Here is a 115,343-nt window from a genome sequence, read left to right on the forward strand (position 1 = left end):
TGACGGTGTCGTGGACGTCCTCGCGTACACGTTCGAGCGGTGGGACGGACGCGGACTGCCCGCGGGCGCCGCCGGTGAGGCGATCCCCGTGGCGTCCCGGGTGATCGCGGTCGCCGACGTGGCCGAGGTACACCTGCGGACGGCGGGGGTCGGGCGCGCAGTCGAGGTCGTCGCCGCGCGGCGCGGACGGCAGTTCTGCCCACAGGTGGTCGACGCGTTCGTCGCCGACGCAGCCGAGATCACCGACGGCCTGCTCGACGACGACGTCTGGTCCGCTGCCGTGGACCTCGCGCCCGACCGGGACCGCCGCCTGACCCCGGACGAACTCGACACCCTCCTCGGCGCGATGGGGGAGTTCGTCGACTTCAAGTGCCCGCACCTGCTCGGCCATTCCCGCGCGGTGGCGGACCTGGCCCGAGGCGCCGCTCGCAGTCGGGGGATGTCCGAGTCGGAGCAGCGTCTCCTGTACCGGGCCGGACTGGTGCACGGCCTGGGGAGGATGGGCGTCTCGAACCGGATCTGGGACAAGACCGGGCCGTTGACGCCTGCCGAGTGGGAGCGGGTGCGGCTGTACCCGTACCTGACCGGACGGATACTCAGCCGGGTCACCGGCCTCGAGGACGTCGTCGCGGTCGCGTCCGAGCATCGGGAGCGGCTCGACGGCAGCGGCTTTCCGCGCGGCACCACCGCGACCGATCTCGGTCCCTCCGCGCGGGTGCTCGCCGCGGCGGACGCGTACCGGCGGCTGATCGAACCGCGACCTTCCCGTCCCGCGCACACGGCATCCGAGGCGGCGGAGTCGCTGCGGCGGGACGCCCGGTCGGGCCGACTCGATCCCGAGTCCGTCGAGGCCGTCCTCGCCGCTGCCGGGCATCGCGGGCCGCGCCGCACTCCGTGGCCGGCCGGGCTCACCGACCGCGAGGTGCAGGTGCTGCGGATGGTCGCGCAGGGCAGTTCGAACCGTGACATCGCCGCTGAACTGGTCATCTCCGAGAAGACGGTGCGCAACCACGTGGAGCACGTCTACACGAAGCTCGGCGTCAGCAACCGCATCCAGGCGTCGCTCGCCGCGATCGACCACGGATTGGCCGGGAGTCCGGCAGGTGTCGGCACCTGAAGATGGGGCCGATGCCTCTGGTGTCGAACGCGGAGATCGGCGGAACGATCCCGATGTGGCGCTGGATCGGTGACGGGTGCGCCACCACGTTCAGCTACTGACGCGGCGTCCGAACCGAGCGCCGGCCACGGCGCGGTTCCCCGGCGGGGTGGCCGGCCGTGCGTAACATCCCGGACGAGCCGGGTCCGGCCGTGGACCCGTCGACGGACGGGGTGGATGCGTGTGGACGCACTGGTGATCACGCTCGAGCTGATCGTGGTGCTCGGCGCCATCGTGATGGGCACCCGGTCGAGCGGTGTCGCGCTCGGTCTCTAGGGCGGTGCAGGCGTCGCGGTGCTCGTCTTCGTCTTCGGTGAGAACGTCGGCACCCCACCCGTTGACGCCCTGCTGATCGTCCTGTCGGTGGTGCTGGCGTCGTCGATGATGCAGGCGGCGGGCGGCATCGACTGGATGGTGTCGATCGCGGCGAACGTCATTTCCAAGCGACCCAAGCAGATCACCCTCATCGCACCGCTGGTGTCGTTCCTGTTCTCGGTCGGCGCGGGTACCTCGAACATCCTGTATCCGCTGCTGCCGGTCATCTACGACGCGTCCTACAGCAACGGGATCCGGCCGTCGCGTCCCCTGTCGCTGTCGGTGGTCGCGACGGGTGTCGCGCTGGCGTGCAGCCCGGTCTCTGCGGCGATGGCGGCGATGGTCACCCTGACCGACGTGGAGCCGTACAACTTCGAACTGATCGACATCATCAAGATCACGCTCCCGGCGGCGATCATCGGCATCGTGCTCACCTCCTTCGTGGTGAACCGGCTCGGCAAGTCCATCGCCGAGGACCCCGAGATCCAGGCGAAGATCGCGGCCGGTGAACTGTCCGCGCCGTCCGGCGGCGCGAGCAGGGTGGAACTGAAGTCCACGACGCAGGGACGCAACGCGGCCCTGATCTTCCTCGCCGGTGTACTCGCCATCGTGGTCTTCGGCCTGTTCAAGGGGATTCGACCGGACGCGGCCGACGGCAGCCCGCTGGGCATGACACCGATCATCGAGATGGTCATGTTCGTGGTCGGCACCCTGATCCTGCTGGTGAGCAAGCCCTCGGTCGCGGATGTACCGACCATGTCGGTGTTCAAGGCGGGCATGGTCTCCGCGATCGCCCTGTTCGGTCTGGCGTGGCTCACCGACACGTTCATCAGCGCGCACCTCGAACTGATCACCAGCACGATCGGGGACCTGGTCGAGGCCGCGCCGTGGATCTTCGCGCTCGGCGTGTTCCTCGTCTGTGTGCTCACCACCAGCCAGTCGACGGCGACCCGGACCATCGTGCCGATCGGTCTGACCGCGGGACTGGCACCCGGACTGATCAGCGGCATGTGGGCGGGTGCGTTCGCCGGAATCTATCTGCTGCCCACCAACGGATCACAGATCGCGGCCGCGAACTTCGACGAGTCGGGCAGCACCAAGCTCGGTACCAAACTCGTCGATCATTCGTTCTTCGTCCCGACGCTGGTGCTGGCGGCCACCACCATCGCGGCGGGCTCGGTGCTCGGCGTGATTCTCGGCTGAGCCGGGGCCGGGTCAGCGGTTGCGGTAGGAGTCCCAGCTGGCCTTGCACGCCCGGGCGACCTCGTCGACGTGGTCGGGATCGGCGTTCGGCCATCCCACCCCGGGCTCGTGCAGTTCCGCGGTGAGGGTCGGTCCGAGCAGGAACTCGCGCCGGAACTCGGCCTGCACCGCGGCGAGTGCGACGCCCGCCGCAGCCGCCCGTGAGGCCAGTTCGGTGAAGTGTGCACCCGCCGAGATGATCTCCTGGCTGCCCAGGTACGGCTGGTTCAACGCCACCGCCGCCGCGTCGTCGACCGCGAAACCGGCGCGATGCGCGTCCGCCAGCGCTCGGAGATCCGCCGGTGCCATCGTGACCGGGTTCTCCCCACGCGGATTGCCTTCGTGGTCACCGCGATTGGACAGGGCGACCACGGCGGGCAGCCGATCGGCCGGTGCGCGTTCGACGTTCACCGCACCGTCACGGGTCGTCGTGGTGTTCATGGTGTCGTGGAAGGACAGCGTGGTGAACTCCACCCGCCTTCCCCCTGCGCGCGCCTTCTCGAATGCGAGATCGACCATCCGACGGATCAATTCGTCGCGGGTGCGCTCGTACACCTCGAGGCCGCGCGCGGCCACGTCGGCGAAGGTGTCGGCGAGCTGCCGGATGCCGTCCTCGCCGTCGGGTTCGCGGAGCAGCGGGAAGAACGAAAACGTCACCGGTCGAATCGCATCCACCCCGGTGAGGTCGACGCGCTGGTACGGGCCCGCCGCCCGGACCCGGGCGAACGCCTCCGTCAGGTCCGCGCACAGGTCGGTCGGCCTGGCGCGGTGGGGGTCCCGGACCATCCGCGGATGCGGGTTCTCGACATACACGATCCGGGGGTCGATCTCCGCCCACCGCCTCACGATCGGACCGGTGGAGCAGTCGGTGAAGTCGAATTGCAGCCGCCGGGTGAACTCGGGGGCGAGAAACGGTGCCAGTTCTGAGGGAATGAGCGCCCCCGAGTGGGGGCAGCTGACGAGCACCTCGGCACCGGCCAACGCCTCGTCGAGGCTGCGATTGTCGCGATCGGCGTAGAAGATCAGATCGTCCGGCGTGAACTCGGTGCCTGCGGGCAGCAGCAACGGGTCTGAGAGTGCCATGTCCGAACACTATCGGGCGCGGTGTTCTGGAGAGAGTATTGAACTGTGGAGACGATTCCGATTCAGATGGCGGACGGGACCGTGGTGCCGGTCCGACTGTTCGAGGGCCGCGCCACAGCGCCGGTCGTGGTGATCTTTCCGGGTCTCGGAGTGCCCGGGGGCTACTACGACCTGTTCGCGCAGGCGCTGGTCGAGCGCGGGTACAACGCCGCGATCGGGGAACTGCGCGGCCAGGGTGACAGCAGGCCTCGGCCGGGGCCGGACAGTGCCTACGGCTATCAGGAGTTGGCGTCGGTGGACTATCCGGCCGTCTTCGAGGTGGTTCGGGAACGGTTCGACGAGAGCACGCCGTACCTGCTCGGGCACAGCATGGGCGGTCAGATCGGCGTCATGTACGCCGCGCGTGTCCACGGCGCGCTCGGCGGCGTGATCCTGGTGGCGTCGGGGTCGCCGTACCACCGCGGGCACGGTGTCGTGCGCGGCGCGGGCCTGCTGGTCGGGTCCGCGGCGATGTCGGTGACCGCCAACGTCGCGGGGTTCTGGCCCGGCGACCGCCTCGACGTCGGCGGGTTCGGCAGGCAGTCGAAGGTGCTGATCTCGGATTGGTCGCGGTTCGCGCGGACGGGCTCGATCGAGCCGGCAGGCGCCGACATCGACTACGAGAAGGCGATCGGGGAGTTGACGCTGCCCGTCCTGTCGATCTCGGTTCAGGCCGACGACCTCGCCCCGAAGTCCGCGATCCGGCACATGGTGCGCAAGTTCCCGAAGGCGGAGGTGACGACCTGGCACCAGGACGAACCGCTCGGGCACAACGGATGGATCCGCGACTACGAGAGCACGGTCGATCGCGTCGTGGCGTGGCTGCGGGACCGGGAATGACGTGACGCCACATGCCGCCGGAATCTGACCTCCCCCGGAATCCCGATCCTCCCGACGACGCGACCGTCGCGGGCGGCCCGCCCACGGCGGTCGGGTTGGCCGCGCTGCTGGGTCCCGGGGGATCCGGATCGGATGCGACGACCCGGTCCGGTGGACCCAGCGCGGGTGTCGTCGTCGACACCGGGGTCGCGAGGCTGGTGTCCGAATGGGAGGAGGGCGACCGGCCCCCGGCCGATCTGCGGGACTTCCTGCCGGACACGGATGCGATCCGGCGTGCCGCGCTGATCGAACTGGTGATGGTCGATCTCGCCTACCGGTGGATCCGGGTGCGCAGGCCGAAACGGATCGCCGACTACTGTCTCGACTTCCCGGAACTGCTCGCCGGCCCGATTCCACCAGAGCTGGTCTACGAGGAGTACCGGGTCAGGCGGCTCGCGGGCGAGGACGTCCACGCCGACGACTACGTCGCGGAGTTCCCGGAGCAGGCGGAACGGTTCGTGTGGCTGCTCGAGCACGATCCACGGTCGGGTGAGGCGGCCCCGTCTGCGCTGCCGGACGGTGCGGACCTGCGGGTCGGTGAGCGGCTCGACGACTTCGACCTCGTCGCCGAGCTCGGGCACGGCGCGTTCGCCCGGGTGTTCCTGGCACGGCAGACCGCGATGCAGAGGTGGGTGGCGCTCAAGTTGTCCCGCAATGTCGGGGCGGAGCCGCAGACCCTCGCGCAGCTCGACCACCCGTACATCGTGCGGGTGTACGACCAGCGGGTGCTCGAGGATCGCCGACTGCGGGCACTGTTCATGGAGTACGTGCCCGGCGGCACCCTGCTCGATCTCGTCCGGTTGGTGCGTGCCACGCCGCCCGAGCGTCGGTCCGGGCAGTTGGTGCTGGATTCGATCGACCGGGAGTTGTCGCGGAAGGGCGTCACCGGCCCGGGGGAGTCCAGTGTGCGTGACGAGCTGGCGGCGCTGTCGTGGCCGGAGACGGTCGCCTGGATCGGGCTCCGGCTCGCGGAGGCGCTCGAGCATGCTCGCAGTCAGGGGATTCTGCACCGTGACGTGAAGCCTGCCAACGTGCTCCTGACCGCGGAGGGGATTCCGAAGCTCGCCGACTTCAACGTCAGCTCCGGCGACGCTGTCGCGGTGCCCGGATCGACGGGGGTGGTCGCCGGGTCGCTCGCCTACATGTCGCCGGAACAGTTGGCCGTGTCCGCGGGTGCGACGTCGGGCGCCGCCGCGGACGCCCGGATCGACACGCGCAGCGACATCTACTCGCTCGGCGTGATGATGTGGGAGTTGTTGACGGGTGCGCGTCCGTTCCCCGACGACGACACCCCGGCCGCGGCGCTCGAACGTCGCCGGGCGGGTGTGGCGGCGGTGGCCGCGGCGCTGCCGGACGGGTGCCCGCCGACCTTGCGCAGGGTGCTATTGACGGCGCTGGAGCCGGAGCCGCGCCGACGCTGGTCGACCGGACGCAAGTTGGCACGGCAGTTCGCGCTGTGCCTCGACGCCCGCGCCCGTGACCTCGTCGATCCACGCCCCGGAAGCACGCGGTCCGCGGCGGTGCGATGGACGGTACCGATCATGCTCGCGGCGATCGGCATTCCGAATCTGCTGGCGACCGGATACAACTACTACTACAACCGGGAGACGATCGTCGGATCCCTTTCCCAGTCTGCGCAGAACAGTCTCGAACAGGTGCACCTGGTGATCGGGCTGGTGGCGTTCCCGCTGGCGGCGGTGTTGATCCTGTGGTGGTGCCGATTGGCGATCACGGTGCCGCGACAGGTCCAGTCGGGTGGTGCGGTCGACGCGCAGACCCTGGGTGACGCGCGGAGGGCCACGCTCGACCTCGGCCACCGCTCGGTGGCCGTCGCGTTCGCGATGTGGCTGGTCGCGGGCATCGTCTATCCGATCAGCCTGCAGATCGTGGCGGGCGGGATACCGGCGGTGACCTTCACACACCTGATCGCGTCCCTTTCGGTGTGCGGAGCGGTGGCCGTCGCCTATCCCTACTTCATTCTCACGTTCTACGCCGTCCGCAGCCTGTATCCGGTCCTGTTGTCGCACGGGGAGATCCACAGCGACGACGGCCGCGACCTGCGCGTGCTCGGGGTGCGCAGCACCCGCTACCTCGCAGTCGCGGCGTCGGTTCCGTTGGTGGGTGTCGCGGGTCTCACCTTCGCTGGTACCGACGGCGTCGGGCACGTCGAGGTGACGGTCCGTGTGCTGTGCCTCGGCGGCATCGTGGGTTTCATCATCGTGTACCAGTTGTTCCGCCGGATCGAAGCCGACCTGCGGGCGCTGCAGCGCGTCGTGATGCTCGGCTGATCCGCCCGCCGTCAGCTCAGGGTGCGCCAGAGGAACTCGTACGCCAGCGCCGACTTGAACGCGAGTTGCGCGTTGTCGGCGGCGCCGCCGTGCCCGCCCTCGATGTTCTCGTAGTAGTGCACCTCGTGGCCCTGCTCCTCGAGGAGTGCGGTCATCTTGCGGGCGTGCCCGGGATGCACCCGGTCGTCACGCGTGGAGGTGGTCATCAGGACCGGCGGGTACGCCCGGTCCGGGTCGACGTTCTGGTAGGGCGAGTACTTCGAGATGAACTCCCACTGCTCGGGGTCGTCGGGGTCGCCGTACTCCGCCATCCACGACGCACCCGCGAGCAGCAGGTGGTAGCGGCGCATGTCGAGTAGCGGTACCTGGCAGACGATGGCGCCGAACAGTTCCGGGTAACGCGTCAACATGACGCCCATCAGCAACCCGCCGTTGCTGCCGCCCTGCGCGCCGAGCTGCGCGGCGGTGGTGATGCCGCGCGCGACGAGGTCGCCTGCGACCGCAGCGAAATCCTCGAACGCCCGGTGCCTGCCCGCTTTCAGCGCCTGGGTGTGCCACTGCGGGCCGTACTCGCCGCCGCCGCGGATGTTCGCGACAACGTAGGTGCCGCCGCGTTCGAGCCAGCCCCGGCCCAGTCCACCGCTGTACGCAGGGAGCATCGAGTTCTCGAAGCCGCCGTAGCCGTACAGCAGCGTCGGTCCCGGTCCCGGTGCCGCTGGAGCGGAGCCCGCGGAGCGACCCGTGTGGTCGTCACGCCGCACCACGAAGTAGGGGACGGACGTGCCGTCGTCCGACGTCGCGAAGTGTTGCGAGACGGACAGTGCCGACGCGTCGAAGAACGACGGGGCCTGCTTGAGCGCTTCGACGGGTTCGCCGACGTAGCCGTGCAGGAGGGTGGACGGCGTGAGGTAGCCACTGGAGTTGAGGAAGAACTCGTCCGATGCGACCGCGTCGACGTCGATCACGTCCGTCGACGTCAGTTCGGAGACACCGTCGATCGCGGACTCGACCCAGCCGCCGGGGCCTGGCGTGAGCACACGCAAGCGGGTCTGGACGTCCGAAAGCGTCACCAGCAGAAGGTGATTGCGGGTCCACACGTACTGTTCGAGCGACGTGTGCGCGTCCGGTGCGAACAGTACCGTCATGTCGCGGGAGCCGCCGAGGAAGTCGTCGTAGCGGGCCGCGAGCAGTGCGCCGGCAGGATGCGTCGTGTCGCCGACGGTCCACGGCGACCGCGTCCGGATCAGCAACCACTCGCGGTGCGCGGAGACGCGGGCGTCGCCGGGGGCATCGATCAGCGTCAACCCGCCGTCGCGGGTGATCTCGTACCTGACGGACGTGTAGAAGTCGACGGCGCGATCGGCGAAGGACCGCTCGAATCCGGGGGTGCGGTCGTACCACACCGACGCCGCGACATCCGTGTGCTCGCCCTCGAAAACCGGTGCGGCGTCACGGAGGTCGGTGCCGCGCTCCCAACGTGCGGCGGTACGCGGGTACCCGGAGTCGGTGAGCGATCCGGGGCCGGTGTCGGTACCCACGTAGACGGTGTCGACGTCCACCCAGCCGATGTCCGACTTGGCCTCGGGGAGGTAGAACCCACCATCCTCGGGTGCGACGAATTCTCCTCGGGTGAGATCGAACTCGCGGACCACGACGGCGTCGGCTCCGCCGCGGGACAGGCTGATCAGGGCGCGTGTCTGATCCGCGTCGTCCTCGGTGCGCAGAACCTGCGCGCTGGACCACACCCAGTTCTCGTCCTCGTCGCGGGCGACGGCGTCCATGTCGACCAGCAGTTCCCACTCGGGGGAGTCGGTGCGGTACGAGTCCATCGTCGTCCGTCGCCACAGGCCGCGTACGTGCTCGGCGTCGCGCCAGAAGTTGTACAGGTAGGCGCCGCGACGGCGGACGTACGGGATGCGGGCGTCGGTGTCGAGGACCGCGCGGATGCGCTCGCGCAGGTCCGCGAACTCGGTCGACTCCGCGTACTCGGCGACGGTGCGGGCGTTGCGTGCGCGTACCCAGTCGAGGGCGGTGTCACCGGTGACGTCCTCGAGCCACAGGTACGGATCGTGTGCGTCGGTAGCCATGGCTCATTGATACCCGGGACGTGCGGATCCGCGTGCAGGTGGGCACCCTGCGTGCCGAATGGAGCCGACCCGGGCCGGACGGACCGGTGTCCGCGAAGCGACGGACGTCGGTGCCGCAGGTGACAGACTGGCGACCATGCTGGGTTGGAACATCACCATCATCAGGCCGAACGAACCGGTCCTCGGGCCTGATGATCCGCGGCTGGACGCACACCGTGAGGGTTCCTGGTCCTCGTACATCTCGCCGGACCTCGACGGTGACCGCGTCGCGTCCTGGACCGCGGGACTCGGTGGGCTCGACTGGATCGACCCCGTGGGCGGCGAGCCCGCCCCATCAAAGCAGCTGCGCGGTGGCGGATACCCGAGCGTCTATGCGGTCCCCGCCGAAGTCCTTCTCGCCGGTGCGGATCGGCTGTCCGCACGACCCGGGCTCACGAACGACTCGGCGGTCGATCTGTCCGCTGTCGTCGCGATGCCGGCGGGCGAATGGATTGTGGTCGAAGCGTGGGATCAGTCGTGAGACGCCGTCGACGTCCTCCGGCTCGAAGATGAGCGGGGACGTCCCGGCGGCGGACGTCAGGCCCCGATCGACGCCGCCAGCATCGGCCACGACTCGTGCAGATCGTCCTGCCAGTAGCCCCAGGAGTGGGTGCCCGCGGGACGGAAGTCGAAGGTTGCGGGGATCTGCAGTTCGTTCAGACGGGTCTGCAGGTGCATCGTGCACTGGTTGACGGCGGCTTCGATGAGGCCGCCGACGATCACCTGATTGGCCAGCACGTTCGGCCTACCGTCGATGCCAGGGGAGTCGAGGGTGTCGTGGTCGCCGGGCAGGCCCGAGGACGCGGAGACGAACAGCTGGAGCCCGCGGAGGTTCTCGGCGTTGACGACGGGGTCGTTCGCGACCCAGCCGGGTCCGTCGAAGGGTCCCCACATGTTGGTGGCGTCGGCATCGCCGCGGGATTCGACGACGGTGCGGACGTAGGCCTGGCCGGCTTCGGTCGAGGTTTCGGCGCAGCCGCTGTAGGCGCCGACGCTGCGGTAGAGGTTGGGTGCGGCGATCGCCAGGTTCAGCACGGACGTGCCCGCCATGGAGATGCCCGCGATGGAGTTGACCCCGGTCGTGCCGAAGGTGTCGTCGATGATCGGTGGGAGTTCCTGGGTGAGGAACGTCTGCCACTTGTTGCGCCCGAGTGTGGGGTCGTCCTTCTCCCAATCGGTGTAGTAGCTGAACGCGCCGCCGACCGGGGTGACGACGTTCACGTTCTTGTCCGCGAAGAAGTTCATGATGTCGGTGCGACGCTGCCAGGTCGCGGAGTCCTCGCCGCCCCCCGCGCCGTTGAGCAGGTACAGGGTGGGGCGGGGTGCGCTGGTGTCGGCGGGGGTGATGACCTCGACGGGGATGACCCGGTCCATCGCAGCGGAGTACACGTTCGCCGTCACCAAGCGGTCACTGTCGTGTTCGACGCCCTGGAGGTACGGGGAGTCACCGTTCACGACAGCCGGAGCGGGGTCGGCCTGGGCGTACGCGGGTGCCGCCAGCAGTGGGAGCAGGACGAGTGCTGCCGCGGCGACACACACGCGGTGTGAAGTGGTCCGAACACGCATCGGTGGCACCTTCCCTTGAGCGGCGGGCACGAATCGGCGCGAACCGAGTGACCCGGGTCGTTTTCATTTCTACCGAATCCGCGGGTCGGTGGCCATCGCCGGCGCGGCCGGCGGCTGCTCGACTGCCTGGCGCACGCATCGGTTCTGCTGGGCATTCGCTGCATCCGGGGGCGGCAGGCGGCCGACAGAAGGACGTGATCGTGGACCCGGTCCTGACGGGCCCACGATCACTTCTTCGATTGTCGTCGCCCGCGCACCGGTCGGCCAGGTTCTCCGGGGGAATTACCTCGTTCGGATGACAGTGCCGTTGTCCATCATTCGTTCGCACGACATCGGGAGGGTGTCGGCCGGGTTCGCTACCGGTCGGTAACCGGACCACCCGCGGGACATCGAAACCGTGCAGGACTAGGCTCGTAGCTCGTGACCTCACACTATGACGTCGTTGTCCTCGGTGCCGGTCCCGGTGGGTATGTCGCAGCCATCCGCGCGGCGCAGCTGGGCCTGAAAACCGCCATCATCGAAGAGAAGTACTGGGGCGGTGTCTGCCTCAACGTCGGCTGCATCCCCTCCAAGGCGCTGCTGCGGAACGCGGAACTCGCGCACATCTTCACGAAGGAAGCCAAGACCTTCGGCATCTCGGGGGAGGCGTCGTTCGACTTCGGCGCCGCTTTCGATCGCAGCCGCCAGGTCGCGGACGGCCGTGTGAAGGGCGTCCACTTCCTGATGAAGAAGAACAAGATCACCGAGTACGACGGTCGCGGCACCTTCACCGGTCCGAAGACCATCGACGTGGCGCTCACCAAGGGCGGCTCCGAGTCGGTCACGTTCGACAACGTCATCATCGCCACCGGCAGCACCACCAAGCTGCTGCCCGGCACCTCGCTCAGCAAGAACGTCGTCACCTTCGAGGAGCAGATCCTCACCCGTGACCTCCCCGGCTCGATCCTCGTCGTCGGCGCTGGTGCGATCGGCATGGAGTTCGGCTACGTCCTCAAGAACTACGGCGTCGACGTCACGATCGTCGAGTTCCTCGACCGCGCGCTGCCGAACGAGGACGCCGACGTCTCCAAGGAGATCGCCAAGCAGTACAAGAAGCTCGGCATCACCATCAAGACCGGCGCTGCCGTCCAGACGATCGAGGACGACGGCACCAAGGTCACCGTCGCCATCAAGGACAACAAGTCCGGCACCGTCGACACGGTGGTCGTCGACAAGGTGCTACAGTCCGTCGGCTTCGCCCCGAACGTCACCGGCTACGGCCTCGAGGCCGCAGGCGTCGCGCTCACCGACCGCGGCGCGATCGCCATCGACGAGCGGATGCGCACCAACGTGCCCGGCATCTACGCCATCGGTGACGTCACGGCGAAGCTGCAGCTCGCGCACGTCGCCGAGGCGCAGGGCGTCGTCGCCGCGGAGACCATCGGCGGCGCAGAGACCCTCGAGCTGGGCGACTACCGGATGATGCCGCGTGCGACGTTCTGTCAGCCGCAGGTCGCCAGCTTCGGCCTGACCGAGGAGCAGGCGAAGGCGGAGGGCTACGACGTCAAGGTCGCGACCTTCCCGTTCATGGCGAACGGCAAGGCACACGGCCTCGGCGACCCGACCGGCTTCGTGAAGCTGATCGCGGACAAGACCCACGGCGAGCTCATCGGCGGTCACCTGATCGGTCCCGACGTCTCCGAGCTGCTGCCGGAGCTGACCCTCGCGCAGAAGTGGGACCTCACGGTCAACGAACTGGCGCGCAACGTCCACACGCACCCGACGCTGTCGGAGGCGCTGCAGGAAGCCATCCACGGCCTCGCCGGCCACATGATCAACTTCTAGGCCGCTCCGCGGCCCGAGCGCGAGTTCGGTGGCTGGACCACCGAACCCGCGCACGAGCCCCGCAGGTGCCTTCGAAGGGCGCTCGACCATTACGGTCGGGCGCCCTTTTTCGTGTCCGCACACGGGTTCCGTGACCACGTGAGCGCTTGTTCACGGCGACGCAACATGCGAAATCAACTGGTGATCGAGAGTCATTCTGGTGCAACAACTTCCATCTACTGTCTGCACTCGTTGCGAATACGACGCTGTATACGCGGCCCGGATACAGGCTTCACCAGCACGTCCGCCCCCTCCTCGACGTTCTCGACCGAAAGGCCCGTACATGCGTCACATCTCGAAGCGCGCACTCGCCGCGCCCGCTGCCGTCGCCGCCCTCGGCCTCGTTCTGACCGGCTGCGGTAGCAAGGCCTCCGACACCGCGTCCGGCGACACGGCCGCCGCGTCCTGCGTCGACACCTCCGGTGACTCGATCAAGGTCGGTTCGCTCAACTCCCTGTCCGGAACGATGGCCATCTCCGAGGTCACCGTCCGCGACTCCATCGCCCTCGCGGTCGAGGAGATCAACGCCGCAGGCGGTGTCCTCGGCAAGCAGATCCAGCTGGTCGGAGAGGACGGCGCCTCCGAGCCGACCGTCTTCGCGGAGAAGGCCGAGAAGCTCATCAGCAGCGACTGCGTCGCGGCCGTGTTCGGCGGCTGGACGTCGTCGTCCCGCAAGGCCATGCTGCCCGTGTTCGAGGACCGCAACTCGCTGCTGTACTACCCGGTCCAGTACGAGGGCCTCGAGGACTCGCCGAACATCTTCTACACCGGCGCCACCACGAACCAGCAGATCATCCCGGCGCTCGACTACCTCAAGGAGAAGGGCGTCAAGTCCCTCTACCTCGTCGGAAGCGACTACGTCTTCCCGCAGACCGCGAACCGGATCATCAAGGCGTACGCCGAGGCCAACGGCATCGAGATCAAGGGCGAGGACTACACCCCGCTCGGCTCCACCGACTTCTCGACCATCGTCAACAAGGTCCGCACCGCCGACGCCGACGCCGTGTTCAACACCCTCAACGGTGACTCCAACGTCGCGTTCTTCCGTGAGTACAAGAACGTCGGCCTGACCCCGCAGGACATGCCGGTCGTCTCGGTCTCCATCGCGGAGGAGGAGGTCGGCGGCATCGGTGTCCAGAACATCGAGGGCCAGCTGACCGCGTGGAACTACTACCAGACCATCGACACCCCGGTGAACAAGAAGTTCGTCGACGCGTACAAGGCCAAGTTCGGGCAGAACAAGCCGACGTCCGACCCGATGGAAGCCGCGTACACGTCCGTCTACCTGTGGAAGAACACGGTCGAGAAGGCCAACTCCTTCGCGGTCGCCGATATCCAGGCCAACGCGGACGGAGTCACGTTCGACGCGCCCGAGGGCCTGGTCACCATCGACGGCGACAACCACCACATCACCAAGACCGCCCGGATCGGTGAGATCCGTGCTGACGGACTGATCTACACGGTGTGGGATTCCGGCCAGCCGATCGAGCCGGACCCGTACCTCGAGACCTACCCGTGGGCCGAGGGCCTGAGCAAGCAGTAGCAGCAGCCTGAATACGACGAAGCCGACCAGTAGAGAGGCAGTGCATCTTTCATGGATGTCGTGATCGGACAGCTCTTCACCGGATTGAGCATCGGCTCCATCCTGTTGCTCGCCGCGTTGGGGTTGTCCCTGACGTTCGGTCAGATGGGCGTGATCAACATGGCCCACGGCGAGTTCATCATGGCCGGTAGCTACACGGCGTACGTGGTGCAGCAGGTGATCTCGAGCGCCACGGGATCACTGTTCGTCTCGCTGGTGGTCGGCTTCGTCGTCGGCGGACTGATGGGCGTCCTCCTGGAGACGCTTCTGGTCAAGCGGATGTACCACCGTCCACTCGACACGCTGCTGGTGACGTTCGGTGTCGGACTGATCCTGCAGCAGCTCGCGCGGGACATCTTCGGCGCGCCGGCGGTCAACGTCGTTGCCCCGTCCTGGCTCTCAGGTGGCGCCGAGATCTTCGGTGCGGTGGTCCCCAAGACCCGCATCTTCATCATGGTGCTTGCCGTGGTCGCGGTGGCCGTGCTGGCAACGGCCCTCAAGCGCTCTTCGATGGGGCGGCGGATCCGCGCGGTCGTGCAGAACCGCGACCTCGCGGAAACCAGCGGAATCTCCTCCCGCCGAACCGATGTCACCACCTTCTTCATCGGATCCGGACTCGCGGGCGTCGCCGGTGTCGCGCTGACGCTGATCGGCTCGACGAGCCCGACGATCGGACAGAGCTACCTGATCGACGCGTTCCTGGTGGTCGTGGTCGGCGGGCTCGGTCAGATGAAGGGCGCCGTGATCGCCGCATTCGCCCTCGGCATCCTGAACTCGTTCATCGAGTACTCGACCACCGCGTCGATCGCGAAGGTGATCGTGTTCGTGATCATCGTGGTCTTCCTGCAGATCCGGCCCCAGGGTCTGTTCGCCGTCAAGACGAGGAGCCTGGTGTGAACGTCCTGACACATCCCAAGCTTCGCGTGTGGGGCGGGTTCGCCCTCGCCGCCGTCATCCTGTTCGGAGTGGCACCTGCGGTGCTGTCCGACTTCCGGCTCGGCCTGCTCGGCAAGTTCCTGTGCTTCGCGCTCGTCGCGGTCGGTATCGGATTGGCCTGGGGCCGAGGGGGAATGCTGACCCTCGGCCAGGGTGTGTTCTTCGGCATCGGTGCGTACGCGATGGCGATGCACCTCAAGATCGCCGACGCCGAACTGCGCGGCGACGATGTCCCCGACTTCATGCAGATCGCCGGTATCAGCGAGCTGCCCGGCTACTGGCAGCCGTTCGCCTCGCCGGTCGTCGCGATCATCGCGGTCCTGACACTCCCCGCGCTGGTGGCGTTCCTGCTCGGACTCGGCGTGTTCAAGCGCCGCGTCAAGGGCGCGTACTTCGCGATCCTCTCGCAGGCGCTCGCCGCGGCCTTCGCGATCCTGCTCGTCGGGCAGCAGACCATCGGTGGCAGCAACGGGCTCAACAGGTTCCGGACGTTCTTCGGCTTCAACCTGGCCGACCCCGCGAACAAGCGGATGCTGTTCTTCATTGCCGCGGCGGTGCTGCTGCTGGCGGTCGCAGGAATCCGGCAGCTCATGAACTCCCGCTACGGCGAGCTCCTGGTCGCGGTCCGCGACCAGGAGGAGCGGGTCCGGTTCCTCGGCTACGACCCCGCCAACATCAAACTCGTCGCGTACGTCGTCGCCGCCTTCCTCGCCGGTATTGCCGGGGCGCTGTTCGTCCCCATCGTCGGCATCATCTCCCCGGCGGACGTGGGAATCGTTCCGTCCCTGGCCTTCCTGATCGGCGTCGCGATCGGCGGCCGGGCGACACTCCTCGGGCCGGTGCTCGGTGCGATCGGCGTCGCGTGGGCACAGTCCGCGTTCTCCGAGTCCTTCCCGTCCGGCTGGATCTACGCCCAGGGCCTGCTGTTCATCGTCGTGGTCGGCTTCTTCCCGGCAGGCGTCGCCGGACTCGTCGCGCTGCTGCGTCGGCGCCGCACCTCCAGTCCCGAATCCGAGCCCGACGCACCCGTGCAGGCCGAGGTGCCCGAACCCGTGAAGGTGTCCTGATGTCCGGATCAGTCGAAGCAGTGAAAGCGCCCGAGATGGGCGGCAACGCCGGCATGTCGAGCGAATACCTGGAGGTGCGTGGGCTGTCCGTCAGCTTCGACGGCTTCAAGGCCGTCGACAACGTGGACCTGACGCTCCTGCAGGGCGACCTTCGGTTCCTCATCGGCCCCAACGGCGCGGGCAAGACCACGCTCGTCGACGCGATCACCGGACTCGTGCCCGCCACCGGTTCGGCCACCAAGTCCGGTGTCGAACTGATCGGCAAGAAGGTCCACCACATCGCCCGCCTCGGGGTCGGCCGCACCTTCCAGACCGCGAGCGTCTTCGAGGACCTGTCGGTCCTGCAGAACCTCGACATCGCCGCGGGCGCAGGCCGTTCGGCGCTGACGCTGTTGCGACGCCGCAAGGACGTGCTGCCGCAGATCGAGGAGGCCCTCGAGACCATCGGCCTCACCCGCCAGCGCGACACCCCCGCGGGGATCCTGGCCCACGGCCAGAAGCAGTGGCTCGAGATCGGAATGCTGCTCGTGCAGAACGCCGACGTGCTGCTCCTCGACGAGCCCGTGGCGGGCATGAGTCTCGAGGAACGCGAGGAGACCGGAAACCTGCTGCGCCGCATCGGTGGTGAACGAACCGTCGTCGTCGTCGAGCACGACATGGACTTCATGCGCGCATTCGCCACGTCGGTGACGGTGCTCGCCGCGGGCAAGGTGCTCTCCGAGGGCACCGTCGCCCAGGTCCAGGCCGATCCGAAGGTCCAGGCCGTCTACCTCGGCACCGGACACGTGGACGGCACAGCCGTCGCGAGCGCACACGATGCGAAGGAGGCATGACGATGCTAGAACTCGTCGACATTCACGCCGGCTACGGCCGAACGGAGGTCGTGCACGGGGTCTCGCTGACGGTGCCGGAGGGCGGCGTCGCCGCGGTGATGGGACACAACGGCGCGGGCAAGACGACGCTGCTGCGCGCCGCGGTGGGACTGATCAAGATCTCGTCGGGCACGATCCTGCTCGGCGGTGAGGATATCACCGGACTGCGACCCAGCGCCCGCGTCGCGCGCGGTCTGGCGTACGTCCCGCAGGGACAGCAGTCGTTCGGCCAGCTGACCACGGCGGAGAACCTGCAGGTCGTCGCAGACGGGCGCAAACGCGGCAAGGCGCTGATCGCGGAGGCCCTCGACCTGTTCCCGGCACTGAAGGACCTACTCGACCGCCGTGCCGGCCTGCTGTCCGGTGGCCAGCGCCAGCAGCTCGCCATCGCCCGTGCCCTGATCACCGAGCCCAAGGTGCTGATCCTCGACGAACCGACCGAGGGCATCCAGCCGAACGTCGTCGCCGAGATCGAACGCACCGTCATCGATCTCACCCGCCGGGGAGACCTGAGCGTCCTGCTCGTCGAGCAGCACATCGGCTTCGCATTGCAGGCGGCGCAGCACTACAGCGTCCTCGCCGCAGGCCACGTCACGTCCACCGGAACCGGTGGCGCTGACTCCGCCGACGCCGTCCGCGCAGCGATGGCCATTTGACGATGACCACCAAGGATGACGTGGTGGCCGTGCGTACCGCCAGAGGTTCGCTGCGCGAGCAGGTGTACCTGCGACTGCGGGGCGATCTGATGAGCGGACGAATCGGCCCCGGCAACCGGCTCGGCGAGGAACGACTCGCCGAACTGTACGGCGTGTCGCGGACCCCGGTGCGCGAGGCGCTGGCGCGGTTGCAGGCCGACGGTCTCGTCGAACGGGACGACAACGGACTCTTCCCCTACCGCCCGCGACTCGAGGAACTCGCCGACCTCTACGAAGTGCGAATCACGTTGGAGATGCGCGGCATCCTGCGGATCCTGCAGGGCAGCGGCGAACTCCACGACCCCGAGGTCCTCGGTTCCGAGCTGCAGCGGTGGTACGGGTTTCGCGGCGAGATACCCGACCCGGACGCCGGTTTCGTCGTCCTCGACGAGCAGTTCCACACCACTCTGCTCGCGTCGTCCGGCAACCGCGCGCTCGTCGACGCCCTCACGAACGTCAACGTGAAGGTTCGCCCGGTGCGGATGTTCGACTACCTAACCCCCGACCGGATGCGCGCGACGGTCGAGGAGCACATCACGGTCGCCGAACTCGTCCTCGACGGACACCTCCAGCGTGCCCACGATGCACTTCTCGCGCACATCGACGAATCCCGGGCGGTCGTGATCGAACGCGCCCAGCAGGCACTGGCGATGGCGCGGATGGCCAACGCCGTCCGCGACTGACCAAGCACCCCACACCCGAAAGGCCGTGACATGAACGCCCTCTCGTTCGACACCCTGCTCGTTGCCAATAGAGGTGAGATTGCCTGCCGGATCATGCGTTCCGCCCACATCCTCGGCCTCAAGACGGTGGCGGTGTACTCGGATGCGGACGCGGCGGCGGCGCACGTCGAGCTGGCGGACGTCGCGATCCGGCTCGGGCCCGCGCCCGCGCAGGAGTCGTACTTGCGCGCGGACGCGGTGATCGAGGCGGCGCTCGCGTCCGGCGCGGGGGCGATTCACCCGGGGTACGGATTCCTGTCGGAGAACGACGCGTTCGCGTCCGCTGCCGAGGCGGCCGGGATCGCGTTCGTCGGTCCGACGCCGGATCAGCTGCGGGTGTTCGGCAACAAGCATTCGGCCCGGGAGGCGGCCCGCGCGGTCGGGGTGCCCCTCGTTGCGGGCAGCGGGATGCTCGAGAGCGTCGAGGCGGCGCTCGTCGCGGCCGACGAGGTCGGCTACCCGGTGATGCTCAAGGCGGTCGGTGGTGGCGGTGGGATCGGCATGCAGGCCTGCTTCGACGCGGTGGAGTTGCGGGGCGCCTACGACCGCGTGCAGCGGCTCGCGGCGGCGAACTTCTCGTCGTCGGGGGTGTTCCTCGAACGGTTCGTCGCGCACGCCCGGCACGTGGAGGTGCAGGTGTTCGGTGACGGCGCGGGCCGCACCCTCAGCCTCGGCACCCGCGACTGCTCGCTGCAGCGCCGCAACCAGAAGGTCGTCGAGGAGGCACCCGCATTCGGACTGTCGGATTCCGTTGTCGAGCAGTTGCTCTCGTCGTCGCGGGCGCTGGCCTCGTCGGTGGACTACCGATCGGCGGGCACCGTCGAGTTCGTCTACGACGTGGATCGCGGTGAGGCGTCGTTCCTGGAGATGAACACGCGACTGCAGGTCGAGCACCCGGTCACCGAGGAGATCACGGGCGTCGACCTGGTCTCGTGGATGCTTCGCCTGGCGGGCGGGGACCGGACCATGCTCGACGCGCTCCCCGACAGCGGCCCCGAGATCACCGGCCACGCGGTCGAGGCCCGCGTCTACGCGGAGGACCCGGGACGTGACTACCGGCCGTCGGCGGGCCTGCTCACCAGCGTGGAGTTCCCCGCACACACCCGTGTGGAGACGTGGGTGGACACGGGGACCGAGGTCAGTGAGCACTACGACCCGATGATCGCGAAGATCGTCACCTCCGGTGCCACCCGGGCCGGTGCTTTCGCGGCGCTCGGTGCCGCGCTCGACGAGACCGCCGTCTACGGCATCGCCACGAACCTTCCTCAGTTGCGGGCGATCTCGGCGCTTCCCGTCGTACTCGACGGTGGGCAGACCACCGGTACCCTCGCGGACCTGGTGGTCGGGGGAGCGAGGGTGGACGTGCTGCGCGCCGGGACGATGACGACCCTGCAGGATCACCCCGGTCGTCTCGGGTACTGGGAGGTGGGGATCCCGCCGTCGGGCCCGATGGACGACCTGTCCTTCACCCTCGTCAACGCGGCCGTCGGCAACCCGGCCGACGCGGTCGGGTTCGAATGCACCCTGCAGGGACCGCAACTGGAGTTCGCCGAGGCCACCGTGGTCTGCGTCGGCGGCGCGCCCGCGCCGGTGACGCTGAACGGAACTTCGGTGCCGATGTGGGAGCCGGTCGAGGTCCCCGCGGGCGGCGTCCTCGACGTTGGGAGCCCGCCCGGGGACGGTCTGCGCACCTATGTCGCCGTCCGCGGCGGCATCGATGCGCCCCGCTACCTGGGCAGCGCGTCCACCTTCACTCTCGGCGGGTTCGGTGGCGTCACCGGTCGTGCCGTCGCCACCGGCGACGTACTGACCCGCGCTGTCGTCGACGGTCTCGACGAGCCGACGGTCGTCGCGGTGCAGGATCGCCCGGTGTTCGCGAACACTTGGCACCTCGCCGTCGGCGAGGGACCGCAGCCGGCGCCCTCGTACTTCACCGATTCCGACATGGCGCAGTTCTACGACACCATCTGGACGGCGGCCGCCCACGCCAACCGGACCGGCATCCGTCTCGACGGCCCGAAGCCGACGTGGTCGCGGACCGACGGCGGCGAGGCCGGCCTGCACCCGTCCAACCTGCACGACAATCCGTACAGCGTCGGTGCCCTGAACGTCTCCGGTGACACCCCGATCCTGCTCGGTCCCGACGGCCCGAGCCTCGGCGGGTTCGCGTGCCCCCTGACCGTCACCAGCGCCCACCGGTGGAAGCTCGGCCAGATCCGGCCGGGTGACCAGGTGCGGTTCGTGCCCGTCACCGACGCGGGCGCCGACCTGCTGCGCGAGTCGAATTCGGTTCGTGCGGCGCTCCTTCCGCCCTCGGCGGCGCACGCCACGACGTCCGACGGCGGTGTGCTCGCCCGGCGCGAGGAGATCCTGGGTCGACCGGCCGTGGTCTACCTGCGCGGCGGCGACGACAACCTGCTCGTCGAGTACGGCGAGATGGAACTCGACCTCGGGCTGCGGATGCGGGTGCACGCTCTGTCGGTGGCCCTCGCCGAGCGCGCGCTGCCGGGCCTGATCGACGTCACCCCGGGTGTGCGGTCCCTGCACCTGCACGTCGACCCCGCCGTGCTGCCGCTGCGGGCGCTGCTCGACGTCCTGCAGGACATCGAGGACCTCCTGCCCGCGACCGGTGACCTCGTGGTGCCGAGCCGCACGATCCGACTGCCCCTGTCGTTCGACGACCCGTCGATCGCCGAGGCGATCGAGCGCTACCGCGCGGGTGTCCGGGACACCGCGCCGTGGCTGCCGTCGAACACCGAGTTCATCCGCCGCATCAACGGACTCGACTCCGTCGACCAGGTGCGCGACGCCGTCTTCGATGCCGAGTACCTCGTGCTCGGGCTCGGTGACGTGTACCTCGGTGCCCCCCTCGCGGTTCCGCTCGACCCGAGGCACCGCCTGGTCACGACGAAGTACAACCCGGCCCGCACGTGGACGCCGTCCGACGCGGTCGGCATCGGCGGCAAGTACCTCTGCGTCTACGGAATGGAGTCGCCCGGCGGCTACCAGTTGATCGGCCGAACTATCCCGATCTGGTCCGGCTACCGCCAGCAGGGTCCGTTCGAGGACGGCAAGCCGTGGCTGTTCCGGTTCTTCGACCGCATCGTGTGGGAACCCGTCACCCCCGACCAGCTCACCGAGTTCCGGGCCGAGGCGAAGGCGGGCAGGTTCAACGCCGAGATCACCGAAGGCACCTTCGCGCTCGCCGATCACCTGCGTTTCCTGGAGGACAACGCCGAGTCGATCGCCGAGTTCAACACCCGGCAGGGTGCCGCGTTCGACGCGGAGAAGGAGGCGTGGCGCGCCTCCGGCGAATTCGACCGCGTCGAGGTCACGCCCGAGCCGGAACCGGACCCGGCCGAACTGGTGCTTCCGCCGGGTGCGACGGTCGTCGAGGCGCCGATGGTCGGGACGGTGTGGCGGGTCGCCGTGGAACCCGGTGACGTCGTCGAGTCCGGGAACGACGCCGTGGTGCTCGAGGCGATGAAACTGGAGATGTCGGTACCGTTCACCAGTGCGGGAACGGTGCTCGAGGTGCTCGTCGAACCGGGTGCAAAGGTGCAGCCCGGTACCCCGCTCGTGGTGATGGGAGTCGCGTGATCATGAATGCAGTCAGCAGTGTCGCTGAACTGGACGGGGCCCTGACGCCCACGGATCGGGTAGTGCGGGCGTTCCGGCGCCTCGCCGAGGTCGACCGGCCCGAGGTGTGGATCCTGCTGCGCAGCGAAACCGACGTCCTCGCCGACGCGCGCGCCGTCGAGGAGCGCCTCGCGGAGGGGGCGGACCTGCCGCTCGCGGGACTGCTCGTCGCGGTCAAGGACAACGTCGACGTCGCGGGCCTGCCCACGACCGCCGCGTGTCCCGAGTACGCGTACCCGGCCACCGAGACAGCGAGCGGCGTCGCGCGGTTGCTCGCACAGGGCGCGATCGTGCTGGGCAAGACCAACCTCGACCAGTTCGCGACCGGTCTGGTCGGCACCCGCAGTCCGTACGGCGCGGTGCGCGGTTCCTGGGATCCCGAACGGGTGTCGGGCGGTTCGAGTTCCGGCTCGGCGGTCGCGGTCGCGCTCGGCGTCGCCGACATCGGCATCGGAACCGACACCGCGGGATCGGGCCGGGTGCCCGCCGCGTTCGCCGGACTGGTCGGCCTGAAGCTGTCGCTCGGCGTGATCCCCACTCACGGCGTGGTCCCCGCCTGCGTCGACTACGACTGCCTGACGGTGTTCGCCGCCGACCTGGACGGCGCCGTCGCCGCGGCGCGCGTCATGGCCGGTCCCGACACCCGAGACCCCCGCAGTCGGGTGTGGCCCGCGGACGTCCGGCTCGCCGCCCCGGCCGCTCCGGTGGTCGCGGTGCCGCGCGCCGAGGACCTGGAGCCTCTGAGCCCCGACTATCGGGCCGCGTTCGACGTCACCGTCTCGGCCCTCGAGGCGACCGGCGTCGCGACGCGGACCGTCGACATCTCCGGCCTGCTCGACGCGGCCACGCTGCTGTACGACGGTGCCGTCGTCGCGCAGCGGTACGCCGCGGTCGGGCAGTTCCTCGAAAGCTCGCCCGCCGGAGCCGATCCCACCGTCGCGGCGATCGTCGCGGGAGCGAAGGCGCCTGCTGCGCACCAACTCGTCACGGACCTGGACGCGCTGCGCCGCGCGAAGGTCGCCGCCGCGGCCACTCTCGCGGGCTGCGACGCGCTGCTGCTGCCGACGACGACGGAGCATCCGACGATCGCAGCGGTGCAGGCCGACCCGATCGGGATCAACCGGCGGATGGGCACGTACACGAACTTCTGCAACCTGCTCGACATGGCCGCGGTCGCGGTTCCCGGTGCGGCGACCGCGGACGGGCATCCGTTCGGCGTCATGTTCGTGGTCCCCGCCTTCGAGGACCAGGTGGCGGTCGATCTCGGCGCCCGGCTTGCAGGGGTGCCGGCGCCTGCGCTCGTCGACGGGGGAGTGGAGCTGGCCGTGTTCGGCGCGCATCTGCGTGGGCAGCCGCTGCACTTCCAGCTCGAGGACATCGGTGCCCGGTTCACCGGCACCGTCACCACCACGGACGCCTACCGGCTGTACGCGCTGGACACCGTCCCGCCGAAGCCCGGCCTGGTGCGGCGCGGCCCGGGGCGCGGCGCACCGATCCGCGGTGAGGTGTTCCGGGTGCCCGCCGCCGGCCTCGGCACGTTTCTCGGTGCACTACCCGCACCGATGGCGCTGACCAGTGTCGAACTCTCCGATGGCCGCAGCGTCGTCGGTTTCAGCTGCACCCATGACGCCGTTGACGGCGCCACCGACATCACCGAGCGGGGCGGCTGGGTGTAGGCGGCTCCGCTGCCCGTGAGTCCTGTGGTCCGAAAGCGGGCCACGGACTCACGGGTGTCTGGCGTCGTACGCGGCCTGGTCGGTGAGGATGTCGGGCATCTGGGCCTCGACGAGATCGATCAGGGACTGCAACTGCGCCGCGACCTGCACTCCTCTCGCGGTGAGGGTGTACTCCACCTTCGGTGGGATCGTCTCCTGGACGTCGCGGTGCACGAAGCCGTCACGTTCGAGCTGCTGAAGTGTCTGCGAGAGCATCCGTTCGCTGACCCCGTCGACCCGGCGGCGAAGCGCGCTGAAGCGGTAGGGGCCCTCGCCCAGTGCGACCAGCGCGAGTGTTCCCCAGCGCCCGGTGACCGTGTGGATCACGTCGCGAGACGGGCAGGCGCGCTCGAACACGTCGGCTGCGAAGTCGAGGCCGGGTTCGGATGCGGGCAGGTCGGAGACGCTCATGACGCCAGGTTACTACCGGCAATACGGGTAGCGCTAACTCCAGATATTGCACTTACGAAAAATAAGTGCATGATGGATAGCGCGACGCCTTGAAGCGTCAACCGTCTGTTGGAGGAGCATCCCGTCATGACCATCGCCGTCACCGGAGCAACCGGACACCTCGGCCGTCTCACCGTCGACGCCCTGCTGGCGCGGGGCGCACAACCCGGCGACCTCGTCGCCGTCGTCCGCGACGCCGGGAAGGCCGCCGACCTCGCGGACAAGGGCGTCCAGGTCCGCGTCGCCGACTACACCGACCCCGCCGCCCTCGAATCTGCCCTCGCCGGCGTCGACAAGCTGCTCCTGATCTCCGGCAGCGAGGTGGGACAGCGCCTGCCTCAGCACACCAACGTCGTCAACGCGGCGAAGGCCGCCGGGGTCGGGTTCGTCGCCTACACCTCGGTGCTCGACGCGGCGAACAGTCCGCTGTCCCTGGCTCCCGAACACAAGGCCACCGAGGAGCTCCTCGCGGAGTCCGGCATCGACCATGCGCTGCTGCGCAACGGCTGGTACTGGGAGAACTACACGCAGGATCTCGCCGGGACCGCGGAGCGCGGTGTCCTCGCCGGGGCGGGCGGCGACGGACGGGTCGCAGGCGCGGCCCGCGTCGACTACGCCGACGCCGCCGCGGTGGTGCTGCTGTCCGACGGGCAGGAAGGCAAGGTGTACGAGCTCGGCGGCGACGAGCGTCTCACTCTCACCGGATTGGCCGCGAAGATGTCCGAGGCCACCGGCAAGGACGTTGCGTACCAGGATCTTCCGGTCGAGCAGTTCCAGGCCGTACTAGAAGGTGCGGGCCTGCCTGCGTTCTTCGCGGGCATGCTCGCCAGTGCCGACGCGGGCATCCAGGTGGGCGCGCTCGACACCGAGAGCGGCGACCTGCAGCGTCTGACCGGTCGCAGCTCCACCCCGGTGGTCGACGTCCTGCGCGCCGCCCTGTAGCCACTCGTCGGTGGAGAGGCGGCGGGGCGCCGGGACGAATTGTCCAGGTGCCCCGCCGCTTTCGATCAGAGCTGGTTCAGTGCACCCCGACCGGGCCTTCGGCGGGCAGTTCGTCCTTCGTGACCCGCACCAGTGCCACCACGATCGGGCTGACGATCACGAGGAACACCGCCGCCCACCCGAACACATGCGCGTACCCCGACACCTCGAACGAGAACGGATGCGCGGCAGGGTTGCTCGCAGAAGCCGACGACTTCGCCGACACGTAGATCGTCGTGAACAGTGCAGTCCCCAGCGCGCCACCGATCTGCATGGTGGCGTTGACGAGGGCGCTCGCGGCGCCCGCGTCGTGGTCCCGCACGCCGACAAGGGCGATGTTCTGCATCGGCGCGATCATCAGGCCGATGCCGAAACCGAGCACGAGCAGCGCGGGCAACACAACGGTCCAGTAAGAGCTGTCGACGTCGATCCGCGTCAGCATCAGCACCAGACCCGCCGCGGCGACGAGCGGACCGACGGCCATCGGCAGCTTCGGACCGATGCGGGTGCTCGCCTGCGCCGCGACACCGGCGGCGACCGTGATCGCGACCGTCAGCGGAAGCGACGCGACACCGGAGACGAACGGGCTCATGCCGAGCACGATCTGCAGGTAGAACGTCAGGTACAGGGTGCCACCGATCAGCACCGAGCCGATCACGACGGACCCGATCAGGGCAGGCGCACGATTGTGGTCCCACGGAATGTACAGCGGCAGAAGTGGATGCGACGAGCGCTTCTCCACCACCGCGAACGCCGCCAACGCCAGCAGGCCTGCGACCACAAAGCCGATCGTCTGTGCCGAGTCCCAGCCGTGCTTCTCGGCCTGCGTGAACCCGTACACGAGCCCACCGAGTCCGACGGCGACGAGAATCGTTCCCGGAATGTCGTAGCGAACGTCACCGTGTGCCTTGGTTTCCCGCACGTTCGGAGCGGTGACGGCGAGCGCGAACAGCGCGATCGGGACGTTCACCAGCAGGCACCAGCGCCAGTCGACGTACTGGGTGAGCAGGCCGCCGAGCAGCAGGCCGACGGCGGCGCCGCCACCCGAGATGGCGCCGTACACCGCGAACGCCTTGGCCCGCTCGCGGCCCTCGGTGAACGTCGTCGTCAGAATTGCCAGCGCGGCGGGCGCGAGCAGGGCAGCGAACACGCCCTGGCCTGCCCGCGCGGCGAACAGCTGCAGACCCGTCTGGGCGACACCGCCGATCGCCGATGCGATTGCGAAGCCGATCATGCCGACCATGAATGAGCGCTTACGGCCCCAGAAGTCCGCGATGCGCCCACCGAGAAGCAGCAGCGCTCCGAACGCAAGCGCGTACGCGGTGACGGCCCAGTGCCGGTCGCCGTCACTGATGCCGAGATCGAGCTGGGCCTGCGGGAGGGCGATCGAGACGATGGTGGCGTCGAGCACGACCGTCAACTGTGCGAGCCCGACGATGCACAGCACCAGCCAGCGGCGGGCATGGTTGGGATTGTCGTTCGGAGAAGTCGGGTGTGAGGTGTCCTGGACCTCGACGGACATAGCGGGATTTCCTGCCGATCAGGGGCACGGACGAGTGTCGCGGCCGAAAGGAGTCACGCTAGCCCGTTCGCCGGCGCATTCGTAAGCGGCGGAGGCCTCGTCGTTGACAACCTCACATCGGCTTGCCTCCACGCGGTCCGGTGTGAGCACAGCGGCGCCACCGCCCCTCGGGGTGAACCTGTCAGCGGAAGGTGTCGCGGTCGATGCGCAGCGCCGTGATGGTCGTGGCGAGCATGTCGTACTGGCCGACGAGCAGGACGAATTCGATCATCCCGCGGTCGTCGAGGTGCCGCGCGAGGCCCGCCCAGGCGCCGTCGGAGACATCCTTCGTCGCGATCAGGTCGTCGACGACGGCGAGCATCGCGCGGTGCCGGTCACTCCAACCGCTCGCACTCGGACCGATGAGCACGTTCGCCAGCAGCTCCGCCGTGACGCCCGCGCGCCGCCCGAGTCGGATGTGATGGTCCATCTCGTAGGTGCAGTCCCTCAGATGCGCGACGCGCAGGATCACCAGTTCCGTCTCGTGCCGGGAGATCCTGCCGCCGGGTCGCAGCACCGTCGCCGCGAAGTGCAGCCAGCCGCGGTAGGTGCCCCCGGCGCGGCCGAGGGTACTGAACAGCTTCGCGTCCGCGGTGCCCGACGCCGCCGAGACCACCCGCCAGACCACCCAGTTCGCGGGGCCGAGGCGGCGCAGCCGACCCGGCTCGATCCGGGCGCTCATCGGGTTCGGTCCGGAAGGTGGGTGGTGAACCGCGGCCGTTCGGTGCGGGCGATCGCCAGAGCCGCCGCCATCGTCGGCTGGCGACGCAGGTCGACGACCCGCTGCGCCGGCGCCCGCAGGTGCACGAGCCCGCCGACCCACCCCGGTGCGTAGATTCGTCTGCGACGCAACGCGATCCCCCTCTCCAGAGCGGTCACCGCCGTGTCCAGCGGCGACATGCTCGTGAACATTCCCGACCATCTGATCTTGTCGGCGGCCGCGCTGTCCAGTCCGATCGCCACCATCTCGGTGTCGATCTCGCCGAGATAGCCGACACCGACCCTCGTTCCGAGGTGACGCATCTCCACCCGCAGCGTGTTGCCGAGTGCCTCGACGGCGGCGGACGTCGCGTTGTAGGCGCCGCGCAACGGCAGGTGCACGGCGGCCGCACCGGCCGTGACCAGCAGTGCGTAGCCGCCGGGGTGGCCAAGGTGCTCACCCGCGGCGCGCAGCGTGTGATAGGTGCCCATCAGGTTGACGTCGACGGTGTGCCGCAGTACGTCGGGGTCGCCGCCGAGCATCGGCAACTGCGCGCCGACACCCGCGTTCGCCACCACCACGTCGAGCCCACCGAGTTCCTCGACCAGTTCGGAGACGGCGGCATCGACGCCCTCCCGGTCGCGGACGTCGCAGTGGCGCCACGGCGCTCGACCGCAGGTCACCGCGACCTGTTCGAGCAGTTCCGGTTCCAGGCCGAGCAGTGCGACGCGCGCACCGCGCTGATGGAGGCGTCGGGCGAGGGCGCCGCCGATGCTGCGTGCTGCCCCGGTGACGAGCACCCGGCGGCCTGCCAGGAGTGCCTGCGGATCGCGTGCCATGGCGCCTCCTCGACGTCGGTGGTCCTTGGTTCGGTAGGAAGCTAGCACCGCGTCCGCGGCGTCCGAGGGACATTGCAACCAGTCGGGACGGCCCGGCGAAACTCCGGACGCAGCGCAGATGTGTCAGGCTGAGCGGCTGGTGTGTCAGTGTGACGGACACCGATGCCGCGAGTGTCCCGATCGCAGGAGGGTTCGATGGCCACGCTGACCGTGTCGCCTGCCGACAACCCGGTCGCGTTCGTGCCGAGTGGTGTCCGCGAGACCAGACCGGTGACGGTCGTGTGGGACACCGAACTGTTGTCGTCCGGGCGGCTCAGCCGCCGTGTCGACGGAGGCGGAGACGAACCGTTCGGGGCGGGTCGGACCGGATCGGCGGTCACCGAGGTCGCCCTGAATCAGACCCAGACGTTCACGCTGCGCTCGGGTGTCGGACAGGTGTTGGCGACCCTGGTCCTGACGACGGTGCTCGAGACGGCTCCGGTCGCGCTGGCCCCGACACAGCGCATCGATGTCAGCCGGGCGGTCGTCGGGGCGGAATCGGTGCACCTGCGGTGGAGCACAGCCCTTCCCGTCGCCTGCTGGGCGGAGATCACCGCACCCGGCCGGAGGCCGGGATTCGCGGGGACGGACCGGGGGACGGTGCACCAGGCACGGTTCGACGGGCTCGACCAGGACGCCGACTACACGGTCCGGCTTCTCGCTGAGGGTGCCGCCGGCCGCTACCTCGGCGCCGTGCACACCGGACACCGCCCGAGCGGGGGACGCCCGGCATCGCGGGAGGTCGCGGGGAGCTGGATGCCGGACCCCGAGGTGTTCCGACGCCTCCGCCTGCGCGGTGTCGTCGACGTGGGTCAGTCCGGCGTGGTGGCCGACCGCTCGGGCACCGTGCCGACACCAACCGGTCCCGTCGAGCTCCACCTGTCCGCGGACGGGGAGCTTCGCATGGCGGGGATGTCGGGCGCCACGGCCGGGCAGGTCGTGGGCGGTCCGCTGCGGCCGGGCTTTCACATCTGTCCCGTCGGATCCGGTGTGCTGCTGGTCGGCGTCACCACCGGCGGCGAGTTGGTGTCGTGCCTGCTCGACCCCGGCCGCGACGACTGCACGTGGCGACGTCTCGGTGTGCGCGAACCGCGATCGGTGGCGACCGCACCGTGCCCCGGCGGCGTGCAGGTGGTGGTGGTGACGCACGACGGGGGCGTCCGGAGTCGCGTTGTGTCGGACGCAGTCGCCGAGGACTCCTGGGAATCGATCGGCGAGGGTGCCGCATCCGTTGCGGTCGCCGCGTACGGCGGTGTGGAGCCCGCGGTGGTCGTGGCGACGCCCGACGGCGCGGTTCGGCTACGGAACCGCAGCGCCGACAGGGCGTGGGGCGCCTGGATCGGACTCGGGTCCGTCGAACCGGGTCGGCATGCGGTGCACTGGGAATCCGAACATTGCCTTGCCGTCACCACCGTCGACGACGACCACGCCGTACACGTCCTGACCCGACCGCGGTCGCCCGGACCCGGACACCGGACCGCGTGGGTGAGCGTGGGAACCCTGTCCGCGCTCGAACAGTAGTCGTCACGTCTCGGCGATCAGGTACGGCGAGACCGAGCTGCGATGTTCGTTGATGTCGAGTTCCTTCCCGAGGGGAGGGAAGGCCCGCTGCGGGCAGTTCATCCGCTCGCACACCCGGCAGCCGGCGCCGATCGGGGTTGCGGCAGCGTCGGATTCGATGTTCAGTCCGTCCGCGTAGACCGTGCGGTGCGCATGCCTCAGTTCGCAACCGAGGCCGATCGCGAACGTCTTGCTCGGCTGGCCGTACCGCGACGCGCGACGCTCCACGGTGCGCGCGACCCACAGGTAGTTGCGGCCGTCGGGCATCTGCGCGATCTGCGTCATGAGCTTGCCCGGGTACGCGAAGGTTTCGTAGACGTTCCACAGCGGGCAGGTGCCGCCACTGGACGAGAAGTGGAAACCGGTGGCGGACTGGCGTTTCGACATGTTCCCGGCGCGATCGACACGGACGAACGAGAACGGCACCCCGCGCAGTTTGGGCCGCTGCAGGGTGGACAGTCGATGGCAGATCGTCTCGTAGGACTGGGAGAAGAACGCAGACAGGCGTTCGATGTCGTACCGGAAGTCCTCGGCGACGTCGTGGAACTGACCGTAGGGGAGGACGGTCGCCGCGGCGAAGTAGTTCGCCAGGCCCAGCTTCGCCAGTGATCGGGAGGATTCGGACGTGAAACTGCCCTCGTCGACGAGATTTTCGATGAGGTCGCCATATTCCAGGTACGCGAGTTCGGCGGCGAACTTGAACACCTTCTGGCCACCCGACAGGTGGGGTGAGATCTCGAGGACGCGGGCGTCGGGGTCGTACCGGTGCAGCACACCCTCGCCGAGGTCGATGCGCTGCACGATCTGGACGTCGTGCACGTTCTGTAGTCTCTTGGCGATCTCGCCCGCGACGTCGCCCCGGTGGAAACGCATCCGGGCAGTGAGATCCTCTGCGGCCGTGTCGAGTTCATGGAGATAGTTCTGCCGTTGGTAGAAGTAGTCGCGAACCTCCTCGTGCGGCATCGTGATCGAGCCGGAGCCACTGCCGTCGCTGTACCGGTCCTCGGTCGCCGCCGCGAGCTGCGCAGTGGTGTTGCGGTAGCGGCGGTGCATGTTGACGACCGCGCGGGCGAGCGACGGGTGCGCGGACACCATCTCGGCGAGCTCCTGCGGGTCCGCGTCGAACCCGATCTCCTGGTCGAGCGCGACCTCGCGGAGTTCGGCGATCAGCCGGGTGTCGTCCTGGGACGAGAAGAACGACGCGTCGACGCCGAACACCTCGGTGATGCGGAGAAGGACCGGAACGGTCAGCGGGCGGACGTCGTGTTCGATCTGGTTGAGGTAGCTCGCCGAGATCTCCAGCGTCTTGGCCAGCGCGGCCTGGCTCATTCCGCGTTCGGTGCGTAGCTGCCGGAGGCGTGCCCCGACGAAGGTCTTGGCCATTGCACCAGGTTAGATGCGCTCCCCGGTCTTCGCAATCAAGCCTTTGCACGCTTAGCTTCCGTGTGCGGCAGCAGGCTCAATGAGCCCGTCGACGCCGTCGGATGCAACGCCGAGGTGACTGATCGCAGCGGTCAGTCGGCGGGGTCCGGCGGCGCCGGGCAGTCCGTCTCGGTCTCCGGCCACGGGACCGCCATGCAGTCGTCGAACGACGGAATCGGGCTACCGCCGGACTTCTCGATGAGGAGTTCGATGGTGTCGAGGAGCGCTCCGATGCGCAGTTCGAACGGTGTCGCTCCGTTGTCGAAGGCGCCAACGGTCCACAGCCGTGTCATCGTCGGATAACGACTCGGCTCGAAGGTGTTCTGCCAGAAGTCCGTTTGGGACGCCCAGTAGGCCTCGTAGTCGGTGCCCTGACGGCTCACGTCGGCGTCTTCGGCAGCGGCGGCGCGCGCGAACCCGGACACCGCCTGGTTGACGATCGCGATCGTCTCGACGACCTGCCCCGCGGTGAGCCCGGTGTCGACGAGTATCCGAAGGCCGGACTCCTCGGCGTCGAACACGTTCGGCGCCAGTGGCATTCGCCACGTGTTGACGGCCAGTAGCCAGGGATGTGTGCGCAGCAGCGACCAGTATCCGCGGGCGTAGGCCTCCAGCGCGGGGCGCCACGGGAGTCCCGGGTCGGGGAGGTCGAAGTCGGCGTAGGCGCGGTCGATCATCGCGTCGACGAGATGTTCGCGGCTGGGGACGTGGGAATAGAGCGTCATCGTCCCGACGCCGAGCGCCCGCGCAACCGACCGCATCGACACCGCATCGAGGCCGCTGGCATCGGCGACGGCGACGGCTGCGTCCACCACCTGGACGCGGTTCACGCGAGCGGGCCTGCCGCGGGTGGCCGCCGGTGCCGGGTCCTCCCACAGAGGCGCGAAGCGCTGGTTGTCCGCCGCTGGCGTCTCGGGTGTTGCGTCGCTCATGGAACCTTCTCAGAAAAATGCCGTTGCGCGGATTTCTCGTGCAGCGTACCGTAAATCTCGTGACTGAATCGGTACGCCGTACGGAAAATGCGATTCGGGCGAGGGGGCTCACGAAGACCTTTCGTCGCAAGAAGGAGACCGTGGAAGCGGTCAAGGGCGTCGACCTCGATGTGAAACAGGGGGAACTCGTCGCGTTCCTCGGCCCGAACGGGGCCGGGAAGTCCACCACGATGCGGATGCTCACCTCGGTGCTGAGCCCCACGTCCGGGACCGCGGAGGTGGCCGGTTGCGACGTCGTCCGCAACCCCGCCGACGTCCGCGCGCGCATCGGGTACGTCGGGCAGGGCAACGCGGGCGGCTACTCGTACCGGGTGGGAGACGAGCTGCGCAACCAGGCACGGTTCTACTCCGTGCCGGCCGACGTCGCGCGCCGACGCTCCGCCGACCTGCTCGAGGCACTCGAACTGACGGGGATGGAGAAGCGGACCGTGCAGTCGCTGTCCGGTGGACAGCGTCGACGCCTCGACGTCGCGATGGGGCTGATGAACCATCCGAAGCTGCTGTTCCTCGACGAGCCGACCACCGGGCTCGATCCGCACGCCCGCGCCAACCTGTGGGACCACGTGCTTCGGTTGCGGGAGCAGAACGAGATGACGCTGCTCCTGACCACCCACTACCTCGACGAGGCCGACGCGATGGCCGAACGGATCGTGCTCATCGACCACGGCACCGTCATCGCCGACGCGACGCCCGCTGTGCTCAAACGCGACTACGCCGACGACGTCGTCACCGTCGAACTGGTCTCGGGTGAGGGTGTTGCGGCGGCGCGGTCGGTGCTCCCGTCCGCGGTCACCGGTGTCGCCGAGACCGTCACCGACGGCGGCGCGGTGCGACTCGCGCTCACCACGCACAACGGTCCGGAACTCGTTCCGCCGCTGCTGCGCACGCTCGACTCGGCCGGTGTGGTCGTGGCGTCCACCGATGTCAAACCCGCGTCGCTCGACGACGTGTTCCTGAACCTGACCGGCAGGTCCCTGCGCGAGGAGGCGGCATGACCGACGTCATCACCCGAACCGAGACGACGCCCTATCCCGTCGCCGACCGCTCCCGCGTCGGAAAGTGGCTGCACGACACCGGAGCCGTGTTCACCCGCGAGATCCTCGTCGTCCTGCGGGACCCCTTCTCGCTGATCTTCTCGCTGCTGCAGCCCCTGGTGTTCCTCGGCCTCTTCGGGCCGCTGCTCGACGGCATGCTCGGCGCGGGCGGCATCGAGGGCGAGTCGGCCCTGCAGTGGTTCCTGCCCGGCGTGCTCGTGATGATCGCGATCTTCGGCACCGGCATGGTCGGCGGCAACCTGCTGTACGAGCTGATGACCGGCGCCTACGAACGGATCCTCGCGACCCCGCTGGACCGCTCCTCGATCCTCGTCGGCCGCGCGCTCAAGGAGTTCGCGCCCCTCGTCGTCCAGGCCCTGCTCATCACCGTCGTCGCGATCCCGTTCGGGCTCACGTTCTATCCGCTGCACGTCCTCGTCGGGCTGTTGATCCTGGGCGTCTTCGGCATCGGCCTCGGTGCGCTGTCCTACGCTCTCGGACTCGCCGCGAAGGGCCGCGAGTGGGTGTTCTGGGGTGTGCAGCAGTCGGTGATCTTCCCGCTGCTGCTGCTCGCAGGCATGATGCTTCCTCTCGAGGCGGGACCGGGCTGGATGCAGGCGGTATCGAAGGCGAACCCGCTGACCTACATCGTCGACGCCGAGCGCGCCCTGTTCACCGGCGTCATGTGGGACGCCGACGTCGCATGGGGAATCGTCGCCGCGCTCGTCACCTGCGCGGTCGGGCTGTGGGTCGGAATCAAGGCGGTCATGCGGAGCATCTGACGCCGCCGGAGTCGCGAAAACCCCTGTGCACACGGCTTTTCGCCGCTGCACAGGGGTTTTGCGCGCGCAATACGGGTGTGCGTGGCCGAAAAGGGGTGTGAACGACCCGCGTCCGTCAGCGACTGTCAGGCGCCCGGAAAGGACTCGACCGCGGCCTCGTCGAAATCCGGCAGGTCGGGTGCGGCCGCGGTTCCCGGCGAGCGTGCACTTCTCGGTGCGAATCGCGCGAAGCGGCGACGGTTTCTGCCCGGTCGCGAGCCGTGTGGCCCGAACGTGTCGGTGGCTGATGGCATTCTGCAGGGCTGGCTACCAGGCGGCGCCGATCCGTCGGCTCGAACGCTCCCAGGAGTTCCCATGACGAACCCGAACCTGACTCTGATCGCCGTCCTGCTCGACCGGTCGGGGTCGATGCAGTCGATCAAGTCCGACACCGAGGGCGGGTACGACGCCTTCATCACCGAACAGCGCGCACAGCCCGGCGACGCGATCGTGACACTTGCCCAGTTCGACAACGACTTCGAGCGGGTGTACACGTCGATCCCGATCGACCAGGTACCGCCGCTGGAACTGCGCCCGCGGGGCAGTACCGCCCTGCTCGACGGAATCGGACGGCTGACCACCGAAATCGGTGAGGAGCTCGCCGCGCTTCCGGAGCACGAGCGTCCCGGGACGGTGATCGTCCTCGTCGTCACCGACGGTGAGGAGAACGCCAGCACGGAATGGACGCTCGACACGGTGAAGGCCGCGATCACGCGGCAGGAGCGGGAGTTCGCGTGGGACTACGTGTTCCTCGGCGCGAACATCGACGCGGTGTCGGTCGGTGCGGGCATGGGCTTCGCCCAGGACAAGTCGATCACCTACGACGCGTCCGGCGAGTACGTCGGCGCCGCGTATTCGGTGACGGCCGATTACGTCAGCCGCAAGCGCAGCGCGCCGTTGGGTGCGCCCGTCGTGGGCTTCTCGTCCCTGGACCGTTCGGTGACGCGGGAGTAGGCGACACAGTCGTCACGCGCAGCCCCCTGTGCACACCTTGTGGAGTGTGGGCAGGGGCTGCCGATGCCGATTTCCCGAGGCCGCACGAAAAGGTGTGTGCAGCAGGGGTTCCGGTGACCTGTCAGCTGGTGGGCACCATCTCGACGGTGGACTCGTCGAACTCCGGGAGGTCGAGCGGCTCACCGAAACCGAAGTACGTCTTGACCTGGGAACCGTCGTCCTCCTTCACCAGGTAGCCGGCGTCGCTGACCCAGTAGTGCAGCTCCGCGGGGACCTGGGACGCCAGGGCCTCCCGCGTCACCGTGCCCGAGGACACCAGGGCGTCGGGGATCGCCTGCAGTGCGAGGTCGACCATGACGTCGCGGTCGGGAGTCACGACGAAGTGAGTCGCCTGCGAGCCGTTCACATCCTCCGTGCCGTTCTCGACGATGTCCGTCGAGCTCACGATCACCTTCTTGACCCAGTCGATGTCGAAGGACTTCGCCAACATTCGCGTCATCCCCTCGTCGGCGGGGGCGCGGTACCAGGTCCCCGCCTTCGCGCCGTTCGTGTCCTCGGCGAACCGCACGTAGACGACGTTGTCGCGCATGAACACACTGCTGACGGGTGAGGACGCGTCGTTCTCCATCGACGAGTAGGTCACCCGCTTCGAGTAGTCGAGCTGATTCTCCGTCTCGATGCCGTTCGCGACGGACGAGACGCGAATCGGTCCCGCCGTCAACGTGTTGACCACCGCCGCCTCGAGCCGTTCGGCGGGCGTCGCGGACGCAGACAGTTCGACGACCGGCGCCGGTGCGGCGGTGCTCGACGCGTCGCCGCCGCATCCCGTGACGGCGGTGGCCACCGCAGCGGACAGCAGCGCGGTGGCGAATAGACGTCGAACAGGCAGGTGGGTGCTCATGCGTTCTCTTTCGGGTTGGTTCTGTCGAGTGTGCGGTGCGGTCATGGACTTGGACGCACCATAGGGTGCTGCGGTTCCGTTCGAAAAGTGCGCCACCGGCGCGGATCACCCGGTGGGCAACGGAAATCCTCGGTGTCAGGACCAGGGGTGCTCGCGAGCGAAAGCAGTGGGGAAGGAGAGCGTGACGCCGTCCCGATCGGCGAGCCGGGCCAGCACCGTCATGGTGCGGTCCAGGTCGTCTCCTGCGAAGGGCAGCGCGCGCAGCGGCTCGGTGAGGGGCCGGAAGAAGTCGTCCCAGTGGATCAGAACGGCTCGGCGGGCGCCGACTGCCCGAATCGTCTCCTGCCAGTACGCCTCGATGTACTCGTCGGACTGCACCCCCAGCTGGCCGACCCCGAGGTACGCGATCTCGGCCGACTGCCCGGTGAGGGCACCCGAAACGTAGCCGGCGCTGCCCTGGACCAGCGCCGAGCGGCCGGATGTGGAGTGGCGCACGATGATCGACCAGGCATCGCCGCACCGGAACGCGGACGCGCGAACCGGTGTCCGCACCGGAGCCGTGATGGTGCCGGGGAACCGGTCGGGTGGGCAGTGATGCGACGGGACGAACGTGACGTCATAGCCGCCCAACCGCAGGGTGCTGCCGGGCTCCGCGACGACGATCCGCTCGGGAGGCAGTGGGTGCCCGTGGCCGATCAGCGCAGCCGACGGGCCACCGACGAGTGCCGCACCCGTTCGTTCGGCCACAACCGCGGAGTCCAGCGCGTGATCGAAGTGGGTGTGCACCGGAATCACCGCGTCGAGGGCCGTGATCCCGGCTCGGTCGAGAGCCGCCGAGATCCGGGTGGGGTCGGGAGCGATGCGACCCAGCCCGACCCGTGCCATCGTCGGTCGGCTGAAGTACCCGTCGGTGAGGATCGCCGACGAGCCGTCGTCGATCAACAGGCTGGACACGCCGAGGAACGTGACGGCGAGGCCGTCGCGGGCCGTGGGCACGTCGAAGCGGTCGCGGTAGGCGGCGATGTCGGGGCGTCCCAGTCGCAGTCGCATCCCTGTGACCGTAGTCCTAGTCCTCGAAGCCGAGTTCCGCGGCGCGGTGGAGCGCGGCGTCGAGTGCGGCGGCGTCGACGATGAGGGTGTGCAGTTCCTTCGCTGCGACGAGCAGCGCGTCGGTGTCGTTGCCGTAGACGCTGACCATGCCGGCTTCCGGGTCGAACCCGACCGCACTCATCGACTCCGGCGATCGGTCGGTGAGGACCGCCTGGAGTGCGCCGGTGAAGTCGTATCCCGACCCCTCGATTCCGTGGGCGTCGAGCACGGAGCTGTGGCCGTGGTACTCGGGCCCGCCGGGGGAGTAGATGATGCTCGAGGCGGTGATTCCTGCCACGAATCGGACGGGTTCGAGGGCGCTGAAGTCGTCGGGGTGTGCCATGCCCGGACCATATCGAAAGTCGCCGACACGAGCCGCGCGACTTGTGAAGGCCGCCCGGATTCGCCCCCGGCTTCGCTCCGATGCGAAGGTTTGCCTTCGGTGATTGCCCTCACATTCGGCGTGTCGATGCGTGAGGACGGGCGCATCGCCGTCTCGAGGGAGGTCCGCCGAGCGGACGATTGGTCTTCCGTTCGGCAGGTGCCTCTGCCTGCGATTTTGCTACCTGGCGGTAACTTAGGTTCGACTGGAACCTGTTCTAGAACGGCTCGTGGTCTTTGCAAAGTTAACAAGACGGTTTGAGAACCTAGCGAAGGTTGGCATTCGCAACAGGTAGACGGCAGTTTTTGGCTGTGTCACTCTCAATACGTACACAGCAAGGCCCTGGCAAGGATGCGAAGCCGTACGGACGTACTGGACGAGGTCCCCAACGGGCAGTTGATCCGAAGAGAGTGGAGTCTTGATGTCGACCACCGGCACCCCGAAGACCGCAGAGCAGATCCAGCAGGATTGGGACACCAACCCGCGCTGGAAGGGCATCACCCGCAACTACACCGCTGAGCAGGTCGTGAAGCTCCAGGGCAGCGTGGTCGAAGAGGCCACCCTCGCTCGCCGCGGTTCGGAGATCCTGTGGGACCTCGTCAACAACGAGGACTACATCAACTCCCTCGGCGCCCTCACCGGTAACCAGGCCGTGCAGCAGGTCCGCGCGGGCCTGAAGGCCATCTACCTGTCCGGTTGGCAGGTCGCCGGCGACGCCAACCTGTCCGGCCACACCTACCCCGACCAGAGCCTCTACCCGGCCAACTCGGTGCCGCAGGTCGTGCGCCGCATCAACAACGCGCTGCTGCGCGCCGACGAGATCGCCAAGGTCGAGGGTGACACCTCCGTCGACAACTGGCTCGCTCCGATCGTCGCCGACGGTGAGGCTGGCTTCGGTGGCGCCCTCAACGTCTACGAACTGCAGAAGGCCATGATCGCGGCCGGCGTTGCCGGTTCGCACTGGGAGGACCAGCTCGCGTCGGAGAAGAAGTGCGGCCACCTCGGTGGCAAGGTGCTCATCCCGACCCAGCAGCACATCCGCACCCTGACCTCGGCTCGCCTCGCGGCCGACGTCGCGGACGTCCCGACGGTCGTCATCGCCCGCACCGACGCCGAGGCCGCGACCCTCATCACCTCCGATGTGGACGAGCGTGACCGCCCGTTCCTGGACGGCACCCGCACCGCCGAGGGCTTCTACGGCGTCAAGAACGGCATCGAGCCCTGCATCGCTCGTGCCAAGGCCTACGCCCCGTACTCCGATCTCATCTGGATGGAGACCGGTGTTCCGGACCTCGAGGTCGCGAAGCAGTTCGCCGAGGCCGTCCGCAGCGAGTTCCCGGACCAGCTGCTCGCCTACAACTGCTCCCCGTCCTTCAACTGGAAGGCGCACCTGGACGACGCGACCATCGCGAAGTTCCAGCGTGAGCTCGGCGCGATGGGCTTCAAGTTCCAGTTCATCACCCTCGCCGGCTTCCACTCGCTCAACTACGGCATGTTCGACCTGGCGCACGGCTACGCCCGTGAGGGCATGACCGCCTTCGTCGACCTGCAGGAGCGCGAGTTCAAGGCTGCTGCCGAGCGTGGCTTCACCGCCGTCAAGCACCAGCGTGAGGTCGGCGCCGGCTACTTCGACAGCATCGCCACCACTGTCGACCCGAACACCTCGACGGCTGCCCTGAAGGGCTCCACCGAGGAGGGCCAGTTCCACTAGGAACTGCCACCCAGTCACCCGCGGCGGCGCTTCCCCGGCGCCGCCGCACCGGTTGACGACTCATCGTTCACCCCGCCGCGGGACCAACAGCCCGGGCTCCGCGGCGGGGTTGGACAACCGATTCACCACAGTCTTCCTTCCCGCATGACGATGACGATCCACCACACGATGAGGAGCTGACGTGACCAGCGAGAAGATTCAGCGCGTCGGCGTGATCGGCGCCGGTCAGATGGGCGCCGGAATCGCCGAGGTGTGCGCCCGTGCGCATGTCGACGTCCTGGTGTACGAGCAGACCCGCGAGCTCGCGGCCGCCGGACGCGCGCGCATTCTGCGCTCGCTCGACCGCGGTGTGAGCAGTGGAAAGATCACCGAGCGTGAGCGTGAGCAGGCCGCCTGGCGCCTCCGATTCACCTCGGATCTCGGCGATTTCGCGGACCGGCAGCTCGTCGTGGAGGCCGTCATCGAGGACGAGAAGGTCAAGAGCGCGATCTTCGCCGAGCTCGACCAGATCGTCACCGACCCCGACGCGGTCCTCGCCTCCAACACTTCGTCCATCCCGATCATGAAGCTCGGCATCACCACCAGCCGGCCCGAGCGCGTCATCGGCATGCACTTCTTCAACCCGGTGCCCGTGCTCCCGCTCGTGGAACTCGTCACCACCCTCAAGACCAGCGCCGCCGTCACCGAGCGTGCCGAGCAATTCGCAGGCGAGGTCCTCGGCAAGCAGGTCGTCCGGTCCGCCGATCGTTCCGGCTTCGTCGTCAACGCGCTCCTGGTGCCGTACCTGCTCTCGGCCATCCGCATGGTCGAGTCCGGATTCGCGACCAAGGAGGACATCGACAAGGCGACCGTTCTCGGCCTCGCCCACCCGATGGGTCCGCTCGCGCTGACGGATCTGGTCGGTCTCGACACTGTCAAGTCGATCGCGGACTCGATGTACGAGGAGTTCAAGGAGCCGCTGTACTCCGCGCCGCCGCTGCTGCTGCGCATGGTCGAGGCGGGTCTCGTCGGCAAGAAGGTCGGCCGTGGCTTCTACGAGTACGCCGACAACGGGCGCGTGGCCAAGAAGGCCAGCTAGCGAGATCAGCACCTTCGGCGCCCGTGCGTGAATTTCCCCCAGTCGGGTAAAGATCGCCCACGGGCGCGAAGTGCATCGGCGACATGGGCGCGAAGCGCATCAGTGACATCGACGCGAAGCGCGTCAGCGACACGGCTGCGCAACGCATGAGGGAAGGGTCGACACGAATGTCAAGCAGCGCAGCTACTTACGGTTCCAGTGTCCTGGGATATCCCCGAATCGGCCCTCGGCGTGAACTGAAGCGGGCACTCGAGGCGTACTGGCACGGCCGATCCACCCAGGCTGAACTCGTCGCGGTGGGGCGTGAGCTCCAGGAGCAGACGTGGAGTGAGCTCGCCGCGACCGGCCTGACGCAGGTCCCGGGCAACACTTTCTCCTACTACGACCACGTCCTCGACAACGCGTTGCTGTTCGGCGCGGTCCCGACCCGTTTCGCGCCCCTGAAGGGCGAGCTCGACGAGCTCGACTTCTACTTCACGATGGCGCGCGGTCGCCCGGACTTCCCGCCGCTCGAACTGGTCCGCTACATCGACAGCAACTACTACTACCGGCAGCCGGAGTTGGACGAGTCGACGCCGTTCGCGCTCCACGCCGACGCGCTGCTGGACGAGTTCGAGCGGGCGAAGGCGCGCGGCATCGAACTGCGTCCCGTGGTTCTCGGGCCGGTGTCGCTGTTGCTGCTGTCCAAGGCGGGACCGGATGCGGCCGAAGACTTTTCGCCGCTCGACCTGCTGGACCGCCTGCTGCCGCAGTACGCGGCGCTGTTCGAGCTCCTCGCGAAGGCGGGGGCGACCTGCATCCAGCTCGACGAGCCGATGTTCACGCAGGACCGCACGGCCGAGGATCTCGAAGCGTTGGAGCGGGCGTACCAGACGCTCTCGCACGCACCGCTGCGACCGCGCATCCTTGTCACCGGCCCGTACGGCAATCTCGGTGACGCACTGCCGATCCTGGCGAGCACAGGCATCGAGGCCATCGGGCTCGACCTGGTGTACGGCCGCGTGTCGCCCGACGAACTCGCGAAGGTCCCCGGACTGCGGCGCAAGCGCCTGTACGCAGGCGTCGTGAACGGTCGCAACGTGTGGCGCGCGGACAACATGGTGACGCTGAAGTACTTGTCGCAGCTCACCGAGGTGATCCCCGACCTGGTGGTGTCGACGTCGTGTTCGCTGATGCACGTGCCCTGCGACGTGCTCTCCGAATGGGACCTCGACGGTGACGTCGCGGACCGGCTGGCGTTCGCGAAGCAGAAGGTCGGCGAGGTCGTGTCGCTGGCGAAGGCGTTGACCGAGGGCCCGTCCGAACGGTGGCGGAAGAAGCCGACGTCGGTGCACTTCAAGCAGAAACACGACGTGCGGGCGCGGGTCAACGCGATCCGTCCCGAGCAGCGTGTCCGCGCGCCGTACGAGGAGCGTCGCGCCGCGCAGCAGGCTCGGCTGAACCTGCCGCTGGTGCCTGCCACCACCCTCGGGTCGTTCCCGCAGACCGACGAGATCCGCAAGGTGCGCTATGACCTCGGGCAGGGCCGGATCGAGTACCCGGACTACGTCAAGCGCATCCAGGAGGAGATCGAGCGCACGATCCGCCTCCAGGAGGACATCGGGCTCGACGTCCTCGTGCACGGTGAGCACGAGCGCAACGACATGATCCAGTACTTCGCCGAACTGATGGACGGATTCGCGTTCACACACAACGGCTGGGTGCAGGCATACGGGTCGCGGTGCGTGCGTCCGCCGATTCTCTTCGGTGACGTGCGGCGTCGCGGGCCGATGACCGTGGAGTGGATCGGGTTCGCGCAGTCGCTGACGGACAAGCCGGTCAAGGCGATGCTCACCGGTCCGGTCACGATGCTGGCGCGCTCGTTCGTGCGACAGGACCAGCCGCTGCACGAGACCGCAGACCAGCTCGCGCTCGCTGTCCGGGACGAGATCGCGGACCTCGAGAAGGCGGGCGTCGCGATCATCCAGGTCGACGAGCCCGCGATCCGCGAGCTGCTGCCCCTGCGCGCCGGAGGCCGTTCGGAGTACCTGGGTTGGGCGGTCGACGCGTTCAAACTGGCGACCGGAGGAGCGAAGCCGGAAACGCAGATCCACACGCACCTGTCGTACACCAGCCGCACCGAGGTGGTGGACGCCATCGAGCGCATGGACTGCGACGTGACGGCCATCGTCGCCACCAGGTCCATCGACTGGGTGCTCGACGCGCTCAAGGAACGCAAGCTCACCCACGGTGTCGGTCCAGGCGTTTACGAGTCCCGTTCCGCGCGGATCCCAGACATCGACGAACTCGACGAATTGCTCACCGAGGCAGCCGAGTCGGTCGATCTCGACCGACTGTGGGCGAATCCCGACGGTGGCCTCAAGACCCGCCACTACTGGCAGCTGGAGCCGTCGCTGCGGAACCTGGTGGCAGCGGCTCACCGATTGCGGCGCCGCGCGGCTCAGCAAGCCTGACGCCGCGAGAAGATCGTGCGTTCCGTACGCGGCCCGTGAGTGGTCGCGGCCGCGGACGGAACGCCCCGAGGGGCCCGGACTGCACCGTCGTCCGGGATGGAAAGGCCCCGAACCGATCCGTCGGTTCGGGGCCTTTCTGTGTCCGCGTCAGGGGCGGGAAGTCAGGATCCGGAGCTGCCGTCCGACGATGCCGCGGCACTGCCGGCCGCACCGGGCAGGTTCGTTCCATCCGAGTCGGTGGAGTGGATCGAGACCGTCACCGCGGCACCGGGATCCGCCTCCACCGTGACGATGCGTGCGCCCGGTGCCGAGGTGACGCGTCCCCCGTCGACGGCGACCACGACGCCCTCGGGGTAGTGGAGGTCGGAGACGTAGATTTCGGTGGGCTTCGCGGAGGCGCGTGCCGTGTAGGTGTACCGGAAGTCGCCGCCGTCAGGGTTGAACTGCAGGCTGCCGGGGACGCCCGCCGTCGCCTGCGGGTAGGTGCGGACCAACTGCGATCCCACCCCACCCCGGAACGGGTCCGTGCCCCCGTCGGGTCCGAATTTCGAACGGTAGTGCCAGTAGTGCCAGCCGATGAACCGCTCGTCGGCGCGGGCGACCGTCGCCGCCAGGACGTCCGGATCGACGTCGCCGAACTCGGTGACCAGCACCGGCCGGCCGGTGCGGGCGGCGAGGGTGTCGACGTTGAACCACGTCTTGTCGTGTTGGGCGGGGCAGGACGCTGCGAGTCCGGCGGGGAGGCCGACGTAGATGCTCAGCTGGCTCGGAATGCAGTAATCGTGCACTGACAGGCCGATGTTCGGGTCGGTGATCGCCGGTGTGTGCGGAGGGTTCCCCAGATTGCTGGGCATTGTCTCGTTCCAGGTTACGTTCGGCTCCCAGAAGACCGGCACGGTCGGGTCGGCGAGTCGGATGCGGTCGGTCAGCCGCTGCATCGCGTCCTGGTATTTGCGGTCGAATTCGGGGCATCCGTTCGGGAAGCACGTCAGGAACGGCGAGCCGGGCCACGGCTCGTTCATCAACTCGACACCGAGTACACCCGGCATGCCCTCGACGCGGTCCATCAGCGCGGCCAGAGCGGTACCGAGGTGATCGAGTACCCCGTCCTCGTTGTTCCAGACGGCATCCCACGCGACGTTCATGCTGGGCATCAGGTAGTTCAGGGGGAAGCCCGGGTTCGGTTCCCACGACTGTGGGCGTGCGCGGATCGACCAGTCCGGGAAACCGTTTCCACCCCAGGGCTTTCCGATTCCGTCCTGGTGGTTGTCGAGAAGGACGGAGATGCCGCGTGATCCCAGCACGTCGACGACGGTCGCGATCCGGTCGATGTAGGCGGGGTCGATCACGCCGCGGTCGGGCATGAGGCCGTCGAACGAAACCCCGAGTCGCACGGTGTTGAAGCCGTGTCCGGCGAGGAGATCCGCGTCGTCCTCGGTGAGGGTCAGGCCGTCGCCGGGGGTGACGTACGGCGGCTCCTTGTCGACGTTGTTGACGCCGTGCAGGAGTACGACCCGACCGAACTCGTCGACGATGTCGCCGCCCTGGATCTGGAGTCGGCTCTGCAAACCCTCTTCCGCGGCGGCGGTCGCAGGTGTCGCGGAGAGAAGTGCCCCGAGAATCGCGGCGACCGCGGCGACAGGCGCGAAACGGGTGGATGACAACCAGGGCACAGGCACTCCTTCACCGCAATGTTGGACAATTGTCCAGAAAGTGACGGAAGGTTAGCCGTTGGTTGTCGCACATGCGGACGGATCGCCGAAATTCGCCTCCGGACGCAGGCACCGCCGTTGCGGCTGATCGGTACCGGCGCTACACATGTGGGCATGCTCACCGTTTCCGCGTATGCCGCGAACTCCGCCGACGCACCGTTGGAGAAGACCACCATCGAACGTCGGGACCTGGGTCCGCTCGACGTCCTCATCGAGATCAAGTACGCCGGGATCTGTCACTCCGACATCCACACCGCCCGCAACGAGTGGGGCGGAACCCGCTACCCCGTGGTGCCCGGCCACGAGATCGCCGGCTTCGTCACCGAGGTCGGGCCCGACGTGACCCGGCACAAGGTCGGCGACCGCGTGGGCGTCGGCTGCTTCGTCGACTCCTGCGGAACCTGCGCGCCCTGCGAGGCGGGGGAGGAGCAGTACTGCGCCAACCGCGTCACCGCCACCTACAACTCCGTCGGCAAGGACGGAAAGGTCACCCAGGGTGGCTACTCCACCCACATCGTCGTCACCGAGGGCTTCGTCGTCTCCATCCCGGACTCGCTCGACCTCGCCGCCGCCACCCCGCTGCTGTGCGCCGGCATCACCCTCTACTCGCCGCTGCGGCACTGGAACGCGGGTCCCGGCAAGAGGGTCGCCATCGTCGGCATGGGCGGACTCGGGCACGTCGGCGTCAAGATCGCGCACGCGATGGGTGCCGAGGTCACAGTGCTCAGCCAGTCGCTGTCCAAGCAGGAGGACGGCCTGCGGTTCGGCGCCGATCACTACCACGCGACCGCGGACCCCGCCGTGTTCAAGGAGTTGCGCAGCCGGTTCGACCTGATCCTCAACACGGTGTCGGTCAACCTCGATCTCGACGCCTACCTGGGGACGCTCGCTCTCAACGGCACCCTCGTCCTCCTCGGCCTCCCCGAGAAGCCGATCTCCGTCCGCGCGTTCTCGCTGGCGGGTAACCGTCGCAGCCTCGCAGGCTCAAATGTCGGGGGCCTGCGCGAAACCCAGGAGATGCTCGACTTCTGCGCCGAGCACGGCATCGTCTCCGAGATCGAACTGATCTCCGCTGATCGGATCAACGAGGCATACGAGCGGGTGCTGCGCAGCGACGTGCGCTACCGCTTCGTCATCGACGCGGCCACCTTCTGACACGCCCGCACGCGATTGTCCGAACGCAACTCGCCGCGTGTGGTCGACGGGAAACCGCGACTCGTCGACCACGCGCAGGAGCGCATAATGAAAGTGACGCAGATCACGTCTGGTGAGGGGTCGAGGCGATGCGCGGGCAACTGGACGGACACCGGGTGGCATTCCTTGCTGCCGACGGTGTGGAACAGGATGAGCTGGTCGAGCCTCGCCGCGCGGTCGAGGTGGCAGGTGGCAGCACGGAACTGCTGTCCATCGCGCTCGGCGAGATCCAGGCGTACCGGGGCGACGTCGAAGCCGCGGATCGGTTCCCCGTCGACCTGCTCGTCGGTCGAGCAGATCTCGACAGTTACGACGGACTGATCCTGCCCGGCGGTGCACTCGGGCCGGACCGGTTGCGTACCGACGACCATGCGGTCGCGTTCGTGCGGCACGCGATGCACATCGGCAAACCGGTCGCGGCGATCGGTCACGGGCCCTGGCTGCTGATCGAGACGGGTGCGGTGTCGGGCCGCACTCTCACCAGTTGGCCGAGCCTGCGGACCGACATCGTCAACGCGGGCGGTACCTACGTGAACGAGAAGGTCGTCGTCGACCGCAACCTCGTGACCAGCCGAGGCACGGCCGACCTCCACAGCTTCTGCACCGCGTTGGTCGGCAAGTTCACCCAGCAACCCGAGACCGTCGGATGGAGATGATCGCCCTTGTCGCCTCCCGTTCGCCGGGCGTAGCGTCGAAAACCAGAGCCGTTTCCTCTACCGAGGAGGAGTGCACATGAAGCTTCATCTGTTCGCCGAATGGATCGGCTACGCGCTCGGTCTCCTGGCCGTCATCGCGTTCGCCTTGGCCGTCGTTGCGGCAGCGTCCGGTTTCGGGGGGTGGGCGGTCGTGGCTGCGGTGACCTTCATGATCGCCGTGACGCTCGCTCTCGCCCTGGTCGGCGGAACCGTGTGGCACGACCACCGTCAGCGGAGGCACACGCCTCGTTTCCCGCTGCCCGGTGGCACCGCCTGGCCGGTCAAGCCCTGAACGTCCCGACTCCCTGCCACGAGCCGCCGGTCACGATCGCGCCAGGCGCAGCTTCTCCGCCTCGATGTCGAAGTCGGCGGGCGGCCACGACAGGTCGAGTCGTTCGAGCGCGTCGATCAGCAGTTCCGTCACGGCCAGCCGGCTGAACCACTTGCGGTCGGAGGGGATGACGAACCAGGGCGCGTGCTCTGTCGACGTGCGGTCGAGCATCGCCTGATACGCCTCCTGGTACTTCGGCCAGTACCCGCGTTCGGTGACGTCGGAGGGGTGGTACTTCCAGTACTTGTCCGGGCGGTCGAGTCGCTCGGCGAGGCGCGACTTCTGCTCGTCGAGCGAAACGAACATCGCCACCTTGACCACAGTGGTCCCGGACTCGACGAGGTCATGCTCGAACGCGTTGATCTCGTCGTAGCGTGTCTCCCACTCGGTGCGGGGGACCAGATCGTGCACGCGGACAACGAGGATGTCTTCGTAGTGTGAGCGGTCGAAGACCCCGAGCTGGCCCTTCCTGGGCAGTTCCCGGCGAATCCGCCACAGGTAGTGGTGACGCTTCTCCTCGGGCGTCGGCACACCGAACGAGGCGTGGTCGACGCCCTGCGGATCGACGTGGCCGATCACGTGCCGGACCACGCCACCCTTGCCTGCGGTGTCCATGCCCTGCAGGATCAGCAGCACAGATCGGTGCTCGTCGGTGGTGCGGGCACCCGCGAACAGCATTTCCTGCAGCCCGGACAACACGGCCCCGCGTTGCTCGAGCAAGCGGGCACCGAGGGCCTTGTCGCCGTCGAAACCGGGCGTGCCGTTGGTGTTCAGGTCGGCGACCCGTGTCGCCTCGGTGACGCGCAGCGCTTCGACCGCGGGGATCCGCCAGCCCTCACTCGTGCTCATGGTCGTGACTCTCCCATGTGCAGGTGCCGAGCCGGTGGAACTACAACGCTTCCGGCCGGTCGGAGAGCAGGGGGTGCGGCATCGACTTGAACCGGGCCGGGGAGCCTGCGACCGCGGCGATCCCGGTGACGCCTCCCCACGTCATCATCGTCAGGTAGTCGATCAGGTCGTTGGACGTCATCGACCGGTTCGAGATCCACCAGTGGGTGGCCAGCTGTACCGCGCCGACGATTCCGTATGCCCACGGCAGGGCGCCGCCCGAGTCCATCTCCATCTGGCGGAGCTTGACGCCCAGGACCGCGGAGAGCGCCTCGGCGATCATGCGTTCCGATTCGGCGACCACGTCGCGGTTCGCGCCCGAACTGTTCGCCATCACGTACAGGTAGACCTCGGTGTCCTCGGACACCGTCTCCACGTAGGCGGTGATCGCGACCCGGACCAGCTCGTATTCGTCCATGTCCGCGCCGATCGCGGCATACATCCGCGGCGCGAGCACCGTTTCCACCCATCGGGTCATGGTGGCGCTGGTGAGGTCGCTCTTGTCGTTGAAGTACCGGTACAGCACCGTCTTCGACACGCCGATCTCGGATGCGATCTCGTCCATGCCCACGTCGCGTCCTCGGACCCGGATCGCGGCGAGGGTGCCGTCCACCAGTTCCTCGCGGCGTGCGATCTTGTGTTCCCGCCACCGGCGCTTGCGCCCGTCGGTCTTCTCGGGCTTGGCGCCAGGCGTGGTGGCGCCGGCGTCTACGACCTCGGTTGTGTCGAGGTCGGGTGCTGTCTTCTTCGGCACTGTTGTTGCCACATCCGTTCCGATCGATGTTCAGGCCAGTTTACGGCCGACGGACCTGCTGGTTGTCGCCATCCCCGGTGTCGCGGCCGTCCGCGTCGGTGAGTTGCGGCGCCGGTACCGCGTCGGAGTTCGGCACAATTGAGCAGGTGATGCAGTTGCTGGGTACCGACGACGCCACCAAACGGCGTGATTTGCGCCGGATGAAGACCATCGCGACAGGCTTTCTCGTGTTCGCGACCGTCGTCTACATGTTCTGTCGGTGGCAGGAATCCCGCGGCGCGGGGGACTGGGTCGGCTACGTGCGGGCCGCGTCGGAGGCGGCGATGGTCGGTGCGCTGGCCGACTGGTTCGCGGTGACGGCGCTGTTCCGGCACCCGTTGGGGCTGCGGATCCCGCACACGGCGATCATCAAGAGGAAGAAGGACCAGCTCGGGTCCAGCCTCGGCAGTTTCGTGGGGGAGAACTTCCTCGCACCCGACGTGGTGTCACAGAAGGTGCAGGCCGCGCAGGTGCCGCTGCGGCTGGGAACGTGGCTTGCCGAGCCCGCGCACGCCGAGCGGGTGGCGGCGGAGACGGCGACATTGCTGCGCGGGTTCGTCGGCGTGCTGCGTGACGAGGACGTGCAGCAGATCATCGACAACACGATCGTGCGCCGCATCGCGGAACCGGCGTGGGGGCCGCCGATCGGCAAGGTGCTGGCCGAACTGTTGACGGAGAACCGTCAGCTGCCGCTGCTGGACATGCTGGCAGAGCGGGCACACCAGTGGGCGCTGGGCAGCCAGGAGACGATCGATCGGATCATCGACCGGGACAGCCCGTCGTGGTCGCCGAAGTTCGTCGACCTGCTGCTCGGCGAGCGGATCCACAAGGAACTCGTCGACTTCACATGGAAGGTCCGCTCGAACCCGGACCACGAGGTCCGTCAGGCCGCGAACCGGTTCCTGATCGAGTTCGCCCACGACCTGCAGCACGACCCCGAGACGATGGCGAAGGCGGAGAAGGTCAAGACGGAGCTGATGGGCCGCAAGGAGGTGACCGGAGCCGCCGAAGCGGCGTGGAAGGTCGCCAAGCGGATGATCCTCGAGTCGGCGGACGACCCGAACAGCGCGCTGCGTGCGAAGACGCGCGACACCGTGATCCGGCTGGGGGAGCGGATGCGCGACGACGCCGAGTTGCGCGTGAAGGTGGACGGCTGGCTGGACACCGCCGCGCGCTACGTCAGCGCCAACTATCGCGGCGAGATCACCGGAATCATCACCGAGACCGTCGCGCGCTGGGATGCGGAGGAGGCGAGCCGCAAGATCGAGCTGCAGGTCGGACGGGACCTGCAGTTCATCAGGATCAACGGCACCGTCGTCGGTGCGCTCGCGGGGCTGGCGATCTACACGGTGTCGAACCTGCTGTTCGGGTGATCCGCACCTCAACTGCTAGCAGAGTGCTTGCAACAGCTAGCACGCTGTCGTAGCGTGGAAGGCGCACACAGGGGAAGAGAGGCGGCCACAGTGACCGACGACACCCGGTCGACCGGCGACAGTGCCGGCGACGTTGCGGCCCGGGTGGTCACGAACGCCGCGCAGGACATCGGCAGCTTCATCAAGTCGCAGCGTGAAGCCGCGCAGGTGTCGCTGCGCCAACTCTCGAAACTGGCCGGGGTCAGCAATCCGTACCTCAGCCAGATCGAGCGTGGGCTTCGCAAGCCGTCCGCCGAAGTGCTCGGCCAGATTGCCAAGGGCCTCCGCATGTCGTCGGAGGTGCTGTACATGCGGGCCGGACTGCTCGAGGAGCGGCCGTCCGGGCCGGTGCGTGACGCGCTGCTCGCCGACACCTCTCTCACGGAGCGCCAGAAACAGGTGCTCCTCGAAATCTACGAATCCTTCCGACGTGAGAACGCGCCGGAAACGGACATCCAACCCGAGGAAACAGGAGAAATCTCATGACTGATCTCAAGGGTTTCGACACCGTCAAGACGCCGATCTACGCCGCGGTCGGCGCAGGTGACGTCGTCGTCCAGGCCGTCGCCGACATCGTCGCCCAGGTGCGCGAGCGGGCAACCTCCGCCGGTGACGACCTCACCGTCGACGCTGCGCGTGAGCGCTTCGACAAGCTGTCCGGCGACCTCACTGTCGACGCGGCACGCGAGCGGCTGGACAAGCTGACCGGTGACCTGACCGAGGGCGTCGAGGCGCTGCGTGAGCGGCTCGCCGGCCTCCCGGCCGAGCTGCCCGAGGAACTGGCCGACCTGCGCGAGAAGTTCACGTCGGAGGAGCTCCGCAAGGTTGCCGAGGCGTACTTGAAGGTTGCCGCCGACATCTACACCTCCCTCGCCGAGCGCGGCGAGGAGACCGTCGAGCGGATCCGCAAGCAGCCCGCTCTCGAGGAGGGCATCGATCGCGCCGAGTCCGTGCTCGGCGACGCCGCGAACCTGACCGAGGAGGCTCTCGGCACGGTGGCACGTCAGACTCGGGCCGTCGGTGAGCAGGCCGCGAAGCTTGCGGGCCGTGCTGCCGAGAAGATCAGCGACGTTGCCGACGAGGTCTCCGACGCCGTTGCCGATGCGGGCGAGCAGGTTGCGAGCCGGTTCGTCGGTGCAGGTGAGAAGGCCGAGGCGACGACGGAATCCGCGGCGACCAAGGTCGCGGCTGCCGCGCCGAAGGCCCCGGCCAAGCCTGCCGCCGCGAAGCCGGCGCCGGCCAAGCCCGCTGCCACGAAGGCTGCACCTGCGAAGGCTGCCACCACGAAGCCCGCACCCGCGAAGACGGCTCCGGCGAAGGCTGCCGCCAAGCCGGCGACGAAGACGGCTGCGACCAAGGCGCCCGCCAAGAAGGCGGCCCCGAAGTCGACCGATGCCTGACGCGTCCCAAGGTTGGGTCGACCCCCGCACGGCATTGTCGTGCGGGGGTCGACGCGTATGAAACGCGGCTCCGCTGGGCGCCGGCATCCGATCGTTAGGATGGAACCGTGACCACCGCCTACACCCTGTCCGGGCTGATCCTTCTCGCGCTGTGGCTGCTGGGGCTCGCCGCGGGGGCGTTCGCCCTGTTCCATGCGGTCCGGCAGCGCCCGGACGCGTTCACAGCGGTCGACAAGCTGTCGAAGCCGATCTGGGTGGGAATTCTCGTCGCCGCCGTGCTCGTCATGTTCCTGGCGAGGAGTGTCGTGTCCCTGTTCGGTTTGGTGTCTGTGGTCGCGATCTGCGTGTACCTCGTGGATGTGCGTCCTCGGGTGGACGAGGTCCAGCGCGGTCCCCGCTGGTGACGATTTCTGAGAATTCGGGTCACAGATACCGTTGACAACAGGTATCGGGACGACGCATTGTTGAGGTGATCGCCCGGTGCGGACCCCCGTTCGCACCCACCCGCAGGCACTCGGGGAGGAGCGTCGCCATGTCGATCGGCCACGCGGGCCCATCCCGTCAGGTTCACGTCGGTACCCGTCAGGACACCGCGTCCCGGCTTCTCGCGTCCGCGGCACGCAAGTCCTACGACCCGCTCGTCGAGATCGACTGGGACGCGCCGATACCATCCGACCTGTACGGCATGACTCCCGAATGGTGCAGCCTCTACGGCACCGACCTCTGGGAGTCGATGACCGAGGAGCAGCGGATCACCCTCACCACACACGAGGCCGCGAGCATCGCGGGCACCGGCATCTGGTTCGAGATGATCCTCATGCAGATGCTGCTCCGCGACGTCTACACCCACGACCCCGCGACGGCACACTTCCAGTTCGCGCTCACCGAGATCGCCGACGAGTGCAGACACTCGACGATGTTCGCCAGGTCCGCGACGCGACTCGGTGTTCCGTCGTATCAGCCGAAGCAGTGGATCCGGCAGTCCGCACGCCTGTTCAAGGCGACCGCGACCGGATCGCTCGCATACGGCGGCACGCTGTTCGCCGAGGAGATCCTCGACATGATGCAGCGCGACTTCATGAAGGACGACCGCGTCCAGCCCATCACCCGGACCGTCAGCCGGATCCACGTGACCGAGGAGGCGCGGCACATCAAGTTCGCGCGGGACGAGGCGACGAGGCGCGCCGCGAACATCTCCGCGTTCACCCGCGCGCGTATCCGCCTCGCTCTCGGCGTCACGGCCTACTTCGTCGTGACCAGCCTCGTCAATCCGAAGGTGTACGAGGCCGCCGGACTCGATCCGCATCGCGCCAGGGCCGCGGCGGCGTCGAACCAGCACTACCACAACAAGATTCGTGAGGGCTGCGCGAAGACGGTCGAATTCCTGGACGGGATCGGGCTGATCGGAGGCCCGTCCACGGTCCTGCTGCGGCGAGCCCACATCATCTGACGTCCACCAGTTCCAGTTCTCGAAAGGTTCTTCTGTGTCCCCATCGTCACGACGCATTCTGGTAGGAACGGCCGCGCTCGCCGCGGTCGCGGGCGCCGCAGTGGCCGTGCGTCGCCGCAAGGCCACGGCACGACTCTCCGCCGAGCCGAACCCTGCTCTCGCGGATCCGTCGTCACATCCGGAGGAGTTGTCCGTCGTGTCGGCGGACGGTCACCGCATTCACGTTCTCGCGTACGGTGACCCGTCGGCGCCGCCGATCGTGTTCGCCCACGGCTGGACGTGCTCGACCGCCTACTGGTACCCGCAGATCAACGACCTGGCCGACGAGTTCCGGGTCGTCGTCTACGACCAGCGCGGGCACGGACGAAGCCCGATCGGACCGAGCCGGCTCGACCCCGAACTGCTCGGCGACGATCTCGACGCGGTGCTGGAGGCGACCGTCCCGAGTGGCAGCCGCGCCGTCGTCGTCGGGCACAGCATGGGCGGTATGTCGATCATGTCGTGGGCGCTGAAGTACCCGCAGCGCGTGCAGGAGAAGGTTGCCGCCGTGATGCTCGCCAGCACCGGATCGGACCGGCTCGTCGCCGAGACCACCGTCATCCCGCTGCCCAAACGCGTTCCCGCCCTGCCGGTCCCGGTCGCCCGCGCGATCCTCGGGTCGACGGTGCCGCTCATCGAGACGCCGTTCACCCGGCGCGGCCTCCAGTACGTCGCGTTGGCGCCCGGATCCAGCCGGGAGGAAGTCGACTTCTGCGCCCGCATCGTGCGTGACTGTGCGCCCGCCACCCGCGGAGGCTGGGGTCGCGCACTGAGCACCCTCGACATCGGCGACGCTCTCGACAACCTGACCGTGCCGACCACCGTCGTCGTCGGGACCGCGGATCGGCTCACGCCGCAGTCGCACGCGGTGCGGATGGCCGACCGACTCGACGCCCACGACCATCTCGCCCGCCTCATCCGGATGCCCGGGATCGGGCACATGAGCACGATCGAGGCCGCGGGCGAGGTGAACGCCGAGATCAGGCGCCTCCGCGCGCTCTGAGCGAATTTCACCCCCGGTCCCCTCTGGGGGTGAAATTCAGGCGCCGCAGGTGCTCAGCTGAAGACGACGGTCTTGCGTCCGTGGACGAGAACGCGGTCCTCCAGATGCCAGCGGAGCCCACGGGCCAGGACCAGCTTCTCGATGTCGCGGCCGAGACGCACCATGTCGCGCACCTCGTCGGCGTGGTCGACGCGGATCACGTCCTGCTCGATGATCGGGCCCGCGTCGAGCTCGGCGGTCACGTAGTGGCAGGTGGCGCCGATCAGCTTCACCCCCCGGGTGAACGCCTGGTGGTACGGGCGGGCGCCGACGAACGACGGCAGGAAGCTGTGGTGGATGTTGATCGCCCGGCCTGCCCAGTGGTCGCACAGTTCCGGTGGCAGCACCTGCATGAAGCGGGCCAGCACCACGGCGTTCGGATCGTGGGCGTCGACGAGCTTGCGGATCTGCTCGAATGCGGGACCACGCTCGGCGGGGTCCTTCGGGAACGACACGTAGTGGAAGTCGATGCCGTGCCTGCGGGTGACCTCCTCGAGGTCGGGATGGTTGCCGATCACCGCGGCGACGTCCACCGACAGTTCGCCGCCCGCGACGCGTCCCAGTAGGTCGTGCAGGCAGTGCCCCTCCTTGCTGACCAGGAGGACGATCCGTTTGCGGATGCCGGTGTCGTGCAGCGTCCACTCCGTGTCCGGTCCGAGTTCGGCGGCGACCGCGGCGAACCGCTCGCGCAGTTCGCCCAGGCTCAGATCGATCGACGACGCCCGCACCGCCTGCCGGGTGAAGAACCAGCCCGAGTCCTGATCGGCGTGGTACGCGGCCTCGACGATGGAACCGCCGACCTCGGCAAGGAACGTCGAGATGCGGGCCACGATGCCGGTCCGATCGGGTGTGCCGAGGGTGAGGACATAGCGACGGTCGTCGTCACGGGAGGGCGTACTCATGCCCGACAGTCTGGCAGGTGCGCTGCTGGCCCGAGTCCGGACCGCACGAATGTCTCGTCGGAGGTTGTCAGCGCACGACGACGGCCGTCGCGACCAGGGTGCTCGCGTCCACCACCTCGACGTCTCGTTCGGTCAGTAGCGACAGGTACTCGAGTCGCACCGCCTCCACGACGTCGGGGCCCAGTGGCAGCAGTGGCGCCCGCAATGCACTGCCGAGCACCAGGTCCCACGCGAACTCGGGGGACAGAGGAATCAGGTTCGACAACTCGTTCACCTCGACCGACGCCGCGCCGAACCGGGACAGCCACGCCCGCAACGCGTCCGGGGTGTCGAACAGTTCCAGCGTCGACGGGCGTCCTGCCCGCGGCGTGTCGGGCACGTGCCGGGCGACAGCGTCGAAGTAGGCGCGGGTGACCTGCTCGAGGGCGCCGCGCCGCCACACCGTCATGCCGACCCGCGCAACCGGACGAAGCAGCTGCAGCAGCCGGGCCGTGGCGTGATTCGGATGCGGCAGGAAGAAGATGCCGTACGAGCAGGACAGCACGTCGTACCGGCCGCCCGGGACGTTGCTCGGTGGCTCCCACCGTGTCGCGTCGGCGCGGACGAACTCGATGTTGCGCAGCGCCCGGTCGGAGGCGGTCACCCTGCCGAGTTCGAGCAGGTCGTCGGCGACATCGACGGCGTGGACGAGGCCGGTCGGTCCGACCGCGGCGGCCGCCGGAATCGCCGACGCGCCTGCGCCTGCGCACACGTCGAGCACCGTGTCCCCGGGGCGCAGCCGCAACTGGAACGCCAACGCCTGCCCAGCAGGTCCCCACACCGTCGGCGTCAGCCTGTCGAACTCGCGGGCTCCGGCGTCGAACACCACGGCAAGCTGCTCGGCAACGCTCGCACTGTCGTCGGTGACGCCCGCACGTTCGTCGGACTGCCGTGCCGCCACCCGGGCGGAGTCGCTCATGTCGTAAGGGTAGACCCGCAGCGCGCCCGACGCCGGACCGTCTACAGGTCGTAGAAGGGCTGCGCGTACCGGAACTCGCCGATCACGTCCGAGGTGTAGGCGTCGAGGGGGCGGACCTGGAAGTGGCTGACCCACTCCGGAACTCCCGGATCGACAGACAGTGACGCGCCCGGCACGAACCCGAAACGCGGGTAGTAGTCGAGGTGGCCGAGCAGTGCGACCAGAGTCGCTCCCAGCGCATCCGCGCCACCGAGGCTCGCGTGCATCAGCGCGGACCCGACACCGGTGTGCTGGCGGTCGGGGAGCACCCCGATCGGACCGAGTGCCAACGCGGATCTGCCGCCGACGGTCGCGCGGGTCAGGCACACGTGACCGACGACGGCGCCCGCGGTGTCCTCGGCGACCAGCGCCAGGGCGGGGATCCAGGCGTCCGAGCGGCGAAGCGCCTCGACGAGCGCCACCTCGACCGGTTCGGTCGCGCCGGGGGGAGTCTCGTGGGCGAAGGCAGCTCGGTGCACGTCGGCGACGGCGTCGACGTCGGCGGGGCGTTCGCGGCGAATCAGCATGGGCACCAGTGTCGACAACCGTCGGTGGCGTCGGCAACCGCAATACTCCCTGTCCGTGCTCGGGGTGAGGCGCTGTGCCAAGCTCGACCCATGTCGGACACCCTCACCCGCGCCGCGGTCGCCGCGACGGTCGACCACACGCTCCTCAAGCCCGAAGCGACGCCCGCCGACGTCGCCGCACTGGTCCAGGAGGCACGTGAGCTGGGCGTGTATGCCGTGTGCGTCTCCCCGTCGATGCTCCCGCTGCGCGCGGCGGGGATGCGGGTCGCCGTCGTCGCGGGCTTCCCGTCCGGCAAGCACCATTCGCTGGTCAAGGGCGCCGAGGCGAGGCTGGCGGTGCAGCAGGGCGCCGACGAGGTCGACATGGTCATCGACGTCGGCGCCGCCGTCGCAGGTGACTACAACGCGGTGCTCGCCGACATCCTGACCGTGCGGGAGGGCATCGCGGAGTCGACGGTGCTCAAGGTGATCCTCGAGACCGCGGCCCTGTCCGACGAGGCGATCGTCGAGTGCTGCCTGGCCGCGGAGCGCGCCGGCGCGAACTTCGTCAAGACGTCCACCGGCTTCCATCCGGCGGGCGGTGCCACGGTCGACGCGGTCCGGTTGATGGCCAAGACCGTCGGCGGCAGGCTCGGGGTCAAGGCGAGCGGCGGCATCCGCACCGCCGACGCCGCCCGCGCGATGCTGGACGCGGGCGCCACCCGGCTCGGTCTGTCGGGGACCCGCGCTGTGCTGGACGGGTTCCCCGACTGACCGGCGTGTTCGGGACTGAACTACATCAGGACCGAGCAGCCCTCCGGTGCCTGTGCGCCCGGTTCGGGAGCGGGCATCGTGTACTGGCCGCCGGCCAGTGACAGCTGAAGTCCGCTGTCCGTGACCGTCAGCGACTGGGCGGTCATGCCGAGCGGGAACGTCTGCAGGCTGGTGGTGAGGATGTCGACGACGCCGCTGACCAGGTCGGTCGGCAGACCGAGCCCGAACAGTTCCGCACCGATCGTCTCCACGTGCACGACGCCGCCCGAGATCGTCGGCTGCACCGTCAGTTCGGCGAGGTTGCCGAGCAGTGCGAACCGGATCGTTCCCGCCGTCGGGTCGGTGGTGACGCCGGTGACGAGCGTGCCGAACGGTTGAGCCGCGATGGTCGCGGCGATCCCGTCGGAGGACCAGTCGATGTCGGCGGTCGAGCTTCCGATGGTGCCGCCGGACGTCTCGCTGGTGGTGAGGTCGATGTCGTTGACCCTGGCGTGGACGCGCATGTCCTTCGCGGGTCCAAAGCTGGAGTCGTCGCTGTCGATGGTGATGTGCGGAACGCTCTTGTCGATCGCCTGCAGCAGTACCGGTTTGGCGCTGAGTCCGACGTCGACCTGAGATCCGAGTTGGCTTTCGAACTGATCGGCCATGCACTGCTTGACGTTGTGGCGAACGTACAGTTCGCCGCCGATCAGGACGGCGACGAGCGCGACGATCACGACGAGGGCGACGATCAGGGCGCGACTGCGCTTGGGTCGGGCGCTCGCGGTGGGGGCGGTCGTGGTGGAAGCCATTCGTCGGATTCTTCCCGAGTTTCCTGTGTCGCTTCTGAGAACTCACCCGAAGAAAGCGTGTGGAATCCGCCACTCCGGCTCGAATGTGACGTGTAACACATTTTGGCCGTACGCTGTCCGCATGGACGAGACTCGTGAGTCAGACCTACGCGAACGCGCCCTGCGTGAGCGGGCCGGGGTTCAGGACGGCTACTTCACCGCCGGGCAGGCGCGGTCCTGCGGGTACTCGGCCGAGGAGATGGCGGACGCCGTCGTCGCAGGCAGTTGGTCCCAGCCCGACCCCGGTCTGTTCCGGCTCGCCCCCTGGAGATCGGGCGACCTGGACGACGTGGCGCGCTGCTGCGTCCGCCTCGACGGCGCGGTCGTCTCCCATCAGAGCGCGGCGGAGCTCCACGGACTCGGTCACCTGCATCCGAGCTTTCTGCACGTGACGGCATCGGAAGAGGCACACCTGCGGCTCGACCGCGTCGCGGTGCACCACCACGACCTCGGCGCCGGGGACACCGAGCACACCGGCGCCTTCCGGATCACCACCCCGCTGCGTACGGTTCTCGACCTCGCGGAAGGTGGCGTCTCTCAGTGGGTGCTCGACGAGGTCGTCGGCGACGGTCTTGCGATCGGGCGTCTCGACCGCGACGAACTCCAGGCCGGCTCGGACGGCAGCACGCCCCGTGTGCGGCAACGGGTGCGGCGCGCGCTGTCGGCCTGGGCCTGACCGCCCGGTAGCGAAACTCAGGAGGGTGCGACCACCGACCAGGGGACGGTCAGCACGTTGTCCCGCAGCCTCCGCCTCGGCACCTCCACCGGAATGCCCTCGTCGCGCAACAGGTCCAGGGCCGCTCGCCACCGCACCCGCGGACCGAACGGCGCGTGCGGTGCCGCCGTCGCCCACGCCCGGTCCGCCGAGCGAAGCAGTCCGTGCACGCCCTCGCCGGGAACGTTGCGATGGATCAACGCCTTCGGAAGACGTTCGGCCACGTCGCCGGGCCGCTCGACGTCGAACGGGTCCCACGCCAGCGTCAACGACTGCGGGCCCTGCGCGTCGACGAGCACCCATGCGCAGCGGCGACCGAGTTCGTCGCAGGTGCCGTCGACGAGCAGACCGCCGGGTGCCAGTGACGATCGGATCTTCGACCAGGCCCCCGCCACGGCGTCCTCCGGGTACTGACGCAGGACGTTGAACGCGCGGACCAGAACCGGCTGGAGGCCTGCGAGTTCGAATCCGCCGCGTGCAAAGCTGACGCCGTCACGACCCTCGACCACGCGGTCCGGGTCGATCTCGAGGCCGACGACCCGCAGGTCCGGCCGCACAGTCCGCAATCGGGACGCCAGTTCGAAGGTGGTGTCGGGGCGTGCGCCGTAGCCGAGGTCGACGACCAGGGGGTTCGGGGCGCAGTGAAGCAGGTCGACGACCTGGGGCCGGTGCGTCAGCCAGCGGTCACTGCGACGCAGACGGTTGATCCCCGTCGTGCCGCGGGTGATCACACCGTCGGGTCTGGCGACGCGGTTCATGCCGGGAGATCCGAGAAACGGACTACTGCTGGGCGAGCCAGTCCGAGGTGACCCTGGCCTCGGTACGAAGCAGGTCGACCACGTTGACCAGCATCAACTGCTCGAGCTTGCCGCCGATGAAGGGGATGAACACCTTTGCCTCGGAGGACGTTCGCATGGTCGACCCGGAGTCGGTGGCGAACAGCGACATGGTGCCCTTGAGGCTTCCCGGTCCCGCCGGGATCGAGGCCTCGTAGGTGCCGGTGACGGTTTCACCGAACGCGCTGTACCGCTCCTTACGCGTGATGACCATGTCCTTCTTCATCACGGACTGGGCGGCGTCGGGCAGTGCGCTGCGCGGAATGAGGTGATTGAACACGAGGTCGATGCCGTCCTCGGTCACCTCGAACGACTCGACCTCGTTGTCCGAGAACTTCCGCAGTTCGATCATCCGCGCCTCCCAGTAGTCCCGGTTGGACAGCGCGGAGTACACCTCCTCTGTCGAGTGGGTGTAGCGAGCGGAGTAGTCGATGCGGCGAGCCATGAACGGGAGGTTACCGGCTCGGCACGCATCGACCACAACGATTCCGAAGGGGGCTTGCCTGACCTGAGCGGGCGCATGCACGCCCGATCAGGTGCGCGGGAACGCTCAGGCGTTGGCGGCGACCCACCCCTCGATGGCTTCCTGGTCGCGGCGCAGGATGTCGGTGACCTGGTCGGCGACCATGCCCTCGATCGCGCCGCCGATCAGCTTGATCGCGACCTCGACGTCACCCTCGAGGGTCAGCGTCGACTGGGCGCCGGCATCGGTGAGGACAGCGGAACCCTTCGCGGTGATGGGGAGACCGGTGGTGGTGACGGTGAAAGTGCCGTTGGCCTGGCCGTTCTCGAACGGACCCCATGCTTCGCCGCGGGTGAGGACCAGGTCGCCCTTGACGGCCTTCGACACCAGCGCGGGCAGCGCGTCCTTGTCCAGCACCTGGCTGATCGAGACGTCGACGGTGCCGTCGCCGCCGTTCAGGTGATCGAGGGTGACGCCGTTGTCGGCGCTCTTCTCGAGTCGGCCCAACCAGAAGTCGCGGTTGGTGAGAGCGCTGTGGACTGCGGCTGCGGGCGCGTTGTAGGTGAGGGTGAGTTCGATTCGGCGTGACATAGTCGGGCAGATTACATGTTTGTGCGGTTACTCACGAAGGCTCAGCCAGCCGGACGTGAACGCATCCTCGTGTTCGAAGATCTCGGTGATCCGGTCGGCGATCACCGCCTCGACCTTGCCACCGATTAGCGGAAGCGGAACCCGCACCTCGCCGTCGAGCGCGACGGTGGACCCGGTGCCCGCAGGCGACAGAGTCACCGTGCCCGTCAGCTCGCCCGGCAGTCCCGTCACCCGCGCGGTGACCGTGCCGGTCGCGCGCTCCCCGTCGAGCTCCTCCCACGCTTCGGTGCGCACGATCTCGAGATCGCCCGGCCGGATCTTCGTCACGACCGCAGGCAGGTGCTCGGCGGGGATCGACTGCGTCATCTCGACGGACACCGTGCCGTCGCCGACCTCGATCCGGTCGAGGCGGGCGTTGTCGCCGCCGACCTCGGCGATCCGATCGCGCCAGTATCGTTCGTCGGTCAGCGCGGCGTGCACGTCGGTGACCGACTGTGGGTAACTGACCGAATGCGGAATACGGCGCGCCATGTTCGGCACGCTACCGTGTGCACCCGTGCGGGTAGCGGAGGACGTGGCAGCCGAGTACGGCGCCGAACTGGACATGGACACGCCGATGTCGCAGCTGACGACGCTGCGTGTCGGGGGTCCTGCACACGCCATGCTGACCTGCCGCTCCACCGACACACTCGTCTCCGTTGTCCGTGCCCTCGATGCTGCGCGGGTGCCCGTGCTGATTCTGGGCGGCGGATCCAACCTGCTCGTCGACGACTCCGGGGTCGACGCGGTCGTCGTCCGGGTCGCGAACGACGCCATCCGGCTCGACGGTGAGGTGGTGTCCGCCGAGGCAGGCGCCGTCTGGGACGAGGTCGTCGCGCGCTCGGTGGCCGGGGGACTCGGCGGGCTCGAGTGCCTGGCCGGGATCCCGGGGTCCGCGGGCGCGACACCGGTGCAGAACGTCGGTGCCTACGGCGTCGAGGTGTCGTCGCTGCTGCGGCGGGTGCAGTTGCTCGACCGGGCGTCGGGGGAGGTGCGCTGGGTGCGGCCCGACGCACTCGGACTGGGCTATCGCACCAGCATGCTCAAGCACACGGACACCGCCGTCGTCCTCGCTGTCGAGTTCACCGCGACCGAGGACGGGCTCAGCGCGCCCCTGCGCTACCGGGAACTGGCGTCCGCGCTCGGCGCGGCCGAGGGCGAGCGTCGCCGCGCGGCGGAGGTGCGCGAGGTGGTTCTCGGGTTGCGCGCGGGCAAGGGCATGGTCCTCGACGGGACCGACCACGACACATGGAGCGCGGGCTCCTTCTTCACCAATCCGGTGGTCCCAGACGGGCAGTTGCCCGCGGTGTTGGACGCGATCTCGGCGCGGGTGGGTGATGTCCCGGTTCCGCAGTTCCCCGCGGACGGCGGCGTCAAGCTGTCGGCGGGCTGGTTGATCGAGCGCGCGGGATTCGCGAAGGGGTATCCGGGTCCCGCTGCGGCGGCCCGGTTGTCGACGAAGCACACGCTGGCGTTGACGAATCGCGGCGCCGCGGCTGCGGGTGACGTGCTGGCACTCGCTCGCGAGGTGCGGGCCGGGGTGCAGGACGCGTTCGGGGTGCGGTTGGAGCCGGAACCGGTGACGGTCGGCTGCACGGTCTGAACCGTCGTCTCGCCGGGTATCCCCAGGTTGTGACGCCGAGCACACCTGCGGCGTCGGTACCGTGGAGTGCGTGGCTACACGGGGTAAACGGACGAATCGGACACGAGGGCGGGCTGTCCTCGCACTGCTGGCTCTGCTGACCGCGCTGGTCGCGCTGGTCGCGGGCTGCTCCAACGGCGGCGCTGCCGGGCCGGTCGCGCAGCAGGAACCCGACGCCACGGTCACCGTTACCCAGGAGCCGGCCGTCGGCGCATCCGATGTCGCACCCTCCGCGCCGGTCAGCGTCACCGCATCCGGCGGAACCCTGCAGAACGTCGCGCTCACCAGCCCGGCGGGCAAGGTCGTGCAGGGCACGCTGTCGTCGGATCGGAGCACGTACACCGTCACCGAACCGCTCGGCTACGGCGCCACGTACACCTGGTCCGGGACCGCCGTCGGCACCGACGGCGACACCACGCCGGTCGACGGGTCGTTCACGACGGTCGAGCCGGAGTCCGTCACCTCGGTGACCACCTACATCGCGGACGGGCAGGAGGTCGGCATCGCCGCCCCCGTCATCCTCAAGTTCGACGCGCCCGTCGCGGACAAGGCTGCAGTCGAGAAGTCCCTGTCCATCACCACCAACCCGCCGACCGTCGGGTCGTGGGCGTGGCTCGCCGACGACGGCGGGTCCCGTGTGCACTGGCGTCCGAAGAACTACTGGACGCCGGGAACCACCGTCCACGTCGCAGGCAACCTGTACGGCACGGACTACGGCGACGGCGCGTACGGAGAGTCCGACTTCACCCTCGACTTCACGATCGGCCGCAGCCAGATCGTGAAGGCCGACGCCACCAGCCACCGCATGCAGGTGGTCCGGGACGGCGCGACGATCATGGACATTCCCGTCAGCTACGGCGAAGGCAACGAGGATCGCAATGTCACGCGCAGCGGCGTGCACGTCGTCACCGAGATGCACGAGGACTTCCTGATGTCGAACCCGCCGTATTACGAGAACGTCCGCGAACGCTGGGCGGTGCGGATCTCGAACAACGGTGAGTTCATCCACGCGAACCCCGCGACGACCGGCGTCCAGGGGTCGGCGAACGTCACCAACGGGTGCATCAACCTGTCGCTGTCCGACGCCGAGGAGTACTTCGGGACGGCGATGTACGGCGACCCCGTCGAGGTGACCGGCACCCGCATCGACCTGTCGCCCGCCGACGGCGACATCTACGACTGGGCGTTCGACTGGGAGACCTGGAAGTCGATGTCCGCACTGCCCGCGGGCAACGACACGGCCGCCGCCCTCCCCTCCCGCTGACACCCCTCACCCTGGGGTGACGCGGGGGATCACCAGCGGTTGCGGACCTGTTCGGCGAACCCGAGCAGGTCGCGGACCTCGACGCGACTGCCGTCGTCCAGGACGACGTGACCCGAGTAGCGGCCGAACACCTGGTGCTGGATCGACGCGAGGACCTTCAGGTCGGTCGTCGCGGCGCGGTCGAGGATCGGCGTGAACGTCATCTCGAAGCGTCCGTCGTTGCTGGTGAAGGTCCAGTCCGAGTCGTCGTACGGGCCGCCGTCGTCGGTTCCCGGCGGCAGGTGGAACGTCACCGCGTCCAGCTTGTGGGCGACCCCGCCGACGAAGACGATGTTCTCGGTGGCGGCGGAGGTGTCGCCGAAGCCGTACCCGATGTTGAAGCCGAACGGCCTGCCGTCGACGACGCCGGATGCCGAACCCCAGTACCAGGTGTTGTCGTACGTCCACACGCCGCGACCCCAGTCGAAGACGCCGAATGCGCTGTCCGGCTCGAAGCGGACGGACTGCTCACCGACCGTGATCGTGCCGCTCGCGGGCAGGCAGTTGATCTTCTGGTTGTAGTAGAACGCCTTCGGTGCGTCGGGGAACGGGGTCGCGATCACCATCCGGTCCATCGACGGCTGCGCGAGGACCAGTTCACCGTGCAGGCCGCGGCCGTCGTCGAAACCGGGATGGTCGACGGTGAGGATGCGGCCCGCCGCGGTGTGCCGGTACTCGATCCGCAGCCCGCGGTGCGCGGCCAGGACGTCGCCGGTGTCCGCGCTCGCGGGCAGACGCATCCGCCCCAGTGGGAACGGCGTCATCACGTTCTCGGTGACCTCGGTGCGTGCAGCGAAGTCCAGCCACGACACCCCCAGCAGACCCATGTACCCGTTGTCGGCGACGGTCAGCGCCAGCCCGTGATCCGGGGTCAGGACGCAGTAGTAGTCCCATTCCTTGATGCGCAGCCGGCTCGCGGCGACAGCACTCCGGTCGTACCGGCGCACCTCGGACCTGGACCAGCCGGCCTGCCCGAGTCGGCCGTGCCCGTCGAGGAGGTCGCCGGGCGTCAGTTCGCGCTGCATGGCTAGGTGCGGGAGAACCGGCCGGCCGACGCCTGGTCGCGTGGCTTCATGACGATCTGGTCGAGATTCACGTGCGAGGGTCGGGTCGCGACGAACCCGATCACCTCGGCGACGTCGGCTGCGACGAGCGGGGTGATGCCCTCGTACACCTTCGCGGCGCGCTCTTCGTCGCCGTCGAAACGGACGAGGGAGAACTCGGTCTCGACGGCGCCGGGCGCGATTTCGGTGAGCCGCACCGGTTGCCCGAGCAGTTCGCCGCGCAGTGTCCGGTGCAGCACGGCCTGGGCGTGCTTTGCGGTGGTGTAGCCGGACCCGTTGTCGTACGCCTCGAGCGCCGCGATGGACGTGATCGTGATGATCAGTCCGTCGCCCGACTCGATCAGCTTGGGCAGCAGTGCCTTGGTCACGCGCAGGGTGCCGAGGACGTTGGTTTCCCACATCCAGCGCCAGTCGTTCAGGTCGGCGTCGAGGACGGTGGACAGGCCCTTGGCGCCGCCCGCGTTGTTGACCAGGACGTCGACGCGCGGCAGGACCGCGGCGAACGCGTCGACGGAGTCCTCGTCGGTGACGTCCAGTTCGAGTGCGGTGCCGCCGATGTCGTTCGCGAGGCGTTCGAGGCGGTCGAGGCGGCGGGCGCCGACGACGACGTGGAAGCCCTGCGCGGCGAGCGTCCGGGCAGTGGCCTCGCCGATTCCCGAGCTCGCTCCGGTGACGACGGCGACTTGTGCATCAGGCGAAATGGTCATGTCCTCACCCTAGGCGGCTCCGCCGCTCGTGCGCGGTTCACGGGTCTGGAGACCCGGAAAAACGCACGAGCGGCGCAGGTGCCTCAGTCGGCGGCGAACTCGGCCTCGCGCTCGATCGCCTCGACCGCCGCGGGCGGGACACCGATCGGGCCAGGGGAGTAGGTCACGGCCGTAAGACCGCCCGTGTAGCGGAACGGTCCGCGACGCTCGCGCAGATCCCACGACACCGGCCCACGGGCGTCGACCCCGACCGAGATGCCGGTCCACGGCGCCATCCCGACGAGCTGCACCTGTCCGAGCAGTTCGGCGGCGGGAGCGCCGTCGACGCGGATGGTGAAGTCCCACCGCAGGCGCGGAGCCACGACAGCGGACACCTCCACCACCCGGGCGCCGGTCGGCAGCGGTCCGGCGTCGACGGAGGTGTAGCGGCCGTAGCTGTTGACACCGAACACCAGGTGTCCGTCCTCGACGTACAGCAGGTAGCCGCCCTGCGGATCGCCGTGCGCGACCAGGACGCCCTCGTCGCCGGGCGCGAAGCCTGCGGAGCCGCCCCCTTCTGCGCCGGGCGCGAAGCCTGCGGAGCCGCCCCCTTCTGCGCCGGGCGCGAAGCCTGCGGAGCCGCCCCCTTCGGCGCCGGGCGAGTGCCCGGACAGCTCGACGCGAATGTCGAAGTCCCGAAACGAGATCAGCTTCGACGAGCGGTACCGCTCCAGCGTCGGCGTGCCGGGCAGGATGCGAACCGGCCGCGCGAGCGCCGCCTCGGCCGGCCTGCGCGTGAACAGGGCGGCCGGGGTGATCAGCGGGAACACGGTGTTCGCCCACGCCGAGTCGTCCCAGGCGGCGGCCAGTTCGGCGACCTTCTCCGGGTACCGGTCCGCGACGTCGTGGATCTCGGTGGGATCGGTGCGGACGTCGAACAGTTGCCACTGGGGCCGGTCGACGTCCAGTCCCGGATGGAGGGCGAGCAGCTTCCAGCCGTCCCGGTAGAAGCCGCGGTTACCCACCATCTCCGTGTACTGCTCGGTGTGGTCGCTCGCGGCGGAGGGGTCGCGCAGCAGCGCAGACGCGTCGACCCCGTCGAACGTCTTGACGGGCAGGCCCTTCCGCTCGGTGGGCACGGTGACCCGGGCGAGGGTGAGCAGCGTCGGAGCGAGGTCGGTGACGTACGCGAACTGGTCCCGGACGCCGTTGTCCTCGGACCCCCTGGGCAGCCCCGCAGGCCACGACAGCACGAACGGCACGCGGACACCGCCCGCGAACGACTGGCCCTTGTAGAACCGGAACGGGGTGTTCGACACCTGACCCCAGCCGCGCGGGTAGTGCACGCCCAGCTTCGCGGACCCGATCAGCTCCTCGTCGTGCGGCACGTCCCGAACCCAGTCGGGATCCGGGACGCGCGCGAACTCCGCGAAGTAGCTGCGGGTGCCCTCGGCTCCGCCCTCAGCGGTGCCACCGTTGTCGGACGTGAACACGACGATGGTGTTGTCGAGTTCGCCGAGTTCCTCGATGGTGTCGAGAATGCGGCCGACGGACTGGTCGACCGAGTCGACCATCGCCGCGTAGACCTCCATGTACCTGGCGAATCGCTGCTGCTGCTCGTCGGACAGCGACTCCCACGCGGGGACGTCGTATCCGGGTTCGGAGTTGCGGGGTGCGGCCCGTGTGCCCTCGGGGAACAGTTCCTGCGCCAGCTGGGAGGCGAATCGCTTCTCCCGCAACGTGTCCCAGCCGGAGGCGTACTTTCCCCGGTACTTGGCGATGTCGGAGTCCTTGGCCTGCAACGGGCCGTGCATCGCGACGTGTGCGAAGTAGAGGAAGAAGGGTTTGTCGGGCTCGTGGGCGCGCAGGTCCTGCAGGTAGGAGACGGCCTTGTCGGTGAGGTCGTCGGTCAGGTAGTAGCCCTCGGGGTACTCGTCGACGTCGACGGCGGAGTTGTCCGACACCAGCTGATTCGGGTGGAAGAACGAGTTCAGTCCCTCGAGCGACCCGTAGTAGCGGTCGAACCCCCGCTGTGTCGGCCACGAGTCGCGATTGCCTCCCGGTCGAATGTTCGCGTCGCGCACCAGATGCCACTTGCCGACGGCGTACGTCGCGTAACCGCCTGCGCGCAGGATCTCGGGGAGCGTCTGGGTGTCGTCGGACAGTTCGAGTCGCAGTCCGGGGAATCCCGGATCGGCGTTCGCGACGAAGCCGTATCCGGCCCGGTGCGGGTTGACGCCGGTCAGCAACGCTGCGCGCGACGGTGAGCACAGCGGTGTGGTGTGGTAGTTCGACAACCGCACACCCGAGGCGGCGAGACGGTCGAGGTTGGGTGTGTCGATCTCGGATCCGAACGGTCCGATGTCGCTGTATCCCATGTCGTCGATGACGATGACGACGATGTTCGGGGACCCCGGCGTGGCCGAACTCTCCTCGGGCCACGACGGGATCGAGTCGTCGGCGGTGCGGGCGATGCGTCCGGTGAAGCCCTCGTAGCCCCGGGCGTGTGATGGAACGGTCATCAGGCGTCGGCCAGGACGGGGTTGTCGATGGACGAGAAGTGCGAGGCGTCGCCCGTGACGATCCTGCTGCGTTCGCCGTGGATGTTCACCGGTACGTCGCCGGCGAGGGTGATCCGGGTGAGGCGACGACGCTGGCCGTCGTAGTCGTCGATGGCGTAGTGCTGCGTCGCGCGGTTGTCCCAGATTGCGACGTCTCCGGCCTCCCAGTTCCAGCGAGTCGTGTTCTCCAGCTTGGTGACTCGCGCCTGGAGAAGCTGGAAGAGTGCCAGGGACTCGCTGGTGGAGAGGCCGACGAAGTTCTTGATGAAATGTCCGAGCAGCAGGGTGCGTTCACCGGTCTCGGGGTGCACACGGACCACGGGGTGCTGCGTCTCGTAGTAGGTCGACTGGAACTCGCGACGGTATTCCTCGGTGTTCGAGTCCAGTGCGTCCGTCGTCTGGGACGAGTAGTCGTAGATGTTCGTGTGGGTTGCCCACAGGTTCTCGACGAGGGCCTTGAGCGGTTCCGGCAGCGACTCGTAGGCGGCGGTGCTCGATGCCCACGTGGTGGAGCCGCCGTAGGTGGGGAGTGCCTCGGCACGCAGGATCGACGCCTTCGGGATCCGGTCGACGAACGTGACGTCCGTGTGCCAGCTGTTGGCGCGGCCGTACTCGGAGTCGATCGGGAGGATCTTCTCGCCCTTGGAGGTGACGGTCGGATGCGCGGTGGTCGGGTCGCCGAGCAGGCGGGCGAACTCGTACTGTGACTCCTCTGTCAGGTGGCGCTGGCCGCGGAAGAAGATCACCTTGTGCTCGAGCAGTGCCTTGCGAACCAGTGCCACACCGGCCGGGTCGAGGTCGCCGCCGAGAGTGATGCCGTCGATTCGGGCACCGATGTGTGCGCCGAGTTTGGTGACGGCCGGCGCGGCCGTCGCACTGGGGTTGGAGGCGAAATCGATGGACATGGTGGACCTTTCGTCGTCGCGGTGGGCGCTGGCTTCGTGTCATGCAACCGGAGGGCCGAAGTGCGGCACAGGGTTACGGTCACCGTGATTCGTTTCCCCGGGCGGCGGGGAGAATGCAGAAGCGGGTATTTCCCCTCCGCGACGGGGGAATGTGGCGGGTATTTCCCCTCCAGTGCAGGAGAATTCGACCGATTCCCCCGTCTTGTCGGGAGATTCCACGGGGTGCTACCTTGTCGCCATGACTTCCGGCCGGCCTTCCCCCTTGCGGGTCACGTATGTGACTGCCGCACTGGGCTCGCGCCTGCCTCTTGCGCGGGAACTCTGTTGTTCCCCTCGCGGTATCTGTAGCTGATCACGCTGCCGCACTCCTCCGCACGTCGTCTCCCGTAGGGAACTGTGACGTGTCGGAGTCGATTCGCTTCCGCTCCCGGTAATCGGGGGTGGTCGGCAGCGTTCCTCCACCGTGTCGGCATGTCCCTTCCGGGACGAAGCGCAAGGAACCCTGTGACCATCACTGCCCTGACTTCGACCACCCATCCCCGTCCGGCCGTTCGCCGCGCCCCACGCGTCGCCGTACGCCGCCCCGCGACGTCGGCCCAGGTCGTGCCTCCCGCGCTGCGGATATCGGACGTGCCCGCCGCCGCGGTGTTTCGGGTTGCCTGCGCACAGGGCCCCATCTCCCGCGACACCGCGGCGAAGGCGACGGGGCTCAGCACCGCCACCGTCAACCGCCAGGTCGCGGCGATGCTCGGGGAGGGGTTGCTGCGTGAGCGCGCGGACCTCACGGCGTCCGGCGTCGTCGGACGTCCGCGGGTGCCGTTCGAGGTCAACCACGAGCCCTACCTGACCGTCGGCGTCCACATCGGGGCGCTGGTGACCGGGATCGTTGCCGGTGACCTGCGGGGACGCATCCTCGGTGCGGTCGAGATCCCGACTCCCTCCGGCCATCAGGATCTCGCACTCGCACAGATCACCCGCAGTGCCCGACTCTTCCTCGGCCGCTGGCATCGTCGCCGACCCCTGTGGGTCGGCGTCGCACTCGGCGGCCGAGTGGACGCCACTTCGGGTCACGTCGACCATCCGCGCCTGGGCTGGTCGGACGCACCGGTCGGTGACATCATCGGCGGAGGGCTCGGGCTCCCGGTGTCGGTGGCGGGCCACGTCGAGGCGATGGCTGCGTCCGAACTGCTTCTCGCTCCCCACCGTCCCGGAGACAATGCCAACGCGGGCACCAGCCTGTACTTCTACTCTCGCGAAACAGCCGGGGTCGCACTGACACTCGACGGACGTGTGCACACTCCGTCGAGCGGACCCGGCTCGATCGCGCATCTTCCGACCGGCTCGGACGTGCGGTGCGTCTGCGGCGCTCGCGGGTGCCTCGAGGCGACCGTCAGCGACCGGGCCGTCACCGATGCCGCGCTCGCGGCGGGCATCGTCGACTCGCGCGACGCCGGGATCAGCGGCGTGTACCGCGCCGCCTCGTCCGGTTCCCTCGCGGCGCACGAACTGCTGGTCGAGCGGGCACGGGTGCTCGGGCGGACGGCGGCGATGCTGCACGACCTGTTCAACCCGGACCGCGTCATCCTCGGAGGTCAGGCGTTCACCGAGTATCCGGCAGCGGTGCCGCACGTCGCGGAGTCGTTCGCCCGGACATCGCGCTTGGCGCGCAAGGACATTCGTATCACCGGCTTCGGCAACCGAGTCCAGGAATTCGCGGCGGGCGTCGTCTCGCTGAGCGCCCTGCACTCCGATCCCCTCACCTCTATTCGAAGGACTTCCGTTCAGTGAGCAAGACATCGCTTCATGTGGCCCTCGACCGGCGCACCTTCTTCCGCGGCGCCGGCCTCACCGCCGTCGCCGTCCTCGGGACCGGGCTGCTCGGTGCCTGCTCGTCCGCCGTCGAGGAGCAGAGCGCAGGCGCGGCCGGGACGTCCGAGCCTGTACGAGGAGGCACCCTCAAGGCCGGGATCGGCGAGGACGTCCTGCCTGCGACGTTCCTGACGAACACGTCGGGTGCGACGACCGTCATCGGACTGGCCTACGACAGCCTCATCTCCTACCCGCACGACAAGGTCGAGCCGCAGCCGCGACTGGCATCGGGGTGGACGCTCGCCCCCGACGGCTTGTCGCTGGCGCTCGATCTGCGCGACGACGTCACCTTCCACAGCGGTCGCCCGTTCACGTCGAAGGACGCCGAGTTCTCGATCCGGACCTACGCGGACCCGAAGTGGACCGCGCAGCTGCGCAGCACGGCGGCGGCGATCACCGCGTTCGACACCACCGATCCGCACCGACTCGTCCTGACCTTCGCGCATCCTCTCGGCAACATCTTCGACCTGCTCGACACCGTCCCGATCCTCGACAGCGAGACCATCGACAAGCTCACCGCCGGAGAGGCATTCATCGGAACCGGGCCGTTCAAGCTGACGGCCCGGGTGCCGAGCACCTCGCTGACCTTCGAGCGGAACGAGAACTACTGGATCCCCGAACGGCCCTACCTCGACCGTGTCGAGGTGTCGATCATCCCCGACGCGCAGGCCCTGCTGAGTTCCCTCAAGTCCGGCCAGGTCCAGCTCGTCAACGGACTCAACTACCGCGACATCGAGACGATCGGCAAGACGGCCGGATACCAGGCGATTCCGCTGGAAGGCGCCGAACTCCAGGTGTACGTCGGCACGAACGTCACCAACCCCGCGCTGTCCGACGTGCGGGTGCGCAAGGCGATCGCATATGCGCTGGACCGCGAGCGCATCGTGAGCGAGGTGTTCCGGAGCTCGGGCTACCCGGTGAACCTGCCTTGGCCGAAGTCCTCACCCGCGTACGACGAGGCCCGCAACTCCACCTACACGCGGGACGTCGTGAAGGCCAAGCAGGTCCTCGCGGAATCCGTTGTGGCCGTGCCGAACCTGACGCTGTCCTATGGCGCGGGCAATCCGTTCTACGAGGCGACGGCGCAGATCGTGCAGGCGAACCTCGCCGAGATCGGCATCCAGACGACGCTCGATCCGCAGGAGTACGCGTCGTTCGTCAAGAACCTGATCGGTGCCCAGTTCCCGGGCCTGTGGGTGACCTTCCACTCGTGGGCGCAGTACGTGCCGTCGACGCTGACGGTCAGTGCGTACCCGTTCAACGCACGGAAGAACGCATCCCGCTTCGACAGTCCCGCGTACGTCGCGGCCGCGGACGCCGCGTGGAAGGTGCCGGACGGCTTCAGCGATCAGGCGATCGCCGCCTACGGGGCGGTCAGCGATCAGCTGCTGGAGAACCTGTTCCTCATCGAGATCGGCGTCATCTACAACCAGTACGCCGCAGCGGCGGCCGTCCGGGACGTCGGGTGGACGAAGCGGTCCGAGATCCAGCTCACGGACACCTACCTGGCCTGATCCGAGAAAGGAGCCCGTCATGGTGCGCTATCTCGTGCATCGGGTGCCCTCCGCAGTCGCGGTCCTCGTGTTGGCCTCGCTTCTGATCTTCTTCGTCCTCCGACTCGTTCCGGGCGATCCGGCGACCACCCTCGCCGGTCCGGATGCCTCGCCGGAAGCGATTGCTGCCGTGCGGCATTCGCTGGGTCTCGACCGCTCGATCCCGGCCCAGTACGCGGCCTGGCTCGGCGACATGGTGACCTTCGACCTGGGTCGGTCCTACGTTCTCGGTGGCCAGATCGCCGACCTTGTCGGCGACGCCCTGCTCAACACGGTGGTGCTGACGGCTGCCGCCCTGCTGCTCGCCGTCGTCGTCAGCCTGGTGCTGTCGGTCGCGGTCGTGGTGTGGCCGACGCGATGGCTGACGGGCGTCGTCGCGGCCTTCAACACCCTGGCCGTGGCGCTGCCGACGTTCGTCACCGGTGTCCTGTTGGTGCTGGTGTTCGCGGTGCTGCTCCCGCTGCTGCCCGCCGGCGGCGTTCCCCCGGACGGGTTCCTCGCCCGGCCGGACATCTCGGTGCAGTACCTCGCGCTGCCGACCGTCTGCCTCGGCCTGCCGGTCGCCGCCGCCCTCACCCGATTCCTCACCGAGGCGCTGCGCACCGAGATGCGGCAGCCGTACATCCTCACGGCACGGGCACTCGGGGTGTCGCGGTGGAACCTGGTGACCCGCAGCGCACTGCGCAATGCGTTGCCGACGATGCTGACCATCCTCGGTCTGCAAACCGGGCAGCTCCTCGGCGGTGCGGTGCTCGTCGAGGCGATCTTCGCGTGGCCCGGCATCGGGCAGCTGATCGAGCAGGGCATCAGTCGGCGCGACTACCCCGTCGTGCAGGTGCTGCTGCTGATCGCGGTGTCGGTCTTCGTGATCGTCCAGCTCGTCACCGATGTCGTGCACGCCTACCTGGATCCCCGGATCCGGATCGGAGGATCGTCGTGAGCGTGCCGGAGACGAAGGTCGACGCGGTTACCTCGGTGATGGACACGGTTGTCGCGGCGGACCGGACGGTGCCCGATCCGCCGCGACGCAGACGGCCCGTCGTCACCGCCCTGACCCGGGGTCAGGGGCTCGTCGGTGTGCTGCTGCTTGCCGGTGTCGCGCTCGCGGGGCTGCTGGCGCACTGGATCGCGCCGTTCGATCCGAACGCCCAGATCCCGGGTGCCAACCTCCTCGGGCCGAGCGCCGAACACTGGTTCGGCACCGACGAGGTCAACCGGGACGTGTACTCCCGTGTCCTGCACGGGATCCGGATCAACCTGCAGATCATTCTGATCGCAGTGCCGATCGGTGCTCTCGTCGGCTCGCTGCTCGGCCTGATCTCCACGCTGCATCCCGTCACCGACGTCGTCGCGCAGCGGCTGTTCGACGTGGTGCTCGCGTTCCCCGCGCTGATCCTGGCGATAGCGCTGGCGGCGATCGTCGGTCCCGGCGCACTGACCGTCGGCATCGTCATCGTCGTCGCGGAGATCCCGATGTTCGGCCGCACCGTCCGAACCCAGGTACTCAGGATCCGGGAACTGCCGTACGTGGAGGCGGCCGAGGTGATCGGCGCGTCACGCTGGTGGACGCTGCGCACCCATGTGCTGCCCAACGCGTCCGAACCGTTGGCGGTGCAGCTCGCGCTGTCGATGTCGGTGGCCGTGTTCGTCGAGTCCGCGATGAGCTTCATCGGCATCGGCGTCCGCCCACCCGAACCGTCACTGGGGTCGATCGTCGCCGACGCCGTCCCGAACCTCGACGCCAACCCCATGTTCGCGATCGGCCCCCTCGCCGTCATCGCGGCTCTGGTGCTCGGGTTCCTGCTGATCGCCCAGGCGCTCGGCTCCGCCCGGCGCACCTGACCCTGCATTCGGTTCCCTGATGTCACATCGGCTCACTCAGCGATACCAAATGTGACATCAAGGAACCCCGCTCAGAGGAGTACACGACGATGACCCAGACGATCCTCGACATCGAGAACCTCACCATCCGGTTCGGCCCGGACACCGATCCGGTGGTCACCGAGCTCGACCTCGCCGTCGGGGCGGGCGAGATCGTCGCGCTGGTGGGCGAGTCGGGGTCGGGCAAGTCGATGACGGCGAAGGCCGTGCTCGGTCTGCTGCCCGACGGCGCCGCAGCCACCGGCTCCGTCCGGCTCGGCGGCGACGAGATCGTCGGCACCACGGAGGCCGACCTCGCCCGACTGCGCGGCACCCGTGCGGCGATGGTCTTCCAGGAACCGCAGACCGCGCTCAACCCGGTGCAGAAGGTCGGCTGGCAGATCGCGCAGGCGCTGAAGGCGCGCGGCAGGATCTCGCGCGCCGACGCCCGCGCCCAGGCGGTCGAATTGTTGCGTTTGGTCGAGATTCCCGACCCCGAACTGCGCGTCGACTGGTACCCGCATCAGCTGTCCGGAGGGCAGAAGCAGCGCGTCGTGATCGCTCTCGCCCTATCTGGGAACCCGGACCTCCTGATCGCCGACGAGCCTACGACCGCGCTTGACGTCACGGTGCAGGCAGAGATTCTCACGCTGCTGCGTTCCCTGCGCGACGAGCGGGGTACCGCGATCCTGCTGATCACCCACAACATGGGGGTGGTGGCAGACATCGCCGAGCGGGTTGCGGTGCTGCGCCGCGGGAAGCTGGTCGAGGAGCGTGCGGTGCACGATCTGTTCACCGCGCCGCGGGAGCGGTACACCCGGCAATTGCTGGCCGCCGTCCCGCGCCTGCCCGACGGCAATGTGGAGGTGGCGGAGGTCGCGGCGTCGGCAAAGACGCCGGTGCTGTCGATCCGCGACCTCGACGTCGTGTACCCGGCGAGGCTGGGCAACAAGGAGTTCCACGCACTGCACTCGGTGAGCCTCGACGTCGCGGCGGGTGAGGTGCTCGGCCTGGTGGGGGAATCCGGTTCCGGCAAGACCACTCTCGGTAGGGCCGCGCTCGGCGTCGTCACGGCGACGTCGGGGGCGGTCACCGTGGATGGCGTCGACCTGACGACGGTGTCCGCACGCGAATTGCGGGCAGTGCGGCGTGGTGTCTCGCTCGTGCACCAGGATCCGGCGGCGTCGCTCGATCCCAGGCGGAGCATTGCGGACTCGATCGGGGAGCCACTCGTCGTGCATCGGGCGGCGTCCGGAGCGTTGCTGCGCACGCGGGTCGAGGAACTGCTCGACTCGGTGCGCCTGCCCCGAGCGTTCGCTGACCGCCGGCCGTCGGAGTTGTCCGGTGGTCAGCGTCAGCGGGTCGCGCTGGCCCGGGCGCTGGCGTTGGCGCCGCGACTGCTCGTCGCCGACGAACCGACCAGTGCGCTGGACGTCTCGGTGCAGGCGGAGGTGTTGGACCTGTTCGCCGACCTGAGGCAGGAGTACCGCTTCGCGTGCCTGTTCATCAGCCACGACCTCGCGGTCGTTCATCAGGTCGCCGACCGGGTGGCGGTGCTTCGTCGCGGCGAGGTGGTAGAGACCGGACTCACCGCAACGGTTTTCGGTAAGCCTCGCGACGAGTACACCCGCGGACTGCTCGAGGCCGTGCCGCTGCCGGATCCGGAACTGCAGCGTCGACGCCGGACGCCGGACGCGGTGGCCTTGTCCGCGGTGGGCTGACGCAGGGGTCAGTTCGCGAGCACGGCCTGCGACTGGGTCACCTGAGCCACCAGGCGCCCCTCGTCGTCGCGGACCTCGACGGACACCGCGATGGTGGAGCGTCCGACGTGCAGTGGGCGCGCGGTCGCAGTGACGGTGCCGCCGCGAACGCCGCGGGTGAACACGGCGTTCGAACTCGTCGTCGACGTCATGGCGCCGGGCGGGAGGTTGAGGAACGCGCAGACGGCGCCCACGCTGTCCGCCAGTGTCATCACCGCGCCGCCGTGCATCGCGGCGCCTGCGGTGGTTCGGTGGTCGTCCCAGTCGAGAGTTCCGACCGTCTCCTCGGGCCCGGCGGCGGTGAGCGCGACCCCGGTGTGGACGGCGAACGGCATCGAGGCCAGTAGATCGTCGAGGTTCATGGGTCCGATGGTAGGGCGGGATCAGTGTCCCGCCTGTGAGGCCGCGGCGGTCGGATTCAGGTCCGCCATCGTCAGCGGATGCGCGGGCGGGTGGTCGACGACGACCGTGCGGGAGACGGTCAGGTCCGCGGCGACGTGCAGTAGTTCGCCCGGTGCGAGTGGGCTCCAGCCGGGGTTCTCGTCCATCGGTTCACTGGCCACCACCACGGCGGGCGCGGTGGCCAGGTCCCCGGACCGGACGCGGACCGTGCCTGCCGCGCTCGCGTGTTCGAGGTGACGGCCGGCGTCGCCGCCGCGCTCGAGGACAAACAGTTGGTGGGTGTCGGGGTAGCGCACCGCCCACATCTCGGTTGCCGTGGTGAGCACGAGGTTCGCGGCGAGTACCGGCAGTTCGTCGGCGACCCACCGCAGTGCCTCGCCGATACCTGCGGTGACGTCGCCGCACGCGTCGACGTGCTTGGTGATCAGGGCGAACAGGCGCTCGGAGTCGGTGTCGCCGCGGACGAGCGAGAGGTACGGCCCGAGCTCGGCGTCCAGCTTCGGCAGATCCTCGAGGACGCCGTTGTGCGCGAAGATTCGGTCGCGCTGGGTGAACGGGTGCGTGTTGGTGTCGGTGAGTCCGCCGGTCGACGCATAGCGGATGTGTGCGACGAAGGTCGTCGACTTCCGTTCCCGGGCCTCGGTTGCGAACGCCGGATCCTGGTAGGCGGCAAGTGGCTGCTTCTCGATCAGGGGCTCACCGCTCTCGGTGAAGGTGCCGAGGCCGGTGCCGTCCGGTTCGCGCCTGCTCTGCGCGGCGAGGCTGTCGGAGGCGTCGAGTAGCCAGAACGTGGCCCGCACCCGGGCCGGTGCACTGGACATCGCGAAGAGCCGGCACATGTCTCCACGGTAGAGGCGGCTCCGCCGCAATGGTGGCTTTTCGGATGCGGATCTCCACGATCCGGCGTCGGAAAAAGCGGTTGCCGAGGCTGTTAGCGTGTTTGTAGTGGGACTGCTGGAGTCCGCTGCTATCGAGACCGATCGAGGTGGGTTGATGACTGTCGTGGTGACGGCTGCCGTGTGCAGCGCCCGGATCATCCCCACTTCCCGGGCCTCGCCCTGATCCACACCTGCCGTTCTCTGCCCCGGCGGAGTTCTCGGGTGTGCGTGTGTCCGGCGAGGCCCCTTCACGAAGGTCTCCGTCTTGATTCACGAATCTTCTTCCGAGTACACCAGTTTCACCACTCACGAGCGTGCCTTGACTCTCGCCGATCACGGCTGGGACGCCGAACGTGACCGCTCCTTCGCTCACTTCCGCGCGGACGGGCTGGTGCCCGGCCGCATCGTGCGGGCGGAGCGCAGCCTGTGCGATGTCGTCACCGAGTCCGGCCCGATTCGAGCGACGGTTCGTCGCCCGTCGGGCACCGAGGACCGGCTGACGCCGTGCACCGGTGACTGGGTCGCGGTCCGACCGGCCACCACGACCGACTCCGCCGCCGTCGAGGAGGTTCTGGAGCGGCGGACCGCCGTGGTTCGCTCCAGCGCGTCGCGCACCTCCGACGGCCAGGTCCTGGCCGCGAACGTCGACACCGTTGCGGTGGTGGTCTCCCTCGCCGATCCGGTCCGGCACGGGCGGATCGAGCGAATGCTCGCTCTGGCCTGGGAGAGCGGCGCCACCCCGGTGGTGGTGCTGACCAAGGCAGACCGGTGCGCCGACCCCGGCTCGGCGGCTGCCGAGGTGACCGCGGTGGCCCCGGGGGTGGAGGTGCTGGTCACCAGCGTCGCCACCGGCGACGGTCTCGAGGCGCTCGTCGGAGCTCTGTGCGGGACGATCGTCCTGCTCGGTCCGTCGGGCGCGGGCAAATCCACCCTCGGCAACCACCTTTTGGGCGAGGATCGCCTGGCCACCGGCGCGGTGCGCACGAGCGACGGCAAGGGCAGGCACACCACCGCGTGGCGTGAGCTCCTGCCGCTGCCGGCCGGTGGGGTCCTGCTGGACACGCCGGGGCTGCGCGGCGTCGGCCTGCACGAGGTCGACGAAGGACTGGACCAGGCCTTCTCCGAGATCACCGAACTGGCGGGGGACTGCCGGTTCTCCGACTGTGCCCACTCCGCCGAGCCGGGTTGCGCGGTCCTGGCTGCCGTCGAGTCCGGGCGGCTCACCCGGCGGCGCCTCGACAGCTACCACCGGCTGCAACGGGAGAAGGCCCACGCTGCCTCCCGCACCGACGCGCGGTTGCGCGCCGAGCTGGAGCGATCGAGGAAGCAGGGCGCACGCCTGATTCGCGACATCAAGAAGTCTCCGAACTTCAAGGTGTGACGGGACGGGCATCGGCTGCGTCGGGGTGTCCGCCCCGGCGCAGCACCTCCGCCTGTGCGCGGTCCAGGCCGCCATGTTCGAGGCCCGCGAGACGGCTTGTACCGGACCAGAATTCGCGGCCGTCGTGCCTGACCCGCACCGTCATGTGGGCGCCGAGGTGCTCGATCGCGCCCGCGACGTTGCGGTGTTCGGTGGGCAGCGGGACAGGAAGGACATGGGCGCCGCGCAGGGGTCCGCTCCCGTCGATGTCGACGCTCCACCGGGCGCTGCGTGCCCGCAAGGTCCAGGTCTCGTCGGTGACGGTCGTGCGCACCCGCGATGTCGGTGGGCACAGCCGCAGCACCCGGCCGTCGGGGAGTCGGACGACGACGGACGTCGCCTCGGTCCGCAGGGGTCCGACGTTCACGTCACCCCCGGCGAAGGCGACGCAGGCGACCGGCTCGTCGAAGCCCTGTGCCTGGCCCCACCACCAGGATTCGGGGAATCCGCCCTTGCCCCAGTTCTTCTCGGCGTACACCTGCGCGCCGTCCAGGTCGACCTGCCGGTCGCCCAGGATCGCGACCCCGTCGGCTGTGCCACCGAGCAGCCAGGGATGCCAGTACTGGTTGAGGGCGGGAATGGAGTGAAAGACGCTGGAGCCACCGAACATCCGGTGCGGCCACGGTGCGGCATCGGTGACCACCACGTCCAGTCGGGCGTCCGGCCCCAGGTCGACGCACAGGCTGCCGGTGTCGCCGAGAAACGCGCCACCGGCGCTCGCGCCGAGTGTGTGGCTGTCCGCGTCGGCGACCGGGTGGGCGGTGGTCCGGAGGAATCCGTGCGGGTGGCCGGCGAGTCCGAGGGTGGCCCACTGCCCGGTGGGGGAGCGGTTCACGCCGCACAGTGCGATCACGACGGTGCCGTCGGGGCGGGTGAAACGCCAGAAGTAGCCTTCCATCGCCACGCCGTGCGCGCGCCGCGGGTCGCCGAACGGGAGGTCGGCTCCCGTTCGGCGGTATGCGTCCACGAGACGCGGCATGACGCCACAGTAGGCGCCCGTGAGCACAGGCGCCTACCGTGTCCGTTCTGTCAGGCGTCGAAGCCGGGGAAGCGGTCGGGGGTGTCGATCACCGAGAAGTGCGAGGCGTCGCCCGTGCGGATGCGGCTGGTGGCGCCGTCCACGGAGACTGGAACGTCGCCCGCAAGGGTGACCCGGTGCACGCTGCGCTTGTGCGTGCCGTAGTCGGCGATGCCGTAGTGCTGGGTGGCGCGGTTGTCCCAGATGACCAGGTCGCCGGGGGTCCAGGCCCAGCGCAGGGTGTTCTCGAGCCGGATGATGCGGTTCTGCAGCAGCTGGAACAGTGCCGCGGACTCGTCGTTCTTGAGTCCGATGAAGTTCTTCACGAAATGTCCGACAAGGAGGCTCTTCTCGCCGGTCTCGGGGTGGACGCGGACCACGGGGTGCTCGGTCTCGAAGACGGTGCGGGTGAACTCCTTCATCCGCTCGTCCCGCTCCGGTCCACCGCGATCGGCGTGCACTCCCGCGTAGTCGTACTCGTTGCTGTGCACGGCCCAGAGGTTGTCGACGAGTGCCTTGAGCGGTGCCGGGAGCTGGTGGTAGGCGGCGGTGGTGGACGCCCAGGTGGTGGCGCCGCCGTAGGGCGGGATGTTGACGGCCCGCAGGATCGAGGCCTTGGGGATGCGATCGATGAAGGTGACGTCGGTGTGCCAGCTGTTGGCGGCGCCCTCGATGACCAGGGTGCGGTTGTCTTCGGACGTCAGCGTGGGGTGCGTGGTGGTCGGCGAGCCCAGCGTGCGGGCGAACTCGTACTGGATGTCGTCGGTGAGGTGGTGCTGGCCGCGGAACACGACGACCTTGTTCGCGGCGAGGGCATAGCGGATCGCGAACGCGGTCGCGGCGGAAATGTCCCCGTCGACGTGGACGCCCTCGATGAGGGCGCCGATGTTCTCGCCCAACTTGGTGACGGTGATGCCACCTGCTGCGTAGATGTCGTGCGAGGTTTCCGGTCGAATCTCGGTGGTGGTCAAGGCTTCTCCTCGGAGGATTGGGGATCGCGGTTGCGGAGGCGCTGCGACGCTGTGTCGATGCGGACGAAAGTAATTGCGCGCTGTTAATTCGGGAACCGATGCGATCGCCGTGCGCAGATCCGTTGCCCCCATCGGTGCTGTCCGGTAGGGAAGCGGTCATGGTGACCCTCCAGTCCGCGCGGCGCGGCCGTTACAACGCGGGCGAACAGACCCGGATCCTGCTGATCGAGACGGCGGAACGACTGTTCGCGCGCCGCGGCTACGAGAGCGTCACCCTCGCCGAGATACGCTGCGCCGCAGGGCAGGGAAACGCATCGGTGATCCGCTACTACTTCGGCTCGAAGGAAGACCTGCTGCGCGCGATCTTCGAACATCGCCTGCCCGCGATCAGTGCCGAACGGATGGGTCTCGTCGGCGAGATGCGGGCGGCGGGCGGTGCGCTGTCCACACGCGACGCCCTGTGGGCGGTGGTGCGGCCTCTCGTGTCATGTCTGGAGAACGGGTTCCACTACGTCGGCCTGCTCGACCGACTGATGGACGCCGGGATCCTGGCGGACGCGTTCGCGACCGCGGACCCGTCGTTGACGGCGAGCGCGAAGACCGTCGACGAGGCGATGCGCGCCGCCCTTCCTGACCTCCCGGACCGTGTCCGCGGTGTCCGGATCCGCATGGTGTATGAGAGCGCACTGCGTACCCTCTCCCGGTACGACCGGGCCGGAACCGCACCGGACGGCGTCGAACTCGCCACGTTCGTCGACGTGTGGGACGGAATGCTGCATGCGGTGTCGCACCCGACAGGGGGCGGGACCTGACGGAGCTCCGGTCGCGTTACGGTGGCGGCATGGCTCTTCGCGAAGCGTACGGAATCGACGGCACCCCACTCGCCTACCGCGTCACCGGCATCGAGGACGGACGTCCACTCGTGCTGCTGCACGGCTGGGCGCAGTCGATGAACTGCTGGGGATCCGGCGTCCTCGACGCCCTCGCCGCGAACTACCGGGTAATCGCCGTCGATCTGCGGGGCCACGGCTACTCGGGTGCGCCGGAGGTCGGCTACGACGATTCGAAGATCTGGGCCGGCGACGTCGCCGCGATCCTCGCCGCGGAAGACGTCACCAGTGACGCCGTCCTCGTCGGCTGGTCGTACGGCGGGCTCGTGATCGCCGACTACCTCGCGGAGTGCGGCACCGACGCCGTCGCGGGCATCGTTCTCGTCGGCGCGATCACGAGCATCGGCCGCGGCCAGCAGGGCGGTCGGGTCGGCACGGCGATGCGGGACGCGATGCCGGCGGCGCTGTCGGAGAACCCCGGGGACGCGATCCGCGCCCTCGGCAGCTTCGGGACCGCGCTGACCGGTGACACCGAGGGCGTCGGCCCGCAGTCGCAGGCACTGTTCGGAGCGAGCCTGTCGACGCCGCCGCGGGTGCGGGCCGCCCTGTTCGGCCGCCAGGTCGCGCACGACGACCTCCTTGCCGCCCTCGACATCCCGGCGCTCATCGTCCACGGCACCGCCGACCGTGTCGTCGACGTGTCCGCGGGCAGGCACGCGGCCGACCTGATTCCGAACGCGACGGCGTCGTTCTGGGAGGGCTGCGACCACGGCCCGTTCGTCGAGGACCCGGACCGCTTCGTCGCCGAGATAATCGCCTTCGTGAGCAGCCTCGGCTGACCCACGCCTGGCCGGCGCACCGGCCGGATCGGCCGCCCTCGCGTGTTCACGGGAAGAGCCCCACCGGATGACTCCGGTGGGGCTCTTCGTGTCGAGCGGGCCGTGGGATCAGACCTGATCCGGCCCGATCAGTCTGGCTTACGACCCGAACAGGTTGGACAGCGATCCGGCGCCGTCACCCGGGTTGCCCTCGGGAGCGACGGTGACGGCCTTGGTGACGGTGGTTGCGGTGCCGTCGACGACGACCTCGGCGGTCAGCGTCTGGGCGCCCGCGGCCGGGATCCACTGGCAGGATGCCGTTCCGTCAGCGGCGACGGTGGTGGTGCACACCGTCGTGGTGCCGACCTTGACCGTCACGGGGGTTCCCGCATCGGCGCCGGTGACCGTGATGGTCGCCTCGGTTCCCGCGATCAGTGCGGCCGGGGTCACCGAGATGACCGCAGTCCCGGACTGAACCTCGGTGACCTCGACCGAGATCGGGGCGGAGGCGGGGCTGGTGCCGATGTTGTTGGTGGCGACCGCGGTGATGGTCAGGGTTCCGGCTGCGTCGGTGACGATGTCGCAGGCGAAGTTGCCGGTGCCGTCAGCGGTGGCGGTGCAGGTCTTGCTGCCGGCGGTGACGGTGACGTTGGAGTCTGCTTCGGCCTTGCCGGTGATGGTGACGGTGCCGCCTGCGGTGACCGTGGGCGGGTTGGCGGCGAGGTCGGTCGGTGCGCCGGGTGCGGTCGGTGCCGCGGTGACGTCGACGGTGATCGGGGCGGAGGCGGGGCTGGTGCCGATGTTGTTGGTGGCGACCGCGGTNANGGTNAGGGTGCCGGCTGCGTCGGTGGTGATGTCGCAGGCGAAGTTTCCGGTGCCGTCAGCGGTGGCGGTGCAGGTCTTGTTGCCGGCGGTGACGGTGACGTTGGAGTCTGCTTCGGCCTTGCCGGTGATGGTGACGGTGCCGCCTGCGGTGACCGTGGCCGGGTTGGCGGCGAGGTCGGTCGGTGCGCCGGGTGCCGTCGGTGCCGCGGTGACGTCGACCGAGATCGGGGCGGAGGCGGGGCTGGTGCCGATGTTGTTGGNGGCGACCGCGGTCACGGTGAGGGTGCCGGCTGCGTCGGTGGTGATGTCGCAGGCGAAGTTTCCGGTGCCGTCAGCGGTGGCGGTGCAGGTCTTGTTGCCGGCGGTGACGGTGACGTTGGAGTCTGCTTCGGCCTTGCCGGTGATGGTGACGGTGCCGCCTGCGGTGACCGTGGCCGGGTTGGCGGCGAGGTCGGTCGGTGCGCCGGGTGCAGTCGGGGCCGGGGTCACGGTGCCGGTCTGCGGAGCCGAGGTGGACTGCGCGTGGGTGGCGTCGCCGAGGTACTTCGCGGTGATGGAGTACGGCTGTGCAGCGGTGGGGGTCCAGCTGTAGGTGGCGGTGCCGTTGTTGATGGTTCCGGTGCCGAGGACGGTGCCGTTGTCGGCGAATTCGACGGTTCCGGTGGCGCCCGCGGTGACGGTCGCCGTCAGCGTCGAGACCTTGGTGGCCTGCGGGGCGGGGCCGACAGTGACAGTGGTCTGCGTGGCGTCCTTTGCCACCGAGACGCTGGGTCCGGCGGTGGCGTTCGTCGTGCTCAGGCTCTGGTTGGCGCTGACGGCGGCGCCGCTGGTCAGAGCGGCGTCGCGGGCGCAGTTCGCGCCGACGGTGTACTGGACGGTGTAGCTGATGTTGCGATTGACCGCACTGCGGATCCAGGAGCCGTTCATGCTCACCGTGGTCGCGTCGGGGGTGGTGGTTCCCACGCCGCTGCCGTCGACTCGTGACGAGTTGGCGACATAGGTCAGGCAGGCGGCGTGGATGTCCTTGAGCGCGCTGATGGTCGGGGCGAGGCCACCGTTGAAGCGGATGTCGTTGGTGACGGTGATCGTCTCGCCCGGGGCAGGCGTGCCGTTGCTGATGGTCCGGTTGAACGTCCACTGGCCGGAGGTCGTCGACTGATTCACGGGCGCAGCCGACGCCGCCCCCACGCCGAAGGACGCGGCGAAGCCCGCCGCCAGCGCTGCCGTACTTGCGCCGGCGACCAGCCGACGAGTGTTCTTCTTCCTCAACTCGCTGAACCTTTCGTTGCTCAAGACCGCTGCCTCGGACTGGGACGTGTGTCCGAGTCGGCGAGGTTCGAGGTCACGATAGGGGCACGGTCGGCAACGGATGAGCAAATCTCGAAAACCTGCACACAAAATGAGTACGAACGGCGTACACGACTGCGGCAGCTGCGGAACGGGCCTGTGCCGAGCGCGGCCGCGAGGCACGCACTCGGCCACCGGAAGTCCGGCGCGGCGTCGGGCGACGACGCCGGCCCCGCTCAGCGGGCCAGCGTCCGTGCCCGGTCCACCGCCTCCAGCTTGTCGGGGTTGCGGACGAGGTAGATCCCCGAGATCAACCCGGCCGAGTCGCTGCCCGACGTGGTCAGTTCGAACATCGCGACGAGGTCGAGACCGTCGGCCGTGTGGACGATCATCGACGGCACGTTGTTGAACACCGCCGGCTCGAACCGCAGTCCTGCGGGCGCCAACCGCGTGAGCCCGGCCATGAATCGCGCCACCTGCTCCCGTCCCACGATCGGGCGCCGCGCAGCGCTGACCTTGCCGCCGCCGTCGGAGATTTCCACGACATCCGGTGCCATCAGGTCCATCAACGCCTGCACGTCACCGGTCACCGCGGCGGTCAGGAACTTCCCCACCACCGCCTGCGCCTCCGCGCTGGGCGGTGTGAACCGCCGCCGCCGCGCGTGCACATGGGACCGGGCGCGGTGCGCGATCTGACGCACCGCGTCCTCGGTCTTGCCGACGGACTCGGCAACCTCGCGATGGCTGAAGCCGAACACTTCCCGCAGCACGAACACGGCGCGCTCGTCGGGGCCGAGGGTTTCGAGGACCAGCAACATCGCCATCGTCACGGACTCGGCGAGAACCGCGTCCTCGGACGCGTCCGGCTGCGTGCGAATCGGTTCGGGCAGCCAGCTTCCGACATACTCCTCGCGTCGCCGACGGGCCGAGCGGAGTTGGTTGAGTGCCTGTCGGGTGACGATCTGCGCGAGGTAGGCACGCGGATTCTCCACCTCGGATTCGTCGACGCTGGACCAGCGCAGGTAGCTCTCCTGAAGGGCGTCCTCGGCGTCCGCGGCACTGCCCAGGATCTCGTAGGCGATGGTGAACAGCAGGGGACGGTACTCGGTGAACACCTCGACCGAACTCACGCGGACACCTCCGCTCCCTCCGGCGCGACCGCCGGTCCCGACAGCCAACGATAGGTGCCCGTGCGCGGGCCGATCCAGCGGACCGTGGAGCGGCAGACGCGTTCCTTGACGAAGGCGCCGATGCGCCCCCGCAGGACGAGCCAGCGCGGGCTGTCGTCGGTGCGCACCACCTGCACCACGCCCGCGTGGCGGCCGAGGCTGATGCACTGCAGCACCATGCCGATCGACAGCGGTTCGGGCTCAGCGCCCGCGATCTGGGCGAGGACGGTGTCGGCGCCGGTCGCGCCGAGCGGGATCGCGGCCTGGCAGCTCATGCGCAGGTGTCGCGCGACCCGCTCCGGGGGTGCGACGGAGTCCCCGACGCCGACCACGTTCGGGTGTCCGAGGGCGGCCAGGGTGTCGTCGGTGCGCAGGCGTCCGAGGTCGTCGACGGGAAGTCCGCTGCGGCGCGCCAGGTCGGGGACAGCGAACGGTCCGGCCCAGACGGTCACGTCGGTGGGTGCGGTGGTGCCGTTCGCGAGGACGACGGCACCGCGTTCGATCGCGGCGACAGTGGCGCCCTCGTCGACCTCGACGCCGAGCCGGCCCAGGGTGCGGACGACCGACTTTCTGCCCGACTCCGAGAGTCCGGTCGCGACCCGCCCCGACGACAGCAGTCGCACCCGCAGGTCGGGGCGCTGTTCGGCGATCTCCGCGGCGCTCTCGACCCCGGTCAGGCCGCCGCCGATGACCGTCACGACGGCACCCGGGGAGGTCGCGTCGAGTCGGCCCCGCAGGCGCTCGGCGTCGTCGAGGGACGCGGCGGTGTGCGCGTGCTCCATGCCGGGCACGCCACCTCCGGGGCCGCTGCCCACGGCGTAGACGAGATGGTCGAAGTCGAGGACGGTGCCGCCGACGAGGGTCAGCGATCGGTCGCCGATGCGGTCGACGGCATCGACCAGCAGTCGGACGTCGGGGTGCAGGACGTCGGTCAGGGGGACAGTGGCGGTGCCGCTGCCCGCGGCGTACTGGTGCAGCCGGATCCGTTCGACGAAGTGGGGGACCGGGTTGACGACCGTGACCGTCACGTCGGGATGTGCGCCGGCGCGGATCCGGTTCGCCGCGGTGACTCCCGCGTACCCGGCTCCGACTATCACCACGTGGGCTGTGCTGTTCATGGTGCTTTCGCTCCTCTCGATCACGTGAGAACGAACTGTCGACCCTGGGACACCGCACGCGCCGGATTCGTGACAGTGCGTTGTGTCACTAGCGTGCTGGATCGCTTCGCAGCGGGTCCTGCGTCGATCGCCCGGCCGACAGCAAGGCAAGATGGAGGGGTGACGCCAGCACTGAACCACCGACTGCGGCGGGTCGCCGTCCTGTCGGTCCACACCTCGCCCTTGGCTCAGCCTGGGACCGGTGACGCGGGCGGGATGAACGTGTACGTCCTGCAGAGCGCGGTCGAACTGGCGCGGCGGGGCGTCGAGGTGGAGATCTTCACTCGCGCGACGTCGTCGGCCGACGAGCCGGTCGTCGAGGCGGCGCCCGGTGTGCTGGTGCGCAACGTCGTGGCGGGGCCGTTCGAGGGCCTCGACAAGCACGACCTGCCGACGCAGTTGTGCGCGTTCACGGCCGGGGTGCTGCGGGAGGAAGCTCATCACGAGCCCGGCCACTACGACCTGATCCATTCGCACTACTGGTTGTCCGGTCAGGTCGGATGGCTGGCCAGGGACCGGTGGGGTGTGCCGCTCGTGCACACCGCGCACACACTCGCCGCGGTGAAGAACGCGTCACTCGCGGAAGGGGACACGCCGGAGCCTGCGGCGAGGCAGATCGGCGAGCAGCAGGTCGTCGCCGAGGCCGACCGCCTCGTCACCAATACCTCGGCCGAGGCCGACCAGCTGGTCGACATCTACGGCGCCGACCGCGACCGTGTCGACGTCGTGGCACCCGGTGCCGACCTGACCCGCTACCGGCCCGGAGACCGCGCCGCCGCCCGAACCGAACTGGGGCTCGACCGAAACGAGCTGGTCGTCACCTTCGTCGGGCGGATCCAGCCGTTGAAGGCCCCGGACGTGCTGCTCAAGGCTGCCGCCGAACTGCAGAAGCGCGAACCCGCGCTGCCGCTGCGGGTACTGATCGTCGGAGGTCCGTCCGGGACCGGTCTCGACCGCCCCGATTCCCTGATCGAACTGGCGGCGCAGCTGGGGATCTCCGCACGGGTGACGTTCCTGCCGCCGCAACCGCCCGACCGTCTGGTGCAGGTGTACCGGGCGTCCGACGTCGTGGCGGTGCCGAGCTATTCCGAGTCGTTCGGGCTCGTCGCGCTCGAAGCGCAGGCCAGTGGCACCCCGGTCGTCGCGGCGGACGTCGGCGGGCTGGGCGTCGCGGTGAGCGGTGGACACAGCGGACTGCTGGTGTCCGGCCACGATGCTCGGGACTGGGCCGACACGTTACGCACAATCCTCGTCGACGACGACTTGCGCACGAAGTTGGCACGCAACGCGCCGATCCATGCGGCCAACTTCTCGTGGGCGCGGACGGCGGACGGATTGCTGGAGAGCTATCACCGGGCGGTGGCCGGATACCGCCGCAATCCGGACCTCGCGTCGCGTCGCGGCAGCCGAGGCTTGTGGAAACTGCGCAGACTGGGAGGGGTACGAGCGTGAGCACCACCGAGACGGCGACGTCGATCGAGGCCGCGCTGACCGAGCGGGAACTCGACTTCTCCCGTCCGGCGGCGCACCAGTTCGTGGTCGAACTGCCGGGCGAGCACAAGTTGAAGACGAGCTGCCTGCTGACCGTGGGCAACCACGGGGTGCGGGTGGAGGCGTTCGTGTGCCGCAAGCCGGACGAGAACTTCGAGGGTGTCTACAAGTACCTGTTGCGCCGCAACCGGCGGCTGTACGGGGTGCACTACACGATCGACAAGGTCGGCGACATCTACCTCGTCGGCAGAATCAGCACGCATGCCGTGACGGGTGACGAGTTGGATCGCGTGCTCGGGCAGGTGTTGGAGGCCGCGGACGGCGACTTCAACCTCCTCCTCGAGCTGGGTTTCGCGAGTTCGATTCGGCGGGAATGGGATTGGCGGGTCTCGCGCGGCGAGTCGCTGAAGAACCTCGAGCCGTTCCGGCATCTCGTCGAGGGTGACGGTCGGCGCCCGTGGCCGGTCGCGGACCGGCCTGGTGACGACTCGTCCGACGGTGGTCTGCCCGACTGACCTTGTGAGCCCGGTGAGTCTCCGGAATCGCCGGCTCGGCCCGTGTGGTGATCGACACCGGGAGGGGCGTGTCCGCAAATAACGGAGTACACTCATTAATGAGTGAAGTTCATTATTTGTCGGAGGTGAGTCCGATGGCCGAGGTCGCAGGCGGACGCCGCGAGCGGGGCAAGGCCGAGAAGCATGCCCGCATCGCCGACGCGGCTCGGACGTTGTTCGCCGAACACGGCTTCGAGGCCGTCACGACACAGCAGGTCGCGGACCGCGCCGACATCGCGATCGGGACGCTGTTCCGGTACGCGTCGACGAAGGCCGAGTTGCTCCTGATGGTCCGCAACGAGGAATTCGCGGCAGCCGTCGCGCGAGGCGAGGTCGACTCGGCGGGTATCGCCGACCCCGTTCAGCGGGTGCTCGCGCTCGTCGCACCGGTCCTCTACTCGGGGCGCGCGGGCGACGAGAACCTCGTCGCCTATCAACGGGAGTTGCTGTTCGGTCCGGCCGATGCGCCGTTCCGGATCGCGGGCCTCGCGATCGTCACCCGATTCGAGGAACTGATCGCCGACTGTCTCGCCGACGGCGAACGGGTCGGTGCCGACGAGATCGCTGCAGCACGAGCCGTTTTCGCGGTGCTGCACATGGAGATCGCCGCACCCGTCGCTCGGACGCGCACGCCCGGGATCGCATCCGAGGTGCTGCATCGGCAGATCGAACTGATCGTGGCCGGGTACCACACCGCGCCGCGAAAGCCACTGATCACAAGTCAGGGAAAGGAAGAGTCATGACCGCCATCAACAAGGTCACCGTACTGGGGACGGGTGTCCTCGGATCCCAAATCGCCTACCAGACCGCCTATCACGGAGTTGATGTCGTCGCGTACGACATCAGCGACGAGGTTCTGGACAAGGCGAAGGCCCGGTTCGCCGGACTGGCGCAGACCTACAAGGCGGAAGTCGACGGTGCCGCCGACGGTGCGGCCGACGCAGCGTTGGACCGGATTCGCTACTCCGCCGACCTCGCGGACGCCGTCGAGGACGCGGACCTGGTCATCGAGGCCATCCCCGAGAACCTGGACCTCAAGCGCGACACCTACACCAAGCTCGGTGAGGTGGCCCCCGCGAAGACGATCTTCGCGACGAACTCCTCGACCCTGTTGCCCAGCGACCTGAAGGGCTTCACCGGCCGCCCCGAGAAGTTCCTGGCGCTGCACTTCGCGAACCACGTGTGGCGGCAGAACACCGCCGAGGTCATGGGCACCGACAGCACCGACCCCGAGGTGTACCGGCGGGTGGTGGACTTCGCGGCCGCGATCGGCATGGTTCCGATCGAGATCAAGAAGGAGAAGGCCGGCTACCTGCTGAATTCCCTTCTGGTGCCGTTCCTTTCCGCGGCCGGGCAGCTGGTGGTGGACGGGATCGCGGAGCCGGAGATGATCGACGAGACCTGGCGCATTGGCACCGGAGCGCCGATGGGCCCCTTCCAGATCTACGACGTCGTCGGCCTGACCACCGCGTACAACATCTCCGCGGCCGGCGACGAGGGCCAACGGCGGTTCGCCGAGTACATCAAGGAGAACTACATCGACAAGGGCAAGCTCGGCGCCGCCACCGGTGAGGGGTTCTACGCGTATTCCGTCGAGTGAGACCGCATACGTGTGACACGGTGGGCCCGCCGGACTCGGAGGAGTTGCCGGCGGGCCTTGCCGCTGGAAGCTGTGTCGGTGATGCCAGGTGGTACCCGACGGCAGGCCTCCGGCCGTCACCCGAGGCGAGCGGGCATGGCCACCGGTTCGCCGTCCGGTCCGAGCTCGACTCGCGTCACTTCGTCGGCATCGTCGTGGAGCACCGTGACGAGGGTGCCGCGCAGCGGCGGGAGAACCCGCACGGTGAGGGTGCCACTCGACGCGGCGTCGAGGAGGGTCGCAACCGACTCGAGGATGCCGCGCCGGGTGGCCTCGGGTACGTGGTCCATGCCGCGGTCGTCGAGCAGGATGACTTCCACACCCCGGGCCCGCGCTGCTCGTGCGGCGGTCACCACGATCGGTTCGGAGAGTATCGGCGCGCGCAGGGTGTCGCGGAGATACGCCTCGAGCAGCCGGCATTCGGTGCAGTCCGCGTCGGAGAGGTCCTCGCTTGCGGCGATCCGTTCGAGTAGGGGGCGGGCGAGTGCGTCGAGTCGCCGGACCTGCCGGTCGCGCTCCTCGAGCCGCGCGAGGTCGGCGGCATCGGCCGCGACCCGGATCGTCGCCTGCTCCCGCAGCACGTAGATGTCGCGGGCGGCGGGCTGGATCTTCCAGGCGAAGAAGGTCGACATCACCAGCGGAGCCAGATTGATGACGGACATACCGAGGCCGTAGCCGGCTCCCTGCCCGGTTCGCTGCGCCCACAGCACACAACTGACCAGGGTGGCGACCATGCCGAGCCACGCCAAAGAGGTTCGTCCGCGAACACACATGTACGTGTAGATGGCGGTCGACGCCCCCAGCGGCCAGGTTTGCAGGAGGCCGTCGATCGGGGCGGGTATGACGGCGAACACGAGGTTCACGGCCAGGGGCCCCGTCAGGACCAGGGCGAGGCTCACCCCGAGGGGAAGCGGATCCGATGGATGGAAGACCAGTGTGACGGCCCCGGCGCTGACGATCGCCCAGGCCAGCAGTTCGGCCCACCACGGTTCGCGTCCCGGAGCGGTCACGAGGGCGAGCAGGAGGAACGTCGCGACGTAGGCGCCGATGAGCACCCGCGCGGCAAAGGTGCGGAACCCGAGTAGTTCCCGCACGTCACCGCCGCGATCGACTGCGGAAGTCATGCTGCGTCCCAGTCGAGGCAAACGGTGGTTCCGTGCCCGGGCGTCGAGTCGATCCACGCCGACCCGCCCGGGAGCTGCCGCATGCGCCCGAGAATGCTGACGGTGACGCCCAGCCGGTGCGGTGCGACCGTCGACCGGTCGAATCCGACGCCGTCGTCGATCACCCGAACCCGGATGCCCCGCTCTGTCACCGCCACCTCCACGGTGCTCGTGGCCGAGGGCCCCGCGTGCCTGTGGCTGTTTCGTAGCGCCTCCGCAAGCGCCGACGCGATCGTGCGCGCGACGTCGGCCGGGACCTGGAGGTCGTCGGTGCCCCGTCCGCTGACCCGGAAGGCCGCATCGTGGTCCGCCTCGGCCGTCGCGGCACGCAGGTACGCGAGTGTGGCTGCAGCGGAGAACGACTGGTCGGAGGTGACACCGCCTGCGATCGCGTCGAGTTCCCGCAGGGTCGCGGTGGCGAGACCGGCGGAGGCCGCCTTGGGTGCCCGCCGGGATGCGGTCAGCAGCGTTGCCATCACGCCGTCGTGGGTCAGTGCGGCGAACCGGTCCTGCTCGACGGCACGAGCACGGTGAGCCGCTGCGGTCGCCGCAGCGCTATGGGTCTGCTCGGTGGTGGAGTCGAGGATTCGGCCGGTCCGCATCGCCATCGCTGCCCCGCCGACGAAGAGTGTGCAGAACATGATGGCGAACGCGATCTCCGCGACGAGCATCGTCAGGGACGAGTCGACGCGGACGCCGTAGTTGATCAACTGCACCGCGACACATCCGACGACGAGGTGACCGAACGCGACGGCAGTCGGCCATGCAATCACCGCGGCGATACTCGCCAGTCCGGGGAAGCCGGCCAGCCACACGCCCTCGGCGCCGGGAACGGGCGGCCCGATCCAGGCGAGCGGCCAGGTGAATGCGGCGAGGAGGAACGCGGCAGCGGCGACTCCGGCGGTGATCCGGATGGCGCGGGTGTCGCGCCGAAACGACACCAGCGAGATCGTGATGCCCGAACCGAACACCGTGACCACCGCGGCAGGCGTCCACCAGGACGCGAGCCGCGGCGCCATCGCGGTGATCGACGGCAGCAGGATGGCCAGGTAGGCGACATAGCCGACGCCCACGAAACGGGCGAACATGCGCAGGATCCGGTCGGTGTTCTCGTGTCCGGTGCGCACGCTCATTCGGTCCCCCTTCGCGATCACGACGCATGGTGCGTCCAGCTGGCTCGATCGGGGACATTCGATCACAGGGAACCGGGTGGCGTCCCACGTTACCGGTGGTCAGGGTTCGGTTTCCGTCAGTGGCTACCGGTCAGTGATTTGGCAGGAGGGGCGGGTTCGCGCCGCGCCGCAGCCGAACTCGGCCACCTCGTCCGTGGGTGGAATCGGGGAGATGGGAGCGCGTTCGACCACGTCCGTTGCCCGCTCCGCAGGCGCGACTGGTGGTGACCGCCCGCATCAGTGCGCGGTGGTGTCGTCCGGCGGTGTCATGTCCAGCCGTACGCCCAGCAGTCGGACGGCGCGATCGTGGTCGAGGCGGCCGGTCAACGCGACCGCCTCGACCGCGATCGCGCGGGTGTCGAGGGTCGGCTCCGGGAGCGGCGCCGACATGGTGTGTGTCTCGAACGGTGCGTACCGCACCTTCACGGTCACTCGCACGGCCGGTCGGTTCTCGGCGCGCACATCGTGGGCGACCCGTTCCGCGAGCACTCGCACCGCGGCCTCCACTTCGACCTGGTCGGTGAGGTTCTGTTGGAAGGTGGTTTCCCGGCCGTGGCCGTGTGCGACATACGGTTCCGGGTCGACCTCGGTGCGTCCGATGCCGAGCCCGAGCCGTCGCAGCCACGGCCCGGTCGTCGGACCGAGCGCAGCGGCGAGCGCCTCGTCGTCCGCGTCCGCCAGCTCGCGAACGGTGTGAACATGCAGGGCAGCAAGTTTCCTCGCGGTCTTGGTGCCGATTCCCCACAGCGCGGACGTGTCGCGGTCGCCCATCACCTCGAACCAGTTGTCGGCGGTCAACCGGAATGTTCCACGTGGCTTCCCGAACCCGGTCGCGATCTTCGCGCGCAGGGTGTTGTCGCCGATGCCGACCGAGCAGTGCAGGTTCGTGGCGTCGAGGACAGCGGCCTGCACGGACCGGGCGAACTTCTCGGGGTCGACGGCGGAGACACCGAGAAACGCCTCGTCCCATCCGAGGACCTGCACAACAGCATCGAGATTCCGGAGGGTGTCCATGACGGCATTCGATGCCGTGGTGTACGTCTCGGCGTCCGAGGGGAGGAACACCGCGTCCGGGACGTCACGCAGCTTGCGCGCGGCGACGCGCAACGGCATCCCGGACCCGACGCCGAACTCCCGGGCCTCGTACGACGCGGTCGCGACGACTCCACGTTCGGTGGGGTCGCCGCGACCGCCCACGACAAGGGGTCTGCCCCGCAGATCGGGATCCCGAAGCACCTCGACGGCGGCGATGAACTGGTCCAGGTCGACGTGCAACACCCATCGGTCCCGGATCGGAGCGTTCATGTCACCAGTGTGCGCACCCGAGGCGTCGAGTGTCAGCCCACGTCGAGGATGTGCGGGAGTCCGGCCGCGTAGCGGTCGGCGTCGACCTTGCGGAACGGCGCGAGTTCGGGCGGCTCGTGCAGCTTGTACGTCGTCACCGGGGCGGCGGGGGAGTCCGCTGCCTCGAGGAGCGCGTTGACGGCGGCGCGTCCCGATTCGTTCGCCGACTCCATCGTGGCGAGGTCGATGTCGGTGCGGACGTAGTCGCCTGCCAGGAAGAAGTTGGGGATCGCGGTCCGCGCGTCGGGCCTGCTCGCCAGCGATCCGACGGTGTTGACGAGCAGCGGTGTCTCGTTGGTGTTGGTGCCTCGCGCCGCGTCCCACTGGACGCCCGGGTCGAGGAACCACTGTGCGACGTCCTCGTCCCGCAGCATCGGCCGGGCGCCGTCGTTGACGCTCGCCTTCATCTGCGCCCAGGTCTCGGCGGCGATCTCCTCGCGGGTGCACTGCTTGGCCGTCTTCCCGTACAGGATGCCGGGGGTGTCCCAGTCCGAGATGTCCACGGACAGCACGTCCTTCACGGATCCGTCGCCGTACCGGGTGGCGAAGTCGCCACGCCAGAACTGCGCCTGGTTGATGGACGTCAGGGCCCACGGGGAGCCCAGGAAGGCGACGTGACCGTCGGCCAGTTCGTTCTTGGTCCGCATGAAGTACTGGATTCCAACCATCCAGTCCACGACGAGGTTGCGCAGCAGCTCGAGGCGGGGTTCCGCGGCGACCAGCTGCGGGGTGAGCAGGTCGACGACCCGTTCGGCGGGCATCGCGGAGACGTACCAGTCGGCCTCGGCCGATGACCGCGAGCCGGACGCGTCGGTGACCTGCGCGCCGGTGATGCGTCCGCCACCGACCTCGAGGTCGGTGAGCTTGCTGCCCATCTCGAATCGGACGCCCATGCCGCGCAGCAGGGTTGCCCACGGTTCGATCCAGGCGTCGTTGGTGGGGCCGTCGAGGATCCGGTCCAGGTGACCGTAGCCCGGGACGACGCCCGCGCCGGTGAGCAGGAACGCCTGGCCGACCTGGCCGATGGTGCGGGTGGATGCCTGGTCGGGGCGGGCCGCGACGAGCTGGCGGGTGAGGGCGGAGATGACGAACTCGCGATACGCCTTGCTCTTGCCCTCGGCCTCGAGGGTGTGCGCCCAGGTGACGTTCTCCCACTCGCCGTTGCGGCGTTCGAGGCTGGAGGTGAGGAACATGACCATCTTCTCGACGAAGATGGCGAGCTCCTGCGGCGGGATCGACAGGCCCAATCCGAAGCTCGCGGTGAGCGTGTTGCGGATGGCGTCGAGGTTGTACAGCTCCCAGCGGGTCGTCGGGGAGAACGGAGTCGGCACCGACAGGTCCTCGCTGCCCGGCAGGGTCATCCGGAAGCCGCCCGTCGAGACGAGGTTGTCGAAGACGCCGTTCGGGTTCCCCGGGAACGGGATGCGGTGCATGGTGTCGGGAATGTTCTGGTAGAAGCCGGGGAAGAAGCGGAATCCGTGTTCGCCGGGCAGGTCGCCACGACCGTCGGTTCCGGTGCCGGCCGCGGTGATGCTGCGAGCCTTCCCGCCGAGTGCCGTCGGCTCGTGCACGGTGACCCGGAAACCGCGCTCCGCGAGTTCGTGGGCGACGGTCAGTCCAGCCATGCCGCCGCCGAAGACCGCGACCGTGCGCCCGCCCGAGCGGAGCGCTGGCGAGGAGAGTGCGGGCAGCGCTGACACGGTACCGCTCGTCGCGGCGAGGCCTGCGATCACGCCTGCGCCGCCTATACCTGTGAGTACGGCCCTGCGAGTGAGGCCATGACGACTGTGATCACGCATGTGGAACCCCCGTTTCAGTGCGTGAATCGATGACAACGCCTGTTGTCATATATGAGATATCTCACGGCGGAGGCGTGCGGGGCCGAATCGCGAATCCGGCGCGCCGGGCGATTGAACGCACCGGCAGCGGGCCGGGCGCGATCCGGGAGGCCGTCCGCGCCCAACCCGGGCCCGCAGCGGCCGCCGTCTTCGTGTCACGATTGAGTCATGAGTACTGGAACCCTTGTGCTGCTCCGCCACGGCGAGAGCGAATGGAACGCGCTGAACCTGTTCACCGGCTGGGTGGACGTCCATCTGACGGACAAGGGCATCGCCGAGGGCAAGCGCGCAGGCCAGCTCCTCAAGGAGCACGACGTGCTGCCCGACGTGCTGTACACATCCCTGCTGCGCAGGGCCATCAGCACAGCCAACATCGCCCTCGACGCCGCGGACCGGCACTGGGTTCCGGTCGTGCGCGACTGGCGTCTCAACGAGCGGCACTACGGCGCGCTGCAGGGCAAGAACAAGGCGCAGACCAAGGCCGAGTACGGCGACGAGCAGTTCATGCTGTGGCGTCGCAGCTACGACACCCCGCCGCCGCCGATCGAGGTGGGCACCGAGTACAGCCAGGACGGCGATGCCCGCTACGCGAACCTGCCCGAGGTTCCGCGCACCGAGTGCCTCCTCGACGTCGTGAAGCGGCTGATCCCGTACTGGGAGGACACCATCTCCCAGGACCTTCTCGCGGGGAAGAACGTTCTCGTCGCCGCCCACGGAAACTCGCTGCGGGCCCTGGTCAAGCACCTCGACGGGATCTCCGACGAGGACATCGCCGGACTGAACATCCCGACCGGCATCCCGCTGCGCTACGACCTCGACGAGAACCTCACGCCCCTGAACCCGGGCGGCACCTACCTCGACCCCGAGGCCGCCGCCGCAGGTGCCGCTGCGGTCGCCAGCCAGGGCGCGAAGTAGTAGCTGCATGTCGATCGACCCGGGGCGACGCGGCGCGCGGCCGGCCCGGGTCGAACGTCAGGTGAACAGCCGTGGAACGGCACGGCTACGGCCTGTGACGTGCGACGAAACGGCCGGTCCCGGCTCGGATCGTTGTTTGCGCGGCCGTACGATTCCCTCGTGACTGTTGTTCTGGTCGTCGTCGGCCTCGTCGTTCTCGCGGCGGTGCTCGGCTACGTCGTCGGTGGGGTACTCGTGCCTCGGCTCAGGGCACGTCACACCCGAATCGAGGCCGAGCAGGCCGGCCTGACGATGTCCCAGGTGCTGGACCTGATCGTCCTCGCCAGCCAGAGCGGCATCGCCGTCGTCGACCGATTCCACGACGTGGTCCTTTTCAACCCGCGGGCCGAGGAGTTGGGGCTCGTCGTGAACCGGGCCATCGAGGCCCGGGCGTGGGCGGCCGCCAACGAGGTTCTCGACACCGGTCGGCCCGTCGAGGTCGATCTGAGCGTCAAGAACCCGGTCCGCGGGCGGGGCCGGATCGCGGTCCGAGGCTTCGCGCAGTTGCTCAGCCAGGAGGATCGGCGGTTCGTCGTACTGTTCGCGGACGACGACTCCGAGGTGGCGCGGATGGAGGCCACACGCCGCGACTTCGTCGCGAACGTCAGCCACGAACTCAAGACCCCTGTCGGTGCGATGAGCCTGCTGGCGGAGGCGCTGCTCGAGTCCGCGGACGACCCGGAGTCGGTGCGGCATTTCGGTGAGCGGGTGCTCATGGAGTCGCGTCGGCTCGGCAACATGGTCGGCGAACTGATCGCCCTGTCCCGGTTGCAGGGCGCCGAGAAGCTCCCCGACCTCGAACCGGTCGCCGTGGACGAGATCGTCGACGAGGCCATCCGGCGCAGCATCCTCACCGCGGAGAACGCCGGTATCACCGTCACCGCGGACAGGCCGAGCGGGCTCGAGGTACTCGGCGACCGCACGCTGCTCGTCACGGCCCTGTCCAATCTCGTCGAGAACGCGATCGCCTACTCGCCCGCCGGTTCGCCGGTCTCGGTGAGCCGGGCGGTGCGCGGTGAGGACGTCACGATCGCTGTCACCGACCGGGGGATCGGCATCGCCAAGGAGGACCAGGAGCGGGTGTTCGAGCGGTTCTTCCGTGTCGACAAGGCGCGGTCGCGCTCGACAGGCGGCACCGGGCTCGGTCTCGCGATCGCCAAGCATGTCGCCGCGAACCACAACGGCTCGATCACGCTGTGGAGCAAACCGGGGACCGGCTCCACGTTCACCCTCGCCATCCCCGCATACGTCGAGGAGGCCGACGAGTCGGCCGACTCGCTCTCGCCCGGTGACGCACCGGGCGATCCCGTTCCGACCCGCAAGACCACACACCAGGAGCGACCGACCCAGGTCGCCATGAACTCGGAGGCCAACCGGTGACGAATGTGCTGATCGTGGAGGACGAGGAATCCCTCGCGGACCCACTCGCGTTCCTGCTGCGCAAGGAGGGGTTCGAGGCGACCGTCGTCGGCGACGGGCCGTCCGCCCTCGCGGAGTTCGATCGCAGCGGCGCGGACATCGTGCTCCTCGACCTCATGCTGCCCGGGATGAGCGGTACCGACGTCTGCAAGCAGTTGCGGGCGCGGTCCGGGGTTCCCGTGATCATGGTGACCGCACGCGACAGTGAGATCGACAAGGTGGTCGGTCTCGAGCTCGGTGCCGACGACTACGTCACCAAGCCCTACTCGGCGCGCGAGCTGATCGCGCGGATCCGGGCGGTGCTGCGTCGGGGCGGAGACACGGATTCCGACCACTCCGCCGACGGGGTGCTCGAGGCGGGCCCGGTGCGGATGGATGTCGACCGGCACACCGTGCACGTCAACGGGGACGCGGTGACCTTGCCACTCAAGGAGTTCGATCTGCTCGAGTATCTGCTTCGCAACTCCGGCCGGGTTCTCACCCGCGGTCAGTTGATCGACCGGGTGTGGGGAGCCGATTACGTCGGAGACACGAAGACGCTGGACGTTCACGTCAAGCGCCTGCGGTCGAAGATCGAGGTGAATCCCGCCAAACCTGAACATCTGGTGACGGTCAGGGGACTGGGTTACAAACTGGAGAACTAGCGAGGGTTATACCCTATCCCGCCCGGTTTCCGGGCGGGAACGCTGCGTAATAGTCGCAGGCACGGGGGTGTTTCGATCACCGACCCCAATGGGTTTCGATTCGTGAACAGCATCCCGATCAGCGCTGTATTGTCGGCCCGCAACGTCCTTCAGATCCGGTGATACATCCCCTCAGGTGTGGTCGCCGATCTGAAACAGTTCCGCTTCGTCAACGCGCCCCAAGCTCCGCGTCGGAGCGTGTCGTCGAAGGGGTTAGTGTGTCGAATTCATCGGAGTTCCTTGCTGCTCGGGTCCAGGCTCCCACAGCCTCGGGCACCGCGGCCGAGGACTCCACCGCGGCCGTGTCCTCAGCGTCCGAAACGGCGCGCTGTAGCGCCCCGTTCCCGCTCTCGGCGGCGCAGCGCGGCATGTGGTTCGCGCAGCACCTGATCCCGGACGTACCCGTCACGATCGCCCAGTACATCGAGATCGAGGGCGAGTTCGACATCGAGGTGCTCCGGCGGATCGGCTCGGTTGTCGCCCGGGAGTTCGGAACTCCGTTGCTGCGTATCGTCGAGATAGACTCCGAGGCGTTCCAGGTCGTCGACGAGGACCTCGACGACGAGATGCCGTACCGCGACCTGCGCGGCGAGTCGGATCCGCGTGCGGCAGCCATGGCGTGGATGCTGCAGGACTACGCGGCTCCGATGGACCTGCTCACCGACCGGATGATCCGGGGCGCGGTCCTTCACGTCGGCGATGACCACTACTACTGGTACTTCGCCATCCACCACATCGCCCTGGACGGCTTCGGCGCGGTGACCTTCATGTCGCGGATGGCGGAGCTGTACACCGCCGCGGTGCTCGGGACCGAGCCGACGCCGTCGGTGGCGAGTGACCTGATCGCCGTCAACGAGGCCGAGGACAAGTACCGCGAGTCCACCCGGTTCCAGTCGGACCGGGCCTACTGGATGGGTCGGGCGGCCGACCTGCCGTCGCCACTCAGCCTGTCCGCTCACCCCGGTGGACTGGCGGCGACGTCGCACGTGGTGGGCGGCACCCTGCCCGACCGGATCCTCGCCGAACTCGACGAGGCCGTCACCCGTCACCGGTCGGCCGACACCGCGATCACCGTCGCCGCGATGGCGGCTTATCTCTCCCACATGACCGGCGCGTCGGACGTCGTGCTCAGCCTTCCGGTGTCGGCCAGGACCACCGCGGTGCTCCGTCGCTCCGGCGGCATGGTGTCCAACGTCGTCCCGCTCCGGATGTCGATCACGCCCGACACCACGGTCGGTGAACTGATCGCCGAGGCCGGACTGGAGATGACCGGTGCGCTGCGCCACCAGCGGTACCGGCACGAGGACATCCGCCGTGACCTCGCGGAGGGCCGCGGCAACGGAGCCGGCGCGGAGCGTGGATTCTTCGGGCCCGCGATCAACATCATGAATTTCCATTCCGAGATCACTCTCGGAACCGCGACCGGCAAGTTCAACGTGATCGCGACCGGGCCGACCGAGGACCTGTCGATCAACGTCTACCCGAGTGTGGTGGGGCGCAGCACGCGAGTCGACTTCGAGGCCAACCCCAACCGCTACACCGAGCAGGAACTGCGCGACCACCACGACCGCTTCCTGCGACTGCTGGAGCGATTCGTCGTCGCGGCACCCACCGACCGCGTCTTCGATCTCGACATGTTCGGTCCCGCGGAACGGGACTCGCTGGTGCCGTTCACCGGTGACGCGGCACCGGAGCCGCTGCTGCTGCCGGATCTGCTCGCGGCTGGGGTGGCGGTCGACCCGGATGCCGTCGCGCTGGTCCACGGGGACCGGACGACGACGTATCGTGAACTCGACGCCCAATCCAACCGCATTGCGCGACTGTTGCTCTCGCAAGGGATCGGCCCCGGCGACTTCGTCGCGATTGCCCTGCCTCGATCGGTGGAGTCGATCGTCGCGATGTGGGCAATCGCCCGGTCGGGTGCGGGATTCGTCCCCGTCGATCCCAGCTATCCCGTCGAGCGCATCGCGCACATGATCACCGACTCCGGAGTGGCACTGGGATTCACCGATGCCGCGCACCGCGACGCGCTCCCCGGCGGTGTGGAGTGGCTGGTGCTCGGAGAGCCTGGCGTCGACGCGGCGTTCGCCGGGTTGTCCGCGGACGCGGTGACCGATGCCGATCGCCCCGTCCGCCTCGCGGAAACCCATGCGGCGTACATGATCTACACGTCCGGGTCGACCGGAACCCCGAAGGGGGTGGTGGTCACCCACACGGGGCTCTCGGCGTTCACGGCCGCCGCCCGCCACGAACTCGCGGTGACCTCACGGTCTCGGGTGCTGCGCTATTCCTCCCCGAGCTTCGATGCCTCGATGATGGAGATGGCGCAGTCGTTCAGTGCAGGCGCCACCATGGTGATCGCGCCCGCAGACCTGATCGGTGGCACCGACCTGACGACACTGCTCCGTGAGCAGGAGGTCACGCACATCCTCGTCGCGCCCGCCCTCATCGGCACGCTCGATCCGACCGGACTGGATGCGCTCGAGACGGTCGGTGTCGGCGGTGACGTGTGCCCTCCGGAGCTTGTCGAGCGGTTCGGGTCGCGCTACCGGTTCGTCAACAGTTACGGCCCCACCGAGACCACGATCATCATCACTATGACCGACCCGCTGCAGGATCCCCGGGAGGTGACGATCGGCAGGCCGATCCAGGGTTCGACCGCGGTAGTCCTCGACCGGTGGCTGCGCCCCGTGCCCGCGGGCGTGGTCGGAGAGCTGTACCTCGGCGGTATCGGCGTCGCGCGCGGCTACCACCGCCGGACCGGTCTGACCGCAGGCCGATTCGTGGCCGACCCGTTCGGGCCTGCGGGTGGCCGCCTCTACCGGACGGGTGACACCGTTCGCTGGGTTCGGGACGAGCAGGGTCGGTTCGCGCTGGACTACGTGGGACGCAGCGACTTCCAGGTCCAGGTGCGTGGCTTCCGTGTCGAGCTCGGTGAGATCGACGCAGTGCTCTCGGAGCACGAGTCGGTCGACTTCGCGGTGACGGTCGCGCACACCCGCGGGGCCGACAACACCGTTCTTGTCTCCTACGTGCGAACCAAGGCAGGCGAGGTGTTCGATGCCGATGCCCTGGCCACGTTCGTCGGCCGGTTCCTACCGGGCCACATGGTGCCCGCGTCGGTGGTGGAGCTCGACGAGGTCCCGTTGACGCCGGCGGGCAAGGTCGACCGGACCGCGCTGCGCGACCCCGGAGTGCGCACCGCTGTGTTCCGGGCTCCCTCGACCCCGACCGAGGTGGCCATCGCGACCGCGGTCGCCGAGGTGCTCGGCATGGAGAAGGTAGGCGTCGACGACTCGTTCTTCGCGCTCGGCGGTGACAGCATCATCGCGATCCAGCTGGTGTCGCGGGCCAAGGCGGAGGGTATTCGGTTCACTCCGCGTGACGTGTTCGAACGCAAGACCGTGGCCGGTCTGGCCGAGGTTGCGACCACGGAGGTGGAAGCCCCCCGGCTCGTCGAGCTGCCTGGTGGCGGCGTCGGCGACATGCCGCTGATTCCGCTGGCCGCCGAGGTTCTCGAACGCGGCGGCAACATCGACCGCTTCTACCAGGCGCTCGTCCTGACCGCACCCGGCGGACTCGACGACGAAATTCTCGCCCGTACGGTGTCGGCCGTCGTCGACCACCATGACGCATTGCGTTCGATGCTCGATCGGGAGGCCGATCGTCTCGTCATCCGCCCGGCGGGATCCGTTGCGCCGCAGGACATCATCACTCGGGTACGGGTGCCGTCGGGACACGGCAGCGACGGTGTCGATGCCGCGATCGCCGCCGGGTGCGACGCCGCAGTGGGTCGCCTCGACGCAACCGCAGGCGTCATGCTGCAGGTGGTTTGGGTGGACACCGAGGATGCCCCTGGGAGGCTGATCGTCGTCGCGCACCACCTTGTCGTCGACGGTGTGTCCTGGCGAATCCTCGTTCCCGACTTCGCATCCGCGTGGGCGCAGATCGTTGCGGGCTCCGAGCCGGTACTCGACGCGGTCGGTACCTCGGCGCGTCGCTGGGCGCATGGATTGGTCGAAACCGCCAATGCAGCAACCACTCTCGACGAGTTGGGCGCGTGGCGCTCGATACTCGACGGGCCGGACCCGCTGATCGGTTCCCGTGCGCTCGACTCCGCGGTGGACACCGGCGCCACCTCGTTGCGTGTGAGCGTTGACGTCCCCGCGGATGCCACCGAGACGCTGCTGACAACGCTGCCCGCCACCTACCGCGGTGGTGTTGCCGACGGTCTGCTCACCGCGCTCGCCCTCGCTGTCGCCGCGTGGCGCGAACGCCGCGGCGTGCACGAGCGGTCCGTCCTGCTCACTCTCGAGGGCCACGGCCGCGACGAAGAACTGGTCCCCGGTGCAGACCTCTCGCGGACGGTCGGCTGGTTCACCTCCGCCCATCCCGCTCGACTCGACATCGCAGGTGTCGACCTCGACGACGCCTTCGCCGGTGGACCCGCCGCGGTCACGGCGATCAAGGCGGTCAAGGAACAGCTTCGGGCGCTCCCGGGGAACGGCACCGGCTACGGTCTGCTGCGTCACCTGCGTCAGGACACCGTCGCCGAACTGGCAGGCGCACAACCGCAGATCTGCTTCAACTACCTCGGCCGGATGTCCACCAGTGACGCGGGTGATCTGCCCTGGGTGCCTGACAGCGGTGCTCTGGACCTCAACGCGGGCAGCGGCGCAGGTATGCCGTCGCGTGCCGCCATCGACATCAACGCGATGGTCGAACCCGCCGACCGGAACGCGGGCACGGGGTCCGGTAGCCGGCTGTCGGCCACCTTCGACTTCCCTTCCGGGGTGCTGACCGAGGACGAGGTCGCCGGGTTGGCGGACCTGTGGAGAAGCGCGCTCATCGCACTCGCCGCGCACGTGAGCCGACCCGGAGCGGGGGGATTGACGCCCTCCGACGTCCCGTTGGTGACCGTTGACCAGGCCCGTATCGAGGCGTGGGAGCGCACGCACCCGGGCGTGCGGGACATCTGGTCCCTCTCGCCGCTGCAGTCCGGCCTGTTGTTCCACGCCGGGGTGACGTCGACCTCACTGGACGTGTACACCGCGCAGGTCATGCTGCACCTGGGCGGTGTGATCGACGGTGCCCGGATGCACCGGGCCGCGCAGCGCCTCCTCGAACGACACGAGAACCTGCGGTCCGCGTTCGTGTACGACGACGACGGCGTGCCTGCCCAGCTCGTGATGAGTGGTCTGACCGCTCCGTGGCGCGAGGTGCGAGTATCCGACGACGTCGAATTCGACCAGCTCGCATACGTCGAGCGGACGACGCCGTTCGACATGAGTGCGCCTCCGCTGATGCGCTGGCTGCTGGCCCGCAGGCCGGACGGAACCGCGACGATGGTGATCACGAACCATCACATCCTGCTCGACGGTTGGTCGATGCCGCTGTTCGTCAAGGATCTGCTGCTGCTGTACGCAACGGACGCTCCGATCGCGGTGCCCGCCCGTGGTTACCGTGGATACCTGACCTGGCTGTCCGAGCAGGACCGGGCGGGTGCGTTCGGCGCGTGGACGCATGCCTTCGAGGGCCTGGACGAGCCGACGCTCGTCGCGCCCGAGCACGCGGGCCGCACCCTGTCCTCGATGCCCGCCGAGGTGGTCGCCCCGATCACGCCGCAACTGGCGGACGGGATCGCCGATGTCGCCCGACAGCACGGCGTGACGGTCAACACAGTCATCCAGGCAGCCTGGGGAATCATGCTGTCCGGCCTGCTTTCTCGTGACGATGTGGTGTTCGGTGCCACCGTCTCCGGGCGGCCTGCCGAGCTGGCCGGGGTGGAGGAGATGCTCGGGCTGTTCATCAACACGCTCCCGGTCCGGGTGCACCTGGACCCGTCCGAGAGTGCGGGCACGCTGCTCAGCCGCTTGCAGGGCGAGCAAGTGGGCCTGCTCGACCACCATCACATCGGGCTCGGCGAACTGCAGGCGACACTAGGCGCGGGCGCCGTGTTCGACACCCTGACCGTGTTCGAGTCGTATCCGGTCGACCGTGGCGGTCTCGATGAGAACACCGACATCGTCGGTATGCGGGTGCGTGACATCGACGTCGTGGACGCCACGCACTATCCGCTGAGCCTGATCACGCTGCTCGAACCGGAGCTGACGGTCACGGTGAAGTACTCGTCCGAGGTCTTCGACGCCGACGGCGCCGACGTGCTGGCGCAGCGTCTGACCCGTGTGCTGACGTCCCTGGTGGCCAACCCCGCGATTCCGGTCGGTGACATCGACCTGTTCGGTGCGGGCGAGCGTGATCGGGTTCTCGATTGGTCGCGTGGTGCTCGTGTGCCGGGGTCGGGGGTGTCGTTGCTTGGGCGGTTCGCCGCCCGGGTCGAGGTGGCTCCGGACGCACCGGCGGTGGTGTGTGGTGGCGAGTCGGTCTCGTACGCGGAGCTCGATCGGCGTTCGACGGAGCTGGCCGGCGAGTTGATCGGTCGTGGTGTTGGTGTTGACGATGTCGTCGGGGTGATGGTGCCGCGGTCGGTGTCGTGGATCGTGGCGATGGTCGCGGTGTGGAAGGCGGGGGCGGCGTATGCGCCGATCGATCCGTCGCATCCTGTCGATCGGGTCGAGTCGATTCTGATCGACACCGCGGCGCGGTGCGTGATCGGCGATGTCGATCGTGAGCTGACGGTTCCTGTCATCGCGCCCGACGCGGTGACCGGACCTGTGACGGCGGGCTGGGTGGACCGGTGGCGTGAGGAGCTGGCGGGTCGTCGTCTGGGTTACGTCATCTCGACGTCGGGTTCGACGGGTAAGCCGAAGCCGACGCTGGTTCCGATGGCGGGTATCGAGAACACGGTGGCGTGGTACGAAAGTGAGCTGCCCGCCGAGGGTGGCCTGCTGATCGCGTCGTCGCCGAGTTTCGACCTCACCCAGAAGAACGTGTGGGCGGCCCTGGTGGGTGGCCGGACGGCGTATCTCGCAGCGGAGAGTTTCGATCCTCGGGAGATCCTGGCGACCGTCGCGGGTGGCGGTGTGCGGGTGGCGAACATGTCGCCGAGTGCCTTCGAGGCGGTCGTCGACGGTGACACCGATGGCGCGCTCGCCGCGCTCGATGTGGTGTTCCTGGGCGGTGAGCCGATCAACGTCGGAAGGCTCGCAGCACTGATGGAATCCGGTGTGCGGGTGGTCAACAGCTATGGTCCGACCGAGGCGTCGGATGTGGTGTCGTTCCAGGCAGCGTCGGTCGCCGATGTGGCTGGCGTGCCCATCGGGCGTCCGGTGCCGAATCTCGACCTGTTCGTTCTCGATCGCCGGTTGAGGGTGGTTCCGGTCGGTGTGGAGGGTGAGCTGTACGTCGGCGGTGTCGGTGTGGGGCGCGGTTACGGTGGCCGATTCGATCTGACGTCGGATCGATTCGTCGCCAGCCCGTTCGGGGAGCCCGGTGATCGGATGTATCGCACCGGCGACCTGGTGCGGTGGAATCGGGAGGGGTCTCTCGAGTACATCGGTCGTACCGACTTCCAGGTGAAGTTGCGGGGGTTGCGGATCGAACTCGGAGAAATCGAGTCGACACTGGTGCGGCATGCCGATGTGGCTCAGGCGGCTGTCGTCGTGCACGGCGGTGCAGGCAGGGAGTACCTCGCCGGATACGTCACTGCGGTCGGTGATGTCGCGCCGGATCCTGCGACTCTCACGGCCTTCGCCGAGGCGCACCTGCCCGCGTACATGGTGCCGTCGGTGTTCACGGTCCTCGACGAGATGCCGCTGAGCGCAAACGGCAAACTGGACCGGCGGGCGCTGCCCGAGCCGGAGCGCGCTGCCACCGAGTACGTCGCCCCCGCGACGGTAGCCGAGACGGCCGTCGCCCGGGTGTTCGCGGAACTGCTCGACGTGCCGCAGGTCGGCGCCACCGCCAACTACTTCGAACTGGGCGGCAACTCGCTGACCGCCACACGCGCGGTCGCGCGGATCAACGCCGAACTCGATGCGGGTATCGGGGTACGCGACCTGTTCGAGGCACCGACAGTCCGTGACCTGGCTGCGGCGGTGTCGGCGTCGACCGGCTCGGTGCCGACGATCCCGGTCGCGGGATCTCGGCCGGACCGGCTGCCGCTCTCGCCTGCACAGTCCCGGATGTGGTTGCTCAACCGGATCGACTCGACTTCGGGCGCCTACAACATCGCGGCGGCCCTGCGGCTGTCCGGTCTGCTCGACCTGGAGGCACTGCACGCCGCGATGACCGACCTCATCGGGCGTCACGAGGTGCTGCGCACCGTCTATCCCGACTCCATCGAGGGGCCGGAACAGCTGATCCTGCCTGTCGGCTACGCGAATCCGGACCTGGCCCCTGTCGACATCGATCCGGCCGACCTGCCTGCCTCGGTCAGCAGGCTCGTCGTCGAGGGATTCGACGTCACCGCCGAGGTGCCGCTGCGCGCGGCGGTACTTCGGATCACGCCGAACGAGCACGTGCTGGTCCTGGTCGTGCACCACATCGCGGCCGACGGCTGGTCTATGCAGCCGCTCGCCCGTGATCTGATGCTCGCCTACACCGCGCGGTGCGGCGGTGGCGCGCCGAACTGGACCCCGCTGGCCGTGCAGTACGCGGACTACGCGCTGTGGAAGCTGGCCGCCCTCGGGGCCGAGGAAGATCCGAATTCGGTGTCCGCCCAGCAGCTTTCGTACTGGAGCCGTGCACTCGCGGGCCTGCCGGACCGGCTGGAACTGCCCACGGACCGGCCGCATCCGGCTCAGCCGACCCATCGCGGTGGGACAGTCAAGGCAACAGTCGGTGACGCAACCTTCGCGGCGTTGCGCGAACTCGCCCGCGAAACCCGGTCGACACCGTTCATGGTGCTGCACGCCGCGCTCTCGGTGTTGCTGGCGCGGCTGAGTGCGAGTACCGACATCGCGATCGGGACGCCGGTCGGAGGCCGCGGCGCCGCAACCCTCGACGACGTCGTCGGTATGTTCGTCAACACCCTCGTGCTTCGCAGCCAGGTCGAGCCGGGCATGTCGTTCCGGCAGGTGCTCGAGGCGACCCGGACGGTGGACCTCGACGCGTTCGCGAACGCAGACGTGCCGTTCGAGCGCATCGTCGACAGCATCCCGGGGGTCCGTTCGGCGACCCACCACCCGCTGTTCCAGGTGATGCTCGCCGTCGAGGACGGTCCCGCACCCGAGGTCCAGCTGCCGGATCTCACGGTGTCGCTGGAACCGATGGACTTCGAGGTCGCGAAGTTCGACCTTGCCGTGTCCGTCACTCCCGGCGACAGCGGCGCTGCGATGACCTGGTCCTATGCCCGTGACCTGTTCGACGGCGAATCGGCCCAGGCGATCGCGGATCGGTTCATCCGGCTGCTCGACGCCGTGCTCGTCGACCCGTCCGCGCCGGTCGGTGACGTCGATCTGCTCGCCGCGGGCGAACTGGACGCGGTCGCGGTGTACTCGGGTGGCCCGGCGCTGCCCGCCGCCACCCTCGCCGACCTGCTCGCTGACGGTGTGCGGGCCGGTGGCGACGCCATCGCCGTGGAGTTCGACGGCGGCGAGCTCACCTATGCCGAGCTCGATGCCCGGTCGAACCGCCTGGCGCGCTTGCTGATCGGACGCGGCGTCGGACCCGAGTCGAGCGTCGCGCTGTCGTTCCCGCGCACCGTCGACGCGGTCGTCGCGATGTGGGCGGTCACCCGGTCCGGGGCTGCGTTCGTGCCCGTCGACCCGGGCTACCCGGTCGAGCGGATCGAGCACATGATCTCGGACTCGGGAGTGGCGTTCGGGCTGACCGACCGCGCCAATGTCGATCGACTTCCGGCAGGCGTCGAGTGGCTCGCCATCGACGGCGAAGAGGTCACCGCCGATGTCGTCGCGCTGTCCGCGACGCCGATCACCGATGCCGAGCGCGCGACGCCGCTGTACCCGGCGCACGTCGCGTACATGATCTACACGTCCGGTTCGACCGGCCTGCCGAAGGGCGTCGTCGTCACCCATTCCGGTCTGTCCGCGTTCACCGCGGCCGCCCGATGGGAAGTCGCCGTCGGACCGCGGTCGCGGGTCCTGAGATTGGCCTCGTCCAGCTTCGACGCCTCGGTGTTCGAGCAGATCACGGCGTTCAGCGCAGGCGCGACCCTCGTCGTCGCCCCTCCGGAGGTCGTCGCCGGTGAGGAACTGGCTGCCTTCGTCGCGGACAGGTCGGTGACCCACGTGTTCAGCGCCCCTGCCGCGCTCGGCACCGTCGACCCGGCCCGGTGGCCGGACGTCGAGGTGGTCGGTGTCGGTGGCGAGGCGTGCCCGCCTGATCTCGTCGAGAGGTTCGCGCCGGGCCGCCGGTTCGTCAACGGCTACGGCCCGACCGAGACCACCATCGTCGTCACGTTCACCGACCACATCGCCGATCCCGGCGACATCACCATCGGTGCACCCATCGACGGCGTGGAGTCGATGGTGCTCGACACCCGGCTGCGGCCCGTGCCGCTCGGGGTGACCGGTGAGCTGTACCTCGCCGGTCCCGGCCTCGCCCGGGGCTACCGCGATCGGCCGGCTCAGACCTCGGATCGCTTCGTGGCCAACCCCTTCGGCGCGTCGGGCGACCGGATGTACCGCACCGGCGACCTCGTTCGCCGAGACCGTACCGGCCGATACGACTACCTCGGTCGCGCCGACGCGCAGGTCAAGGTGCGTGGTCTCCGTGTCGAACTCGGCGAGATCGAGGCGGCACTGTCACGGCACGAGGGTGTCGCGGTCGCGGCCGCGGCCGTGCACCGCGACGGCGTTCGTGGCGATCAGATCGTCGGCTACGTCGTTCCGGTTGCGGGTGTCACCGTCGACGTGGCGGAGGTGCTCGCGACTGCCGCACAGCATCTGCCGCGCGCCCTGGTCCCTGCCACAGCGATGGTGTTGGATGCCATCCCTACCACGCCGGCAGGCAAGGTGGACCGCGCTGCGCTTCCCGAGCCCGTGTACGCCCCGCGTGAGTACGTCGCGCCTCGCACCGTTACGGAGACCCTGCTCGCGGACATCTACGCGGAAGTGCTCGGAATCGAGCGGGTCGGTGCCACCGACGACTTCTTCGACGTCGGCGGCAACTCGCTCACCGCCACCCGCGTCATCGCGCATGTCAATGCCTCCTTCGGCACAGCGATTCCGGTGCGGGCGGTGTTCGACGCGCCGACCGTTGCGGCCTTGGCCGAGGTGGTCGAATCGTCGGGCGAGACGGACCGGCCCGCTCTCCTGCAGGGGCCGCGGCCGGAGCGGATTCCGCTCTCTCCTGCCCAAGCCCGAATGTGGATCATCAACCGTTACGACCCGGAGTCGGTGGCGTACAACATCCCGCTGGTGCTGCGGCTGTCCGGCGACCTGGACGTCGCCGCGCTGCAGGCCGCGGTCTCCGACCTCGTGGAGCGGCACGAGGTGCTGCGCACCATCTACCCGGACTCGGAGTCAGGACCCTACCAGCTGATCCTGCCCGTGTCGGAGGGCGCGCAACTCCCGGACCCGATCGTCGTCGCCGACGAGAGCGAACTGCGTGCGGCCGTGTTCGGTGAACTGTCCCGTGGATTCGACGTGACCACGACGGTTCCGTTGCGCGGCAGCATCTTCCGGGTAGGCGACGACCACGTGTTGGCGCTCGTCGTGCACCACATCAGTGCCGACGGTGCCTCCGTGCCGCCGCTCGCCCGGGACCTCGTTCTCGCCTACACGGCACGGACCGCCGGTGCCGCGCCGGGTTGGGCTCCGCTGCCCGTCCAGTACGCCGACTTCAGCCTGTGGCAGCACAGTGTGCTCGGCGACGACAGCGACCCCGACAGCCGGGCGTCGGCGCAGGCCGAGTACTGGCGTGAACAGTTGCGTGGCGCGCCGGAACTACTCGAACTGCCGACGGACCGGCCGCGCCCGGATGTCGCGTCGATGCGTGGCGACATCGTCGAGGTCGACTGCGACGAGGAGTTGCTCGGCCGCATCGACAGGCTGGCCCGCGAACGCGGTGTCACGCGCTTCATGGTGCTGCACGCGGCGCTGGCGGTGCTGCTCGCTCGACTCGGTGCGACCACCGACATCGTGCTCGGCACCCCGATCGCCGGACGGGTCGAGCGTGATCTCGACGGTCTCGCAGGAATGTTCGTGAACACGCTCGCGTTGCGAACCCAGGTAGATCCGGGAACGGGTTTTGCGGACCTGCTGGCTGCGGTCCGGGAGACGGACCTCGTTGCCTTCGACAACGCCGACCTTCCGTTCGAGCGGTTGATCGACGTGCTCCGTCCCACCCGGTCGCAGGCGTTCACACCGATCGTCCAGGTCGGACTGGCCGTCGAGAACCAGGACGTCAGCAGCGTCGACCTGCCCGGCCTGCACATCGAGATCGTCGACCTCGAGATCGTTCCGGCGAAGAACGACCTGCAGGTCACGGTGTACGAGCGCAGCGGCGAGTCCGGTGCGACCGTCGCGTGGATGTACGCGACCGACCTGTTCGACCGGGCGACCGTCCAGGTGTTCGGCGAACGGTTCCTTCGGGTGCTCGAGGCCGCGGTGGCGAACCCGGTTGTGGTGGTCGGGGACATCGACCTACTCGACGCAGCCGAGCGAGTCGCACTGTCGGAAGGCCCCGTTCCCGCGTTGCCCGCCGCACTGCTGCCGGACCTGCTGACGGCAGCCGCCGGGACCTCGGCCGACAAAGCCGCGGTGGTGTTCGACGGCGGTGAGCTGACGTACCGGGAGTTGGACGAGCGCTCGAACCGGTTGGCGCGGATGCTGATCGGGCTCGGTGCCGGTCCGGAGCGTGCGGTGGCAGTGTCGCTGCCGCGGTCGATGGAGTCGATCGTCGCCCTGTGGGCGGTGGCGAAGTCGGGTGCGATCTTCGTGCCCGTCGACTCGACGTATCCAGCGGATCGGATCGAACACATGCTGTCGGATTCCGGTGTCGCGCTGGGTATCACGGACGAGGAGCATCGCGACGAGTTGCCGGCCCAGGTACGGTGGCTTGCTCTGAACGATGCCGAGCTGGATTCGGCCTGTGCCGCGATGTCCGCGGAGACCGTGACCGATGCCGACCGGACCGCTCCGCTCCGGTCGGACCATGCGGCGTACATCATCTACACGTCCGGATCCACGGGCCTCCCGAAGGGCGTCGTCGTCACCCACTCCGGGCTGGCGATGTTCGGTCACGATGCCCGCCCGGAGATGGTGGCGTCGTCGACCTCGCGGGTGCTGCGGTTGTCGTCGTCGAGCTTCGACGCGTCGCTGTTCGAGCAGATCCTGTCGTTCAACGCGGGCGCGACGATGGTCGTGGCACCGCCGACGGTGATCGGCGGTGACGAACTGACCGAGCTCCTGCGGAGGGAGAAGGTCACCCACGTGATGGCGGCGCCTGCCGCACTGGGCACGGTGGACTCGGCCCAGTTGCCCGACCTGGAGTTCGTGGGTGTCGGCGGCGACGTCTGCCCTCCGCAACTGGTCGACCAGTTCGCGCCCGGTCGCCGATTCCTCAACGGATACGGACCGACCGAGACGACCATCGTCGTCACGCTCACCGAGCACCTGGCCCGCCGCGAGGACATCACCATCGGTGCGCCCATCCAGGGTGTGCAGGCGATGGTCCTCGACACCCGGCTGCGGCCGGTGCCGCTCGGTGTGGTGGGTGAGCTGTATCTGGCGGGGCCCGGCCTCGCCCGCGGCTACCACCGCCGCACCGCATTCACCGCGGAACGGTTCGTCGCGAACCCGTACGGTGACGGCGGTTCCCGGATGTACCGCTCCGGCGACCTGGTTCGCCGCGACGCGCTCGGGCGTTTGGACTACGTGGGCCGCGCGGACGCGCAGGTCAAGATCCGTGGCCTGCGTGTCGAACTCGGTGAGGTCGAGGCCGCGCTGACCCAGCACGACGCGGTGGCGGACGCGGTGGCGTCGGTGCATCGTCACCCGACGGCGGGTGACCAGCTCGTCGGCTACGTCGTGCCTGTCGCAGGTGTGGTGATCGACGCGGCGGACGTCCTCGCGGTCGCGGGGCAGCACCTGCCTCGCAACCTCGTGCCTGCGGCGCTCGTGGTGCTCACCGACATTCCCACCACGCCTGCGGGCAAGGTGGACCGACGGAGCCTTCCGGTCCCCGAGTTCAGCTCCCTCGCAGCGGAATACCGCGAGCCGGTGACCGAATCCGAGCGACTCGTGGCGACCGTGTACGCCGAGGTGCTCGGGGTGGATCGGGTCGGTGCCGACGACGACTTCTTCGGACTCGGCGGCAACTCGCTGGTCGCGACGCGCGTCATCGCACGGATCAACGCCGCTGCGGGGACGTCGCTCGGTGTACGGGCACTGTTCGATGCGCCGATCGTGAATGCGCTCGCCGTGGCTCTCGCCGCGCAGGGGCGGTCGGCGGGGCGCACTCCGCTGGTCGCCCGGGCTCGCCCGGAACGAATCCCGCTGTCGATGGCCCAGTCGCGGATGTGGTTCCTCAACCAGTTCGACACCTCGGCCGCGACGAACAACCTGCCGTTGGCGGTCCGGCTCACCGGTGCACTGGATCACGGAGCACTGCGTGCCTCGATCGTCGATGTACTCGATCGTCACGAGTCGTTGCGAACCTGGTACCCCCAGACCGACGGCACGGCATACCAGGTGATCGTTCCCGCCGCGGACGTTCCCTTCGACCTGACCGCGGTGCCGGTGACCGAGGACGCGATGATGACGGGCCTGTTCGGCGTCGTCGCACAGGGATTCGACGTCTCTGCCGCGGTCCCGTTCCGGACCGCGCTCTTCGAGGTCGGCCCCGACGAGCATGTGCTGGTCGTCGTGGTGCACCACATCTCGGCCGACGGCTTCTCGCTCGCACCGATGGCGCGCGACGTGATGATCGCCTACCTGGCGCGCACGGCGGGCACGCCGCCGTTCTGGGAGCCGCTTCCGGTACAGTACGCGGACTTCACGCTCTGGCAGCGTGAGTTGTTCGGGGAGGAAAGCGATCCCGACTCCGAGATCGCACGTCAGGCCGCATACTGGCGAACTGTCCTCGCCGACCTGCCCGACCAGTTGGCACTGCCGACCGATCGGCCGCGTCCTCCGGTCCAGTCGCACCGGGGTGCTGAGGTGGCCTTCACGGTCGGCGCCGACACCCACCGCCGCCTGCAGAGGATTGCCGCCGAGAACGGCACCAGCCTGTTCATGGTGGTGCACGCCGCGTACGCGAGTCTGCTGTCGCGTCTCGCCGACACGGACGACATCACGATCGGTACACCCATCGCCGGTCGTGGTGAACAGGCGCTCGACGACGTCGTCGGCATGTTCGTCAACATGCTGGCGTTGCGGACCCGGGTCGACGGAAGTGTCACCTTCACCGAGCTGCTGCGCCAGACTCGGGAAGTCGACCTCGGCGCATTCGCCCATGCCGACATGCCGTTCGACCGGCTCGTGGAGATCCTGAACCCCGCCCGGTCGACCGCGCGGCACCCGCTGTTCCAGACCGCGCTGTCGTTCCAGAACCTGGAGCAGACGACACTCGCACTACCCGGCCTCGAGGTCGCGCCTGTCGAGTACGACCTGCGGGTCGCGAAGTTCGATTTGCACCTGACCTTCGTGCCAACCTCCGGTGGCGAGGAAGGCGACCTCCCGGCGACGTTCACCTACGCGGCCGACCTGTTCGACGAGACGACAGTCCGCGCGTTCACGGACCGGTTCCTGCGGGTGCTCGAAGCAGTCGCCGCCGACCCGGGGGCCACGGTCGGGGACATCGCCCTGATGTCCTCCGACGAGGAGACCCTCGTCCTTGATCGCTGGAACGACACCGATGTCGAGGTGCGTGACACCACGCTGGTCGCACTGTTCGACGAGCAGGTGGCGCGGACCCCGGACGAGGCGGCACTGGTCGGTGGTGACGAACGGATCACCTACCGCGAGTTCGACGCTCGGGTGAACCGCTTGTCGCGGTATCTCGTCGGTTCGGGCGTGGGTCCGGAATCCCGGGTGGCCCTGTCGATCCGGCGTTCGATCGACCTCGTGGTCGCGATGTACGCGGTGGTCAAGGCCGGTGGTGCGTACGTGCCGCTCGACCCCGACCATCCGGCGGAACGGATCGCCTACATCCTGGAGTCGGCGGCACCGGTGGCAGTGTTGACGCTGTCCGGTGAGGCGACGGACGTCCCCGAGGGCTGCGTTCGCGTCGAACTCGACCGTCTCGATCTCGCCGCGTACGACGACACCCCGATCGCCGACGTCGAGCGCCGGGCGCCGCTGCGTCCCGACAACGCCGCGTACGTCATCTACACCTCCGGTTCCACGGGGCGGCCGAAGGGCGTCGCGGTCTCGCACGCTGCGATCGTCAATCAGCTTCTGTGGAAACAGGATCGGTACACGATCGGCACCGCCGACGCCGTCCTGGTCAAGACGGCAGCCACCTTCGACCTGTCGGTCTGGGAGTATTGGTGGGCGCTGCAGACCGGCGCCCGGATGGTCCTCGCCGACGCCGGTCGGCAGACCGACCGCGAGCATCTGCTCGACCTGATCTCCACCGAGCGGATCACCACCCTGCACTCGGTGCCGTCGATGCTGGCGCTGCTGGTGTCCGACTCGAAGCGGTTGCCGGAGTCGTTGCGCCAGATCCTGTGCATCGGTGAGGCGCTGCCCGCCGATGTCGCTCGGCAGGTCAGAGACCTCAGCGTGGCCGACGTTCACAACCTTTACGGCCCCACGGAGGCCGCGGTCAGCGTCACCGCCCATCGCACGACAGACATCGACGCGGTGACGGTGCCGATCGGTGCCCCGGCCTGGAACACCCAGGCCTACGTGCTGGATTCGCGACTGAATCCCGTTCC

The 115,343-nt window shown here is 68.7% G+C and carries 88 protein-coding genes and 1 pseudogene (2 of these 89 only partly in view); 51 read left to right on the forward strand and 38 right to left on the reverse strand.

Annotated elements, in window-relative coordinates:
- Both RHCRD62_RS15010 and RHCRD62_RS15015 read left to right on the forward strand, forming a co-directional pair.
- Window positions 1-1,117 carry the 3' portion of an HD domain-containing phosphohydrolase gene (locus tag RHCRD62_RS15010; protein ID WP_253277349.1) on the forward strand. 368 nt of this gene lie to the left of the window's left edge, so only the last 1,117 of its 1,485 coding nucleotides appear in the window; the start codon falls outside the window, past its left edge; it ends in the stop codon at window positions 1,115-1,117.
- Between the two features lie 327 nt (window positions 1,118-1,444).
- Window positions 1,445-2,674 (forward strand): annotated as a pseudogene (locus tag RHCRD62_RS15015) (anaerobic C4-dicarboxylate transporter family protein); the annotation flags it as partial.
- Window positions 2,675-2,686: 12 nt separating this feature from the next.
- On the opposite strand, the gene RHCRD62_RS15020 reads toward RHCRD62_RS15015, so the two are convergent.
- Window positions 2,687-3,796, reverse strand: a complete 1,110-nt coding sequence (locus RHCRD62_RS15020) for an N-formylglutamate amidohydrolase (protein WP_050065520.1) — start codon at window positions 3,794-3,796, stop codon at window positions 2,687-2,689.
- Between the two features lie 45 nt (window positions 3,797-3,841).
- Here RHCRD62_RS15020 and RHCRD62_RS15025 point away from each other — a divergent pair, with 45 nt between their 5' ends.
- Window positions 3,842-4,675: an alpha/beta hydrolase family protein gene (locus tag RHCRD62_RS15025; protein WP_050065521.1), complete on the forward strand. Its 834-nt coding sequence runs from the start codon at window positions 3,842-3,844 to the stop codon at window positions 4,673-4,675.
- A gap of 11 nt (window positions 4,676-4,686) precedes the next feature.
- A complete protein-coding gene (locus tag RHCRD62_RS15030; protein ID WP_050065522.1) occupies window positions 4,687-7,002 on the forward strand; it encodes a serine/threonine-protein kinase in 2,316 nt (771 codons plus the stop codon).
- Between the two features lie 11 nt (window positions 7,003-7,013).
- Here the strand turns inward: RHCRD62_RS15030 and RHCRD62_RS15035 are convergent, their stop codons facing one another.
- Complete coding sequence (locus RHCRD62_RS15035) at window positions 7,014-9,089, reverse strand: prolyl oligopeptidase family serine peptidase (RefSeq protein WP_050065523.1); 2,076 nt, start codon at window positions 9,087-9,089, stop codon at window positions 7,014-7,016.
- A gap of 136 nt (window positions 9,090-9,225) precedes the next feature.
- Here RHCRD62_RS15035 and RHCRD62_RS15040 point away from each other — a divergent pair, with 136 nt between their 5' ends.
- A complete protein-coding gene (locus RHCRD62_RS15040; protein ID WP_157050941.1) occupies window positions 9,226-9,609 on the forward strand; it encodes a hypothetical protein in 384 nt (127 codons plus the stop codon).
- A 56-nt stretch (window positions 9,610-9,665) separates the two neighbouring features.
- On the opposite strand, the gene RHCRD62_RS15045 is transcribed toward RHCRD62_RS15040, so the two are convergent.
- The gene (locus RHCRD62_RS15045) at window positions 9,666-10,694 is read right to left on the reverse strand and encodes an alpha/beta hydrolase (RefSeq protein ID WP_050065525.1); all 1,029 of its coding nucleotides are present in this window, start codon (window positions 10,692-10,694) and stop codon (window positions 9,666-9,668) included.
- A 420-nt stretch (window positions 10,695-11,114) separates the two neighbouring features.
- Here RHCRD62_RS15045 and lpdA point away from each other — a divergent pair, with 420 nt between their 5' ends.
- The 9 genes from lpdA to atzF all read left to right on the forward strand — a co-directional run bounded on the left by lpdA (window position 11,115) and on the right by atzF (window position 23,746).
- Complete coding sequence (gene lpdA, locus RHCRD62_RS15050) at window positions 11,115-12,518, forward strand: dihydrolipoyl dehydrogenase (protein WP_050065526.1); 1,404 nt, start codon at window positions 11,115-11,117, stop codon at window positions 12,516-12,518.
- A gap of 322 nt (window positions 12,519-12,840) precedes the next feature.
- Window positions 12,841-14,100 (forward strand): urea ABC transporter substrate-binding protein, encoded by a 1,260-nt coding sequence (gene urtA, locus RHCRD62_RS15055; RefSeq protein ID WP_050065527.1) that lies wholly within the window; start codon window positions 12,841-12,843, stop codon window positions 14,098-14,100.
- A 51-nt stretch (window positions 14,101-14,151) separates the two neighbouring features.
- The gene (gene urtB, locus RHCRD62_RS15060) at window positions 14,152-15,036 is read left to right on the forward strand and encodes an urea ABC transporter permease subunit UrtB (RefSeq protein ID WP_050065528.1); all 885 of its coding nucleotides are present in this window, start codon (window positions 14,152-14,154) and stop codon (window positions 15,034-15,036) included.
- Window positions 15,033-16,142, forward strand: a complete 1,110-nt coding sequence (gene urtC / locus RHCRD62_RS15065; RefSeq protein ID WP_050065529.1) for an urea ABC transporter permease subunit UrtC — start codon at window positions 15,033-15,035, stop codon at window positions 16,140-16,142. Before urtB ends, urtC begins: the two co-directional genes overlap by 4 nt.
- Window positions 16,142-16,975 (forward strand): urea ABC transporter ATP-binding protein UrtD, encoded by an 834-nt coding sequence (gene urtD, locus RHCRD62_RS15070; protein WP_050065530.1) that lies wholly within the window; start codon window positions 16,142-16,144, stop codon window positions 16,973-16,975. Before urtC ends, urtD begins: the two co-directional genes overlap by 1 nt.
- Before the next feature lie 2 nt (window positions 16,976-16,977).
- Window positions 16,978-17,670: an urea ABC transporter ATP-binding subunit UrtE gene (gene urtE, locus RHCRD62_RS15075; RefSeq protein WP_050065834.1), complete on the forward strand. Its 693-nt coding sequence runs from the start codon at window positions 16,978-16,980 to the stop codon at window positions 17,668-17,670.
- Window positions 17,671-17,672: 2 nt separating this feature from the next.
- Window positions 17,673-18,392: a GntR family transcriptional regulator gene (locus RHCRD62_RS15080; protein WP_050065531.1), complete on the forward strand. Its 720-nt coding sequence runs from the start codon at window positions 17,673-17,675 to the stop codon at window positions 18,390-18,392.
- Window positions 18,393-18,422: 30 nt separating this feature from the next.
- Window positions 18,423-22,031 (forward strand): urea carboxylase, encoded by a 3,609-nt coding sequence (uca, locus tag RHCRD62_RS15085; RefSeq protein WP_050065532.1) that lies wholly within the window; start codon window positions 18,423-18,425, stop codon window positions 22,029-22,031.
- Window positions 22,032-22,033: 2 nt separating this feature from the next.
- Entirely contained in the window at window positions 22,034-23,746 is a 1,713-nt protein-coding gene (gene atzF / locus RHCRD62_RS15090) for an allophanate hydrolase (protein WP_050065835.1), read from the forward strand.
- A 48-nt stretch (window positions 23,747-23,794) separates the two neighbouring features.
- On the opposite strand, the gene RHCRD62_RS15095 is transcribed toward atzF, so the two are convergent.
- Complete coding sequence (locus tag RHCRD62_RS15095) at window positions 23,795-24,196, reverse strand: winged helix-turn-helix transcriptional regulator (RefSeq protein ID WP_050065533.1); 402 nt, start codon at window positions 24,194-24,196, stop codon at window positions 23,795-23,797.
- A 126-nt stretch (window positions 24,197-24,322) separates the two neighbouring features.
- Here RHCRD62_RS15095 and RHCRD62_RS15100 point away from each other — a divergent pair, with 126 nt between their 5' ends.
- The gene (locus tag RHCRD62_RS15100) at window positions 24,323-25,177 is read left to right on the forward strand and encodes an SDR family oxidoreductase (RefSeq protein WP_050065534.1); all 855 of its coding nucleotides are present in this window, start codon (window positions 24,323-24,325) and stop codon (window positions 25,175-25,177) included.
- A 76-nt stretch (window positions 25,178-25,253) separates the two neighbouring features.
- On the opposite strand, the gene RHCRD62_RS15105 is transcribed toward RHCRD62_RS15100, so the two are convergent.
- The 3 genes from RHCRD62_RS15105 to RHCRD62_RS15115 all read right to left on the reverse strand — a co-directional run bounded on the left by RHCRD62_RS15105 (window position 25,254) and on the right by RHCRD62_RS15115 (window position 28,316).
- On the reverse strand, window positions 25,254-26,738 hold the full coding sequence (locus RHCRD62_RS15105) for an MFS transporter (RefSeq protein WP_050065535.1): 1,485 nt from the start codon (window positions 26,736-26,738) through the stop codon (window positions 25,254-25,256).
- 181 nt (window positions 26,739-26,919) lie between these two features.
- Entirely contained in the window at window positions 26,920-27,459 is a 540-nt protein-coding gene (locus tag RHCRD62_RS15110; protein ID WP_050065536.1) for a carboxymuconolactone decarboxylase family protein, read from the reverse strand.
- Window positions 27,456-28,316 carry an SDR family NAD(P)-dependent oxidoreductase gene (locus RHCRD62_RS15115; RefSeq protein WP_050065537.1) on the reverse strand — a complete coding sequence of 287 codons (861 nt, stop codon included), beginning with the start codon at window positions 28,314-28,316 and terminating at the stop codon, window positions 27,456-27,458. The genes RHCRD62_RS15110 and RHCRD62_RS15115 overlap by 4 nt, the downstream gene beginning before the upstream one ends.
- 195 nt (window positions 28,317-28,511) lie before the next feature.
- Between RHCRD62_RS15115 and RHCRD62_RS15120 the strand changes: the two genes are divergently transcribed.
- Entirely contained in the window at window positions 28,512-29,876 is a 1,365-nt protein-coding gene (locus tag RHCRD62_RS15120; protein ID WP_157050942.1) for a hypothetical protein, read from the forward strand.
- Between the two features lie 3 nt (window positions 29,877-29,879).
- On the opposite strand, the gene ramB is transcribed toward RHCRD62_RS15120, so the two are convergent.
- Window positions 29,880-31,298 carry an acetate metabolism transcriptional regulator RamB gene (gene ramB, locus RHCRD62_RS15125; protein WP_050065539.1) on the reverse strand — a complete coding sequence of 473 codons (1,419 nt, stop codon included), beginning with the start codon at window positions 31,296-31,298 and terminating at the stop codon, window positions 29,880-29,882.
- Window positions 31,299-31,429: 131 nt separating this feature from the next.
- Window positions 31,430-32,269, reverse strand: coding sequence for a TetR/AcrR family transcriptional regulator (locus RHCRD62_RS15130; RefSeq protein ID WP_050065540.1), 840 nt, complete (start codon window positions 32,267-32,269; stop codon window positions 31,430-31,432).
- 59 nt (window positions 32,270-32,328) lie between these two features.
- Between RHCRD62_RS15130 and RHCRD62_RS15135 the strand changes: the two genes are divergently transcribed.
- From RHCRD62_RS15135 to RHCRD62_RS15145, 3 genes are all read left to right on the forward strand, one after another.
- Complete coding sequence (locus RHCRD62_RS15135) at window positions 32,329-33,324, forward strand: ABC transporter ATP-binding protein (protein ID WP_084734284.1); 996 nt, start codon at window positions 32,329-32,331, stop codon at window positions 33,322-33,324.
- Window positions 33,321-34,145 (forward strand): ABC transporter permease, encoded by an 825-nt coding sequence (locus tag RHCRD62_RS15140; RefSeq protein ID WP_172671069.1) that lies wholly within the window; start codon window positions 33,321-33,323, stop codon window positions 34,143-34,145. Before RHCRD62_RS15135 ends, RHCRD62_RS15140 begins: the two co-directional genes overlap by 4 nt.
- 354 nt (window positions 34,146-34,499) lie before the next feature.
- Window positions 34,500-35,138, forward strand: coding sequence for a vWA domain-containing protein (locus RHCRD62_RS15145; RefSeq protein WP_172671070.1), 639 nt, complete (start codon window positions 34,500-34,502; stop codon window positions 35,136-35,138).
- A gap of 121 nt (window positions 35,139-35,259) precedes the next feature.
- On the opposite strand, the gene RHCRD62_RS15150 is transcribed toward RHCRD62_RS15145, so the two are convergent.
- The 3 genes from RHCRD62_RS15150 to RHCRD62_RS15160 form a co-directional block, all read right to left on the reverse strand.
- Window positions 35,260-36,039, reverse strand: a complete 780-nt coding sequence (locus tag RHCRD62_RS15150) for a hypothetical protein (protein ID WP_050065541.1) — start codon at window positions 36,037-36,039, stop codon at window positions 35,260-35,262.
- A gap of 135 nt (window positions 36,040-36,174) precedes the next feature.
- Complete coding sequence (locus RHCRD62_RS15155; protein ID WP_050065542.1) at window positions 36,175-37,089, reverse strand: MBL fold metallo-hydrolase; 915 nt, start codon at window positions 37,087-37,089, stop codon at window positions 36,175-36,177.
- A gap of 16 nt (window positions 37,090-37,105) precedes the next feature.
- Complete coding sequence (locus RHCRD62_RS15160; protein WP_050065543.1) at window positions 37,106-37,471, reverse strand: Imm51 family immunity protein; 366 nt, start codon at window positions 37,469-37,471, stop codon at window positions 37,106-37,108.
- Window positions 37,472-37,931: 460 nt separating this feature from the next.
- Between RHCRD62_RS15160 and aceA the strand changes: the two genes are divergently transcribed.
- The 3 genes from aceA (at window position 37,932) to metE (ending at window position 42,752) form a co-directional block, all read left to right on the forward strand.
- Window positions 37,932-39,221 carry an isocitrate lyase gene (aceA, locus tag RHCRD62_RS15165; protein WP_050065544.1) on the forward strand — a complete coding sequence of 430 codons (1,290 nt, stop codon included), beginning with the start codon at window positions 37,932-37,934 and terminating at the stop codon, window positions 39,219-39,221.
- A gap of 181 nt (window positions 39,222-39,402) precedes the next feature.
- Entirely contained in the window at window positions 39,403-40,299 is an 897-nt protein-coding gene (locus tag RHCRD62_RS15170) for a 3-hydroxybutyryl-CoA dehydrogenase (RefSeq protein WP_050065545.1), read from the forward strand.
- A gap of 167 nt (window positions 40,300-40,466) precedes the next feature.
- A complete protein-coding gene (metE, locus tag RHCRD62_RS15175; protein WP_050065839.1) occupies window positions 40,467-42,752 on the forward strand; it encodes a 5-methyltetrahydropteroyltriglutamate--homocysteine S-methyltransferase in 2,286 nt (761 codons plus the stop codon).
- A gap of 161 nt (window positions 42,753-42,913) precedes the next feature.
- Here metE and RHCRD62_RS15180 read toward each other — a convergent pair whose 3' ends face one another.
- Complete coding sequence (locus RHCRD62_RS15180; RefSeq protein ID WP_253277329.1) at window positions 42,914-44,425, reverse strand: endoglycoceramidase I; 1,512 nt, start codon at window positions 44,423-44,425, stop codon at window positions 42,914-42,916.
- A gap of 153 nt (window positions 44,426-44,578) precedes the next feature.
- Between RHCRD62_RS15180 and RHCRD62_RS15185 the strand changes: the two genes are divergently transcribed.
- The 3 genes from RHCRD62_RS15185 (at window position 44,579) to RHCRD62_RS15195 (ending at window position 46,645) form a co-directional block, all read left to right on the forward strand.
- Window positions 44,579-45,619: an NAD(P)-dependent alcohol dehydrogenase gene (locus tag RHCRD62_RS15185; RefSeq protein WP_050065841.1), complete on the forward strand. Its 1,041-nt coding sequence runs from the start codon at window positions 44,579-44,581 to the stop codon at window positions 45,617-45,619.
- 128 nt (window positions 45,620-45,747) lie between these two features.
- Entirely contained in the window at window positions 45,748-46,314 is a 567-nt protein-coding gene (locus RHCRD62_RS15190) for a type 1 glutamine amidotransferase domain-containing protein (protein ID WP_050065546.1), read from the forward strand.
- A gap of 76 nt (window positions 46,315-46,390) precedes the next feature.
- Complete coding sequence (locus RHCRD62_RS15195; protein WP_050065547.1) at window positions 46,391-46,645, forward strand: hypothetical protein; 255 nt, start codon at window positions 46,391-46,393, stop codon at window positions 46,643-46,645.
- A gap of 30 nt (window positions 46,646-46,675) precedes the next feature.
- On the opposite strand, the gene RHCRD62_RS15200 is transcribed toward RHCRD62_RS15195, so the two are convergent.
- Together RHCRD62_RS15200 and RHCRD62_RS15205 are read right to left on the reverse strand one after the other, a co-directional pair.
- Window positions 46,676-47,533 (reverse strand): polyphosphate kinase 2 family protein, encoded by an 858-nt coding sequence (locus RHCRD62_RS15200; protein ID WP_050065548.1) that lies wholly within the window; start codon window positions 47,531-47,533, stop codon window positions 46,676-46,678.
- Between the two features lie 40 nt (window positions 47,534-47,573).
- Window positions 47,574-48,338, reverse strand: a complete 765-nt coding sequence (locus RHCRD62_RS15205) for a TetR/AcrR family transcriptional regulator (protein ID WP_253277330.1) — start codon at window positions 48,336-48,338, stop codon at window positions 47,574-47,576.
- Between the two features lie 137 nt (window positions 48,339-48,475).
- Here RHCRD62_RS15205 and RHCRD62_RS15210 point away from each other — a divergent pair, with 137 nt between their 5' ends.
- The 6 genes from RHCRD62_RS15210 (at window position 48,476) to RHCRD62_RS15235 (ending at window position 53,669) form a co-directional block, all read left to right on the forward strand.
- Window positions 48,476-49,738 (forward strand): DUF445 domain-containing protein, encoded by a 1,263-nt coding sequence (locus RHCRD62_RS15210; protein ID WP_050065550.1) that lies wholly within the window; start codon window positions 48,476-48,478, stop codon window positions 49,736-49,738.
- A 90-nt stretch (window positions 49,739-49,828) separates the two neighbouring features.
- On the forward strand, window positions 49,829-50,263 hold the full coding sequence (locus RHCRD62_RS15215) for a helix-turn-helix domain-containing protein (RefSeq protein WP_050065551.1): 435 nt from the start codon (window positions 49,829-49,831) through the stop codon (window positions 50,261-50,263).
- Window positions 50,260-51,177 carry a hypothetical protein gene (locus RHCRD62_RS15220; RefSeq protein ID WP_050065552.1) on the forward strand — a complete coding sequence of 306 codons (918 nt, stop codon included), beginning with the start codon at window positions 50,260-50,262 and terminating at the stop codon, window positions 51,175-51,177. Before RHCRD62_RS15215 ends, RHCRD62_RS15220 begins: the two co-directional genes overlap by 4 nt.
- 107 nt (window positions 51,178-51,284) lie before the next feature.
- Window positions 51,285-51,581, forward strand: a complete 297-nt coding sequence (locus tag RHCRD62_RS15225; protein WP_050065553.1) for a DUF2516 family protein — start codon at window positions 51,285-51,287, stop codon at window positions 51,579-51,581.
- Between the two features lie 128 nt (window positions 51,582-51,709).
- Complete coding sequence (locus tag RHCRD62_RS15230) at window positions 51,710-52,627, forward strand: AurF N-oxygenase family protein (RefSeq protein WP_050065554.1); 918 nt, start codon at window positions 51,710-51,712, stop codon at window positions 52,625-52,627.
- 34 nt (window positions 52,628-52,661) lie between these two features.
- Entirely contained in the window at window positions 52,662-53,669 is a 1,008-nt protein-coding gene (locus RHCRD62_RS15235) for an alpha/beta fold hydrolase (RefSeq protein ID WP_050065555.1), read from the forward strand.
- A gap of 53 nt (window positions 53,670-53,722) precedes the next feature.
- Here the strand turns inward: RHCRD62_RS15235 and purU are convergent, their stop codons facing one another.
- From purU to RHCRD62_RS15250, 3 genes are all read right to left on the reverse strand, one after another.
- Window positions 53,723-54,610, reverse strand: coding sequence for a formyltetrahydrofolate deformylase (gene purU, locus RHCRD62_RS15240; RefSeq protein WP_050065556.1), 888 nt, complete (start codon window positions 54,608-54,610; stop codon window positions 53,723-53,725).
- A 67-nt stretch (window positions 54,611-54,677) separates the two neighbouring features.
- Window positions 54,678-55,568, reverse strand: coding sequence for a class I SAM-dependent methyltransferase (locus RHCRD62_RS15245; protein WP_084734285.1), 891 nt, complete (start codon window positions 55,566-55,568; stop codon window positions 54,678-54,680).
- A gap of 41 nt (window positions 55,569-55,609) precedes the next feature.
- Window positions 55,610-56,134: a GNAT family N-acetyltransferase gene (locus tag RHCRD62_RS15250; RefSeq protein ID WP_050065557.1), complete on the reverse strand. Its 525-nt coding sequence runs from the start codon at window positions 56,132-56,134 to the stop codon at window positions 55,610-55,612.
- A gap of 90 nt (window positions 56,135-56,224) precedes the next feature.
- Between RHCRD62_RS15250 and deoC the strand changes: the two genes are divergently transcribed.
- Window positions 56,225-56,887 (forward strand): deoxyribose-phosphate aldolase, encoded by a 663-nt coding sequence (gene deoC, locus RHCRD62_RS15255; RefSeq protein ID WP_050065558.1) that lies wholly within the window; start codon window positions 56,225-56,227, stop codon window positions 56,885-56,887.
- Between the two features lie 20 nt (window positions 56,888-56,907).
- On the opposite strand, the gene RHCRD62_RS15260 is transcribed toward deoC, so the two are convergent.
- Window positions 56,908-57,678 carry an LmeA family phospholipid-binding protein gene (locus tag RHCRD62_RS15260; protein WP_050065559.1) on the reverse strand — a complete coding sequence of 257 codons (771 nt, stop codon included), beginning with the start codon at window positions 57,676-57,678 and terminating at the stop codon, window positions 56,908-56,910.
- Window positions 57,679-57,799: 121 nt separating this feature from the next.
- Here RHCRD62_RS15260 and RHCRD62_RS15265 point away from each other — a divergent pair, with 121 nt between their 5' ends.
- Window positions 57,800-58,393 carry a type IV toxin-antitoxin system AbiEi family antitoxin domain-containing protein gene (locus RHCRD62_RS15265; protein WP_050065560.1) on the forward strand — a complete coding sequence of 198 codons (594 nt, stop codon included), beginning with the start codon at window positions 57,800-57,802 and terminating at the stop codon, window positions 58,391-58,393.
- A 17-nt stretch (window positions 58,394-58,410) separates the two neighbouring features.
- Here RHCRD62_RS15265 and RHCRD62_RS15270 read toward each other — a convergent pair whose 3' ends face one another.
- The 4 genes from RHCRD62_RS15270 to RHCRD62_RS15285 all read right to left on the reverse strand — a co-directional run bounded on the left by RHCRD62_RS15270 (window position 58,411) and on the right by RHCRD62_RS15285 (window position 60,853).
- Window positions 58,411-59,190, reverse strand: a complete 780-nt coding sequence (locus RHCRD62_RS15270) for a class I SAM-dependent methyltransferase (protein WP_050065561.1) — start codon at window positions 59,188-59,190, stop codon at window positions 58,411-58,413.
- A 22-nt stretch (window positions 59,191-59,212) separates the two neighbouring features.
- Window positions 59,213-59,713, reverse strand: a complete 501-nt coding sequence (locus tag RHCRD62_RS15275; protein ID WP_050065562.1) for a DUF2505 domain-containing protein — start codon at window positions 59,711-59,713, stop codon at window positions 59,213-59,215.
- 105 nt (window positions 59,714-59,818) lie between these two features.
- Window positions 59,819-60,322: a DUF2505 domain-containing protein gene (locus RHCRD62_RS15280; protein ID WP_050065563.1), complete on the reverse strand. Its 504-nt coding sequence runs from the start codon at window positions 60,320-60,322 to the stop codon at window positions 59,819-59,821.
- 27 nt (window positions 60,323-60,349) lie between these two features.
- Window positions 60,350-60,853, reverse strand: a complete 504-nt coding sequence (locus RHCRD62_RS15285) for a DUF2505 domain-containing protein (RefSeq protein ID WP_050065564.1) — start codon at window positions 60,851-60,853, stop codon at window positions 60,350-60,352.
- Here RHCRD62_RS15285 and RHCRD62_RS15290 point away from each other — a divergent pair.
- Window positions 60,852-61,964, forward strand: a complete 1,113-nt coding sequence (locus tag RHCRD62_RS15290; RefSeq protein WP_084734286.1) for a UDP-N-acetylmuramate dehydrogenase — start codon at window positions 60,852-60,854, stop codon at window positions 61,962-61,964. The genes RHCRD62_RS15285 and RHCRD62_RS15290 overlap by 2 nt on opposite strands.
- 70 nt (window positions 61,965-62,034) lie before the next feature.
- The gene (locus RHCRD62_RS15295) at window positions 62,035-63,267 is read left to right on the forward strand and encodes a L,D-transpeptidase (RefSeq protein WP_157050943.1); all 1,233 of its coding nucleotides are present in this window, start codon (window positions 62,035-62,037) and stop codon (window positions 63,265-63,267) included.
- Window positions 63,268-63,296: 29 nt separating this feature from the next.
- Here the strand turns inward: RHCRD62_RS15295 and RHCRD62_RS15300 are convergent, their stop codons facing one another.
- From RHCRD62_RS15300 to RHCRD62_RS15315, 4 genes are all read right to left on the reverse strand, one after another.
- Window positions 63,297-64,331: a DUF2804 domain-containing protein gene (locus tag RHCRD62_RS15300; RefSeq protein ID WP_050065566.1), complete on the reverse strand. Its 1,035-nt coding sequence runs from the start codon at window positions 64,329-64,331 to the stop codon at window positions 63,297-63,299.
- A 2-nt stretch (window positions 64,332-64,333) separates the two neighbouring features.
- Window positions 64,334-65,077, reverse strand: a complete 744-nt coding sequence (locus RHCRD62_RS15305; protein ID WP_050065567.1) for an SDR family NAD(P)-dependent oxidoreductase — start codon at window positions 65,075-65,077, stop codon at window positions 64,334-64,336.
- A gap of 83 nt (window positions 65,078-65,160) precedes the next feature.
- Window positions 65,161-67,578, reverse strand: a complete 2,418-nt coding sequence (locus RHCRD62_RS15310; protein WP_050065568.1) for an arylsulfatase — start codon at window positions 67,576-67,578, stop codon at window positions 65,161-65,163.
- Window positions 67,578-68,522: a TauD/TfdA dioxygenase family protein gene (locus RHCRD62_RS15315; protein WP_050065569.1), complete on the reverse strand. Its 945-nt coding sequence runs from the start codon at window positions 68,520-68,522 to the stop codon at window positions 67,578-67,580. The genes RHCRD62_RS15310 and RHCRD62_RS15315 overlap by 1 nt, the downstream gene beginning before the upstream one ends.
- 504 nt (window positions 68,523-69,026) lie before the next feature.
- On the opposite strand from RHCRD62_RS15315, the gene RHCRD62_RS15320 reads away from it, so the two are divergent.
- The 5 genes from RHCRD62_RS15320 to RHCRD62_RS15340 all read left to right on the forward strand — a co-directional run bounded on the left by RHCRD62_RS15320 (window position 69,027) and on the right by RHCRD62_RS15340 (window position 75,525).
- Window positions 69,027-70,310: an ROK family transcriptional regulator gene (locus RHCRD62_RS15320; protein WP_172671071.1), complete on the forward strand. Its 1,284-nt coding sequence runs from the start codon at window positions 69,027-69,029 to the stop codon at window positions 70,308-70,310.
- Window positions 70,307-71,905 carry an ABC transporter substrate-binding protein gene (locus RHCRD62_RS15325; protein WP_253277331.1) on the forward strand — a complete coding sequence of 533 codons (1,599 nt, stop codon included), beginning with the start codon at window positions 70,307-70,309 and terminating at the stop codon, window positions 71,903-71,905. Before RHCRD62_RS15320 ends, RHCRD62_RS15325 begins: the two co-directional genes overlap by 4 nt.
- 19 nt (window positions 71,906-71,924) lie before the next feature.
- Entirely contained in the window at window positions 71,925-72,884 is a 960-nt protein-coding gene (locus RHCRD62_RS15330) for an ABC transporter permease (protein ID WP_050065570.1), read from the forward strand.
- A gap of 38 nt (window positions 72,885-72,922) precedes the next feature.
- A complete protein-coding gene (locus tag RHCRD62_RS15335; protein WP_050065846.1) occupies window positions 72,923-73,786 on the forward strand; it encodes an ABC transporter permease in 864 nt (287 codons plus the stop codon).
- A gap of 89 nt (window positions 73,787-73,875) precedes the next feature.
- Window positions 73,876-75,525 (forward strand): dipeptide ABC transporter ATP-binding protein, encoded by a 1,650-nt coding sequence (locus tag RHCRD62_RS15340; protein WP_050065571.1) that lies wholly within the window; start codon window positions 73,876-73,878, stop codon window positions 75,523-75,525.
- Window positions 75,526-75,533: 8 nt separating this feature from the next.
- Here RHCRD62_RS15340 and RHCRD62_RS15345 read toward each other — a convergent pair whose 3' ends face one another.
- On the reverse strand, window positions 75,534-75,926 hold the full coding sequence (locus tag RHCRD62_RS15345) for a PaaI family thioesterase (RefSeq protein ID WP_050065572.1): 393 nt from the start codon (window positions 75,924-75,926) through the stop codon (window positions 75,534-75,536).
- A gap of 21 nt (window positions 75,927-75,947) precedes the next feature.
- A complete protein-coding gene (locus tag RHCRD62_RS15350; protein ID WP_050065573.1) occupies window positions 75,948-76,805 on the reverse strand; it encodes a class II glutamine amidotransferase in 858 nt (285 codons plus the stop codon).
- 358 nt (window positions 76,806-77,163) lie between these two features.
- Between RHCRD62_RS15350 and rsgA the strand changes: the two genes are divergently transcribed.
- On the forward strand, window positions 77,164-78,225 hold the full coding sequence (gene rsgA / locus RHCRD62_RS15355) for a ribosome small subunit-dependent GTPase A (protein ID WP_253277332.1): 1,062 nt from the start codon (window positions 77,164-77,166) through the stop codon (window positions 78,223-78,225).
- Here rsgA and RHCRD62_RS15360 read toward each other — a convergent pair.
- A complete protein-coding gene (locus RHCRD62_RS15360) occupies window positions 78,215-79,243 on the reverse strand; it encodes a tocopherol cyclase family protein (RefSeq protein ID WP_050065847.1) in 1,029 nt (342 codons plus the stop codon). The genes rsgA and RHCRD62_RS15360 overlap by 11 nt on opposite strands.
- Window positions 79,244-79,293: 50 nt before the next feature.
- Window positions 79,294-80,253, reverse strand: a complete 960-nt coding sequence (locus RHCRD62_RS15365; RefSeq protein ID WP_050065575.1) for a TauD/TfdA dioxygenase family protein — start codon at window positions 80,251-80,253, stop codon at window positions 79,294-79,296.
- A gap of 158 nt (window positions 80,254-80,411) precedes the next feature.
- On the opposite strand from RHCRD62_RS15365, the gene RHCRD62_RS15370 reads away from it, so the two are divergent.
- Window positions 80,412-81,065, forward strand: a complete 654-nt coding sequence (locus tag RHCRD62_RS15370; RefSeq protein WP_050065576.1) for a TetR/AcrR family transcriptional regulator — start codon at window positions 80,412-80,414, stop codon at window positions 81,063-81,065.
- Between the two features lie 29 nt (window positions 81,066-81,094).
- Window positions 81,095-81,922 (forward strand): alpha/beta fold hydrolase, encoded by an 828-nt coding sequence (locus RHCRD62_RS15375; RefSeq protein WP_050065577.1) that lies wholly within the window; start codon window positions 81,095-81,097, stop codon window positions 81,920-81,922.
- Between the two features lie 138 nt (window positions 81,923-82,060).
- Here the strand turns inward: RHCRD62_RS15375 and RHCRD62_RS15380 are convergent, their stop codons facing one another.
- The 3 genes from RHCRD62_RS15380 to RHCRD62_RS15390 all read right to left on the reverse strand — a co-directional run bounded on the left by RHCRD62_RS15380 (window position 82,061) and on the right by RHCRD62_RS15390 (window position 86,300).
- Window positions 82,061-83,995 carry a beta strand repeat-containing protein gene (locus RHCRD62_RS15380; protein WP_050065578.1) on the reverse strand — a complete coding sequence of 645 codons (1,935 nt, stop codon included), beginning with the start codon at window positions 83,993-83,995 and terminating at the stop codon, window positions 82,061-82,063.
- A gap of 254 nt (window positions 83,996-84,249) precedes the next feature.
- Complete coding sequence (locus tag RHCRD62_RS15385) at window positions 84,250-85,143, reverse strand: RNA polymerase sigma-70 factor (RefSeq protein WP_050065579.1); 894 nt, start codon at window positions 85,141-85,143, stop codon at window positions 84,250-84,252.
- Window positions 85,140-86,300 carry an NAD(P)/FAD-dependent oxidoreductase gene (locus RHCRD62_RS15390; RefSeq protein ID WP_084734289.1) on the reverse strand — a complete coding sequence of 387 codons (1,161 nt, stop codon included), beginning with the start codon at window positions 86,298-86,300 and terminating at the stop codon, window positions 85,140-85,142. The genes RHCRD62_RS15385 and RHCRD62_RS15390 overlap by 4 nt, the downstream gene beginning before the upstream one ends.
- A gap of 159 nt (window positions 86,301-86,459) precedes the next feature.
- Here RHCRD62_RS15390 and mshA point away from each other — a divergent pair, with 159 nt between their 5' ends.
- The 4 genes from mshA to RHCRD62_RS15410 all read left to right on the forward strand — a co-directional run bounded on the left by mshA (window position 86,460) and on the right by RHCRD62_RS15410 (window position 89,984).
- Window positions 86,460-87,791: a D-inositol-3-phosphate glycosyltransferase gene (gene mshA, locus RHCRD62_RS15395; protein ID WP_050065580.1), complete on the forward strand. Its 1,332-nt coding sequence runs from the start codon at window positions 86,460-86,462 to the stop codon at window positions 87,789-87,791.
- A complete protein-coding gene (locus RHCRD62_RS15400; RefSeq protein ID WP_157050944.1) occupies window positions 87,788-88,345 on the forward strand; it encodes a type III secretion system chaperone family protein in 558 nt (185 codons plus the stop codon). The genes mshA and RHCRD62_RS15400 overlap by 4 nt, the downstream gene beginning before the upstream one ends.
- Window positions 88,346-88,479: 134 nt before the next feature.
- On the forward strand, window positions 88,480-89,127 hold the full coding sequence (locus tag RHCRD62_RS15405) for a TetR/AcrR family transcriptional regulator (RefSeq protein WP_050065582.1): 648 nt from the start codon (window positions 88,480-88,482) through the stop codon (window positions 89,125-89,127).
- On the forward strand, window positions 89,124-89,984 hold the full coding sequence (locus tag RHCRD62_RS15410; protein WP_050065583.1) for a 3-hydroxyacyl-CoA dehydrogenase: 861 nt from the start codon (window positions 89,124-89,126) through the stop codon (window positions 89,982-89,984). The genes RHCRD62_RS15405 and RHCRD62_RS15410 overlap by 4 nt, the downstream gene beginning before the upstream one ends.
- Window positions 89,985-90,100: 116 nt before the next feature.
- On the opposite strand, the gene RHCRD62_RS15415 is transcribed toward RHCRD62_RS15410, so the two are convergent.
- The 4 genes from RHCRD62_RS15415 to RHCRD62_RS15430 all read right to left on the reverse strand — a co-directional run bounded on the left by RHCRD62_RS15415 (window position 90,101) and on the right by RHCRD62_RS15430 (window position 95,501).
- Complete coding sequence (locus tag RHCRD62_RS15415; protein WP_050065584.1) at window positions 90,101-91,147, reverse strand: hypothetical protein; 1,047 nt, start codon at window positions 91,145-91,147, stop codon at window positions 90,101-90,103.
- Complete coding sequence (locus tag RHCRD62_RS15420) at window positions 91,144-92,319, reverse strand: sensor histidine kinase (protein WP_050065849.1); 1,176 nt, start codon at window positions 92,317-92,319, stop codon at window positions 91,144-91,146. Before RHCRD62_RS15420 ends, RHCRD62_RS15415 begins: the two co-directional genes overlap by 4 nt.
- Window positions 92,320-92,595: 276 nt before the next feature.
- The gene (locus RHCRD62_RS15425; protein WP_050065585.1) at window positions 92,596-93,663 is read right to left on the reverse strand and encodes a DNA polymerase IV; all 1,068 of its coding nucleotides are present in this window, start codon (window positions 93,661-93,663) and stop codon (window positions 92,596-92,598) included.
- Between the two features lie 32 nt (window positions 93,664-93,695).
- Window positions 93,696-95,501, reverse strand: a complete 1,806-nt coding sequence (locus tag RHCRD62_RS15430; protein ID WP_050065586.1) for a hydroxysqualene dehydroxylase — start codon at window positions 95,499-95,501, stop codon at window positions 93,696-93,698.
- 207 nt (window positions 95,502-95,708) lie between these two features.
- On the opposite strand from RHCRD62_RS15430, the gene RHCRD62_RS15435 reads away from it, so the two are divergent.
- The 4 genes from RHCRD62_RS15435 to RHCRD62_RS15450 form a co-directional block, all read left to right on the forward strand.
- A complete protein-coding gene (locus RHCRD62_RS15435; protein WP_050065587.1) occupies window positions 95,709-96,455 on the forward strand; it encodes a phosphoglyceromutase in 747 nt (248 codons plus the stop codon).
- A gap of 159 nt (window positions 96,456-96,614) precedes the next feature.
- Window positions 96,615-97,874, forward strand: coding sequence for a sensor histidine kinase (locus tag RHCRD62_RS15440; RefSeq protein ID WP_050065588.1), 1,260 nt, complete (start codon window positions 96,615-96,617; stop codon window positions 97,872-97,874).
- On the forward strand, window positions 97,871-98,557 hold the full coding sequence (locus tag RHCRD62_RS15445; protein ID WP_050065589.1) for a response regulator transcription factor: 687 nt from the start codon (window positions 97,871-97,873) through the stop codon (window positions 98,555-98,557). The genes RHCRD62_RS15440 and RHCRD62_RS15445 overlap by 4 nt, the downstream gene beginning before the upstream one ends.
- A 257-nt stretch (window positions 98,558-98,814) precedes the next feature.
- A protein-coding gene (locus tag RHCRD62_RS15450; protein WP_157050946.1) for a non-ribosomal peptide synthetase crosses the window boundary here: on the forward strand, window positions 98,815-115,343 show its 5' portion. The gene runs 4,777 nt beyond the window's last position; the window shows 16,529 of its 21,306 coding nt (coding positions 1-16,529); the start codon lies at window positions 98,815-98,817; the stop codon falls past the right edge of the window.

This window comes from Rhodococcus sp. RD6.2 (assembly GCF_001040705.1).
Lineage (GTDB): Bacteria > Actinomycetota > Actinomycetes > Mycobacteriales > Mycobacteriaceae > Rhodococcus_G.

Excerpts from the sequence above, each read along its gene's own strand:
- atzF (WP_050065835.1), top strand. The coding sequence starts at position 22,034 with ATGAATGCAGTCAGCAGTGTCGCTGAACTGGACGGGGCCCTGACGCCC.
- RHCRD62_RS15300 (WP_050065566.1), bottom strand. The coding sequence starts at position 64,331 with ATGCAGCGCGAACTGACGCCCGGCGACCTCCTCGACGGGCACGGCCGA.
- RHCRD62_RS15290 (WP_084734286.1), top strand. The coding sequence starts at position 60,852 with ATGTTCGGCACGCTACCGTGTGCACCCGTGCGGGTAGCGGAGGACGTG.
- RHCRD62_RS15210 (WP_050065550.1), top strand. The coding sequence starts at position 48,476 with ATGCAGTTGCTGGGTACCGACGACGCCACCAAACGGCGTGATTTGCGC.
- RHCRD62_RS15230 (WP_050065554.1), top strand. The coding sequence starts at position 51,710 with ATGTCGATCGGCCACGCGGGCCCATCCCGTCAGGTTCACGTCGGTACC.
- RHCRD62_RS15405 (WP_050065582.1), top strand. The coding sequence starts at position 88,480 with ATGGCCGAGGTCGCAGGCGGACGCCGCGAGCGGGGCAAGGCCGAGAAG.
- RHCRD62_RS15200 (WP_050065548.1), bottom strand. The coding sequence starts at position 47,533 with ATGAGCACGAGTGAGGGCTGGCGGATCCCCGCGGTCGAAGCGCTGCGC.
- RHCRD62_RS15020 (WP_050065520.1), bottom strand. The coding sequence starts at position 3,796 with ATGGCACTCTCAGACCCGTTGCTGCTGCCCGCAGGCACCGAGTTCACG.
- RHCRD62_RS15100 (WP_050065534.1), top strand. The coding sequence starts at position 24,323 with ATGACCATCGCCGTCACCGGAGCAACCGGACACCTCGGCCGTCTCACC.
- RHCRD62_RS15315 (WP_050065569.1), bottom strand. The coding sequence starts at position 68,522 with ATGTCCATCGATTTCGCCTCCAACCCCAGTGCGACGGCCGCGCCGGCC.
- RHCRD62_RS15360 (WP_050065847.1), bottom strand. The coding sequence starts at position 79,243 with ATGCCGCGTCTCGTGGACGCATACCGCCGAACGGGAGCCGACCTCCCG.
- RHCRD62_RS15375 (WP_050065577.1), top strand. The coding sequence starts at position 81,095 with ATGGCTCTTCGCGAAGCGTACGGAATCGACGGCACCCCACTCGCCTAC.
- RHCRD62_RS15425 (WP_050065585.1), bottom strand. The coding sequence starts at position 93,663 with ATGAACGCTCCGATCCGGGACCGATGGGTGTTGCACGTCGACCTGGAC.
- RHCRD62_RS15080 (WP_050065531.1), top strand. The coding sequence starts at position 17,673 with ATGACCACCAAGGATGACGTGGTGGCCGTGCGTACCGCCAGAGGTTCG.
- ramB (WP_050065539.1), bottom strand. The coding sequence starts at position 31,298 with ATGGCCAAGACCTTCGTCGGGGCACGCCTCCGGCAGCTACGCACCGAA.
- RHCRD62_RS15105 (WP_050065535.1), bottom strand. The coding sequence starts at position 26,738 with ATGTCCGTCGAGGTCCAGGACACCTCACACCCGACTTCTCCGAACGAC.
- RHCRD62_RS15035 (WP_050065523.1), bottom strand. The coding sequence starts at position 9,089 with ATGGCTACCGACGCACACGATCCGTACCTGTGGCTCGAGGACGTCACC.
- RHCRD62_RS15185 (WP_050065841.1), top strand. The coding sequence starts at position 44,579 with ATGCTCACCGTTTCCGCGTATGCCGCGAACTCCGCCGACGCACCGTTG.
- RHCRD62_RS15040 (WP_157050941.1), top strand. The coding sequence starts at position 9,226 with ATGCTGGGTTGGAACATCACCATCATCAGGCCGAACGAACCGGTCCTC.
- RHCRD62_RS15345 (WP_050065572.1), bottom strand. The coding sequence starts at position 75,926 with ATGAACCTCGACGATCTACTGGCCTCGATGCCGTTCGCCGTCCACACC.
- RHCRD62_RS15110 (WP_050065536.1), bottom strand. The coding sequence starts at position 27,459 with ATGAGCGCCCGGATCGAGCCGGGTCGGCTGCGCCGCCTCGGCCCCGCG.
- aceA (WP_050065544.1), top strand. The coding sequence starts at position 37,932 with ATGTCGACCACCGGCACCCCGAAGACCGCAGAGCAGATCCAGCAGGAT.
- RHCRD62_RS15390 (WP_084734289.1), bottom strand. The coding sequence starts at position 86,300 with ATGAACAGCACAGCCCACGTGGTGATAGTCGGAGCCGGGTACGCGGGA.
- RHCRD62_RS15435 (WP_050065587.1), top strand. The coding sequence starts at position 95,709 with ATGAGTACTGGAACCCTTGTGCTGCTCCGCCACGGCGAGAGCGAATGG.
- RHCRD62_RS15415 (WP_050065584.1), bottom strand. The coding sequence starts at position 91,147 with ATGACTTCCGCAGTCGATCGCGGCGGTGACGTGCGGGAACTACTCGGG.
- RHCRD62_RS15280 (WP_050065563.1), bottom strand. The coding sequence starts at position 60,322 with ATGTCACGCCGAATCGAACTCACCCTCACCTACAACGCGCCCGCAGCC.
- RHCRD62_RS15155 (WP_050065542.1), bottom strand. The coding sequence starts at position 37,089 with ATGCGACTGCGACTGGGACGCCCCGACATCGCCGCCTACCGCGACCGC.
- RHCRD62_RS15220 (WP_050065552.1), top strand. The coding sequence starts at position 50,260 with ATGACTGATCTCAAGGGTTTCGACACCGTCAAGACGCCGATCTACGCC.
- RHCRD62_RS15130 (WP_050065540.1), bottom strand. The coding sequence starts at position 32,269 with ATGAGCGACGCAACACCCGAGACGCCAGCGGCGGACAACCAGCGCTTC.
- RHCRD62_RS15275 (WP_050065562.1), bottom strand. The coding sequence starts at position 59,713 with ATGGCTCGCCGCATCGACTACTCCGCTCGCTACACCCACTCGACAGAG.
- metE (WP_050065839.1), top strand. The coding sequence starts at position 40,467 with ATGTCAAGCAGCGCAGCTACTTACGGTTCCAGTGTCCTGGGATATCCC.
- RHCRD62_RS15285 (WP_050065564.1), bottom strand. The coding sequence starts at position 60,853 with ATGGCGCGCCGTATTCCGCATTCGGTCAGTTACCCACAGTCGGTCACC.
- RHCRD62_RS15310 (WP_050065568.1), bottom strand. The coding sequence starts at position 67,578 with ATGACCGTTCCATCACACGCCCGGGGCTACGAGGGCTTCACCGGACGC.
- RHCRD62_RS15260 (WP_050065559.1), bottom strand. The coding sequence starts at position 57,678 with ATGGCTTCCACCACGACCGCCCCCACCGCGAGCGCCCGACCCAAGCGC.
- RHCRD62_RS15270 (WP_050065561.1), bottom strand. The coding sequence starts at position 59,190 with ATGAACCGCGTCGCCAGACCCGACGGTGTGATCACCCGCGGCACGACG.
- RHCRD62_RS15145 (WP_172671070.1), top strand. The coding sequence starts at position 34,500 with ATGACGAACCCGAACCTGACTCTGATCGCCGTCCTGCTCGACCGGTCG.
- RHCRD62_RS15190 (WP_050065546.1), top strand. The coding sequence starts at position 45,748 with ATGCGCGGGCAACTGGACGGACACCGGGTGGCATTCCTTGCTGCCGAC.
- RHCRD62_RS15120 (WP_157050942.1), top strand. The coding sequence starts at position 28,512 with ATGGCCACGCTGACCGTGTCGCCTGCCGACAACCCGGTCGCGTTCGTG.
- RHCRD62_RS15430 (WP_050065586.1), bottom strand. The coding sequence starts at position 95,501 with ATGCGTGATCACAGTCGTCATGGCCTCACTCGCAGGGCCGTACTCACA.
- RHCRD62_RS15340 (WP_050065571.1), top strand. The coding sequence starts at position 73,876 with ATGACCCAGACGATCCTCGACATCGAGAACCTCACCATCCGGTTCGGC.
- urtD (WP_050065530.1), top strand. The coding sequence starts at position 16,142 with ATGTCCGGATCAGTCGAAGCAGTGAAAGCGCCCGAGATGGGCGGCAAC.
- RHCRD62_RS15115 (WP_050065537.1), bottom strand. The coding sequence starts at position 28,316 with ATGGCACGCGATCCGCAGGCACTCCTGGCAGGCCGCCGGGTGCTCGTC.
- urtA (WP_050065527.1), top strand. The coding sequence starts at position 12,841 with ATGCGTCACATCTCGAAGCGCGCACTCGCCGCGCCCGCTGCCGTCGCC.
- purU (WP_050065556.1), bottom strand. The coding sequence starts at position 54,610 with ATGAGTACGCCCTCCCGTGACGACGACCGTCGCTATGTCCTCACCCTC.
- RHCRD62_RS15140 (WP_172671069.1), top strand. The coding sequence starts at position 33,321 with ATGACCGACGTCATCACCCGAACCGAGACGACGCCCTATCCCGTCGCC.
- RHCRD62_RS15195 (WP_050065547.1), top strand. The coding sequence starts at position 46,391 with ATGAAGCTTCATCTGTTCGCCGAATGGATCGGCTACGCGCTCGGTCTC.
- RHCRD62_RS15265 (WP_050065560.1), top strand. The coding sequence starts at position 57,800 with ATGGACGAGACTCGTGAGTCAGACCTACGCGAACGCGCCCTGCGTGAG.
- RHCRD62_RS15420 (WP_050065849.1), bottom strand. The coding sequence starts at position 92,319 with ATGAGCGTGCGCACCGGACACGAGAACACCGACCGGATCCTGCGCATG.
- uca (WP_050065532.1), top strand. The coding sequence starts at position 18,423 with ATGAACGCCCTCTCGTTCGACACCCTGCTCGTTGCCAATAGAGGTGAG.
- RHCRD62_RS15335 (WP_050065846.1), top strand. The coding sequence starts at position 72,923 with ATGGACACGGTTGTCGCGGCGGACCGGACGGTGCCCGATCCGCCGCGA.
- RHCRD62_RS15305 (WP_050065567.1), bottom strand. The coding sequence starts at position 65,077 with ATGACCATTTCGCCTGATGCACAAGTCGCCGTCGTCACCGGAGCGAGC.
- deoC (WP_050065558.1), top strand. The coding sequence starts at position 56,225 with ATGTCGGACACCCTCACCCGCGCCGCGGTCGCCGCGACGGTCGACCAC.
- RHCRD62_RS15045 (WP_050065525.1), bottom strand. The coding sequence starts at position 10,694 with ATGCGTGTTCGGACCACTTCACACCGCGTGTGTGTCGCCGCGGCAGCA.
- RHCRD62_RS15150 (WP_050065541.1), bottom strand. The coding sequence starts at position 36,039 with ATGAGCACCCACCTGCCTGTTCGACGTCTATTCGCCACCGCGCTGCTG.
- RHCRD62_RS15160 (WP_050065543.1), bottom strand. The coding sequence starts at position 37,471 with ATGGCACACCCCGACGACTTCAGCGCCCTCGAACCCGTCCGATTCGTG.
- RHCRD62_RS15095 (WP_050065533.1), bottom strand. The coding sequence starts at position 24,196 with ATGAGCGTCTCCGACCTGCCCGCATCCGAACCCGGCCTCGACTTCGCA.
- RHCRD62_RS15245 (WP_084734285.1), bottom strand. The coding sequence starts at position 55,568 with ATGAGCGACTCCGCCCGGGTGGCGGCACGGCAGTCCGACGAACGTGCG.
- urtB (WP_050065528.1), top strand. The coding sequence starts at position 14,152 with ATGGATGTCGTGATCGGACAGCTCTTCACCGGATTGAGCATCGGCTCC.
- RHCRD62_RS15250 (WP_050065557.1), bottom strand. The coding sequence starts at position 56,134 with ATGCTGATTCGCCGCGAACGCCCCGCCGACGTCGACGCCGTCGCCGAC.
- RHCRD62_RS15330 (WP_050065570.1), top strand. The coding sequence starts at position 71,925 with ATGGTGCGCTATCTCGTGCATCGGGTGCCCTCCGCAGTCGCGGTCCTC.
- RHCRD62_RS15350 (WP_050065573.1), bottom strand. The coding sequence starts at position 76,805 with ATGTGCCGGCTCTTCGCGATGTCCAGTGCACCGGCCCGGGTGCGGGCC.
- RHCRD62_RS15410 (WP_050065583.1), top strand. The coding sequence starts at position 89,124 with ATGACCGCCATCAACAAGGTCACCGTACTGGGGACGGGTGTCCTCGGA.
- RHCRD62_RS15030 (WP_050065522.1), top strand. The coding sequence starts at position 4,687 with ATGCCGCCGGAATCTGACCTCCCCCGGAATCCCGATCCTCCCGACGAC.
- RHCRD62_RS15370 (WP_050065576.1), top strand. The coding sequence starts at position 80,412 with ATGGTGACCCTCCAGTCCGCGCGGCGCGGCCGTTACAACGCGGGCGAA.
- urtE (WP_050065834.1), top strand. The coding sequence starts at position 16,978 with ATGCTAGAACTCGTCGACATTCACGCCGGCTACGGCCGAACGGAGGTC.